99 protein-coding genes and 9 pseudogenes (2 of these 108 running past the window's edge) are annotated in these 115,343 nt (G+C 47.7%); 43 read left to right on the top strand and 65 right to left on the bottom strand.

Annotated features, from left to right (window positions below):
* The 3 genes from ELR70_RS08960 to pomA form a co-directional block, all read right to left on the bottom strand.
* Window positions 1-520, bottom strand: partial view of a hypothetical protein gene (locus ELR70_RS08960; RefSeq protein ID WP_082353340.1) — the 5' portion only. Its footprint begins 5 nt before the window's first position; 520 of the gene's 525 nt are visible here — the first part of the coding sequence; its start codon is at window positions 518-520; the stop codon falls past the left edge of the window.
* A gap of 174 nt (window positions 521-694) precedes the next feature.
* Window positions 695-1,627, bottom strand: a complete 933-nt coding sequence (locus tag ELR70_RS08955) for a flagellar motor protein MotB (protein ID WP_054017278.1) — start codon at window positions 1,625-1,627, stop codon at window positions 695-697.
* A 2-nt stretch (window positions 1,628-1,629) separates the two neighbouring features.
* On the bottom strand, window positions 1,630-2,397 hold the full coding sequence (gene pomA, locus ELR70_RS08950; protein ID WP_010382858.1) for a flagellar motor protein PomA: 768 nt from the start codon (window positions 2,395-2,397) through the stop codon (window positions 1,630-1,632).
* A 242-nt stretch (window positions 2,398-2,639) separates the two neighbouring features.
* Here pomA and xseB point away from each other — a divergent pair, with 242 nt between their 5' ends.
* The 10 genes from xseB to ELR70_RS08900 all read left to right on the top strand — a co-directional run bounded on the left by xseB (window position 2,640) and on the right by ELR70_RS08900 (window position 13,455).
* Complete coding sequence (gene xseB, locus ELR70_RS08945; protein ID WP_054017279.1) at window positions 2,640-2,882, top strand: exodeoxyribonuclease VII small subunit; 243 nt, start codon at window positions 2,640-2,642, stop codon at window positions 2,880-2,882.
* 6 nt (window positions 2,883-2,888) lie between these two features.
* Window positions 2,889-3,776, top strand: a complete 888-nt coding sequence (gene ispA / locus ELR70_RS08940; RefSeq protein ID WP_054017280.1) for a (2E,6E)-farnesyl diphosphate synthase — start codon at window positions 2,889-2,891, stop codon at window positions 3,774-3,776.
* A 211-nt stretch (window positions 3,777-3,987) separates the two neighbouring features.
* The gene (dxs, locus tag ELR70_RS08935) at window positions 3,988-5,847 is read left to right on the top strand and encodes a 1-deoxy-D-xylulose-5-phosphate synthase (protein ID WP_054017292.1); all 1,860 of its coding nucleotides are present in this window, start codon (window positions 3,988-3,990) and stop codon (window positions 5,845-5,847) included.
* 315 nt (window positions 5,848-6,162) lie between these two features.
* Complete coding sequence (deoC, locus tag ELR70_RS08930) at window positions 6,163-6,927, top strand: deoxyribose-phosphate aldolase (RefSeq protein WP_054017281.1); 765 nt, start codon at window positions 6,163-6,165, stop codon at window positions 6,925-6,927.
* A 2-nt stretch (window positions 6,928-6,929) separates the two neighbouring features.
* Window positions 6,930-7,655, top strand: coding sequence for a purine-nucleoside phosphorylase (gene deoD, locus ELR70_RS08925; RefSeq protein WP_054017282.1), 726 nt, complete (start codon window positions 6,930-6,932; stop codon window positions 7,653-7,655).
* 85 nt (window positions 7,656-7,740) lie between these two features.
* On the top strand, window positions 7,741-8,241 hold the full coding sequence (locus ELR70_RS08920; protein WP_128064551.1) for a hypothetical protein: 501 nt from the start codon (window positions 7,741-7,743) through the stop codon (window positions 8,239-8,241).
* Between the two features lie 120 nt (window positions 8,242-8,361).
* On the top strand, window positions 8,362-8,982 hold the full coding sequence (locus tag ELR70_RS08915; RefSeq protein ID WP_054017284.1) for a tail fiber protein: 621 nt from the start codon (window positions 8,362-8,364) through the stop codon (window positions 8,980-8,982).
* A 163-nt stretch (window positions 8,983-9,145) separates the two neighbouring features.
* Window positions 9,146-9,763 carry a tail fiber protein gene (locus tag ELR70_RS08910; RefSeq protein ID WP_054017285.1) on the top strand — a complete coding sequence of 206 codons (618 nt, stop codon included), beginning with the start codon at window positions 9,146-9,148 and terminating at the stop codon, window positions 9,761-9,763.
* Between the two features lie 239 nt (window positions 9,764-10,002).
* The gene (locus tag ELR70_RS08905; protein ID WP_054017286.1) at window positions 10,003-10,587 is read left to right on the top strand and encodes a tail fiber protein; all 585 of its coding nucleotides are present in this window, start codon (window positions 10,003-10,005) and stop codon (window positions 10,585-10,587) included.
* A 252-nt stretch (window positions 10,588-10,839) separates the two neighbouring features.
* Complete coding sequence (locus tag ELR70_RS08900; RefSeq protein ID WP_054017287.1) at window positions 10,840-13,455, top strand: fibrinogen-like YCDxxxxGGGW domain-containing protein; 2,616 nt, start codon at window positions 10,840-10,842, stop codon at window positions 13,453-13,455.
* 103 nt (window positions 13,456-13,558) lie between these two features.
* Here ELR70_RS08900 and ELR70_RS08895 read toward each other — a convergent pair whose 3' ends face one another.
* The 4 genes from ELR70_RS08895 to ELR70_RS08880 all read right to left on the bottom strand — a co-directional run bounded on the left by ELR70_RS08895 (window position 13,559) and on the right by ELR70_RS08880 (window position 17,524).
* On the bottom strand, window positions 13,559-14,065 hold the full coding sequence (locus ELR70_RS08895; protein WP_128064550.1) for a hypothetical protein: 507 nt from the start codon (window positions 14,063-14,065) through the stop codon (window positions 13,559-13,561).
* A gap of 566 nt (window positions 14,066-14,631) precedes the next feature.
* A complete protein-coding gene (locus tag ELR70_RS08890) occupies window positions 14,632-15,615 on the bottom strand; it encodes an IS30 family transposase (protein WP_128064549.1) in 984 nt (327 codons plus the stop codon).
* Window positions 15,616-15,749: 134 nt separating this feature from the next.
* Window positions 15,750-16,178, bottom strand: a complete 429-nt coding sequence (locus ELR70_RS08885) for a hypothetical protein (protein ID WP_054017289.1) — start codon at window positions 16,176-16,178, stop codon at window positions 15,750-15,752.
* Window positions 16,179-16,552: 374 nt separating this feature from the next.
* Window positions 16,553-17,524 carry a transposase gene (locus tag ELR70_RS08880; RefSeq protein ID WP_128064548.1) on the bottom strand — a complete coding sequence of 324 codons (972 nt, stop codon included), beginning with the start codon at window positions 17,522-17,524 and terminating at the stop codon, window positions 16,553-16,555.
* 211 nt (window positions 17,525-17,735) lie between these two features.
* Here ELR70_RS08880 and ELR70_RS08875 point away from each other — a divergent pair, with 211 nt between their 5' ends.
* Window positions 17,736-18,779, top strand: coding sequence for an IS110 family transposase (locus ELR70_RS08875; protein WP_054014629.1), 1,044 nt, complete (start codon window positions 17,736-17,738; stop codon window positions 18,777-18,779).
* A 686-nt stretch (window positions 18,780-19,465) separates the two neighbouring features.
* On the opposite strand, the pseudogene ELR70_RS08870 reads toward ELR70_RS08875, so the two are convergent.
* From ELR70_RS08870 to ELR70_RS08855, 4 genes and pseudogenes are all read right to left on the bottom strand, one after another.
* Window positions 19,466-19,674, bottom strand: a pseudogene (locus tag ELR70_RS08870) (transposase); the annotation flags it as partial.
* Window positions 19,675-20,183: 509 nt separating this feature from the next.
* Window positions 20,184-30,230 (bottom strand): SpvB/TcaC N-terminal domain-containing protein, encoded by a 10,047-nt coding sequence (locus ELR70_RS08865; protein ID WP_128064547.1) that lies wholly within the window; start codon window positions 30,228-30,230, stop codon window positions 20,184-20,186.
* 38 nt (window positions 30,231-30,268) lie between these two features.
* On the bottom strand, window positions 30,269-31,273 hold the full coding sequence (locus tag ELR70_RS08860) for a hypothetical protein (protein ID WP_128064546.1): 1,005 nt from the start codon (window positions 31,271-31,273) through the stop codon (window positions 30,269-30,271).
* Between the two features lies 1 nt (window position 31,274).
* The gene (locus ELR70_RS08855) at window positions 31,275-32,699 is read right to left on the bottom strand and encodes a hypothetical protein (RefSeq protein WP_128064545.1); all 1,425 of its coding nucleotides are present in this window, start codon (window positions 32,697-32,699) and stop codon (window positions 31,275-31,277) included.
* A 422-nt stretch (window positions 32,700-33,121) separates the two neighbouring features.
* On the opposite strand from ELR70_RS08855, the gene ELR70_RS08850 reads away from it, so the two are divergent.
* A complete protein-coding gene (locus tag ELR70_RS08850) occupies window positions 33,122-33,340 on the top strand; it encodes a hypothetical protein (protein ID WP_128064544.1) in 219 nt (72 codons plus the stop codon).
* Window positions 33,341-33,495: 155 nt separating this feature from the next.
* Here the strand turns inward: ELR70_RS08850 and ELR70_RS08845 are convergent, their stop codons facing one another.
* Window positions 33,496-34,029: a hypothetical protein gene (locus tag ELR70_RS08845; protein ID WP_054014623.1), complete on the bottom strand. Its 534-nt coding sequence runs from the start codon at window positions 34,027-34,029 to the stop codon at window positions 33,496-33,498.
* A gap of 134 nt (window positions 34,030-34,163) precedes the next feature.
* Complete coding sequence (locus ELR70_RS08840; protein ID WP_054014622.1) at window positions 34,164-34,862, bottom strand: methyltransferase; 699 nt, start codon at window positions 34,860-34,862, stop codon at window positions 34,164-34,166.
* Window positions 34,863-34,929: 67 nt separating this feature from the next.
* Here ELR70_RS08840 and srmB point away from each other — a divergent pair.
* The 4 genes and pseudogenes from srmB (at window position 34,930) to ELR70_RS08820 (ending at window position 40,220) form a co-directional block, all read left to right on the top strand.
* Window positions 34,930-36,163: pseudogene (gene srmB / locus ELR70_RS08835) on the top strand (ATP-dependent RNA helicase SrmB).
* Window positions 36,164-36,334: 171 nt separating this feature from the next.
* On the top strand, window positions 36,335-37,381 hold the full coding sequence (gene gshB, locus ELR70_RS08830) for a glutathione synthase (RefSeq protein ID WP_054014620.1): 1,047 nt from the start codon (window positions 36,335-36,337) through the stop codon (window positions 37,379-37,381).
* On the top strand, window positions 37,371-39,350 hold the full coding sequence (locus tag ELR70_RS08825; protein WP_054014663.1) for a flavohemoglobin expression-modulating QEGLA motif protein: 1,980 nt from the start codon (window positions 37,371-37,373) through the stop codon (window positions 39,348-39,350). The genes gshB and ELR70_RS08825 overlap by 11 nt, the downstream gene beginning before the upstream one ends.
* Window positions 39,351-39,419: 69 nt before the next feature.
* Window positions 39,420-40,220, top strand: a complete 801-nt coding sequence (locus ELR70_RS08820; protein ID WP_054014619.1) for a hypothetical protein — start codon at window positions 39,420-39,422, stop codon at window positions 40,218-40,220.
* Here the strand turns inward: ELR70_RS08820 and ELR70_RS08815 are convergent.
* Together ELR70_RS08815 and yaaA are read right to left on the bottom strand one after the other, a co-directional pair.
* Window positions 40,192-41,367, bottom strand: coding sequence for an MFS transporter (locus tag ELR70_RS08815; protein ID WP_054014618.1), 1,176 nt, complete (start codon window positions 41,365-41,367; stop codon window positions 40,192-40,194). The genes ELR70_RS08820 and ELR70_RS08815 overlap by 29 nt on opposite strands.
* 5 nt (window positions 41,368-41,372) lie before the next feature.
* Window positions 41,373-42,152 carry a peroxide stress protein YaaA gene (gene yaaA / locus ELR70_RS08810; RefSeq protein WP_054014617.1) on the bottom strand — a complete coding sequence of 260 codons (780 nt, stop codon included), beginning with the start codon at window positions 42,150-42,152 and terminating at the stop codon, window positions 41,373-41,375.
* Between the two features lie 299 nt (window positions 42,153-42,451).
* On the opposite strand from yaaA, the gene tal reads away from it, so the two are divergent.
* Both tal and ELR70_RS08800 read left to right on the top strand, forming a co-directional pair.
* Window positions 42,452-43,402: a transaldolase gene (gene tal, locus ELR70_RS08805; protein WP_054014662.1), complete on the top strand. Its 951-nt coding sequence runs from the start codon at window positions 42,452-42,454 to the stop codon at window positions 43,400-43,402.
* A 300-nt stretch (window positions 43,403-43,702) separates the two neighbouring features.
* On the top strand, window positions 43,703-43,894 hold the full coding sequence (locus ELR70_RS08800) for a DUF3545 family protein (protein WP_054014615.1): 192 nt from the start codon (window positions 43,703-43,705) through the stop codon (window positions 43,892-43,894).
* 45 nt (window positions 43,895-43,939) lie between these two features.
* Here ELR70_RS08800 and ung read toward each other — a convergent pair whose 3' ends face one another.
* From ung to ELR70_RS08695, 21 genes and pseudogenes are all read right to left on the bottom strand, one after another.
* A complete protein-coding gene (gene ung / locus ELR70_RS08795) occupies window positions 43,940-44,599 on the bottom strand; it encodes a uracil-DNA glycosylase (RefSeq protein WP_054014614.1) in 660 nt (219 codons plus the stop codon).
* Window positions 44,600-44,601: 2 nt separating this feature from the next.
* Window positions 44,602-45,480, bottom strand: a complete 879-nt coding sequence (locus ELR70_RS08790) for a cobalamin-binding protein (protein WP_082353143.1) — start codon at window positions 45,478-45,480, stop codon at window positions 44,602-44,604.
* Window positions 45,480-46,079, bottom strand: a complete 600-nt coding sequence (gene cobO / locus ELR70_RS08785; protein ID WP_054014613.1) for a cob(I)yrinic acid a,c-diamide adenosyltransferase — start codon at window positions 46,077-46,079, stop codon at window positions 45,480-45,482. The genes ELR70_RS08790 and cobO overlap by 1 nt, the downstream gene beginning before the upstream one ends.
* Window positions 46,076-47,556: pseudogene (locus ELR70_RS08780) on the bottom strand (cobyric acid synthase). Before ELR70_RS08780 ends, cobO begins: the two are co-directional and overlap by 4 nt.
* A complete protein-coding gene (gene cobU / locus ELR70_RS08775) occupies window positions 47,553-48,095 on the bottom strand; it encodes a bifunctional adenosylcobinamide kinase/adenosylcobinamide-phosphate guanylyltransferase (protein WP_054014611.1) in 543 nt (180 codons plus the stop codon). Before cobU ends, ELR70_RS08780 begins: the two are co-directional and overlap by 4 nt.
* Window positions 48,092-48,868 carry an adenosylcobinamide-GDP ribazoletransferase gene (locus ELR70_RS08770; RefSeq protein WP_054014610.1) on the bottom strand — a complete coding sequence of 259 codons (777 nt, stop codon included), beginning with the start codon at window positions 48,866-48,868 and terminating at the stop codon, window positions 48,092-48,094. Before ELR70_RS08770 ends, cobU begins: the two co-directional genes overlap by 4 nt.
* Window positions 48,865-49,929, bottom strand: coding sequence for a nicotinate-nucleotide--dimethylbenzimidazole phosphoribosyltransferase (gene cobT / locus ELR70_RS08765; protein ID WP_054014609.1), 1,065 nt, complete (start codon window positions 49,927-49,929; stop codon window positions 48,865-48,867). The genes ELR70_RS08770 and cobT overlap by 4 nt, the downstream gene beginning before the upstream one ends.
* Before the next feature lie 16 nt (window positions 49,930-49,945).
* Window positions 49,946-50,938: an iron ABC transporter permease gene (locus tag ELR70_RS08760; RefSeq protein WP_054014608.1), complete on the bottom strand. Its 993-nt coding sequence runs from the start codon at window positions 50,936-50,938 to the stop codon at window positions 49,946-49,948.
* A complete protein-coding gene (locus tag ELR70_RS08755; RefSeq protein WP_054014607.1) occupies window positions 50,935-51,732 on the bottom strand; it encodes an ABC transporter ATP-binding protein in 798 nt (265 codons plus the stop codon). Before ELR70_RS08755 ends, ELR70_RS08760 begins: the two co-directional genes overlap by 4 nt.
* Before the next feature lie 437 nt (window positions 51,733-52,169).
* Window positions 52,170-52,769 (bottom strand): histidine phosphatase family protein, encoded by a 600-nt coding sequence (locus ELR70_RS08750; RefSeq protein WP_054014606.1) that lies wholly within the window; start codon window positions 52,767-52,769, stop codon window positions 52,170-52,172.
* 79 nt (window positions 52,770-52,848) lie between these two features.
* Window positions 52,849-53,061: a (Na+)-NQR maturation NqrM gene (gene nqrM, locus ELR70_RS08745; protein WP_046003082.1), complete on the bottom strand. Its 213-nt coding sequence runs from the start codon at window positions 53,059-53,061 to the stop codon at window positions 52,849-52,851.
* Between the two features lie 109 nt (window positions 53,062-53,170).
* A pseudogene (locus tag ELR70_RS08740) lies at window positions 53,171-54,147 on the bottom strand (FAD:protein FMN transferase).
* Window positions 54,148-54,329: 182 nt separating this feature from the next.
* Window positions 54,330-55,555, bottom strand: a pseudogene (gene nqrF, locus ELR70_RS08735) (NADH:ubiquinone reductase (Na(+)-transporting) subunit F).
* A 20-nt stretch (window positions 55,556-55,575) separates the two neighbouring features.
* On the bottom strand, window positions 55,576-56,184 hold the full coding sequence (nqrE, locus tag ELR70_RS08730; protein WP_049864589.1) for an NADH:ubiquinone reductase (Na(+)-transporting) subunit E: 609 nt from the start codon (window positions 56,182-56,184) through the stop codon (window positions 55,576-55,578).
* Between the two features lie 10 nt (window positions 56,185-56,194).
* Window positions 56,195-56,827, bottom strand: a complete 633-nt coding sequence (locus ELR70_RS08725) for an NADH:ubiquinone reductase (Na(+)-transporting) subunit D (RefSeq protein ID WP_054014604.1) — start codon at window positions 56,825-56,827, stop codon at window positions 56,195-56,197.
* Window positions 56,827-57,573 carry a Na(+)-translocating NADH-quinone reductase subunit C gene (locus tag ELR70_RS08720; protein WP_054014603.1) on the bottom strand — a complete coding sequence of 249 codons (747 nt, stop codon included), beginning with the start codon at window positions 57,571-57,573 and terminating at the stop codon, window positions 56,827-56,829. Before ELR70_RS08720 ends, ELR70_RS08725 begins: the two co-directional genes overlap by 1 nt.
* A complete protein-coding gene (locus tag ELR70_RS08715) occupies window positions 57,566-58,765 on the bottom strand; it encodes an NADH:ubiquinone reductase (Na(+)-transporting) subunit B (protein ID WP_054014602.1) in 1,200 nt (399 codons plus the stop codon). Before ELR70_RS08715 ends, ELR70_RS08720 begins: the two co-directional genes overlap by 8 nt.
* A gap of 1 nt (window position 58,766) precedes the next feature.
* Window positions 58,767-60,110: a Na(+)-translocating NADH-quinone reductase subunit A gene (locus tag ELR70_RS08710; RefSeq protein WP_054014659.1), complete on the bottom strand. Its 1,344-nt coding sequence runs from the start codon at window positions 60,108-60,110 to the stop codon at window positions 58,767-58,769.
* Between the two features lie 381 nt (window positions 60,111-60,491).
* Window positions 60,492-61,682, bottom strand: coding sequence for an enoyl-ACP reductase FabV (gene fabV, locus ELR70_RS08705; protein WP_054014601.1), 1,191 nt, complete (start codon window positions 61,680-61,682; stop codon window positions 60,492-60,494).
* A 72-nt stretch (window positions 61,683-61,754) separates the two neighbouring features.
* On the bottom strand, window positions 61,755-62,072 hold the full coding sequence (locus ELR70_RS08700; protein ID WP_054014600.1) for a BolA/IbaG family iron-sulfur metabolism protein: 318 nt from the start codon (window positions 62,070-62,072) through the stop codon (window positions 61,755-61,757).
* Window positions 62,073-62,127: 55 nt separating this feature from the next.
* Window positions 62,128-62,730, bottom strand: coding sequence for an alpha-ketoglutarate-dependent dioxygenase AlkB (locus ELR70_RS08695; protein WP_054014599.1), 603 nt, complete (start codon window positions 62,728-62,730; stop codon window positions 62,128-62,130).
* Between the two features lie 78 nt (window positions 62,731-62,808).
* Between ELR70_RS08695 and ELR70_RS08690 the strand changes: the two genes are divergently transcribed.
* The 4 genes from ELR70_RS08690 to ELR70_RS08675 are packed head-to-tail and all read left to right on the top strand — an operon-like array spanning window position 62,809 to window position 66,615.
* Window positions 62,809-63,972 (top strand): methyltransferase, encoded by a 1,164-nt coding sequence (locus ELR70_RS08690; protein WP_054014658.1) that lies wholly within the window; start codon window positions 62,809-62,811, stop codon window positions 63,970-63,972.
* A gap of 2 nt (window positions 63,973-63,974) precedes the next feature.
* Complete coding sequence (locus ELR70_RS08685) at window positions 63,975-64,538, top strand: YajG family lipoprotein (protein ID WP_054014598.1); 564 nt, start codon at window positions 63,975-63,977, stop codon at window positions 64,536-64,538.
* A 36-nt stretch (window positions 64,539-64,574) separates the two neighbouring features.
* A complete protein-coding gene (locus ELR70_RS08680; protein WP_054014657.1) occupies window positions 64,575-65,177 on the top strand; it encodes a peptidylprolyl isomerase in 603 nt (200 codons plus the stop codon).
* Between the two features lie 55 nt (window positions 65,178-65,232).
* Window positions 65,233-66,615, top strand: a complete 1,383-nt coding sequence (locus tag ELR70_RS08675; RefSeq protein ID WP_054014656.1) for an MFS transporter — start codon at window positions 65,233-65,235, stop codon at window positions 66,613-66,615.
* A 92-nt stretch (window positions 66,616-66,707) separates the two neighbouring features.
* Here the strand turns inward: ELR70_RS08675 and ELR70_RS08670 are convergent, their stop codons facing one another.
* The gene (locus ELR70_RS08670) at window positions 66,708-66,953 is read right to left on the bottom strand and encodes a helix-turn-helix transcriptional regulator (RefSeq protein ID WP_010382949.1); all 246 of its coding nucleotides are present in this window, start codon (window positions 66,951-66,953) and stop codon (window positions 66,708-66,710) included.
* 339 nt (window positions 66,954-67,292) lie between these two features.
* Here ELR70_RS08670 and ELR70_RS24815 point away from each other — a divergent pair, with 339 nt between their 5' ends.
* Complete coding sequence (locus ELR70_RS24815) at window positions 67,293-67,469, top strand: hypothetical protein (protein ID WP_164881440.1); 177 nt, start codon at window positions 67,293-67,295, stop codon at window positions 67,467-67,469.
* A 156-nt stretch (window positions 67,470-67,625) separates the two neighbouring features.
* Here ELR70_RS24815 and erpA read toward each other — a convergent pair whose 3' ends face one another.
* Window positions 67,626-67,964: an iron-sulfur cluster insertion protein ErpA gene (gene erpA, locus ELR70_RS08665; RefSeq protein ID WP_054014597.1), complete on the bottom strand. Its 339-nt coding sequence runs from the start codon at window positions 67,962-67,964 to the stop codon at window positions 67,626-67,628.
* Window positions 67,965-68,213: 249 nt separating this feature from the next.
* Between erpA and ELR70_RS08660 the strand changes: the two genes are divergently transcribed.
* The 5 genes from ELR70_RS08660 (at window position 68,214) to ELR70_RS08640 (ending at window position 74,895) form a co-directional block, all read left to right on the top strand.
* Entirely contained in the window at window positions 68,214-69,896 is a 1,683-nt protein-coding gene (locus ELR70_RS08660) for a chloride channel protein (protein WP_054014596.1), read from the top strand.
* Between the two features lie 28 nt (window positions 69,897-69,924).
* The gene (locus ELR70_RS08655; RefSeq protein ID WP_054014595.1) at window positions 69,925-70,359 is read left to right on the top strand and encodes a CopD family protein; all 435 of its coding nucleotides are present in this window, start codon (window positions 69,925-69,927) and stop codon (window positions 70,357-70,359) included.
* Between the two features lie 173 nt (window positions 70,360-70,532).
* Window positions 70,533-71,549: an aspartate carbamoyltransferase gene (locus ELR70_RS08650; protein WP_054014594.1), complete on the top strand. Its 1,017-nt coding sequence runs from the start codon at window positions 70,533-70,535 to the stop codon at window positions 71,547-71,549.
* Between the two features lie 79 nt (window positions 71,550-71,628).
* Window positions 71,629-72,915, top strand: a complete 1,287-nt coding sequence (gene hemL / locus ELR70_RS08645; protein WP_054014593.1) for a glutamate-1-semialdehyde 2,1-aminomutase — start codon at window positions 71,629-71,631, stop codon at window positions 72,913-72,915.
* Between the two features lie 138 nt (window positions 72,916-73,053).
* Entirely contained in the window at window positions 73,054-74,895 is a 1,842-nt protein-coding gene (locus ELR70_RS08640; RefSeq protein ID WP_054014592.1) for a methyl-accepting chemotaxis protein, read from the top strand.
* A gap of 15 nt (window positions 74,896-74,910) precedes the next feature.
* Here ELR70_RS08640 and mrcB read toward each other — a convergent pair whose 3' ends face one another.
* The 4 genes from mrcB to ELR70_RS08620 form a co-directional block, all read right to left on the bottom strand.
* Complete coding sequence (gene mrcB / locus ELR70_RS08635; protein WP_054014591.1) at window positions 74,911-77,253, bottom strand: penicillin-binding protein 1B; 2,343 nt, start codon at window positions 77,251-77,253, stop codon at window positions 74,911-74,913.
* A 106-nt stretch (window positions 77,254-77,359) separates the two neighbouring features.
* Window positions 77,360-78,589 carry an ammonium transporter gene (locus ELR70_RS08630; protein ID WP_054014590.1) on the bottom strand — a complete coding sequence of 410 codons (1,230 nt, stop codon included), beginning with the start codon at window positions 78,587-78,589 and terminating at the stop codon, window positions 77,360-77,362.
* A gap of 11 nt (window positions 78,590-78,600) precedes the next feature.
* On the bottom strand, window positions 78,601-78,939 hold the full coding sequence (locus tag ELR70_RS08625) for a P-II family nitrogen regulator (RefSeq protein WP_010382970.1): 339 nt from the start codon (window positions 78,937-78,939) through the stop codon (window positions 78,601-78,603).
* Between the two features lie 191 nt (window positions 78,940-79,130).
* Window positions 79,131-80,366 (bottom strand): diguanylate cyclase, encoded by a 1,236-nt coding sequence (locus ELR70_RS08620; protein WP_054014589.1) that lies wholly within the window; start codon window positions 80,364-80,366, stop codon window positions 79,131-79,133.
* 336 nt (window positions 80,367-80,702) lie between these two features.
* Between ELR70_RS08620 and ELR70_RS08615 the strand changes: the two genes are divergently transcribed.
* The 5 genes from ELR70_RS08615 (at window position 80,703) to serA (ending at window position 85,650) form a co-directional block, all read left to right on the top strand.
* Entirely contained in the window at window positions 80,703-82,229 is a 1,527-nt protein-coding gene (locus ELR70_RS08615) for a carboxypeptidase (protein WP_128064543.1), read from the top strand.
* 225 nt (window positions 82,230-82,454) lie between these two features.
* Window positions 82,455-82,991, top strand: a complete 537-nt coding sequence (locus ELR70_RS08610) for a hypothetical protein (RefSeq protein WP_054014588.1) — start codon at window positions 82,455-82,457, stop codon at window positions 82,989-82,991.
* Complete coding sequence (locus tag ELR70_RS08605; RefSeq protein ID WP_054014587.1) at window positions 82,991-83,608, top strand: 5-formyltetrahydrofolate cyclo-ligase; 618 nt, start codon at window positions 82,991-82,993, stop codon at window positions 83,606-83,608. The genes ELR70_RS08610 and ELR70_RS08605 overlap by 1 nt, the downstream gene beginning before the upstream one ends.
* Before the next feature lie 146 nt (window positions 83,609-83,754).
* The gene (gene rpiA / locus ELR70_RS08600; protein ID WP_054014586.1) at window positions 83,755-84,408 is read left to right on the top strand and encodes a ribose-5-phosphate isomerase RpiA; all 654 of its coding nucleotides are present in this window, start codon (window positions 83,755-83,757) and stop codon (window positions 84,406-84,408) included.
* Between the two features lie 12 nt (window positions 84,409-84,420).
* Window positions 84,421-85,650, top strand: a complete 1,230-nt coding sequence (gene serA, locus ELR70_RS08595) for a phosphoglycerate dehydrogenase (RefSeq protein ID WP_054014585.1) — start codon at window positions 84,421-84,423, stop codon at window positions 85,648-85,650.
* 90 nt (window positions 85,651-85,740) lie between these two features.
* On the opposite strand, the gene mdh is transcribed toward serA, so the two are convergent.
* Window positions 85,741-86,673, bottom strand: a complete 933-nt coding sequence (mdh, locus tag ELR70_RS08590) for a malate dehydrogenase (protein ID WP_054014584.1) — start codon at window positions 86,671-86,673, stop codon at window positions 85,741-85,743.
* A 273-nt stretch (window positions 86,674-86,946) separates the two neighbouring features.
* Between mdh and argR the strand changes: the two genes are divergently transcribed.
* Entirely contained in the window at window positions 86,947-87,414 is a 468-nt protein-coding gene (argR, locus tag ELR70_RS08585) for a transcriptional regulator ArgR (RefSeq protein WP_054014583.1), read from the top strand.
* 6 nt (window positions 87,415-87,420) lie between these two features.
* Here the strand turns inward: argR and ELR70_RS08580 are convergent.
* From ELR70_RS08580 to ELR70_RS08560, 5 genes and pseudogenes are all read right to left on the bottom strand, one after another.
* A pseudogene (locus ELR70_RS08580) lies at window positions 87,421-88,334 on the bottom strand (Dyp-type peroxidase).
* A gap of 216 nt (window positions 88,335-88,550) precedes the next feature.
* Window positions 88,551-89,582, bottom strand: coding sequence for an ABC transporter ATP-binding protein (locus ELR70_RS08575; protein WP_054014581.1), 1,032 nt, complete (start codon window positions 89,580-89,582; stop codon window positions 88,551-88,553).
* Window positions 89,582-91,213 (bottom strand): iron ABC transporter permease, encoded by a 1,632-nt coding sequence (locus ELR70_RS08570; RefSeq protein WP_054014580.1) that lies wholly within the window; start codon window positions 91,211-91,213, stop codon window positions 89,582-89,584. Before ELR70_RS08570 ends, ELR70_RS08575 begins: the two co-directional genes overlap by 1 nt.
* The gene (locus ELR70_RS08565; protein ID WP_054014579.1) at window positions 91,214-92,218 is read right to left on the bottom strand and encodes a Fe(3+) ABC transporter substrate-binding protein; all 1,005 of its coding nucleotides are present in this window, start codon (window positions 92,216-92,218) and stop codon (window positions 91,214-91,216) included.
* Window positions 92,219-93,111: 893 nt separating this feature from the next.
* Window positions 93,112-93,780 (bottom strand): tRNA-uridine aminocarboxypropyltransferase, encoded by a 669-nt coding sequence (locus ELR70_RS08560; RefSeq protein ID WP_054014578.1) that lies wholly within the window; start codon window positions 93,778-93,780, stop codon window positions 93,112-93,114.
* A 63-nt stretch (window positions 93,781-93,843) separates the two neighbouring features.
* Here ELR70_RS08560 and ELR70_RS08555 point away from each other — a divergent pair, with 63 nt between their 5' ends.
* A complete protein-coding gene (locus ELR70_RS08555) occupies window positions 93,844-94,383 on the top strand; it encodes a GNAT family N-acetyltransferase (protein WP_082353142.1) in 540 nt (179 codons plus the stop codon).
* Between the two features lie 34 nt (window positions 94,384-94,417).
* On the opposite strand, the gene ELR70_RS08550 is transcribed toward ELR70_RS08555, so the two are convergent.
* Genes ELR70_RS08550 through folB form a run of 3 tightly spaced genes read right to left on the bottom strand, consistent with a single transcriptional unit; the run spans window position 94,418 to window position 96,058 of the window.
* Complete coding sequence (locus tag ELR70_RS08550) at window positions 94,418-95,221, bottom strand: undecaprenyl-diphosphate phosphatase (protein WP_054014577.1); 804 nt, start codon at window positions 95,219-95,221, stop codon at window positions 94,418-94,420.
* Window positions 95,218-95,706 (bottom strand): 2-amino-4-hydroxy-6-hydroxymethyldihydropteridine diphosphokinase, encoded by a 489-nt coding sequence (gene folK / locus ELR70_RS08545; protein ID WP_054014576.1) that lies wholly within the window; start codon window positions 95,704-95,706, stop codon window positions 95,218-95,220. Before folK ends, ELR70_RS08550 begins: the two co-directional genes overlap by 4 nt.
* 1 nt (window position 95,707) lies before the next feature.
* Window positions 95,708-96,058: a dihydroneopterin aldolase gene (gene folB, locus ELR70_RS08540; RefSeq protein ID WP_054014575.1), complete on the bottom strand. Its 351-nt coding sequence runs from the start codon at window positions 96,056-96,058 to the stop codon at window positions 95,708-95,710.
* 110 nt (window positions 96,059-96,168) lie between these two features.
* Between folB and plsY the strand changes: the two are divergent.
* A pseudogene (plsY, locus tag ELR70_RS08535) lies at window positions 96,169-96,758 on the top strand (glycerol-3-phosphate 1-O-acyltransferase PlsY).
* An 11-nt stretch (window positions 96,759-96,769) separates the two neighbouring features.
* Here plsY and tsaD read toward each other — a convergent pair.
* Genes tsaD through ELR70_RS08520 form a run of 3 tightly spaced genes read right to left on the bottom strand, consistent with a single transcriptional unit; the run spans window position 96,770 to window position 98,732 of the window.
* Complete coding sequence (gene tsaD, locus ELR70_RS08530; protein WP_054014574.1) at window positions 96,770-97,783, bottom strand: tRNA (adenosine(37)-N6)-threonylcarbamoyltransferase complex transferase subunit TsaD; 1,014 nt, start codon at window positions 97,781-97,783, stop codon at window positions 96,770-96,772.
* Between the two features lie 36 nt (window positions 97,784-97,819).
* Window positions 97,820-98,416: a YjaG family protein gene (locus ELR70_RS08525; protein ID WP_054014573.1), complete on the bottom strand. Its 597-nt coding sequence runs from the start codon at window positions 98,414-98,416 to the stop codon at window positions 97,820-97,822.
* A complete protein-coding gene (locus ELR70_RS08520; protein WP_054014572.1) occupies window positions 98,400-98,732 on the bottom strand; it encodes a DUF2007 domain-containing protein in 333 nt (110 codons plus the stop codon). The genes ELR70_RS08525 and ELR70_RS08520 overlap by 17 nt, the downstream gene beginning before the upstream one ends.
* 63 nt (window positions 98,733-98,795) lie before the next feature.
* Between ELR70_RS08520 and ELR70_RS08515 the strand changes: the two are divergent.
* The 3 genes and pseudogenes from ELR70_RS08515 (at window position 98,796) to ELR70_RS08505 (ending at window position 101,794) form a co-directional block, all read left to right on the top strand.
* A pseudogene (locus tag ELR70_RS08515) lies at window positions 98,796-99,193 on the top strand (DUF2721 domain-containing protein).
* 59 nt (window positions 99,194-99,252) lie between these two features.
* Window positions 99,253-100,779, top strand: coding sequence for a DUF3369 domain-containing protein (locus ELR70_RS08510; protein ID WP_054014570.1), 1,527 nt, complete (start codon window positions 99,253-99,255; stop codon window positions 100,777-100,779).
* 109 nt (window positions 100,780-100,888) lie between these two features.
* A complete protein-coding gene (locus ELR70_RS08505) occupies window positions 100,889-101,794 on the top strand; it encodes a LysR family transcriptional regulator (protein WP_054014569.1) in 906 nt (301 codons plus the stop codon).
* 182 nt (window positions 101,795-101,976) lie between these two features.
* On the opposite strand, the gene ubiA is transcribed toward ELR70_RS08505, so the two are convergent.
* Window positions 101,977-102,843, bottom strand: a complete 867-nt coding sequence (gene ubiA / locus ELR70_RS08500; RefSeq protein ID WP_054014568.1) for a 4-hydroxybenzoate octaprenyltransferase — start codon at window positions 102,841-102,843, stop codon at window positions 101,977-101,979.
* Window positions 102,844-102,934: 91 nt separating this feature from the next.
* Window positions 102,935-103,348, bottom strand: coding sequence for a chorismate lyase (locus ELR70_RS08495; protein ID WP_277749880.1), 414 nt, complete (start codon window positions 103,346-103,348; stop codon window positions 102,935-102,937).
* Between the two features lie 176 nt (window positions 103,349-103,524).
* On the opposite strand from ELR70_RS08495, the gene ELR70_RS08490 reads away from it, so the two are divergent.
* On the top strand, window positions 103,525-103,920 hold the full coding sequence (locus tag ELR70_RS08490) for a flagellar basal body-associated protein FliL (protein WP_054014566.1): 396 nt from the start codon (window positions 103,525-103,527) through the stop codon (window positions 103,918-103,920).
* A 34-nt stretch (window positions 103,921-103,954) separates the two neighbouring features.
* Here ELR70_RS08490 and glpG read toward each other — a convergent pair whose 3' ends face one another.
* The 6 genes from glpG to ELR70_RS08460 form a co-directional block, all read right to left on the bottom strand.
* On the bottom strand, window positions 103,955-104,764 hold the full coding sequence (glpG, locus tag ELR70_RS08485; protein ID WP_054014565.1) for a rhomboid family intramembrane serine protease GlpG: 810 nt from the start codon (window positions 104,762-104,764) through the stop codon (window positions 103,955-103,957).
* Window positions 104,761-105,078: a thiosulfate sulfurtransferase GlpE gene (gene glpE / locus ELR70_RS08480; RefSeq protein WP_054014564.1), complete on the bottom strand. Its 318-nt coding sequence runs from the start codon at window positions 105,076-105,078 to the stop codon at window positions 104,761-104,763. Before glpE ends, glpG begins: the two co-directional genes overlap by 4 nt.
* A gap of 87 nt (window positions 105,079-105,165) precedes the next feature.
* Window positions 105,166-106,191: an L-threonine 3-dehydrogenase gene (gene tdh / locus ELR70_RS08475; RefSeq protein ID WP_054014563.1), complete on the bottom strand. Its 1,026-nt coding sequence runs from the start codon at window positions 106,189-106,191 to the stop codon at window positions 105,166-105,168.
* Window positions 106,192-106,270: 79 nt separating this feature from the next.
* Entirely contained in the window at window positions 106,271-107,467 is a 1,197-nt protein-coding gene (locus ELR70_RS08470; protein ID WP_054014562.1) for a glycine C-acetyltransferase, read from the bottom strand.
* Between the two features lie 172 nt (window positions 107,468-107,639).
* The gene (gene gmhB, locus ELR70_RS08465; protein ID WP_054014561.1) at window positions 107,640-108,197 is read right to left on the bottom strand and encodes a D-glycero-beta-D-manno-heptose 1,7-bisphosphate 7-phosphatase; all 558 of its coding nucleotides are present in this window, start codon (window positions 108,195-108,197) and stop codon (window positions 107,640-107,642) included.
* Window positions 108,194-109,237, bottom strand: a complete 1,044-nt coding sequence (locus tag ELR70_RS08460) for a glycosyltransferase family 9 protein (RefSeq protein WP_054014560.1) — start codon at window positions 109,235-109,237, stop codon at window positions 108,194-108,196. Before ELR70_RS08460 ends, gmhB begins: the two co-directional genes overlap by 4 nt.
* A gap of 134 nt (window positions 109,238-109,371) precedes the next feature.
* Between ELR70_RS08460 and ELR70_RS08455 the strand changes: the two genes are divergently transcribed.
* Complete coding sequence (locus tag ELR70_RS08455) at window positions 109,372-110,106, top strand: 3-deoxy-D-manno-octulosonic acid kinase (protein WP_054014559.1); 735 nt, start codon at window positions 109,372-109,374, stop codon at window positions 110,104-110,106.
* A 31-nt stretch (window positions 110,107-110,137) separates the two neighbouring features.
* Here ELR70_RS08455 and hldE read toward each other — a convergent pair whose 3' ends face one another.
* The 3 genes from hldE to ELR70_RS08440 all read right to left on the bottom strand — a co-directional run bounded on the left by hldE (window position 110,138) and on the right by ELR70_RS08440 (window position 113,712).
* Window positions 110,138-111,583: a bifunctional D-glycero-beta-D-manno-heptose-7-phosphate kinase/D-glycero-beta-D-manno-heptose 1-phosphate adenylyltransferase HldE gene (hldE, locus tag ELR70_RS08450; RefSeq protein ID WP_054014558.1), complete on the bottom strand. Its 1,446-nt coding sequence runs from the start codon at window positions 111,581-111,583 to the stop codon at window positions 110,138-110,140.
* Entirely contained in the window at window positions 111,580-112,173 is a 594-nt protein-coding gene (locus tag ELR70_RS08445) for an SIS domain-containing protein (protein WP_054014557.1), read from the bottom strand. The genes hldE and ELR70_RS08445 overlap by 4 nt, the downstream gene beginning before the upstream one ends.
* Before the next feature lie 90 nt (window positions 112,174-112,263).
* A complete protein-coding gene (locus ELR70_RS08440) occupies window positions 112,264-113,712 on the bottom strand; it encodes a capsule assembly Wzi family protein (RefSeq protein ID WP_054014556.1) in 1,449 nt (482 codons plus the stop codon).
* Window positions 113,713-113,859: 147 nt separating this feature from the next.
* Between ELR70_RS08440 and waaA the strand changes: the two are divergent.
* A pseudogene (gene waaA, locus ELR70_RS08435) lies at window positions 113,860-115,130 on the top strand (lipid IV(A) 3-deoxy-D-manno-octulosonic acid transferase).
* On the top strand, window positions 115,131-115,343 hold the beginning of the coding sequence (locus ELR70_RS08430) for a DUF1415 domain-containing protein (RefSeq protein WP_054014555.1). It continues 336 nt past the right edge of the window; 213 of the gene's 549 nt are visible here — the first part of the coding sequence; it begins with the start codon at window positions 115,131-115,133; its stop codon lies beyond the right edge, outside the window. It abuts the pseudogene before it with no gap.

Genomic DNA, 115,343 nt, shown 5'->3' with positions numbered 1-115,343 from the left:
TGGTTTCTTCGGTTACTTTAGTGGTTTTTCTATTTTTACCCAACACATAGATAAGCGGCACAAAGCATAAGAACACGGTTGCATAATTAACCAAAGGTAATACCGTCATGTACAGGTAACCTGAGTAGCTGAGATCCATCAGATGGCGATCAACGAGCCTGAAAAGTTGTAATAAGGGGGCGGGGATAACCACAAGCTGACAGATGATACTCTGCCACATATACATTTTGTCTTTAAGTGCCCAGTAGGCAACTATGGCGATAAAGAGTACATCCATCGCTGCCCAGTAAATGTAACGGTAGACTTTGCCACCATCGACACTCAAAATTAGGTCGTAGGTTAAATAACCATTGATAAAGAAAACGAGGCAAAGTAACGAGTATCTTAACGCTTGTCTGTCCTTTAAAAAATAGAACAATACAACGGCTATCGACACCAAAATCATCTGGCTATCAATGATCGCTATCAGTGTATTGTGAATAACCGGGACGTGGGGCCCAAGAATATCGATACTCGTCATTATCAGATTATAACCTTACTGCCATTACTTTGGCTGTTCATCACCTTCGTCAGCACCACCACCATTGGAACCCGGCATATACGCGTATTTACTTAGCATTGTTTTCTCCATTAACATTATTAGATTAAAATCCGCTGAATAGCCTAGCCCAAGAATCGGTACCACGCAATACTTCTAGTTGTTTCCACGCACATTTATTGGGTCGGATTCTTTGGCTTTGCCTTGCATAATCGATATTTCCACCCGGCGATTACGTCGTCGATCTACATCCGTTTCGTTGGGGACCAGTGGCCGGGTATCTGCGTGACCAACCACCACCATGCGGTTTTTATCAAACCCAGGTACAGTTTGCATTTCAGTTGCAACCGCAACCGCGCGGGTCGCAGACAGATCCCAGTTATTGCTGTAAAGCTCATTTGAAAACTGAAAATCGTCAGTGTGCCCGGACACCGTTATTTCGCCGGGTACATCTTTGAGTAACTGCGCAATGTCCTGGATCACAGGCTTGAATTTAGGTTGTAAGAATGCACTGCCCGATGGAAAAGAACCGTTTTCCTGAATACGTATGATGATCTGCTGACCAAGTGATTCAAGTTCAATAGCACCATCCATGATTTGTTTTTCAAGCTGTTGGGCGATTTTTTTCACCAGCTCGTTTACTTGCTCTTGCTCCGCAGCTGCTATTGCCTGAGTCATCGACTGCTCTTGGGCCGTACTGGAAGATTCACCACCACGCTTGTTGCCCCTTTGTTCTTGTCGACCACCCGCCGAGCTTTCGTCCCCGGCCTGAAATTCAAGCATTTGCTGAGTCATCTCAACAGTTTGCTGTTGAATCGTTTCTATGGGTGTCGGCTCGGGTTTACCCGGTGTGAACTCCATCGCAATCACGCTGGTACCTTTGGGAATGTCTTTTACTTCAATTTTGTTCTGTACACCAAACGCAAACTTCATCGAGCCTGCTATTTGCTTAAACTTCAGTACATCCATTTCCGAAAACGCCAGCAGCAGAACGAAGAAGCACATCAGCAGCGACATCAGATCGGCAAAGGTCCCCATCCAGGCAGGTAAGCCTGGGGGGGGACATTTGCATTCGTTCTCGTCCGACATAACTACTCCTCGGCCTCACCACCCCGTTTAGACTCAGGCAGATAATTTTTCAGAATACCTTCAATCACTTTCGGGTTTTGCCCATCCTGTATGCCCAAAATAGCATCCAGGATCAATCGCTGATTACGTTCTTCTTCGTCTTTGCGCAGCTCCAGTTTTACCTGAATAGGAATGGCGACTACGTTCGCTAAAAACGCACCATATAAAGTGGTCAATAGTGCTACGGCCATAGCAGGTCCGATTGCCTTAGGATCATCCATGTTCGATAACATAGCTACCAGACCAATCAGGGTCCCTATCATACCCATTGCCGGAGCGATATCCGCCAGAGACTTAAACAACCCGGCGCCCATCTCATGTCGAGTAGAGGTCAGTGCAATGTCTTTTTGCAATGTTGCCCGGACGACATCTGCATCGTGGCCATCCACCAGCATATCAACACCCTTGCGCATAAAGGAATTAGGGATCTCCGCTTCTTCTAACGCCAAAAACCCACCTTTACGTGCTGAATCAGCCAGTTCAACTGCTTTTTCAATTAACTCTTCAGGTGTTTCCAGTTTAAACATAAAGGCCTTACCGGCCACCTTACCAATGCCAAAAAACTGGCTCATGGTAAAGTTAGAAAGCACGATAAATATCGAGCCACCAAATACAATAACCACTGATGGAGTGTTGTAAAACATGGCGACCTGGCCATCACTACTAAGTACCATGGACATCACAATCAAGCCAATGGCCCCTAAGATCCCAATCACGGTTGCTAAATCCACACACCCTCCAAAAGAAATTACCCGCTATCTATCACGCAGTTATTATTATCGACAGAGTTATCGGCCAGTTTTGCAATAACTTAACTCAATTATATTAAATTGCCTTGAAATTGCGAATTCATAAGCCATTGGCAATTCCCCCCGGACTATATAACGTAAAAAGTCCGAGAGATCTTTGACCTCAATCTGTAATACTCATAAAATTAGGCGTTTTTTAATTTAGCTCAAAGTGAATATTGCACATGGCGACAAAAAAACCGGAAAACATGAGCTTTGAAGAAGCTGTTGGCGAGCTTGAAGGCATAGTACAGGACATGGAACGCGGCGAACTGACCCTGGAACAATCACTCAAACAATTTGAACGGGGTATTAAATTGGCCAATGCTTCCTCACAAAAGCTACAACAGGCTGAACAGAAAGTCGCAATTTTGCTGGGCAACGATGAGCAAAGCCCACTGAACGAATTTACAGACGAGCTGGAATAATAAACGGTGGATTTACAAGCACAACTTGCCCAAGCCAGAGCCCAGGTAGACAAAACCGTAGCAGCATACTTTGCACAGGAACTGGACAGTGACAGCACAGCCATTGCTGCAACACGTTACAGTATTAGTAATGGTGGCAAGCGATTGCGCCCGTTTCTTGTTTACACGGCAGGTCAGATTTTTGGCGCTGCACCTGATGACTTGGATGTTGCAGCCGCTGCTGTTGAATGTATTCACAGCTACTCACTGGTCCACGACGATTTACCTGCAATGGACGATGATGACCTGCGTCGCGGTAAACCGACCTGCCATATCGCCTTTGATGAAGCACAGGCTATTTTGGCAGGTGATGCTTTGCAGACGCTGGCATTTGAGTTGTTATCAGGACACGCATTCTCCGTGCCGGCAAATAATCAGATTGTCATGATCAATACACTTGCAAAGGCTTCTGGTTTACAGGGCATGGTCGGGGGTCAGGCACTAGATTTAGCTGCAACAGACAAATCAGTCACGCTGGAGCAACTTGAGCGTATCCACCGCTTAAAAACAGGTGCTCTGCTCACCTGTGCCATTGAGCTGGGTGCTCTATGCGCACCCAATGTGTCACCACATACGCTTGCACGGTTACGTGAATATGGCCAAAATATTGGCCTGGCGTTTCAGGTTCAGGACGACATTCTGGATATCGAAGGCAACACCGAAGTACTAGGCAAACCGCAGGGTTCTGATCTGGAACACAATAAATCTACGTATCCTGCACTACTGGGTTTGTCAGGCGCAAAGCAAAAAGCGCAGGCACTGGTTGATGAAGCAAAGCGGGCATTGCAAGACATTGATGCAGACACAAAGGCTCTGGCTTTGCTAGCAGATTATATCATCGCCAGAGACCACTAAACCCAGCAAACAGACTAGCAATCGACTGATAAGTCGCTAAATTAATAACTAGTTCAGTTATACTGTGGTGCATTGCAGCATGTACCTCGAAAATAGCGGTCATAAGTGGCCTGCCAGTATGGCTGAACACCAGAAACAGATTTTATAAATTAAATGGCAGACAATGATGACAGCTAAGTCAGCAAACTCTGCCCAGGATAACATAATCAATATGAGTCTTGATAACAGCAAGTATCCCCTTATGGCTTTGATAGAGCAGCCCGATCAGCTGCGAACTTTGCCGCAACACAAACTGACCGAGTTCAGTAATGAACTGCGTGATTACCTGTTAAACTCAGTCTCGCAAAGTAGTGGTCACCTTGCCTCAGGTCTGGGAACGGTAGAGCTTACTGTGGCGCTGCACTATGTCTACAATACTCCCGAAGACCGTTTAGTATGGGATGTTGGCCATCAGGCTTACCCGCATAAAATACTCACAGGTCGCCGTGACAAAATGCATACGATTCGTCAAAAAGACGGTCTGCACCCTTTCCCGTTCCGTGAAGAGAGCGAGTACGACACATTCAGTGTTGGCCACTCAAGTACTTCAATTTCAGCAGCACTGGCCATGGCCATTGCCGCAGAAAAAGAGCAGCAAGGGCGCAAAGTGGTTGCCGTGATTGGCGATGGTGCTATGACCGCGGGCATGGCCTTTGAAGCGATGAACCACGCCGGTGATGTAAAATCAGATATGCTCGTGATCCTCAACGACAATGAGATGTCTATTTCCGAAAATGTAGGCGCATTAAATAATCACTTCGCGCGCATTCTGTCAGGCAGTTTTTACACCAATATCCGCGAAGGCGGTAAAAAGCTACTCTCGGGCGTACCACCCGTCAAAGAGCTGGCCAGCAAGGTTGAAGAACACCTTAAGGGTATGGTGATACCGGGTACCTTTTTCGAGGAATTGGGCTTTAACTACATCGGCCCAATCGATGGTCATGATGTCAATATGCTGGTTGATACGCTGAGAAACATGCGTAACCTTAAAGGTCCTCAGCTGTTGCACGTAAAAACCCAAAAAGGGAAAGGTTATCAGCCTGCGGAAGCCGACCCGATTGGCTATCACGGTGTACCCAAATTCGACCCATCCATACACAGCTTACCTAAATCTAAGCCAAGCGCGCCAACGTTCTCGAAAGTCTTTGGCGACTGGCTGTGTGATATGGCAGAACAAGACGGCAAGTTGATGGCCATTACCCCGGCTATGCGTGAGGGTTCTGGTATGGTGCGCTTCTCAAAAGAGCATCCAAGCCAGTACTTTGACGTTGCAATTGCTGAGCAGCATGCCGTGACTTTAGGTGCCGGTTTTGCCTGTGAAGGCCTGAACCCGGTCGTGGCCATTTACTCCAGCTTTTTGCAACGGGGTTACGATCAGCTGATCCACGATGTCGCATTGCAAAACCTGCCGGTGCTGTTTGCCATTGACCGTGCTGGCATTGTTGGTGCCGATGGTGAGACACACCAGGGCGCTTACGATCTGAGCTTTATGCGTTGTATTCCCAATATGGTGATTATGGCCCCAAGTGACCTGAATGAATGCCGTCAGATGCTTTACACTGGCCACCGCCTGCAGCAACCTGCCGCAGTGCGTTACCCAAGAGGGTCTGCCGGTGAAGCAGAGATTGAGGCGCAGATGACCGAGCTGGAAATAGGCAAGGCAAACCAACTGCGCTCAGGTAAGAAGGTCGCCATTCTTAACTTTGGTACCTTATTACATAACGCAAAACCAGTCGCAGATGCGCTGGATGCAACTTTGGTTGATATGCGTTTTGTGAAACCACTAGACGGCGACATGGTTGAAAAGCTGGCAGCCGAGCATGACCTGCTAGTGACATTGGAAGATAACGCCATCGCAGGCGGTGCCGGTAGTGCCGTCAGTGAGCACTTAGCCGCTGCGCAGATCCTCAAGCCAGTTTTGCACCTTGGCATTCCCGATGAGTTCATCAAGCATGGTACTCAGGATGAGATGCACGCCGAAATGGGCCTGGATGCCGACGGGATCCAGAAACGAATCGAAGCGGTATTATAGCGCAGTCAGCTTTGCTATTAAAAAGCCACAGACCTTGCTGTGGCTTTTTTGTAATTGGTATTTACTTGTTTGATTTGCGTCATATCAAAACAACACCCTTTTAAGCTGGTAATCCGATGCTGACTAACAGACAATACGCCGGTGATTAAACGGAATTAGCTTGCACACAGCGTACAAGTCTTCACGGAACCAAGTCCACTCGAGTCCCCAATTGTCGAGTGAGCTATGCCCACCTGCGCGCCCTCCTCGAACATTTGGGAAAGTGGTTCTTTGCTGCCTGACCACATTATATCGGCAGCACAATAGGAGTCCCCTATGTCATTAGCAACACTCAAAAATGCCGCACAACTGGCACTCAATTGTATGGATTTAACCAGCCTGACCGGCGCAGAAAGCGACAAAGACATTATCCGGCTTTGCCAGCAGGCCAGCTCAGAGGCCGGCAACGTCGCAGCGATTTGTATTTTCCCTCAACATATCCCTCTGGCCAGACAACATCTGGCAGCGGGGGTAAGGATTGCCACTGTCACTAACTTCCCTCATGGCTCAGAGGATATCGCCCGTGCAGTTGAACAAACCCGTGCGGCAGTTGCGCTCGGTGCCGATGAAGTAGATGTGGTCTTTCCCTACACAGCTCTGATGGCAGGCAATCCAGATGTCGGTCATACACTTATTCAGCAATGCAAACAAGTTTGCGGCCCAAAAGCACAACTCAAAGTGATTATTGAATCTGGTGTATTGGCAACACCAAAATTAATTGAGCAGGCATCGTGTATCGCAATCAATGCAGGTGCAGACTTCATCAAAACCAGTACCGGCAAGGTCAGCGTCAATGCTACTTTAGACGCCGCACAGGTGATGCTCAATGCCATCAAAAGCAGTGGCAAAAATGTCGGCTTTAAAGCCGCTGGTGGCGTACGTACGGTTACCGATGCTCAGGCTTATCTGACCCTGGCCGGTCAAATAATGGGCCCGGAGTGGGTAAACAAGCAACACTTTAGGTTTGGTGCATCTGGCTTGCTCAGTGATGTACTGTCGACACTGACAGGTTTTGTCTGTGAAGCTAAGGGAGGATACTGAGGATGGACACTAACTCTCAAGGTACAGTACATATTAATGCGCCTGATGATGCATTCGCCGATACAGTATTGCTACCGGGCGATCCGCTACGCGCAAAGTTCATTGCGGAGCACTTTCTGGATGATGTAAAAATCGTCAATACGGTGCGCAATATGCTAGGTTATACCGGCTTTTTTCAGGGTCACAGACTTTCTGTAATGGGCACTGGTATGGGGATCCCCAGCTGCTCCATTTATGTCAAAGAGTTAATCACAGAATACAAAGTGAAAAACCTGATCCGTGTGGGTAGCTGTGGCGCGGTGTCTAAACACGTGCAGCTGCGCGATATTATTATTGCCATGGGTGCCTGTACCGACTCAAAGGTAAACCGAATGCGCTTTAAAGATCATGATTTTGCGGCTATCGCCAACTTCAGCCTGCTCAACGCCTGTGTCGACGCCGCGTCGGACATGGCGCTAAAAGTGCAGGTTGGCAATGTATTTTCATCCGACCTGTTTTATACTCCACAGCCAGATATGTTTGACCTGATGGATAACATGGGAATCCTGGGTGTAGAAATGGAAGCTGCCGGCTTATATGGCGTTGCCGCACAATATGGTGCCAGGGCATTGACCATTTTAACGGTTGCCGACCACATCACTCTCGACACGCACTTGAGTAGTGACGCCAGGCAGTCTTCCTTCGAAGAAATGATCCAGCTGGCCTTAATGACGACTAAAGCACTGTAACTTTGACGGGCTTATGCGTCAGCCGTGGCGCATAACCTCATCAGGCAAATCTAAGACCATTGCTTTAACTATATACACAGAACTTATGACCAAAACCCGACAGATCATTTATGCGGTTGTACTCAACCGGGGATTTTTATTGTTTCCACTGATCCTGATCAGCCTGCTGGTTGGCAGTATTACCGCAGAAGACATTCGCTACTTACTAGGCCACCTGGATAAGCATGGCTATCAGAAAGTCATAGACAACGAGTCGACCATCACCATTTTGCTAATTGGCTTTGGGGCCATCATGGATGGCCGGAAAATTTTTTCAAAACGTATGCTCGAAAGTAAAAACGATCCAACGCTTGAGCAACACAGTGCGCTGAATGCAACCTCTGAATACTATGGCTTTATGTTGATTGTGATAGGTATAGCCATCGAGATTGTTGATCAAATCACAAGGTATTTGCGCACCTTCAATATTGATATCATGGCGTTTGAAGCCATATTCAGCCTGGTGTTTAATGTGATTGCGCTCATTGTGATGCTCAAAGCAGCCTACAGAATTGCGGCCATTGACATAGAAGCACATCAGCTTTAAGCCTGTTCCCAGCGTGCCTCATACACCCCTTGTAATACAAAGTAATATACTTGCGGCATTCGAGCATGTAGGATAAAGATTGGTGTAAGTATCTAATATCAAAGCGCTAGGGATTGTTTTATGTCAACAGAAGCATTTACGGGCGAGCTCATGCCCTTTGTCGGTAATTTTGTCGTAAGAGAGTATCTGGCATGTGACGGCCAGCTAGTCAGCATAGGGCAATTTACGGCCCTTTACTCATTAATGAGTACCTTTTATGGTGGTGACGGCCGGGTCTCCTTTGCCATGCCAGATCTGCGCGGCCGCAGCCTTGTTGGCCACGGAAAGGCACCCGACTTAATGTATGACTATCAAATCGGTATGATCGGTGGCATTGAAGAAAAAACACTCACTGAATATCACTTACCGACACACAATCACACCGCATCGGCTCAGGTATCGACCCTCAATAGCGGGGCGACGTCATCCATGTCTGTTGCGAACAATAACGCAAACACACCAGCCCCCAATATCAGCGCTTTCCTAGGCAAACCACAGGATCAAAGCTTCTTTGTGCCAAGTGCATTTGAGGCTGTCCAACCGGTTAAGATAAAAGGAATGAATGTCGACGTTCAGTCTTCGGCCTGGGCCAACGTTGAGTTGCATGATACAGGTCAGAACGAGTCTGTTGATATCCGCAATCCGGTTCAGGCTGTAAACTGGCTCATTTGTGCAGACAACATCTATCCGCCACGTCCTTGATCAGAGCCAGGCTCATTTGTTCGCTGCTCGCATTCGATATTGCCTGCTTATGGTGTTGTCGGTGTGTGCTGTAATACAAAGTAATATACTTCTGAAAAGGGATGAGGTATGTTTGATTTTGACTATAACGATTTTAACAACAATGATTTAGGGAGAGCATGTTATGGCTGCCGACGCATTTATCGGTGAAATGATGCCGTTTACAGGTAACTTTGCAGTACGCCAATTCGCAGAGTGTGGTGGGCAACTCATTTCTATCTCACAATACTCAGCAACCTATGCCATCATGGGCACATTCTATGGTGGCGATGGCAGAAGTACCTTTGCGGTGCCAGATTTACGTGGCAGAAGCCCCGTCAGCAAAGGGCAAGCACCGGGCTTATCCCTCTACCCGTTAGGTAGCAAAGGCGGCAGCGAATCAGTCCAACTGACAACCGCACAGCTCCCTGCGCACTCTCATACGGCAACAGCCACTGTCGGCGTATCTAGTACGGCCACGGCTACCCTATCTGTGGCCTCCAACAATGCCAACAACCCTGCACCGACAACAGCTGCTTACCTTGGCAGACCACAAGATTCGAGCTTCTTTGTACCCAGTGCATTTGAAGCAGAGCAACTGGTCGAAATCCAGGGGCCTGACGTGCAGGTGCAATCGGTAGTCGACAACGCAACGGTCACGGTAAACAACACGGGTTTAGGCCAGGAAGTTAGCTTACTGAGCCCGTTTGCCACGGTTAACTGGCAAGTGTGTTTGAATGGACTGTTTCCATCCCGCGCATAATAGCTAATTAGACCACCGCGCATCGGGAGGCGACTCTCCTGATGCGAAATGTTACGGTTACAAAGCGACATCGTATTGCCTTGGCAGATAGCAGGTAGTGAACTCCTGTCAGCAACAGGTTGCACACTGAATTTAGCCTACTTACGCTTGCCATACGCCTTCAGGCAATGCCATTCATTGCATCCATCTGATGCACTTTTTATCGCTATTTTAATAACATCTAACTGTGAGGTAGAACCATGCTAGTTGAAGCATACCAGGGTGATATGATGCCGTATGGCGGTGACTTTACTGTAGAAGGTTACGCACCATGCGATGGTAGCCTTATGTCAGTCAACCAGAATCAGGCACTGTTTACTATATTAGGCACCAAATACGGTGGAGATGGGCGCAGCACATTTGCAACTCCGGATCTGCGTGGCAGAAGCCCGATACGATTTGGACAGGGGCCCGGGCTATTGGAATACAAGCTGGGGCAAAGAGGAGGCAGAGAGCAAGTCCAACTCTCTTATATGAACATGCCTAGTCACACACATGTTGCCGAAGCAGATAGCAAGCTTCACTTAGCAGAGAACTATGGCAACACTTTTGAACCTATTAAAGAGGACCCAAGTTATTTTGCGCCCTCAAATATCGATAGTGACGAACAGTTTTTTGTTCCTTCTGATTTTGAGAGTCCAGAACTTTTGACGGCCAGTAAAAGTGTCGAAACACAGATACAAGTTAAAAATGCAGGTGGAAGTCAACCATTTAGTGTTCTCAGCCCCTATTTAGCTATTGGCTGGCAGATCTGTATTCTGGGTGCCTACCCTAGGCGCGCTTAATCAATACTAACCGGGTGCAATGCACCCGGATTGACCTGTCACTCTTCTTACTCGCCCGTTCCAGTCACCTTCAACAAACTCATCGATTCGCAGACCCTCTCTGTTGCTTCACGCTCACACGACAATGACTCCAACCGCGCAACAAAAACCACACTAAAGGATGGCAAAAATAATTATAGCAGCCATTAATTCGTAATCCTGTACAATATTCATCATACATTAATCAGACTCTACTCTTACACAGGAAAAAATATGAAAAAACGAGTGTTACCTGCCATGCTCGCCACATTATGCTGGCACGCATCGGCAACTGAACTGGTACAGGATGGCCAGTTCGAGCAACAAACACTGGCTGAAGCACAGTTAAGCCACACCTCTGATGTCTGGACATTTTCCGATAGTCAGGCGGGGATCATTAACCTCTCCGCAGCTCATTATGCCGATCATCAGGCTGTAAATAACGTCGCCTTCATTGGCCAGGGTGCATCTCTGAGTCAGGCCTTGTCTGTTCCATTGAGTTTAACCAGCAACTACCGGATCCAGGCTAAATTAGGTGTGCGCGCCAGTGTTAACCCGGCCAACTTTAGAGTTGGCTTTCGCATTGCGGAGCACTTTATCGATGTAACTCCTGATCTCGCGTTAGTCGAAGGGGCATTTGTCCAGCTTGATGTAACATTTGAGCCGACCGAGGCGCATCGTGCGCTTGCTGAGTTAACTGATACGATGGCACTGGAAATACACAATACCAGCATTGATGCCAACACCATTGATATAGATGCCGTCTCCGTTATCAGCCTGGCTAAACCACTGGATGATGACGGCGATGGCATGACCAATGAGTGGGAAATTCGCTATGGGCTAAATCCGGCAGATACAAGTGATGCCAGTGCAGATGTAGATCAGGATAGTGCCAGTAACTTAGCTGAGTTTCTGGCTAATACTGACCCCACTGATCCCAACAGTTACCCGGCATTATTTGAGCCACTGGCGCAGGCCAACCTGGAAATACCAGGTGCCCTGAGATTAACGCCTAATGCCAGTGCACCGGTCCCTTGCAACCCAGAGCACACAGGCTCGATATACTACAGCAGTGTAGATAAGCAGATTTTTAGCTGTGATGGCGCACTCTGGCAAGAATTACAAGGTGAACAGGGGTTACAGGGGGAGCAAGGGCCTCAGGGACCACAAGGTGAACAAGGTTTGCAAGGGCCGCAAGGTGAGCGCGGACAACAAGGAGAACCTGGCATACAAGGGCCACAAGGTGAACAAGGCCTGCAAGGTCCCAAAGGGGAGCAGGGTCTGCCTGGCACCACACACTGGCGTGATGGTGCGACAACCGTATCAACCGCCGTTTCCGTCGGTGTAGGCACCCAGTCACCCAGTGCAGCGCTGGAAGTCATTGGTAATGCCATCGCCAACGATCCTATCGCGCCAAACCATCTGGTCACCAAACGGTATGTCGATAATGCCAGCCAGTCTCTGGAAGCCAAGTACGCCCGTTTACTCGACATGGTCAATGTCCTCAATCAGGAAGTGTACCCCAGTGATGGGATCAGCTGTGAAAGCATTGCCCTCAGTGACCCAACTGCAACATCCAACTTATATCTGATTGATGCGGACGGCCCAGGTGGCGCACCTGCAATCCAGTACTTCTGTCACTTTGAAGACTTGACACTCTCCCGCCCGGTTGTCACCGATGGTGATACCACTGGCGCCAACAATAACATTGCCCTGGTCTACACAAATTCACTCTCACCGGGTAATTACACCGCCAGTGGCACCGTTAACCAGTTCAGTCCGGCTGGTGCATTTGACGGCCACCTGTATTACACGGATCCAAATCCGAAAATTAACCCTCAGGCAGGTGAACTGCTGACGCACGGGATCTGGCTTGGCCCAACCAACAGTAACGAGTGGTTGCAAGTCTCCTTTGCCAGAAAAGCCGTGATCACCGGGTTCAGCACTCAGGTGTCGATGAAGCATGCGGAGTTTTCACCCCGGACGCCAAAAGAAGTCATTTTTCAGGTGTCGGACGATGGCGTGACCTTTACCGATCATGAAACCATTACCATGGAAAAAGGGGCCAGCCACGTTAAACTCTCGAAGGCTGCTTTAGGAAGCAGCTTCCGATTGCTGGTGCTGAGCACCCATGGCTCTGGCGACTATACTCAAATCGATGAAATGGAATATTACGGCTTCTTTGTTGATGAGTTTGCCAATAACAGTCCACAGGCACAGGGCAAAACTTGTCATGACATTCAACAAACCAATCCGACCAGCCAGTCTGGCTATTACACCATAGACCCGGACGGGGATGGCAGCGTTGCGCCGTTTGTGGCGTATTGTGATATGGAGACCCTTGGCGGTGGCTGGACGCTGTTTGCCAACCATGCCGATGGCGTTGAAAGAAAGCTGATCCGTGAGCCGGTCAGAGTCGACCAATATGGTGTGCTGGAATCCTCTAGATGGCAGGCACTGCGCGCTGCAATGACCGAAGGACTGATGTTTATCGATGAGCACAGCAAAGTATCGATGATCTCGGCCTATAATGTCACCAATCCAACTGGCGTAGGATGTCAGGGACTACTGGACGACACCGCTGCTGATCTGACAGCAACATTTGACAACACCCGTCATCTTGAAGGGCTGAATATTTTCAGGTCTGAGCCCACGGGGGTTGCTTGTAACTACGTTAATAGCGGAACCTTCACCATGGCGCAGCTCGCCGATAATACTGGATACTATCAATGGGATATTGCAGGCGCGTCGATTTTTAATGGCAACCCGGAACGACAATTTACCATCTGGCCGTATTCAACGCTGTATTCTCACCCTGAACAGGATGCGCTGAAGTACTACATTAAATAACACAACAGGTGCTGTGTAATAAACATATTATGCAGCACCTTGTTTCATTCCAGAGACATCCAATTTTGGGAGGCTGTACATGCACTACTTTTTGCAGGCTGTACTATTTCTCCTCAAAACTATAGAGAAAGTGAAGTCCACCTGATTTAAAATAGCTGCACAAACCTCCTTGTTTAGAGCTTGGGCAAGTTCTCGCTAGCATTGTACTCGTTTCCTCCGAATCAAATGTAACACTATAAGTAAAATAGTATTTTCGACTTTCAAAAACCATCAATAACAAACCAGAAGTACCATAACTATTGGTCTTGCCATTAATTATTCCCAATCTTTTTGCACTTGTAGTTATCTCAAGTAACTCAGGATCATTCTTTTTCATATCTTCAAAAATTAACTCTAAGTATTGAGGTGTAATGTGCTTACTAGGGTTTTTCTCTAGATATCTTAGCATTCTAAAGATAGCTTTATGCTCCTTTAAAACCTTATTAGACCAATACTCTACCCTTTCGTTAGCTAGAAGCTTCTTTTTCTCCACTTCATACTCAGTGTCTGCTAAAACACTGAAGCTTAAAACTATAAAAGTAAAAAAGCATATTTTATTTATTAACATCACTTATACTATCCCAAGACAAGGTTTTTTGATTATGTAGAAACCTATAGATAGTTCCTTCACTCGATTGAACGTACACAGGTATAGCGTTGTAGTTTTCAGTAGACACCCACCCGTAAATTCACAAGGCGACTGTCTAGTGGTCAACTAACGCCGATTTAGGCGTGTCCATCCACCATCCAAAGCCCAGACTGAATGTCTAAGATTTTGGGTGGGTGTCCATTTAACTTTTTACTTATCTCTTTAATTTAACTTGAACTCTTAAAACCCCAATCGATTACAAGCCTCAGTGACAGCTTCTTTTGTAGACTCAATAAAAATTTCCTTACTGGCATCACGAGAAGCAATCAAATCTCTTTCATAGAAATACGTTCTACCTGGTTTAAGATGACTCAAAGTAAGAGAAGTCGTTGGGAAGTCATCACTCATACCTCTAAATTTGAGATACATCTCGGTATTTGTATTAGTTTTCAGTAGACACCCACCCGTAAATTCACAAGGCGACTGTCTAGTGGTCAACTAACGCCGATTTAGGCGTGTCCATCCACCATCCAAAGCCCAGGGCAGGTTCAACTTGGAAGTGCACCAACTTTTTCATTATAGATTTCAAATGGAGTTTTGTAATCAAGGCACCTCCTGGGCCTTGAGTTTAAATTATGCTCTATTTCTTGAATCTGTTTGTTGGTTACAGTTGAGAAATCAGTACCTTTTGGCAGATACCTTCGAATTAGGCTATTTATCTGCTCAACAGCTCCTTTTTCCCAACTATGGTAGGGCTGGCAAAAGTAAGAATCACACTGCAATGTCCCGTTTACCTTTATGTGCTGAGCATTTTCAGACCCATTATCATAAGTAATCGATTGAACAAATCCTGCGGGGTGTGAACTTAGGCGTTTTATTATTGCATTGCTTGTTACTAATGCACTCTTGGAGCTTAGCTTGGTTATATGCACTAGCCGTGTTGCTCTTTCTATGATGACATTCAGTGCCGATTTCTTGTGCTTAGATACTACGGAATCGCTCTCCCAGTGGCCTAATTGGGAGCGCTCATTTATAAATGTGGGCCGTTCCAGGATGCTTGTTTTCATTGAGCATTTTTTGTTATATCGACGTGATGGATACTTTTTTCTGCGCTTTTTGTGTTTTCTAGCCAAGCACGCTATGAGTTCAGGAGGCGAACTGTAAACGAACTGATAGATTGATTCATGGCACACATAGGGAGCTTCATTAGTAAGCTTGAGACGTCCTGATATAATCTGAGGGGACCAGCCTTTCCTGAGCTTATCTAACACATACAGCCGTGTCTCAGAAGTCTTCAGCTTTTCACGTTGAGCACGCTTACTCATCCTGGCCTTGTACATATCATGAGCTGGATTTGGATAGTATGTTGGCACGTAATAGTCATAGATATTCCTTTTGAGCTCTCTACTAATAGTGGAATGAGAGCGATTTAGTAAACGTGCAATTTCACGTATCGTTTTATCCTGATAGTGAGACCAATTAAAAATAAGCTTCCGCTCTTGATGACTCAAATGACAGTATTTTTGACCCATTTTGCACCTCCAAAATAGCTAACTTGAACTATAGTGGTGCACTTCAATTTAGAACATAGCCAGACTGAATGTCTAAGATTTTGGGTGGGTGTCCATTTAACTTTTTACTTATCTCTTTAATTTAACTTGAACTCTTAAAACCCCAATCGATTACAAGCCTCAGTGACAGCTTCTTTTGTAGACTCAATAAAAATTTCCTTACTGGCATCACGAGAAGCAATCAAATCTCTTTCATAGAAATACGTTCTACCTGGTTTAAGATGACTCAAAGTAAGAGAAGTCGTTGGGAAGTCATCACTCATACCTCTAAATTTGAGATACATCTCGGTATTTGTATCATTAATATAAAAATATATGCATCTACCAAAAAACAAACTCTTCGGCTCACCGTGCCTGATCCATATTTGATAATGCTCGGAAGGAGCAACATAGGCTCGCTCAGATGCGATGATAAGTAGTACAACCTCTTTTTCTGGTGAAATAGGCCATACAACATTAGAAACACTGGGAGCTCTAGCGCAACTTACTATGAACATAGCTATAAACAGCACAGCTTTTTTCATTCCTATCACCACAACTCATCAAGCCAAGGATAATTGTACTCTGAGTGATCAGCAGTATTCCTGTCAACCCAATGAGCATTCGGAGTAAATATGTACCCAAAAAAGCCTAAATTTACAACATCATACAAGCCATTTTGAGCAACAACATTTGAATGGAGTTTTCAAAGACATCCAATTTTTCATTCAACAGCTTTCAAAGGCAGGTTCAACTTGGAAATACAAGACTATTGAACATCGCGATTTTTATAAACTCTGAGCTGTGAAGTTCGTAAGTTTAAACTCAAATTTCGAAAAATAATCGGCCTCAGGCAATACGAAATCACACCTAAACCTGCATTTAGATAAATCGTAATGATACTGAAAAAGGATAGGTGTTAGCCCAGTAGGCGCTCGCATTGCATCAGATTGGCACGTCGCTTTTTCTCCAAATGCTCACAGTAATCCGTCATTGCTTGTTTTCGCCCTACTGCACCATGGAACACTTTGGTAAATCGGGTGGTAAGTTTAAGCCAGTTGTCAGGCTCTATTTGCAACCTGGTCAGCAGCGGCTGGCTATCACTGATATATCCTCGTTTGTTTGCCCGCATACACCGACCTGTTAATTCAACCAGCTGAATATAGTAGGTCAGTTCAAACGGGAGGCCACCTGGCATGTTGGCTCTGGGGTTGCCTGCAAAGCGTCGCAAGCTTTTAGGTTGTTTGCCCTGCCGAGCGCACTCAATGCGTTTTTTGATACTGGTATAATCCGAAGTTTCCGGAGTCTCTGCCATTTGGGCCCTGACTGGATTCAGGTCAACATAGGCCATACATGCTGCCAGTGCCGCTTCATCCAGCAAGGCTTGTGACTTAAATCGCCCTTCCCAGAACCGACCTGTACAACCATCTTCTTTATTGGCTCTGCGGGCTATGTCTTCATTCAATACCCGCATAAACCAACTGATACTCGCAAGGCGTATTCTGAATTCACTAATATCCGCATCCAGCATACTGCGCTCTGACTCGCTCAGCTCATCATCATTAACGAATTTTTGCGTCAGCCAGTTACCTTTAAACAACTTATGCCAGCGAATCACTATCGCTTTATCTGATAACCTTTGTGCTTTCTTATCATCCACATACAACACAAGATGTGTGTGATTGCTCATCACCGCATAGCCACACACCTCAATACAAAACACTTTTGCCAGCATCAGTAGTTTTTCCTCTACCCAGTCTCGTCGATGTTCATATGACTTACCCGTTAATCGGTCTTCACCACACAAAAATGCGCGCCGCACACACCGGGAAATACAGTGATAATATTTGGTATCCGATAAACTGACCTGTCTCTTCCTTGCCATTGGCATAATCTAGCATCCTCAATCCATGAGTAATACCTAAAGGTAGACGGCGCACATTCCGTACGCCAGTTTCGGGTGGGTGCCCATGTAACTACATGTAACTAGACGGCGCACATCCTGTGCGCCAGTTTAGGGTGGGTGATTGAGATGGACGCTCCTAAATCGGCGTCAATGCGCCAAACTGATAGTGATTACACAGTTAACAGGAGCATCCATCATGAATCAAGTTAGCACATTATCCATAGACCTGGCTAAAAACGTTTTTCAGTTACTTGCTGTGGATAAGCACGGCAAGCCCTGTTTCTCACGCAGGGTTAACCGTCAGAAACTGAAAGAAACCATTCAGAATATGCCGCCTTGTGAAGTCGTTATGGAGGCCTGTGGCTGTGCCCACTACTGGGGAAGAATGTGTATCAAAGCAGGTCATAAAACACATTTGGTACCTGCGCAGCATGTCACCCCTTTTGTAAGAGGAAATAAAAACGATAAAAATGATTGCCTGGCCATTTATGAAGCCAGTCAGCGACCTTACATTCGCTTTGTGCCTGTGAAATCACAATCGCAGCAAGCCGTATTATTACTGCACCGGATGCGGGAAAGGTTGGTTAAGGCGCGTACCGCATGTCTGAACCAGACCCGGAGTTTTTTGCTTGAATTTGGCATTGAAACACCTAAAAGTTATCGCGCTTTTTACAATCACATTCAGACCTTACTCGACCAACAACTGCAACCGGTCATTTTGTTGCTTATACACGAAACTTGCGCCGAACTGAGAGCCTTTGAACGCCAGTTAAGACAACTCGATTCTCTGTTTCGAGATGCAAACCAACGCAGTCCGGCTGCTGAAATCATGCAATCCCTGCCAGGTGTTGGCCCTATCATCGCGTCTGCTTTTAGTGCCAGCATAGATAAAGGCCAAGCATTTAATAGTGCCAAAGAGTTCGGTGTCTGGCTAGGACTCACACCCAGACAATATGCTTCCGCCGATAAAAGCGTTCTGAGCCATATCACCAAGCGAGGGGACAGGTACCTGCGCAAGCAATTAATCCACGGTGCTCGTACTGTGGTCACACACGCACATAAAAAAGACGATGATTTAAATCGCTGGGTCAGCGCTTTGCGAGAGCGTGTTGGAGTCAATAAAACCATTGTGGCCACTGCCCACCGGCTGGCCAGGTTGATGTGGATATTACTACAGAAAAATGAACCATATCAGCCGCAATATACACAATCGGGGGCGACACAATGCATCAAGGATTAGGTTGTCAGGAGAGTTCGGAAAAGACAAGGGTCATTGAACCCGTGTGGGTGTTGTGAGCCACTGACAACCGCTTATCTGTTTGCCAAAGTACGATGAAAAAAAGGTCCAACCCTGCCTGCGCAAAACCCGACAAAGGCACGGTCGTTACAGGCCGAGTGGGTGTATTAATTTTAGGGTGTGCAGGCTCGGAACTCATTAGGGGCGTTGGATAACCAGTCAAGCCCGGATATATGTCAGAGCAACACATTTATAGCGGACTGGACCAAACATCAGGCGTGGCAACACGGGTAACATAACGAACGGGATAACGAAAACTCGCTACCCCGCAGGCCTACTCGGCTTGACATCGCTGGAGCGTCCATATATGTCTTTGAAACTCCTCTTAAAAAAGTGGGTTATTCAGAATCGACTATGTAACTAGTCACACATCTTTGAAACTTTTTCAAAACTAATGTGACCAAAAAATCGGTGACATACGACCAAAAACAGAAAAGCCCCAGCGGGTGCAGGGGCTTTAGATTGGGTGTCTTTTATATTTTCCAGTGATAATATTTGGTATCCGATAAGCTGACCTGTCTCTTCCTTGCCATTGGCATAATCTAGCATCCTCAATCCATGAGTAATACCTAAAGGTAGACGGCGTACAGCCTGTACGCCAGCTTGGGGTGGGTGTCCATGTAACTCCTGTGATTGCTCATCACCACATAACCACACACCTCAATACAAAATACTTTAACCAAAGCCAGCAGTTTTTCCTCGACCCAGTCTCGCCGTCATATGAGCGGCCTGTGAAGCGATCTTCGCCGCATAAAAATGCCCGACGAACACACCGGGAAATACAGTGATAATAATTGGTATCCGATAAGCTGACCTGTCTCTTCCTTGCCATTGGCATAATCTATCATCCTCAATCCATTGGGTATTACCTAAAGGTAGACGGCGTACATTCCGTACGCCAATTTCGGGTTGGTGCCCATGTAACTACATGTAACTAGACGGTTCATGTAACTAGACAGCGCACATCCTGTGCGCCAGTTTAGGGTGGGTGTCTTTGAAACTTTGAAACTATATTTCTATTTTTCATATAAGGCTCTAATTCTTCTATCCACTCCGAAGTTATTAATGCTGAATATAAGTACCCACCCCCATAAAACCGGCATTTCAAATGATTTATCAACTATCATTAACAGTGGTGATAGGCAAATAACTACATTGACGATTTCAACTCTCTTGAAACCCTCAACGCTGTGCCTCCACTCCTTAAACAACGGCAAAAAATAGCAGCCTAATAGAAAACCAAAGTAAAAAACTACGCCTATCATTTCTCCGATCATGAAAAGAAAGAACGAGAAACTAGATAAAACCATGTATATGAGCCAAACTGAGTATAAGTGCATAAATTACCTAACATTCATATGGTATTGAACAAGTGCTATATTTAGCTAAATCTGTCGCTTGAATAAGTGTACTTGTATAGCCAAGTACAGTCATTGGTACATTCAAAGCGGGAATCGCAGACCCAACACCATAGATCACAGCATCTGTATAGGGACCTGAGAACTCTTCTAAGTTATCTGATTCTCGATAACCAAAATACGCTGAAGCAGTACCGAAAGCAATGGACAGCGGAGGAATAGGCGATGTTATTACAGATGCAGTACCGAGAAATATCTTCGCCTCTCTATTTGTAGTTTCATTATAATCGGACATATTATCCTCGCCAGTTTGATTAGCTAAGTAATCACTTCCAAAGTTTTTAAAATATGTCTCCTTATCTACCCAGTAGTAATTCCCATCCGGCATTCGTTTAGGTATTGCCCCCTCAGTTTTAAAACCCATTGGATTGTTTCTTCCGCCTTTAATGTGGCTATTAGCATTAAACGCCTGAGCAAATGCAGCAGTCGTAGCACCATTTGAGAACTTGCCACCCGTGACTTTTGAAACAGTCCCGCCAACTATTGCCGCAATCGCAATCCTAGCAATGTCATACTCTGTCCCAGGAGTCGATATTAAGCCATTTATATTTAATCCTTTAGTTAACCCCGCACTCCAAAAACCATGACCAAATTTGCCGCCTCGTAATACGGATATTATCCCGCCGGTGACTGCATGCGTAGCAACATGGCCCACACCACCAGTTTTCCAGAAAGCGCCACCTGTGCCATCAAATGCGTCTCCTATCTGGTTGAATGCTTCTGCGGAAACAGCTGCAATTGCCCCTGCTTTGAATGCCTGTGATGAAGAGCCGCCCATCGCGCGAGTAAAGTTATAACTCCAGTAGGCAGAGCCAGCAGGGCCTGCAAACTTGTAGAAAACAATATTACCTACAATGTTGGTCAGAGTAGCTCCAAAAATCTTTGTAGAAGCTCTGATTACATTTCGTAACACCTTTTTAAATGGCTTCGTGAATGCGATCAAATACCCACTAGGATCCGTATATGACAAAGGATTATTCAGCACATAAGAATAAGCATTGTAGTTCTGCAAATTATTCGGCGCCTGAACAAACGGATCCGCTTGCATAAACCGGCCTGTGCTTGAATCATAGATCCGACCATTCATATGAATGATGCGGTTATCATTGCCTATCTTAACGGGTTCATGACCGGTATAACCGCGGAAGTTATCAGATACCATATCGAAGATACGCTGCGCCGTTGAAAAGTTCTGCGCATCAACCTGGTTTTGAGGTCCCTCATACTTTTGGGCACCAAATACATCATAGGAATAACGGGCCAGTAACTCGTAGTTACGATTTGCGATTGCAATAACCGAGCCCTGATGGTCGGTAAACATCCACTGTATGGCGCCATTGCCATTCATAAAGTACTTTTGTTGCGCATCGTTGCCGATATAGCGCTTAATAAATGGCGTATTGTCGCCACTTTCCTTGGAGCTTACGGTCAGCTCCAGCGCACCAACGTAATAGACGGTCTGATTTTCATCTACGCGCTTATAACGGCGATTATTCGCATCGTAATTAAAGCGTACAACTTTACCATCTACGGTGATGTTAGCCGCTTTATTTCGCGCTGTGTACTCAATGCTACGATAATCCGTACCGTCTATATACAGCTTGGTTTGATTACCATTTTTGTCATAGGCAAACCGTTCTGTCACCGTTCGGTCTGTGTCAGCCGATGCGGATTGTACGCCAATATCCGCGCTAAACAGTTGATCTCCCGGAGGAAGGATGGGATCAATAGGAGGCGGCAAAATAACCGGTGCAGAGCTACAGCTGTTGTCAATATCTCCGGTATTGTAAGAGCGACTAGTTATGGCGTGTCTGGGCGCTTCACCCTGGCCATAATCCTGTGTCCATTGTTTATCTATTTGGGTGCACTTACCGGTAGGAAGTGAACTGGTAGTCAAGTTCGCTTTATACCTTAAGTTGCCACTGGCATCGTATCTGAATAACTCCTTATTCTCGACATGTGTCACTCTGTTCAGCAAATCATATTTATAATTTTGCTCAGGTAACGCAATCTGAGCACGACTCAGTAAATTACCCAGACCATCAAAGCTGTAAGAATCAGCCTGAATATGGCTATAGTTTGTACTTGCAATGGTCTTCACCATGCCCGCATCGTCATACGACACCGCCATGATTGCGTTACCTTTCTTATACTGGGTAACTTGCCCACGAGCATTGAGTGACTGCACCTCATAGTATTGCTGAGCGTACTGCCCTTCTCGCGCTTCATGTTTCTGTGCAATCAGACCGTGCTGGTAAGTATTTTTCACCCCTCGGGCATCGATATATTCGCCGTTTTCCATCCTGCGATAATCATCAAACTGATAGCTGACCCTGCCAAATTCATCATAGGCTATTTGTTGGATCACACATTTGGAAGAAAGCGGATTAGAAAGGTCCGGACTCGGCGTGTCCGGATCATTGTAGCCTTGCTTAATCCGCAAATCATTCAGGCGCGTGTTGAATACAACCCCTTCAGTACATTGCTGTGTTTCCAGCGCCGTCAATGTTGCGGCTGCACGCCCAAAGGTATCGTAGTAGTAGTATTGTGCCCAGTTATCACCCTGAGTTGCAGACTGTAACTGGTGCACATTCTCAGCCAGGGTACCAAAGTGCCATTGACTCTCGCCTTCATACACAATGTCGGTCTGTTCAATGTGGGTTGAGTTAGCACTCGTGCTGCCCGGCTGCGTATGCCACTGACGAACTTTGCGTCCTAACAGATCATACTCAATATGCGTTGCAACGCCACGCGCATCGGTTTGCTTGATTAGCTCTCCAAACGCATTGTACTCATAGCTCCAATCGCCACGGTCGACATCTTTTGTGGTTTCCTTACGGCCCAGCAAGTCGTAGCTGTTGTCTATCAGAATCATATTGTCTGCGGACGAATCGACCGTCAGTTGGTTACCGCGACTGTCGTAGGTGTATTGCAGAACATTGCCTTTGGCATCAGTGACTGATTCAATCTGCCCCAGTGCATTCTTGGTGGTCGAGGTTGTTTGCTTACCAGTAGAGACACCGGCACCAGTCAGCTCAACCGTGCTAACCAGATCATTCTGAATGTAGGTTGTTGTCACCTTACTATTGTTATCTGTAGTAGACGTTACACGGTCAAAGACATCATAGTTGTACGTCACTTCAGAACTCCCCGGCGCCTGTTGCATCAGAGCACGGCCGTACTGATCATGCTCTACTTTCGCATTAAGCCAGGTCCCCAGAACAGTGATAGAGCTGGTTTTATAAACCCTCCCCACTCTGTCCATGAATTGTTTCTCAACCAATTCACCATTGACAACTTTATTGACCTGAGCAACACACTTGTCACTGTCCTGACAGGCAGTCAGATACTGATAGCTTTGCGCACCTGACGCACTATACGTACCAATTTTTGAACCAAATACATCGTATAGAGTGGTGATCTTTGTGCCGTTAACAGACAACACTTCAGTTGCCTGTCCGAAGACATTGCGCGCCTTAACTTCAGTGCCCTTTGCCCAAACTATATCATCTTCATCAGCTTCCGTATCGGCCTCTGACAGTTCCTCTTTACTGGCTTTTTGTCTTGAGTACCGTGCGTATCTGCCCTCTGAATCATAAATGGTTTCAGTGACCCGGGTTTGTTTTTCTTCGTCGACACACCCACTGTTTGAGGTGCTCTTTTGCAACAGATTACCCAAGGCATCATATTGATAGCTGGTTGTCAGTTCATACTCACACCCTTTGCCTTTTGCAATCGTCTCGCTTTCAAGCATATACGCATTAGCGTGGCTGGCACCATAATAAGTAAAGTCTGACGTCAGCGTATGATCCGCCTTATCAATGGCTGAATGCGTAACCGTTGATGAAACCAGACGACCACGCTTCTTATAGTTATCAGTTGCACCATAATTGTTGCTGGTCGTCACACTTGATAACGGGCTGGTCACGCTTAAGCTGTCAATCTTGTCCCAGGCTGAATCATTGTAATAATCAACAATCGGCGTGACGCGATTATCCGCTAGCTGTTGAGAAACGGTTTTGGTGACATTACCAAACTCGTCCTGCTCGGTTTCGGTGCTTGAACACTGACTTGAACCAATTGTCGAGCCAGCATTCATATTGATCCGGCTGGTACACTCTTTCGACAGCTGATTATAAACCTGATACGTTCGCCCTGAATTATGCTGGTTGGGCTTTAGGTAATAGTCGTTCACCGCACTACTGATCACCGTGCCATTGAACGCTTTAATGGTTCTGGCTGGCATACCTGTTAGCGGAAATGCCTGATGATAACGTGTAGTTGTACTAAACTGCTGACCGTCTTTGACATTGATAGTGGTCAGGGCTTTAAAGCCAAGCATGCCTCGGCCACCAAACTGTACTTGTGCTCCTTCATAACTGTATTCAACAGCGCTTATCAAAGTATCATCAGTATAACTTGGGCTATCTGTCTCAACCCGCGATACCAGCACCATAGGCCCACCGTTGATAGGCGTTACTTTCAAGCCCTGGGCTTTAAATGTGCTGTTATCTTTCTTATCCTCTGCAAAACGAGGTACTCCATGTGCTGATGAGGAAGGTTTATAGACAGTCTCATCAGACATTAGTGCATAATCTATTTGAGTCTTATTACGGTAACCTTGAGTGATACCTGACAAATACCCTTCATAAGGTGATTGATCCAGGTTGAATTTCACCAACACTTTGTCACCGGTTCTAAACATCAGATCAGGTACACCATCGCGATTGTAGTCGCTGAAAAACGCGGTATCCCCTTTGTCCAATTGCATATAAGGCGTCAAAAATGGCGTGTAACTTGGTGTTTTAACGAACTGTTCTTGTGCAACTTGCCACACAAATTGCACCCAACTAAGGGAACTTGACTGGCCATGTTCAACCGGAAAGTACAGCTCCGTTTGACCGTCTTTATTGACATCCATCACCATTGGCGCAATTTTATCGCTTATTAGACCCTCACGATGTGGAACCATTTTAGACCAGTCAAGGTGCATATCTTCGAATAAAATGCGCTCACTTGACTGATTCAGCACAATACGCCAATCCTTTACAGCATCATTGTAATTCGCTGTTTTAAGATAGATAAAATCAATCAGGCCGTCCCCATTCACATCAGCAGGCGTGAGGAGTTCAATATTTTTTGCCGGATACTTGGTAATCGAGTTCGAATCAAAGTACTTCAGATACCCGCTACTGGTCAGGCCCTGGTTAATATTGACATAAACATAGCTCGCTTTGTCATCACCACAATTATTGTCGGGGCACCTAAGCGACACAATATCCGCCAATCCATCGAAGTTTACGTCCATTGCATACCAAGGCGTATTCTTCTGGGTCATCTGCGAGTAGTCACCCGGTCTATTTGAATTGGCAACGCGAGGCTCTAAGAATTCGTTTGTCACAGGGTCGTAAAACGCGACAAAAATTTCATTTTTATCATTGAACTTAGCATGCCACTTACTATCACCAGGCAAACGCGCTTCTTTTTGCTGGAATACCAGGTCAGCATAACCATCGCCATTAAAATCAGCAAACCTGCTGCTTTTGATAAATGGCCCATAGCTGTCAGACAGAGGTAAAGGCGACCAGGCAATCGACCCCATATCTAAATATGCACGCTTCCAGTAGTAACGATTAATTTTATGGTCACCATTGTGCTTATCTTGCAGGCTGATCCACAACGACTGCTTGCCATCACCGTTGGCATCAACCGCCTGCATATCCACCGTGTCTGAATTGTCGTAACGGGATAGCTCACTACAAGCAACTTGACTTGCAGGTTCAAAGGTGTTGCCTTCCCAGAGACATAGCTCGTAACGCTTATCTCCGATTTTTTCCAGAGTAGCTACTTCTGCAGTACCATCGCCCTGAGAGTCGATCAGCGTCATGGCTGCTAGTTTGTTATCCCCAGATGGCGCGAAGACCTCGGTGTACGACTTGTACTTTATGTCACTGGCAAACGGTTTGTAGTCAAATTCTACCGGGAGTTTACATATCTGGTTACGACACTGCTTGATACTCCTCAGTGTACGCAGGCCATTATTCTCAGTATTAAATGCAAGTGAATAGTCACTTAACTCAAAGCCGTTGTGATTAGTTACTCTGATCCCCTCCAGATGTGCGGCCTGGGTCAGCTTGGCACCGTCAATGTAGCTTGTGCGGTAACTATCTGTTGCAGAGTAAGTAAACTGCACAGTATTGCCGCTATACTCAATCGTACTCAGTACTTTCTCGTTGCTACCAAGCTTCTGTCCATCTGACGCTTCCTTTGCATAGGTGTAATTGATGGAAGTTTCATCGTTTTGCAGGTTATCTGTTACCTTTTGGATCATCCAGGTCAGTACATGCTCTTGTTCTTCGCTATCAACAATACGTACTTCACTGTTTTCAGTACCTCCGTAGTACTTGTAAGAACCGTCTTTGCCCATGACGACAAACATATCTAACCCGGTCTCTGGGTTGTTGGTCAAAATAATCGTCTGGTGACTCTCAATCTCAGTTTCATAGGTAGCGATCGTCGAAAGGCCGTCAATAGATTCATCCACATCCAGCTTGATCAGGCGCTGACCGTCTAAACAAAAGCGATCGTCATCACTCAGGGTTAACCCTTTGAACTGACCATCCTGAGCCAAAGTTTGGCGACAGCGTGCGACACTGGATGAGGCATTTAAACTCCAGCCCAGTGCTATGCTTGTACGGGGCGTTTGAGAGTTGTAATCAAGACTGACTGACGGTTTAACGCCCGTAATACCGGCTGGTAACTCTATCGGTACATTGTAGGCCGCCGACCCTGACTCAGTTACACGGAAGCTACCCATAGTTGGGGTGAAGCGGGCGTGCGTTGACAGCACATCCATTGACGGCGCATTATTCTGCGCCTGTACAAATGGCAATGAAATACTGGTTGGTGCAGTCTGAGTGCTGTCATTGATCAACACTCGCTCCTCATTGGAGAAGTTATTACTACAGTGCAATACTCTTGGATTTCCTTCCAGGGCAACACGGACACAGGCTTTAACCTTAAAGCGATATTCGCCATTGTCATAGGCATTTACCCAAGAGGTACTATCACCTGTTACTGGCCCTTCTGTCGCACTTTGTGCTGGAATAACCTCGGCCCGGTAGTAATCCTGATTGTGCTGTGACACATAGAGCTCATATTCCTCAACAAGCGAATCCGAGGACATGGTCAGTTCAACCGTACCACCTCCGTTGTTGTTCAGGGTAAGCGACGGTGCACTAATCCCATCAGCCGCATCAACCGGGTTAGTCCCTAGCTCGATTTCAACCTGATCGCTTAACCCATCTTTGTCTGAGTCATAGTCATAGTGGCAGTCATTCACCACCCGACAATAGTCATAGAAGTAGTCGAGTAAATTGAATGTGGCATTGTCATACTGGCTCCTGGCGGCGCCTGCTTCCAGCAATGCAATAAACACTTCAGCACGGGTAACACCTGATCTGAGCTGGGCAACCCAGTATGCCTGATCGCCTCCTCCCAAAATTTCGTCGCCAGTCAGTGTTCCCAGGAAATACTGGAACAGAGTGTTGATAAACACGACATCATCGGCATTCGCCAAGTCAGGATTGGCGTTTATTAAAGCACTGATAATTTCATTAAACGAATATCCGTTGTCATACAGATATGCCAGCAGGCTTAATTGATCTTTGCTCGGTGCGCGCTGCAGCAGCACCAGCATGGCTTTGGTCAGTGCGACTAGCTGGGTATGTTCCTGATTGGGCTGCCAGCGGCTACTTTCCCATTGTGCAATCTGCTCTTTGAAGGCGTCATGTAAAACACCTAAATCTCGCCATTTAATCGCATTGGCAGAAATCATGGTTCTGTCGATTACATGCAGTTCACCGTCTGCCGTTTTAACATAGATCTGTCCTGATGCAGCAACATCTACCTGATGATTAATGCCGGCTGGAAATTGGTACTGCCACTGTACCTGACCTGTTTGCTTATCCAGTGAGTACAGGTTGCTGTCCATGGAACCAACATAAAGATTGCCATCCTGGTCTAGCTGCGCAGGGGCAATAATTGGCCCTTTGGAGGTAAACAGCCAATCCTGAACTGTTCTCAAGGATTCACTACTTTGCTTTGGCCTGTGACGCAATTTGTAGAACTGATGATTTTCTGAACCAAAATAAATGTGATCATCATCTGCCACACTTTCAACTAAGGGCCGTGCGATCACCTTGGCAGGAATATCATCACGCCCACTGTTATTTGTTTCTGGTGCAAATACCCATAACTTTATAAACTCCTTGTTAAAAGCACTGTAGCCCGCCAGACCGGTGTCCACACCAACATAGAGGTATCCGTTATCACTCATAGCCATCTGACCATCAAGCAGATCAGGCTGGCCACTGCTACCTGTGGAATCCACCATCAGCGAGCTTTGCATCAACTTGCCGTCGTTCCATATCCCATTGGTCGCAGTGACGTGCAAGCCACCCTTTAAGAACGCTTCCTCGACTTTTTTATCGATCTTGACTGTGATGGTGTTGTCATCAATAACACGATAACTATAGGCTGAAAAGACTTCACCCGTTGCACGGTTACGAGCCTTTATTCGACTCTCGTCCCCCCCTAAAAACAACCCTGTTACAGTGAAATCACATTGCGTTTCGGAGCACGCAGATACGGTTGCAGATTGCAGTATCGGTGGCATATGAGCAATGGTGATCTGTTGACCCGCTGTACAGCCATCCATGTTGTTGCACGCGATCAGTTCGTGGGTAAACTGACCTTGATTTAAGTGTACCACCGTATACTGTTTTGACGTTATCTTAGCAGATAGCTGATTCGGCACACTGTGTTTGTCGCTCGGTAACCCGCGCCAGCTATTCAGCAGGTAGTAGTCGGTGACACCATCCGCATTATCAAGCCAGCTTAGTGTGTAGCGGCCATCAACTTGCCGCTTGTGATCATTAAATCGCGGTGGTACCGGATCTGGAATTCGGTGAACAATTGTACGTACCTCAGTCACCTCATCACCGTACACCCTATTTGGGTTGTTGGGATAAAAGTTGACCGGTGTTACGGTAAATGTCAGTTGTTTGCCATGTAATGCAGGGGTTGTTAAAAAGGTATAGCTTAAATCAATGTTACCACTGACATTCAGGGTTTCCTCGTCCTCAGGGGCTTCCTTATTATCAAGGTACACTTTAACAATCAGCTGTTTAGTTGCCTCAAAGCCCTTCATAATGAGCTGTTCGCCCCCTTCAACTCTCTCTGAGCTGAGTGTCAGCCCTGTGGGCTTTGTAGGTATCTCATGCTCAACAGCAATATTGCCCAGCTTTTTGGTAACTGACTCACCGGTGTTATCTGTCAGAGTCAGCTGAATTTCTTGTTCACCAACTGTATTTGCTTGCCAGGAAAGCGTGACTTCCTGTGCCTCGCTAGCAATAGTTGCCTGCGGCAGTGTAATTTGCAATGCAGGACTCACCGTAACAGATTGAGTTACGTTATTACTGGTCAGGCTAAGGCCGGTTAATTTATTTGAGTCAGGTGAAAAAGCGGCTACCTTCACTTTAGCCGTAACGGTTTCACCAACGCGGACCGGATTTGAACTGGCACTGGGCGCCTTAGCTACCGCAAAAGAAAAACGGTCTTTAAATACAAGTAAATGATTGGTAGGCGTGCTTAGCCCTACGTCGTGGGCGTCTTTAGCATGGACAGACACATACCATTCAGTTGAGTTGGTCAGAACATGCCCGCCGGCATTATAATAAGAGAAGTTCGTTTTACACTCAGCACTACCCGGTTTATTTGAAAAATCGCATTGCTTTAACAGTTTTGCACAGCTCGTGACCGATGGCTCACTCTGGCCTTTTGAATTTAAGCAGATTTTCACCTGCTTCACACCGCTGACATCCCTTGCGGTTGCCGTAACCTCAATGGTTTCATCTTTAGTCACTGAATCTGGCAAAGCATTCAAACTGACCTCGGGTGCATAATTAAAGCTCACAGCGGCTTGCTTAGATACCGAAACTCCCTGTTTATCGCTCACACTGACGGTAATAGGAAACTCATCGCTCCCTGCCCAGGTGTAGCAGCGATTGGTACGTCGGTACAGGTAATATTGCTCGTTGAAGAGGTACAGTGGCTACTCCCTTTATATTGAACTGCGTTGATTTTAAAGGTGTCCAAGTCCAGTTGGTTGTATGAGTGGCGGTTTTGATCTGTAATGGTAAACGACACCAATGCATCGTCACCTGGCATCAGCACATTATTGTTTTTTATGGTGATATTGGAAATAGCCGGGGCTAAATTGGGCTCATTAACGAAAAGGTGCACGGCTTTTCTTGTGCTGTTACCGAAACTGTCTGTCGCGGTGGCCTGCACGTAATTGTTACCAACAGGCAATGAATTAGCAGCAAAACCTACACTGCAGCTGAGACTAGATGTCCCATTACTATTACAAGTTTTAAGCTCGTTGCTGTCTTTTGTAATAACAACCTTCTTTAAATCTCTGCCATCATCTTTGGCTGTGTAATTCAAAGTAACTGGCTGGTTCTGTTGAATTCTCAGGTTATCTATATTTAAAAAGTATGGGGTCGTCTTCTCCGTATAAGTAACGACCATGGAGCATGTACTCTGACTAGTTGATTGGTTACAGGCCACCTGACTACAAGTTTCGCTGTTTGTTTGGACTGCAATGGTGAGTGTGTGCGTACCAAATTCAGGTAGCTTCTTTAGCACAATGAAAGGAATATACACTTCGTCAGATATAAAACTAGCATCGCCCGACCAGTTGTTACCTCTATCACTGGTATAAGTCGTTGTACCAACCTCGACTGATGCTATACCGCCGAACTCTCGCTCGTGATGAGTCGAATGCACCTCATAATCTTCCATATTAGTAAGATCTATTCTGTACGGCGCACTATCTGACTGAAACCGTAAATTGGTCTTATTAGTACATGCCTTCGCCAAAGCGGACGCAGACATGCCACTCATTAAAGCAAACGCCAATAGGGTAGCCGCTTTGGTTATTATTGTTTTTTTCATGTTAAAGCGCTCCCTTCCATAGTAAGGTCATCGGCTTAGGCTCACTTAGTGCGTTTACCGACAGCACGCCAAAACTACGTGACTGTTGTTGCACAGAACTCGCAGTCGGAACAGCTACGCCTAGTACCTGATCCTGGTCTTTGACGAGTATTAACTCGGTTAAACCTTGAATGTTCTTTTTATTCAGAAATAAAGTTGGGGTATTAATAACAGGCTGTTCAATATGCTCTGTCAGTGTAAAACTCTGTGGCTCCGGGGTTAAATCTTGCTGATCAAAAATCTTCACTTTACCACTTTGATAAAACGCATAGACACCCGTGGCTTTTTGATTTACACCCGCCAGTGAGTCCATAAATTTCGCAGAATAATCTCCATCGTTATTAATTATGACCGGGCTGGTAAGTAAGGCATCGTCTTCATAAGTTGTGCATATCAGAGAGTCAGTATCTGCTAAGCGAACTTTACAGGTTCGCCCCTGATTATCCGAGTTCGTTTCATTATAATAGAGGTGGTTTTCTGTTAAGCGTGGGACGCTGTTCACCACGCCTTCTAACTCGATAGACCACTCCTGCTGCCAGGAAACGGGTTGTTCCTGCTCTTTATGTGCTCTAAAAAAATATAATTTGCCATCATGCGTCGAGAAAATCAGGTGATGTTCGTTTTGAAAGACCGTACGCTCAATAATGTCCAAATTTAAACCAAATAAAGGTTGTTTGTAGTCACTTTGAGCGCCTTGAGCTAAGAACGGATTTTCCTCAATTACCGGCACCTGAATAGACGTTGAGGTGCTTTGTCCATTGAATCCATAAGCCGTTAGAGTAAATTTCGAATCGCCATATACAGCGAAAGACTGTGTGCCCATGCTTGTGGATGAGATAGAGGTAGTTTGACTGCCACCATTTTGAGTATGCGTAATCACTGCACTTGTCGCACCAGAAAGCTGCCAGCCAATCCTGGCAAAGCTACCGGCTGTCAATGCGTTATCGCCCTGGGTATAAAAAGCTTTGACCGCCAGGGCTTCATTCACATTCATGTTCTCTTGGCTGTTTGATGAGCAACCAAAACGATGACAGGCTACAACTTTGAAGCTGCCGCTACCGTTGTATCGATAAAAGCTGGTAGTTACACGAGATGCCACTAACTGCCAGGTTTGGCCATCAAACTTGAGTATCTGGTAGTACTCGGCCTGTGGTGACGGTGTCCAGGCAAGACTTGTATATCCATCAAGTTCCTGGCTTGAGAGTTTAACTATCGCGTCTGGGCGCAATTCTATCGGAATAAATGTCGTTATTTTTCCAACCTGAATAGGTACATACGCTTGCTCAAACCCTTCAGTGGCGCTTGAGTAAAGTGGGTAAAGCAAACACATACTGAAAAGTGCATACAAAAGAGAGAGTTTCCTCCCTCCCTGAGTGAAACCTTGCATGATAGATATCCCGTGACAGTAAAATCCAAGACCCTTTGCCAGCTATACTCATCACCGCATCAAACCTAAGTCACACAGCCTCCCATGTCAATTTAGGTAACGCATTAATAAATAAAACAAAATACTGGCCCCTCGCCCGATGTATAATCCAACAGAGGAAAATAGGTCAAAAAACGGATGGTATTGTATTGTTCATGCACTGTTCAGGTCAACCAAAAAAGGAACAGCGATTCACCACCACACTATGGCTTTAACCCCCTTCATTCTGATTATGCTAGGCCTTCTTTACCCGCGTATTTCACCGGCGCACTGTCTCTCTGATGAATCAATTCATAACATGCAAAATAGATGCAGATTATTATTTATTTCATCGCAACCTGAGTTACAAATTACCCATTGCAGGAAATAGCAATAGGCGCCCGGTGATCCGTCTTTTAAGTAATGCGATGAGTGCATTAACCGGAACCGGCTTTACCTTTAAAAAAATAAACAAAGGAATAAACAGCATGGATTTCTTTTCCCGTTATATTACCGGTGATGACCTGAGAAAGTTAAGAAAGAACAAAGGGGTGACCACGCAGGCGATGGCGACTCAGTTGGGGTTTGTCGTAAGACTTATGAAAACTGGGAGCGAGATGTAGGCCAGCCAAAGCTCAATCAATTTTTTGCCATGGTGACTTTTTGCTCTGTAGATGTATCTGACTTTTTGACCAAAATACGCCAGCACGGCCAGGCTTAATCTAAATCCCTCAGAGCATGTTTAAACCTTACTCTGAGGGCGAATTCTCAACGGCATCTAAGCTTCTGCAAGCTGCTGTGGCAATTCGGTAACCCAGCGTATTTCTCTCATCCAATTCGTCATTTTAGGGAATCCCTTCTCCGGGCAGGTCATATCCCATGCTGTGAGCAGCGGATCGCCAAACACACCACCACTTTGGAAGCTTTCCTTCAGAGCCTGATTCATGCCCTGATAACTATTCTCCGGGAACACCAGATCGATTGGTAAGCCAAGGTGCCAAATCGCTGCAACAGACCAGGCGGTTGCCGCCATTTCTTCACCATCCATAGCTTGTTTTTCACGCCCATTTTTGAGCCCGTTTTTGTAGACATCTTTGTGAAGCTGTGGCCTGAATATCGGCTCACATACCGCTATATGGCCTGCCTCATGTAAGATATCTCCAGGGCAAACCAGCTTATCAACATCTATATGCAGTACGCCATGTACGATTTGTAGTCCCGGCAAAAACATCTCCCCCTCAACAGGGCAAAGCGCATGGGGCAAATTAATGTCACTCAGAAAGTTACATATGATTCGAGTATCTTGATCCATTATCGGCTCCTTGCACTGGGTAAGCGTTAACCCAGTTTAGTCTTATGTCATCATGTGCGAGTGTAACGTTTGTAAAACACAATAGGTATTACACAAGATTACCTCAATAACGCCCATTGTGCTGCCGGGTGAGGTCACATTTTCAAATAGAAATCACGACACAGATCAACAAACGCATCGCTATATTCACCCATTTCATTTCTGACACATAGGCTTTGCAGATCCTGTGTGGTTTCGTTACGGTGAAATTCCAACATTAACCTGGTGACAGGCTTGTCGGGCGTCATGGACACATTACAACGGCGTGCCAGAAATAGACCTCGGTGTTTAGCCAGAGCAGTAAACTCATGCCCTTCCTGAGCTGGCAAAATCACCGCCAGCCGGCCTTGTTCGTGACTATAGCGCATAAATGCTTCTATTATCTGTACAAAACTCAAGCTGTCGGTGTGGCGCGCGGTGTTACGGGCGGCATCCGGCCCTTTTAAGCTGTGATTAAAGTACGGCGGATTGCTGATCACCAAATCATAAGGCTGATCTGAGATGAATGTCTGAATGGGTGTCTGGTGTACAGCAATATCCGACCAGGGGCTGGCGTTAATATTGTCAGTGGCGTCCAGACAAGCCTGCGCATCAATTTCAACCGCATCGATTACAAGCCGTGGGGCGCGCTGCTTGCACATCAAACTCAGTAACCCCGTGCCTGCGCCAATGTCGAGCATGCGCTGTGCACTCGTCACGCAAACCCAGGCACCAAATAACACCCCGTCGGTTGACACCTTCATTGCGCTGCGCGATTGCGCCACCGTAAATTGCTTAAATGCAAAGCCAGCCATTTTGCTCCTTTGAGAAACCCGGATTGCCAAGTATAATTCCGCTATTGTCCTTTATTTGTGATGCATTATGCAATTTACTGAATTCGATCTCGACGGCACGCTACTGACTGCCATAAAAAAAATGGGCTTTGAGCAGGCCACCAGCATTCAACAGCTGGCCATTCCGGAGGCCCTGATGGGCCGCGATATCCTTGCTTCCGCGCCAACAGGCACAGGTAAAACAGCCGCGTTTCTGATCCCGGCAATTCAGTATTTAATGGATTTCCCGCGTCGCGACCCTGGGTTTGCCCGTGTGCTGATCATGACGCCAACCCGCGAGCTGGCCTACCAAGTGTTTGAGCAATGCGAAGCGCTGGCTGCAGGCACGCACCTGAAGATCGGCGTGGTGACCGGGGGAATAAACTACGGCAGCCACAAAGAGATCTTCGAAAAGAACAACGATATTCTGATCGCCACACCGGGGCGTTTGATGGAATACCTCGAAACCGAGAACTTCCATGCCGATAACGTTGAGCTGTTGATCCTCGATGAAGCTGACCGCATGCTGGACCTGGGCTTTAAAAAAGAAATGCTCAAGATTTGCAACGAAGCGAAAAAACCGCCGTCAGTGTTTCCTGTTTTCGGCCACCCTGGAAGGCGACAGTGTTGAGCTGTTTGCAGAGCGTATCTTAAAAGATCCGGCACTGCTTGAAGCTGAATCTTCGCGCAAAGAAAAAGGTAAAATTCATCAGTGGATCCATCTGGCTGATGATTACGAGCATAAACTGGCGATGCTGGCCAACCTGCTGCAAAGTGAAGATGTCACTAAGGCCATTGTATTCGTGAAGACCCGTGAGCGCCTCGAAAAGCTGGTTGGCGAGTTATACACCCAGGACATCAAAACTACCTGGCTACGTGGTGAAATGCCGCAGGATAAGCGAATGGCTGCCATGGCCAGCTTCCACAGTGGTCGCACCCGTATCCTGATCGCCACCGATGTCGCGGCGCGTGGTATCGACGTCGCGGATATCAGCCATGTCATTAACTTTGATATGCCGCGCACTGCCGACATTTATGTACACCGTATTGGTCGTACCGGTCGTGCCGGTAAAAAAGGCACCGCCATTTCACTGGTTGAGGCCCATGATGCTGAGATCCTCGGTAAGGTTGAACGCTACACAGAGCAGAAACTAAAACGCCGGGTGATTGAAGGGCTGGAGCCAAAACACAAAGAAGCTAAGCTGCCGAAAAAGAAAAAAGATCCGGCAAAAATCAAGGCCAAGAAAAAGGCCGCCAAAGTCAAAGCGAAAAAGAAGAAGTAGCCTGACCTGAGCCATTTCAGGACGCTGCCCGGCGTCCTGCACTATCTTGCTCAACTTTCTAGTATCCTCCTTTATTTTTTATCCTGACGATAAAAATAACTCGCGAGCTAAGCACCGCTTTTGTCGTTATAGTCGCCAAAAATAAGCCTGATTAAGTGATCTATTCCGACAGTGAAAATTTGTTTTATTATGTACCCGTGGGAGCGGGTTGACGCCGAGAACGACAGTACCCTGCGCCTGATCCACGAAGCTGTGTCGCGCAATCATATTGTTGCCATTACCACAGTCAATGCCCTGACCATTCGCGACAGTGTTGCTAGCGCCTTTTGCGATGTGTTCGTCAAACAGGACAAAGTCTCTGACAACTTCGTCAGTTTTTACAACAAGGCCCAGTTTAAGCGCACTCAGCTACCGCTGGCCGGTTTTGATGTGATTTTTATGCGCGCCAATCCGCCGCTCGATACCCTGGCCATGAACTTTCTTGATTCTGTGCGCGACGATACCTTTATCGTGAACGATATCGACGGGCTGCGTATTGCTAACAATAAATTGTACACCGCGTCCTTTCAGGGCACCGCCAGTGAGTTTATTCCGGCCACCCATGTATCAAAAAACAAAGAATATCTGGAGCGGATCTTCGCCGAATCCAACTGCGACAAAATGATCCTCAAGCCGCTCGACGGTTACGGTGGTCGCGGCGTCATTGTGCTGGAGAAAAGCGCCAAGCAAAGTTTCAGCTCCCTGCTGGAGTTTTATATTGGTGGCGATGAGTCTGGCAAAGGCAGTAGTTATGTGATTTTGCAGGAATATGTACCCGGCGCTGCAGAGGGCGATGTGCGGATCCTGATGCTCAATGGCGAGCCCATCGGGGCGATGAAACGCATTCCGGCCAGTAATGAGGTGCGAGCCAATGTGCATGCCGGTGGCAAAGTGGTTAAGCATAAACTGACCGCTCAGGAGCAGGCGTTGTGCAAGCACATAGGCCCTAAGCTGGTACGTGATGGTCTGTACTTTGTGGGCATTGATGTGATTGGTGGCAAGCTGATTGAGGTGAATGTACTCAGTCCGGGCGGGATCTCTCGTATCAACCGTCTGAATCGAACCCGCTTGCAGGTGCAGGTGATCGACTTTGTTGAAAGTGTCGTGCATGCCAAAGAGCTGGTAAACCATCGTAAAAATGCATTTCGTCAGGTAATTGAAGATGCCCATGCAGTCTGAACAAGCGCTGGTCGCGGCCCTTGCCGCCCAGCAACCCTTTGAAGGGGAAGTGGCCGGCGGTGCCGTGTACTTACACATTCGCGAATATGTGCCTTATGTAGCCACAGCCGTCCATGCCGGGAGCCGCTTGCGACCATCCTTGCAAGGCAATATGGCGCTGAGCGAGCAGGCCCGTTTTGAAGAGGAAGATCCCCACACCGGCGAGCTGATTGATGCCATGCCGATTGTGTTGATAGCCCGTGATTCCCGTTACGAGTACGACCTTAACCGTGCCCCGCAGCAGGCCATTTATACTCAGGCGTGGGGCAAAGAAGTCTGGCAACAGCAGCCCGATGGCACCGAGCGCGATCTCAGTCTGTCTAAACATGCGGCCTACTATCAGGTGCTTAAGCTGGTACTGGATACACTGGAGAAAAAATTCGGTGCCTGTCTGGTGTTCGACATTCACAGCTACAACTGGCAGGTTCGCCAGTACGACTTTGCGCCCGACTTTAACCTCGGCACTGCCCAGCTCGATGCACTGCGCTGGCGTCCGGTATTTAATACCCTCAGGCAACAGCTGTGCCGCAAGAAGTTTCAGGGCGCGCCGCTGAGCTTTGCCGAAAACAGCGTGTTCCAGGGTGACGGCTATCAGGCTACGTTTGTGACTAAAACATATAAAAACACCCTGATCCTGCCACTAGAAGTGCGTAAGTTCTTTATGGATGAGCTAACCGGGGAGCTCTACCCGCTGGTGTTCGAAAAGCTCAAGCGTAACCTGCATATTGCCCTGACCCAGACCGCGCGGTTTTTTATTAAACGCTATTGCTCCAAAGCCATGGTGCAGTTTAACCATGTTCAGCAACATATAGATCCGGCCATCAAGGCGGTCGATCTGGCGCTGTATAAACTGGCCCGTAACCTGGACACTCTGCATTATGTCAACCCGACCAACATCGCTCAGGAAAAGCGCCGTTTCTTTAACAAAAGCCATTACCGGCCGCAGTTTAAGTATCGTCCGCTGCGTATGGATCCCTATGAATTTAAAGAGCAGCTCTATCGCTTGCCCGTAGCGGATATCGGCGATCCGCTGATCAAAGACATTTATCGCAAGCTGATTGATAACTTTGCCACCAAAATTGATGTGATCACTCAGGTCGGCAAAGAGCAGTTCTTGTATAACTCGCTGCGTTACTATGGTGAACCAAGCGTCGATGACATCGCCAACGCGCGCTTTATCATTCATGCCACTGAGCCACAGCCGGCGGCGCCAAAAACCATTAATGCCGAGCAGGCGTTGGGCCGCTTTGAGCAGGCCATTGCACAGATGCAGCTGCCCTGTAAGGTGAGTCTGTCGACTAAGCTGGTGGCCAAGGCCATGGTGGATAATGGCAAGAAAACCCTGCTGGTTAACAGCACGGCGATGTTCTCTGAACTGGATGTAAGAGCGCTGATTGAGCATGAAATTGGTGTGCACCTGCTCACCACGCTCAATGCCGAGCAACAGCCGCTGCACCTGCTGCGCCTGGGGCTGCCGGGCAATACTTATACCCAGGAAGGGCTGGCGATTTTCCGTGAGTTCCAGTCGGGGAATATCAACCTGATGCGCCTGAAAACACTGGCGCTGCGGGTGCTGGCCGTGGATAAGATGGTTAAAGGTGAGCAGTTTTATCAGGTGTACGAGTTTTTGCGTGATACCAGTTATCTGGGCAGTGCCGAGGCATTTGGCCTGACAACCCGGGTGTTTCGCGGTGGCGGGTTTACTAAAGACCATCTGTATCTGAAAGGCTTCAGAGACGTAGTGAAGCTGTCGCAGCAGCGCTCGCTGGATAACCTCTATCTGGGCAAAACCGGGCTGGCACAACTGGATGCCATTGACATGCTGGTTGAGCGTCAGTTACTGGATAAACCGGCCTACCTGCCGGATTATAGCCGCGACCCGGATCATCCAGATGCTATTCTCAGCTATCTGATCAGCTGCATAAAATAAGCCAACGGCTTTTATCTTGTCAGACACGGGGTTACACTGCTTACAGTACTCACTGATGCAGGAACCCCGATGCTCACAGCACAACAAGTCACCGACCTGGAAGTTTATCTGGCGCAATTACGCCTGAAGATTGACCCCGCACTGGCACAAAAGTATCCCTTCTTTGCGGGCAAACCTTATCCGCTCGGGCGCTGTAAAGAAGTTCGCAATGCTATCCAGGATCTGCTCAAAGCAGAGCTGGCAAAAGCACCCGTTGCGGCACCTCTGCAACCGCTTAAAGCGCTGTTGGACAGTGGCCTGACGCTCGAGCCGGTATGGGGGTCTCTGCGTGATGAGTATTTTCAGAATGCACTGGTGGCCGGCCCCTGGTACATAGATGCAGCCAACGACACCGTCAACCCCAATAAACCCCGGGTCGAGATACGCTTACTTACAGAATCGGGGTTTGGTGCCATCACAAGCTTTGAGCAGTTCGTTAAAATCGCTCGCAGCTACTGGGAAGTCGACGTCTATCGTAATGAGGTTTTTCCGGCGCTGGCGCCATTTATGCCTTTGGTGTGTGTGGGTCATACCGGTGTTAGCTGGTTTGCCGCCGCCAACGACGACATGCTGCTACTGGCACGCAACAGTGCCTTTGAGTTGGTTGAGCGGGTGCTGCCCACCTTGCCTGCACCGCCACCGGCACTCACCGACAAATGGCACAGCGCCGCGGCCAGTGTTGATATGCCCAGCCAGCTGTTAAAAGCGCAAACACACAGTGCCCAGGCCATGTGCCAGCACTACCGCAACGAGGGCAAACACCAGGATATCCTGTTTCGTGATGAAGTGGTGCTTGCCTACCTCAGCCTGCCGGTAAACGTGCAGGTGTGACACTGCCTCTGGACAGCACTACGGTGGCTAACAAAGCGATCACTACCACAGGCATACTCCACAAGTTGAGCGTCTGCCAGCCCACCGTGGCTTCCAAAAATCCAGCGCTCAGCGAAGATGCCACCACCATGCTGAAGACCAGAAACTCATTGCAGGCTTGTGCCTTGGCACGCTCCTGCGGCGCATACGTCTGACTGACCAATTGCGTGGCACTGATAAACATAAAATTCCAGCCTACGCCAAGGGCAAATAAGGCCAGTAAAAAATGCCAGTGGCTCACGCCCAGCAGGTTAATGCCGGCACTGGCCAGATACAGCACACAGCCCGACAGGATCATCACCCGCGCCCCGAAGCGCTCAATCAGCTTGCCGGTGAAAAACGATGGCAAGAACATACCCAGTACATGCCATTCAATGACCAGCGCGGAATCCGCCAGATCAAATCCATGACGATGCATGGCCAGCGGCGTTGCAGTCATCAGAAAATTCATCACGGAATAGCTGATCATGGCCACCAGCACCGCCAGCTGAAACTGCTTCTGTGCGACAATTTCTTTCAGGGTCCGGGCGGGCGCTTCAGTGGTCTGTGGATCTACTTCCGTAAAGCGTACGCCCTGTAACAGCAGTAAGGCGAGCACATACAAGCCGCTGAGTGCAACGAAAGAGTTGGCATAATTGAGCGCCGGATACACCTCATTGACCCAGACGGCCAGGTTCGGTCCCAAAATCGCTGCCACCACACCACTGGCCATAATGGTCGAAATGGCCCTAGCGGGCTTGTCACTGGCCTCTATGGCCGCAAATCGATACAAGGTGGCAAAACCAATACCGATACCGATCAAAGTCGTCGCCACACAAAACAGGGCAAAATGACTTTCTCTGAGCGCCCAGACCCCCAATAAGGTGCCGCTGATACCGATCAGGTTACCTAGCGAGAAACCCAGTCTGCGACCAGTTTTGGCCATGATCAGCGAGGCAGGAATGGTCGCCATTAACAGCCCGGCCATCTGCATTGCCACCGGCAAAGTGGTCAGCGCTGCCGACGGGCTGAGCAACTGCCCGACCAGCGCAGAGATAGTCACCAGCAGAATATTGCCTGTGGTGATCAGGCCCTGGCAGCAGGCCAGCAGTAAGACATTTTTATTCATCCTGCTTAACTTTGCTCAGCGCGTAAAAACACCGGCTCACAGGCTTTTTGGGTGGCTTCTTCGCTGTAGTAATAGCCTGCCACATCAAACGCTTTTAATGCCTCAGGTGACTCTACCTGATTATCCAGAATATAACGCGCCATCATGCCTCGGGCTTTTTTGGCATAAAAACTGATGACCTTAAACTGACCATTTTTGCAGTCTTTGAATACCGGTGAGATGATCTCAGCCTTCAGCGCTTTTTTGTCTACTGCTTTAAAGTATTCATTTGATGCCAGGTTGATTAATACCTGACTATCCGCCTCTGCCAGCGCTTCGTTAAGCTTATCGGCAATGATACGGCCCCAGAATTCATAGAGGTTTTTACCGCGCGGGTTGTCCAGCTTAGTGCCCATCTCGAGGCGATACGCCTGCATCAGATCCAGTGGCTTCAGCACGCCATAAAGGCCAGACAAAATGCGCAAATGCTGCTGTGCATAGTCCAGTGTTGCGTCGTCCATACTCGATGCATCCAGGCCTGTATAAACATCGCCATTAAACGCCAGCACAGCCTGCTTGGCATTATCGGGAGTAAAAGGTTGCGACCAGTCAGCAAAGCGCGCCGCATTCAGACCCGCCAGCTTGTCGCTGATCTTCATCAGCGTACCTATCTGTTGCGGTGATAAGTCACGACACACGTGGATCAATTCTTCACTGTGTGTGAGCAGTTCGGGCTGGGTAAAACGCGCGGTGTGCGCCGGAGTATCATAATCGAGATTTTTTGCCGGAGAAACGAGAGTGATCATGGCCTGCCTATTGACTTAACTATTGATAAATGTCAATTTCAACACTATCCCCAGATGAGCGCAAGCGCAATATTCTTCGGGGATTCGACACTGCTTGCCCAGTTGCTGGCAGACCAGCCTGTTTGCAGTTCGTCACACAGACCCCCGACTGACGAAGTGCACCCGCATCGAACATTCGGATTTTCTCGTGAAGCGACCTCGCAAATACGGACATATGACCTATTCACACAGGTCACGGTAATGCAACATAGGAAAAGTAGACTTTTTGACACGCTGCTATGAATTGGAATGAGGACAGCATGACTTCAGCATTAGATAGGCTAAAACAGCATTCATCTATCGTCGCCGACACCGGAGATATCGAGGCAATCCGTAAACACCAACCGGAAGATGCCACCACTAACCCGTCTCTGCTTTTAAAAGCAGCCGAGATGCCTGCTTATCAGGATTATCTGAAAGCAGCCTGGGACTACGCCAAAAGTCAGCATGACGACGCGGCACAACAACTGGAACTGGCTTGTGATTACTTTGCCGTACTGATTGGTAAAGAGATTGCCAATATTGTACCTGGCTATATCTCGACCGAAGTCGATGCTCGTTTGTCGTTCGATACCGAAGCGACCATTGCCAAAGCACAGCAGTTGCTGGCGCTGTATGAGCAGCTGGGTGTCAGTAAAGACAAGATTTTAATTAAAATTGCCTCTACCTGGGAAGGCATCAAAGCCGCAGAAGCACTGGAAAAGCAAGGCGTTAAATGTAACCTGACCCTGCTATTCAGTCAGGCGCAGGCCCGTGCATGTGCCGACGCTAACGTGTTCCTGATCTCGCCATTTGTTGGCCGTATTCTGGACTGGCACGTCGCCAATGGCCTGGAAAAGCCGACTGATCCACTACAAGATCCGGGCGTACAGTCTGTACGCAGTATCTTTGAATTCTACAAACGTCATGGCTACAACACAGTGGTGATGGGAGCAAGCTTCCGTAACACTGGTGAGATTATCGCACTGACAGGCTGTGACAAGCTAACCATCAGTCCAGCACTGTTAGAAGAGCTGGGTGAGCTGCCAGCTGCTGAAGATTACCTGCTGGATAGCGAGTATGAGGTTACAGCAAAGCCTGCACCATTAAGCGAAAGCGAATTCCGCTGGTTACATAACCAGGATGCCATGGCCACTGAAAAGCTGGCTGAAGGTATTCGTGCCTTTGCTGCGGCTCAGGAAACCCTGGAAGCACGCTTCAAAGCGCTATAAGCACAAAGCATATAATGCGAAAAACGCCACCTTGTGTGGCGTTTTTTTATTCCCCGCGATTTTATTACCCAACTCACCGCCTCTCTGCTCGCCAGCGCTTTGTTTTCCTAACTTCAGCAGAACTTGAAGCAAATTTGAGCTTCATCAAACTGTCACCTGCTTTTAACCTGACGGACACATTTTTATTTTACTTTTCTCTTGTCTGTGGTATACCAGCATTACTTGAAGTGTGTTTTTCATTCAAATTGAGTAATGCGTAAACACAAATCTTTGAGGTTAGTACATCAATAGGAGAAATTCATGGATAGCCTAGACGATTTTATTTCAACACTAGAAAGTCCTGCACCAAAGAGAAGAACCTCATCTAAAGGCAAAAAAAGAAAGTGGCGCGAAATTGAAGCGCTGAAAGACAAACAACGCCTGCGTAAGGAACTGGAAGAACTGGACATATTCGCAGACAGCGTCGATCTGGACGAGCTTGACTTTATTTAACGAAAAAGGCGCATTGAGCGCCTTTTTTGTTTTTTAAATCTAAACTCAGACTTGCCAGTTGATGGGCGCTTTGCCCATGCTTTGCAATAGCGCATTGGTTTGCGAGAAGTGCTGACAGCCAAAAAAACCGCGGTGCGCTGACAGCGGAGATGGGTGAGGTGCGTGCAACACATGATGACGTTGCTGGTCAATCGCTTTGCCTTTCTTTTGCGCATGCGCGCCCCACAGCAAGAAAATAACCCCTTCGCTGTGTTGGTTAAGCTGTGCGATGACGGCATCGGTAAAGCGCTCCCAACCAAGATGCTTGTGCGAGTGTGCCTGTCCCTGTTCAACCGTCAGTACAGTATTGAGCAGCAGTACGCCCTGCTCTGCCCACGGTAGCAAGTAGCCGTGGTCAGGAATTTGAAAGCCCGGGATATCTTGTGCCAGTTCTTTGTACATGTTGGCCAGTGACGGTGGTGCCTTAACGCCTGGCAACACAGAGAAACACAGCCCGTGAGCCTGATTAGGTCCATGGTAAGGGTCCTGCCCCAGGATCACGACTTTGACCTGATCAAATGGGGTCGCCTTGAACGCCTCAAATACGTGCTCCTGAGGTGGGTAAACAGTCACGCCCTGCGCCCGACGCTCAGCAACATAGGTTAGGGTGTCCTGAAAATACGCTTGTTGTTTTTCGTGCCCGAGCACGTCACTCCAGGTTGTCATGTTTAGTTCCCAGTGGTTGTGAGTTTCTGATAGTAAGTTCGCGAAGTATCAAGTCTATCACATAATCCGCTCAGCCCTTCAAGCACCCGGCTGGTATATCGGTGCAATAAATCAGCATTCACTTCTATGTATTGCTGATGCTTGGCAGCCGGGATTTCTGGCCACTTTTGCCAGTCAATTTTTGGCTGCACTTTTTTGGACTTTTCCTGCGGGATCACTATCACCTGTGGCTTTGAATGTAGCACGTTTTCGATACTGATCTGCGGATATGCTGTGGTGGCATCGGCAAATACGTTACTGGCCCCGCACACCTCCAGGGTTTGATGGATCCAGGTGGTACCATTGACTGTCATCATAGGCGCAGGCCACAGCTGGTAAAATACCGACACTGGCGAGGCCGAGCGATAACGCTGCTGCAATTTTACCAGGCCATGCTCAAAGCGCCGAGCCACCTGCTCAGCGTTTTCTTCCAGAGCGGTTAACTGACCCAACCAGCGCAGCGCATCAGGGATCTGTTGTAAATCTTTGGTTTCGCTGTACACCACTTTGATGCCAAGTTGCTCAAGCTTATCCAGGTCGGCTTGCTGATTGCCCCCCTGCCAGGCAATCACGAGGTCGGGCGATAAAGCCAGCAGCTTCTCCAGTGCAATACCATGATAACCGCCAATACGTGGGATCTGATTGGCCTCAGCAGGAAAGTCCGCGTACTCCACGGTCCCGACGATGCGCTCCCCTGCGCCAATGGCATATAGGTTCTCGACTATATGTGGCGCCAAAGCCACAATCCGCTTGGCAGGCGACGCGGAGCTATCATCTGCGCTCGCTGATATCGCAGTCAACAAGAACACCATGTTCAGCGAGATGATAAGGACCTTGTTCATCAGAAGTCGAACCCTTTTTGTGCTTTGATCCCCGCTTCAAAAGCATGTTTCACATTGCGCACCTCACTGACGGTATCGGCCAGCTCAGTCAGGCGACGATGTGCACCACGGCCGGTGATGATCACCGACTGCATCACAGGGCGATTTTCCAGCGCCTCAATCACTTCATCCAAATCAAGATAGTCGTAGCTGACCATATAAGTGAGCTCATCCAACAGTACCAGGTCGATACTGTCATCCTGGAGCCACAGCTTTGCCTGTTGCCAGGTAGCCTGCGCCGCCTGGGTATCTGTCTCACGGTTTTGTGTCTCCCAGGTAAAGCCTGTCTTCATAACGGCAAACGGCACACCCGCACGCTCCAGCAAGTTACGCTCACCGCACTCCCACATGCCTTTAATAAACTGCACCACGGCAGCGTTCATGCCATGGCCCACACACCGGGCTACAGTGCCAAAACCTGAAGTGGACTTACCTTTGCCATTGCCGGTGATCACCTGCAAGATGCCTTTTTCTTCCTGTGCCTGCTCGATTTTGGCATCGACCTGCTCTTTCACTTTTTGCTGTCTTGCCTTGTGTTTGTCCTGATTGTGTTCGCTCATGTTGTCCTCTGTTCACTGATTGCCAGAATTTTATCTATGTCTAAATGGGTTTCGCACACATCTGACAGCCGCTCAAGTTGCTGCTCCCGGTGCTCAGCCAGATTGAATCCGCCGCCACTGTAGCGACCTTCGCTTGCCCAGTGTAGTACACAGGTTAGCCCCTCGGGACTGTCGAACAGTCCGTGCAAGTAGGTGCCTGCCAGCTGGTTGTCCTCGCTGATAAAGCCATCGGTTTTCCATCCCGATGGATGTGCGACAAACTGCAGAAATGGCCGCGCTAAAGCAGGGCCCTGACTGATCCCGCAGTGGATCTCATAGCCACTCAGAGGTGTCTGTTGTGCATTTAAAAGGCAGCTTGCCTGCACCTGAGTCAGAGTTTTACTGCGCGTCAGTTTGGTATCAAAATCCCCCAGTCCCAGGCCTTGAACAGTGCCGAGCGTCGACTCAACCTGCTCAGGGTCGTATATGTTGTTGCCCAGCATTTGAAATCCGCCACAGATCCCTAGTACCTTGCCGCCGTAACGCACATGACGTTGCAGCTCAAGGTCCCAGCCTTGTGCGCGCAAAAAGGCCAGATCATTGAGGACATTCTTACTGCCGGGAATAATCACCAAGTCGGCTGCGCCTATGGTTTCGGTGTGGCGCACATAACGCAGGTCCACTTTGGGGTCTAACCGCAGGGTATCAAAATCGGTGTGATTGCTTATATGGGCAGTAGCAGTACAGCCACTTTGACCTCAGGGCTGTCGATGCGATTGGCAATAGTCACGGCATCTTCGGCATCCAGCGCCAGGTCATGCAGGTAAGGCAGCACGCCTAATACGGGTTTACCGGTATGCTGCTCCAGCCAGTCCAAACCACTTTGCAGTAAGGCTATATCGCCGCGAAAACGGTTGATCACAAACCCCTTTACCAGGGATTGCTCATATTCACTTAGCAGCGCCAGGGTGCCAACCAGATGAGCAAACACACCGCCCTTATCGATATCCGCAATGATGATCACCGGGCAATCCACCTCACAGGCGAACCCCATATTGGCGATGTCATTTTCCCGCAGGTTGATTTCTGCCGGGCTACCGGCCCCTTCTACCACACACAGTGCATACTGTTCGCTGAGCCTTTGATGTGAGGTCAGTACCGCCTGCATCGCAACTTTTTTGTAGTCGTGATAGCCCGCCGCTTCCATGTTACTCAGTGCACGACCGTGTACGATTACCTGCGCGCCGGTATCTGAATTCGGCTTAAGTAAGATGGGGTTAAGGTCGGTACTGAGCGGTACCTTGGCGGCCATGGCCTGTAACGCCTGAGCCCGGCCAATTTCGCCACCATCTGGCGTGACCGCACTGTTGAGTGCCATATTTTGCGGTTTAAACGGGACTACCTCAATGCCACGGCGCTGTAATGCCCGGCACAAGCCCGCTACCAGCGTGCTTTTACCCGCATCAGAGGTGGTGCCCTGCACCATTAACGTATTCATATATCGCCTCCTTTAAGCGCCAGTGGCAATCCCGCCATCACAAAATCGACTTTATCCGCCAGCGCGGCAATGTCTTGATGTAACCAGCCAGCTTCATCAACAAAACGGCGGCTTAACTCGCCAAGCGGCACTATGCCGTGGCCCACTTCATTGCTGATCAGAATAATCTGTGCATGGCTGGATTTCAGGGCACTCAGCAGCGCCGCCCGCTTGTGTTGAAATGCCGAGCTGCTGTAGTCGCACAGTGCGGTGGTCAGCCATAACGTCAGGCAGTCAACCAACACGCCATCATCGGGGCCAAGTGTGCTCAGGACCTGATCCAATGCCCAGGGCTCCTCGATTAGCCGCCAGTGCCTGGTGCGCGTTGCCTGATGGTGGGCGATCCGCGCGGCCATTTCCTCATCCCCAGGGCGTGCCGTGGCCACATAAATTAGCCGGGTAACTTTGCCATCCCTAAGCCAGCGCTCGGCTCTTTGTTCACCTAACCTGCTTTTTCCCGAACGGGCTCCGCCGAGGATCAATTCCACCCGCCCTGTCATAACCAGACGCCCAGACAAAATAGATACACGACCACCTCACCCAGTTGCTGCGCCGCGCCCAGACAGTCTCCGGTATACCCACCGAGCTGACGCTTAAACCAGTAAATACAAATCGTGCGGCATAGCCAGAGTACACCAAGCAGCACGATGCTTTGCCATAACGTGAACAGCCCGGCTATCCAGCTCACTATCAGCAAGCTCAGCCCACAAACGTAGAGTAACTGCTTACTTTCATGGGCAAGAAACTGGGCAACCGGCTTTACTTTACTTTGCGCATCCGCCTGCACATAGTCCAGTTTACCGATCAGGCTGGTCGCCATAGCCCGGCTCAGGCCATGGGCAAGAATGAGCGCACCGCAGACATACTGGGCGCGCTCACTCAGTGCCAGTAAAGCCTGATATTTGCTAAGCAGCAAGATAGTCAATGCGGCAGCACCATAAGTGCCAAGGCGGCTGTCTTTCATAATGGCCAGCTTGTCGGCCACGCTCCAGCCGCCCCCAAAGCCATCCCAGACATCGGCAAAGCCATCTTCATGGAATGCGCCGGTGATCAGCAGTCCGCCGCCAAGCGTGAGCAATACCGCCATGCCTTCGGGCAAGAAGCTGCTCAGCACTAAGTAGATAAGGGCCAGCAGAGCACCCAGTAACACGCCAACCCAGGCAAAGTAGCCACTGGCCTGGTTAATATCCTGACTGCAGACCTCGCCCGTCACTTTAACGGGAATACGGGTCAGAAAAATCACCGCCAGTTTAAATTGTCTCAGCGCATTCATGAGGTTTCGACCACCTGAGTGACGGCCGCAGCTTCGAAGCTGGCCATCTGATAATAAAACGCCAGCGCACTTTGACACAGGGGTAAAGCCAGTGCGGCACCGGTGCCCTCACCAAGTCGCATGTTCAGGTTCAACAGCGGCTCAACATTGAGCCAGTTCAGCATCGCCTGATGCCCCTGCTCACCCGAGCAATGGGCAAAAACCATATAATCTTTACACGCAGGGGCAATCCGATAAGCCAGCATGGCCGCGACTGTCGCAATAAAGCCGTCCACCAGAACGATCTTCTGAGCACGGGCAATCTCCAGCATGGCGCCGACCATCTGACATATTTCAAACCCACCTAAACGGCGCAATACTTCACGTGGCTCATGTAATGCTTCACGATGTAATCGCAAAGCCTGCTCGATAAGTTGTTGCTTTTTCGCTACCACCTCGTCGCTGACGCCGGTGCCTCGCCCGACTGTTTCAGCACTTGTCAGCCCGCTCAGGGCAGAAAAAATGGCCGCCGCCGCGGTGGTATTGCCGATCCCCATTTCGCCCAATGCAAATAAGTTAGTGCCTGATACCAGTGCAGGCTTTACCGCTTCTTGACCCAATGCCAGCCCTTGCTCGAGCTGCGCTTCATTCAGTGCGGGTTCAAGGTGCAAAGGCCGGGTGATATTACCAAGGCGCTGTGACACCACATTCAGCTCGGGCGCCGGTGGCGTTAAAATACCACAGTCAATCACACTCAGTTGCCAACCTAGCTGAGCGCACAAGACATTAATGGCCGCGCCACCAGTGGCAAAGTTAGCCACCATCTGCGCTGTCACCTCGCTGGGTGCAATGGAAACGCCCTCCCCAGCAATGCCATGATCGCCCGCGAAGATCAGCATCTGAGGCCGTACAATATCTGGTCTTTCGCTTTCAAGCTGACTGCGCTCCATGCCCTGACTTAAAATCGTGACCAGCTGATGTGCCAGCGTTTCGAGCTTGCCTAACGCGCCCTGAGGCTTAGTCTTCATATCTATGGTGTGCTGAATATGCGCATCATGCTGGCGGTTGAGTTGTGGGATCATAAAGTCTCCGGTTAGATCAGATGCTGGCGGCGCGCTTTTTGGCGATTAACAGCGATAAGAAAAACACGCTGCCAATCGCTGAGGTGATCACCCCAATCGGCAGCTCCTGATTGTCTATCAGGGTACGAGCGAGTACATCGACCCACAACATCATGAGTCCACCAGATAAGGCCGTCGCTAACATACCCGCTGTGCGAACTTGAGAGATAAAAAAGCGCACGATATGGGGGATCATCAGGCCCACAAAGCCGACACCACCACAGGCCGCGACAATCACGGCCGTTAACATCGACGCCAAGATCAGCATGCCCAGCCTGAGCCGGTGGACGTTGATCCCCAGCGTCACCGCGCTCTCATCTCCAACCAGCAAGGCATTCAGGCTGCGGCGCATTAACAGCATGAGGGTACACCCCAGCGAGACAACCAAAGCGGGTAACCACAACCATTGCCAGTCTGCGCGGCTGAAACTACCCAGGCTCCAGAATATAATCGCGCTGATGGCCTGCGGATCGCTCCAGTACAACAGCAAACTGGTAAAGGCAGAGAATAAAAAGGTCAAAGCGACGCCCGACAACAGCATGTTTTCAACCAGGGCGGTGCCTTTGTGAAAGGCAATCAGCAGCAACAAACTCATAGCCACAGCGCTGCCTGCAAACGCAGCGCCGGACAACGCCAGCGCACTTTGCACACCAAACAGCGCTACCAGCAACACCACACCAAATGAGGCACCAGAGGAAATGCCAAACAAGTAAGGATCGGCCAATGGGTTTCGGGTGACCGTTTGCAGAATGAGCCCGGCAATGGCCAGCCCGGCACCGGCGAAGAATGCCAGTAAAGTGCGGGGTAATCGCAGCTCAACCACAATTTTCTGGCTCAGTATGCTGCTATCATAGTTACTCAGAGCCTGCCAGACTTCACCCCAGCTCAGAGAAACTGCGCCGACAGACAGCGCACTGAGCAGGCTGAACATGCAGGCCAAAATGAGACCCAGTATCAGTAAAACCTTCATAGCTGATACCCATAATGATAACGAATATGGGGCACACCCGGTGCGCTGCTGTGGAGTCCGGGTACCGTTTCTACTTCGGCACACACCCCAAAAATATCGCTGAGTAAGTCGGGGGTTATGATATCCAGAGGTGTGCCCTGAGCCATCAGCTTACCTTGTGCCAGTACCAGCAACTCATCGCTGAGCGCAGCCGCCAGGTTTAGGTCGTGAAAAGAAGCAATCACTGTCACCCCCATGGCTTTAGCCAGCTCCATGATTTGGATCTGGTATTTCACATCGAGATGGCTGGTTGGCTCGTCCATGATTAACAACTCAGGTTGCTGGACCATGGCCCGCGCTATCATTGCTCGTTGTTTTTCGCCACCGGAAAGAGAATCAAACTGCTGCTGCGCCTTGTGGCTCAGGCCCACACGCTCAATGGCTTCTAAAATACGCTGCTTATCGTCGGCATTGACTGTGCTAAAGAGGGTTTTATGTGGTGTGACCCCCATCGCCACCACCTCAAACAGCGCCAGGTTAAACTGACTGGGGATCTCCTGTAAAACAACCGCAACCTGACGCGCATAAGCCCGGCGCGGATAGTCAGACACAGGTTTACCCGCATAGTGAATTTCGCCTTCAGTCTGATCCCAGTAGCGATACAAGCAGCGTAATAAGCTGGATTTTCCCGCCCCGTTTGGCCCAATCAGACCAATAAACTGACCGCGCGAAATAGCAAAATTTAATCCGCTCAGCACAGGCTTGTTGCCGAGGTTCAGGCTCAGGTTGTGCACGGAGATTTGTGGTGAACTCATACCGCCTCAAATACGGACGGCAGCAGAGCTGGCCACTCGTATTGCTACGACTGGCCTTCTGTACTGACTTAAGTGCGCCCGCTTAAGTGTAGGTATTGGCCTTGGTATCTGGCTTCAGACTAATACCAATTTAACTTAATACCTGTTCAATTTGACGGAGCAAATATGACGCTAACGGCGTTAAAAATTTTTTATTTAGAACAACTAAATAAAAAATTTTTGCCTCGCCTATATGGACATAGGTGCCTCAGCGATAGCAGGACGCGTGAGCGGTGTTATCGACCCTATTTTCTCGCCTCAAAATAGAACACTTAATTAAGCAAATTGGTATAAAAGTCCATTACAGTTGCGGGACAGCTGAGGGTTTACACCTCATTCCCAATGACTGCCAATACAATACGATTCTAGATTTAACGCCTATTATGAAGTCCAGACGTCTAAAACACAACTTTCGGCCAGGCACGACCGGTGTCATCATAGAAGACATTTACTTTAATCACTTTGGCATAGCCTATCTCCAGTCGAGATAAATGCGTATCAAAGCCCTCAGGCAAGCCTAACCAGGTTGCCAGCAATTGTTTAATCACGCCCGCATGGGTGACAATGGCGGTGTTCTGGGGTGAGGGCGTTGTTATCAACTGCTGCCACCAGTCACTTAAGCGCATGTGAAATACTGACATCGGTTCACCGTTAGGTGGCGTATGCTGCCACGGGCTCTGCCAGAAATCCCCAATACCGGGCGACTGCGTTGACTGCCAGAGCACCTCATAGCTTTGTCCGTCCCAGTCACCAAAGTCCATTTCACTGAGCCTGGGGTCAACCTGTAATGTCAAACCAGTTGATTCACAAAACGCGCGCGCCACTGTCTGACACCGCTGCAGCGGAGAACTAATTACCTGTGAAATGGCATCACAAGCCTGCAGTTGGGCATACACCTGCTCATTACCCGATACACTTGCCGGCATATCTGTGCGCCCGAGCAAGCGACCAGTTTCAAGCGGCTCACCATGGCGAATAAAATACAAGGTTTGTTGCATGGGCTTATAGCTCTGTTACTTGGGGGCCTGAAACGCAAAAACGCAAGCCTGAGCTTGCGTTTTCGATGGGTTCAATGGGTTAGAGAATCTGATTCTCTTTCCACATTTGCTCTTTCTTAAGACGCTTCTTACGTTTGTCGCACGGGTCGTCACAATCACAGATCTTGTCGATGCCCATGGAGCCCAGTCCACCACAACTACTGGCCATTGATTTCTTCTGTACTATAACGCCTACCGCCATTGCAACGGCGATCAACAACAGCAATCCGAAGGTAAGTAAAAATAGTGACATCTCAGGCCCCTTTTGCATATTCATCCACAGGTGTGGATGTGTGACGGTGAATTGTGCTCATTATATAACTAAACGCGCTTAAGTTGAAACGTTCGCGACACAGATCCGCTTATAAATAAGGCTTGAATGCACTGCTGGCATACACCTTCAGACCATCATCACTTTTGCTGATCAAGTAGACCGCTAAGTCGTGTAGCTCGGCGTAGGCTCTGGCGCGTTCAGTCCCCATCACGGTTAGCGCTGTCGCGAGTCCATCGGCTGTCATCGCAGAAGGGTGTAATACCGTCACAGACACCAGATCGTGTTTGACAGGTTTACCTGTACCCGGATCGATCAGGTGGGTAAAGGTCTCACCATCCATTTCATAAAAAATACGATAATCGCCTGACGTCGCCACACTGTTCTTACCCGGCTCAATCACTTTGTGAATTTGTCTTTGTCCAACCGGTGCATCCGGCTTCTCAATAGCGATGCGCCAGGGCTCATCACCCGGCTTAGTACCCGATAATCTCAGCTCACCCCAATTTCCACCATATAGTTAGTGATACCGTGAGACTCGATGAGTTCGGCCACTTTGTCTATGCCATAGCCCTTTGCGGTTGCTGAAAAAGACAGCTCCAGGTGATCCAGAGTTTTTGCCAGGCCCGCATCGGTTAAAATGAGCTTATCCAGTCCAATTTCCTCACGCATTTGCGCCAGTTGTTGATCAGAAGGTCGCTTGGTTGGGCGTTTGTCCGGGCCAAATCCCCATAAATCAATGAGCGGCCCCATGGTTACATCCAGAGTTTCAGTAGACTGGCCCAGACGAATGGACTCAGCCACCACCTTTCTGAAGTCCTCACTGACAGGCATGACCTGGTTAGCGGCCAGGCGGTTAAACTGGTTGATTTCAGAATCCGGTATATAGGTCGACATAGACTGGTTCACCGCTTTCAGTGCCGCTTCTACGTCTGTATGTAACTGCGCTTCTGTCAGTGTGGTGTTCTCTGCAAACGCTTTGATATTGTAGGTTGTGCCCATCGTACTACCCTGTAGCACAATGGGCTCTGCTGGTTTATTTGCCTGGCCACATGCCACAAGCAGCATGCTCAATAAAAAAACTAAACAAAACTGGCTCTGTCTTAGCATCAGTGTCATCCCTTGTATTTCAATTGCCAGTAACCCCCGCCTGGTGCGGAGCATTACCCATAAAAAAAGCCCCTCAGCATAACTGCTAAGGGGCTTCTATTTTATCTTAAAAACCACTTTAAGATCATATGTATTTCAGCTTAACCACCGAAGTCATCAAGCAGGATGTTTTCATCTTCAACACCCAGGTCTTTCAGCATGTTGATAACCGCCGCGTTCATCATCGGTGGTCCACACATGTAGAATTCACAGTCTTCTGGTGCTTCATGATCTTTCAGGTAGTTTTCATAAAGTACGTTGTGAATGAAGCCTGTGTAGCCTTCCAGTTATCCTCAGGCTGAGGATCAGAAAGTGCAACATGCCACTGGAAGTTATCGTTGTCAGCCTGCAGGCCGTCGAAGTCTTCCACGTAGAACATTTCACGCTTAGAACGTGCACCGTACCAGAAAGACATCTTACGATCAGAGTTAAGACGCTTAAGCTGGTCGAAAATGTGTGAACGCATTGGCGCCATACCCGCACCACCACCAACGAAGACCATTTCCGCATCAGTGTCTTTCGCGAAGAATTCACCGAATGGACCAGAAATCGTGACTTTGTCGCCTTCTTTCAGTGACCAGATGTACGATGACATCTTACCACAAGGCAGGCTCAGGTTATTAGGCGGCGGAGTTGCGATACGTACATTCAGCATGATGATGCCGTACTCTTCCGGGTAGTTCGCCATTGAGTATGCACGGATTGTCTCTTCGTCTACTTTAGACTCCAGCTTGAAGAAGCCAAAACGCTCCCAGTCCGGACGATATTCTTCAGGAATATCAAAGTCTGCGTACTTAACATGGTGTGCAGGCGCTTCAATCTGGATGTAACCACCCGCGCGGAAAGGTACAACCTCACCGTCAGGAATAGCCAGTTTAAGCTCTTTGATGAAGGTTGCTTTGTTATCGTTAGAGATAACAGTACATTCCCACTTCTTCACACCGAAGATTGAATCTTCAACTTCAATCTCCATGTCTGTTTTAACAGCAACCTGACACGCCAAACGACAGCCTTCACGGGCTTCACCTTTAGTGATGTGATCAAGTTCAGTTGGTAGAATATCACCACCACCAGAGTGAACGTGGACGCGACACTGACCGCATGAACCACCGCCACCACAGGCTGATGAAATGAAGATGCCAGCATCAGCCAGTGAGCCTAACAGCTTACCGCCTGGTGCAGATTTAATTGCTTTTTCAGGATCGCCATTAATGCCGATCATGATGTCACCGCTAGGTACCAGCTTAGATTTCGCTGCAATGATGATAAGTACCAACACCACAACGATAGCGATGAACATACTTACACCTAATACAATAGTTTCCATCGTATAGTTTCCTCGCTACCTTAAAGTGAAATACCAGAGAATGACAGGAAGCCAAAGCCCATCAGACCTACCGTGATAAAGGTAATACCCAGACCACGTAAACCATCAGGAATATCAGCATACTTCATTTTCTCGCGAAGACCTGCTAACAATACGATAGCAAGCGCCCAGCCCACACCAGAACCTAAGCCAAAGACCACTGACTCACCAAAGTTCAGGTTACGCTCAACCATGAAAGATACCGCACCAAAGATCGCACAGTTAACCGTGATCAAAGGCAGGAAGATACCCAGAGCGTTGTATAGTGCCGGGAAGAACTTGTCCAGTGTCATTTCAAGGATCTGTACAAGTGCCGCGATTACACCGATAAATGTCAGGAACTTCAGGAAGCTTAAGTCAGCTTCTGGGAAACCTAACCACTCAAGTGCGCCCGGTGCCAGGATAGCGTGATAAACCACGTTGTTGACTGGTACAGCAACGCCCAGTACGAAGATTACCGCAACACCCAGACCGAATGAGGTAGTTACTTTCTTAGATACCGCCAGGAAAGTACACATCCCCAGGAAGAAAGATAGCGCTAAGTTTTCAACGAAAACCGCTTTTACAAATAAACTAAGATAATGTTCCATCTCTCTCCCCTTATGCCTTAGCTTCTACTTGGTCTTTCTTCCAGGTACGTAGTGCCCAGATGAATGCACCTACCAGGAAGAACGAGCTAAATGGCATAACCAACAGACCCATAGGCTGGTACCAACCGCCGTTAGAGATCAGTGGCAGTATTTCAACACCGAACAGTGCACCAGCACCGAACAGCTCACGTACAAAGCCAATCGCGATCAGGACAACTGAGTAACCAAGACCGTTACCGATACCATCCAGGAATGACATCAGAGGTGGCGACTTCATTGCATAGGCTTCTGCACGACCCATTACGATACAGTTGGTAATGATCAGACCAACGAATACCGTCAGTTCTTTTGCCGTGGCATACACAAATGCCTGAAGTACCTGGTCAACAACGATAACCAGAGACGCGATGATGGTCATCTGAACGATGATTCGTACACTTGACGGAATGTGGTTACGGATCATAGAGATGAACAAGCTTGAGAACGCAGTTACCACAGTCAATGCAATTGACATGATCAGTGCGTTTTTCAGGCTTGATGTTACTGCCAGCGCAGAACAGATACCCAGTACTTGCAGTGCAATTGGGTTATTTGCGAAGACAGGTCCAAACAGGACTTGCTTCATTTCTTTTGAGTTTGCCATTAGTTCAATGCCCCTTCACGTACTTTCGCAAGGAATGGACCAAACGCATCGTCGCCTGTCCAGAACGTAAATGTATTTTCAACACCGTTAGACGTTAACGTTGCACCAGACAGACCATCTACTTTATGCACATCGTTACCTGCTGTGCCTTTCACTACGTCGATTGGTAGCTTCTTGCCTTCCCAGGTTGCAGTCCACTTAGGATTCTGGATTTCACCACCCAGACCCGCAGTTTCAGTGTGCTGGTAGAATTTGATTGCCTGAATAGTTTCGCCGTCCAGGTCCAATGCTACAAAGCCGTACATGATACCCCAAAGACCGTAACCCTGAATTGGCAGGATCACAGACTCAAATTTACCATTGCTATTCTTAGCAAGGTAAACCGGAGACTCAGTCGTCATACGCTGAACGCCCGCAACGTCTTTTGCTTTTGGTAGAGCAACACTGCGCGCCGCGTCGAACTTAGTCATAGTGAAATCGAATGAGTTAGGATCTGTGTCTACAAACTCACCGGTCTTCATATCTACAACGCGTGCGTCGATCACTTGGTTGTAGGTTTCTGACACGTTTTCAACGTTCTCAACGCCAGCAGCTGCCAAAATGTTGCGCTGCACGTCTTCGATTTTGTTTGCCTGTTGTAGTGGGCGAAGCTGTACTGCCGCAAACGATACGACAACCGCACACACTAAACATAGGCCAACAACAACGCCTAGCGTTTTGCCGATAGATTCATTGTTACTAGACACGTGCTAATCTCCTCTTCACATTTGACTGCACAACCATGTGGTCGAAAAGTGGTGCGAACAGGTTTGCGAATAGAATTGCCAACATCATACCTTCTGGGTATGCCGGGTTAACAACACGGATAAGCACAACCATTACACCAATCAATGCACCATATGCCCACTTACCTTTGTCTGTGAAAGACGCAGATACCGGGTCGGTTGCCATGAAGAACATACCGAATGCAAAACCACCCAGTACTAAGTGCCAGTGCCAAGGCATAGCAAATACTGTGTTAGTGTCTGAGCCGATCATGTTCAGCAGCATAGACATCACGACCATACCCAGGAAAGTACCCAAGACAATGCGCCACGATGCGATGCGAACATAAATAAGGAACAAACCACCAATCATGATAGCCAGTGTAGAAGTTTCACCTACTGAACCTTGAATAAAGCCGTAGAATGCGTTCCACCACAGTACCATGTTGTCATAATCAAGCGCGCCTGTTGCAGCCTGACCCAGGTAAGTTGCACCTGAGAAAGAGTCTACCGCTGTCCATACTGTGTCACCTGAGATGTCACCTGGGTATGCGAAGAACAGGAATGCACGACCAGCCAGTGCCGGGTTCAGGAAGTTACGGCCTGTACCACCGAATACTTCTTTTGCCACTACCACACCGAAGGTGATACCCAGCGCAACTTGCCATAGCGGAATCGTCGCAGGCAGGATCAGGGCAAACAGTACTGATGTTACGAAGAAACCTTCATTTACTTCGTGCTTACGCACTGAGGCAAATAGTACTTCCCAAAAACCACCAACAACAAATACAGTGGCGTAAATCGGCAGGAAGAAACAGGCCCCGTAGAACATTTTCGCGCCCCAGCCAGAATCAGCCGAAAGCTCACCGCCAAACAGCTGGAATAGCGCCGCCTGCCAAGTGTTTGCAATTTCAAAACCATTGCCCAGCGCGATAGCTGCTTGGTGACCAATGTTGAACATACCGAAGAACATAGCTGGGAATGTCGCCATCCATACCAAGATCATGATACGTTTCAGGTCGATATTATCACGTACGTGAGTGCCGCCTTTGTTGACATAACCAGGCGTGTAGAAAACAGTTGCAACTGCTTCGTACAGGGCATACCACTTCTCGTGTTTACCGCCAGGTTCAAAGTGAGGTTCAATGTCTTCTAAAAATTTCTTTAAGGCCATTTTAACCTTCCTTCTCGATTGTAGTCAGGCAATCACGCAAGATTGATCCATAGTCGTATTTGCCTGGACAAACGAAAGTACACAACGCCAGATCTTCTTCATCCAGCTCTAGCGCACCCAGTGAAATCGCGCTGTCCAGATCACCAGAGATCAGGTCACGCAACAACAGAGTTGGCAGGATATCAAGCGGCATTACACGCTCATAGTTACCAATTGGCACCATCGCACGCTTTGAGCCACCGGTAGAGGTAGTCATCTTGAACAGACGGCTTGGCGCAAAGTGAGAAATGAAGGTACGGGTTACAGAGAACTTAGTACTACCTGGTGCGATCCAGCCAAACAGCTCTTTTTCGCGACCTTCAGACAACGCAGAAACCTGTACATGGTAACGACCCAGGTAAGCATGAGGACCAGTGGCTGTTTTACCAGCTAACACAGAGCCAGAAATGACCCGGTTTTCACCATCTTCAAGTTCACCTGCAACTAAATCGGTTAACGACGCACCAACTTGAGTCTTAACAAGACGCGGGTTCTTCACACTCGGACCAGCCAAAGCAACAACACGATCTGAGTAGACTTCACCGCTTAGGAATAGCTTACCGAAAGCAATCACATCCTGGTAACCCAGGTGCCATACTTGCTTGTTAGCGCCAACAGCATCAAGATTGTGAATGTGTGTACCAACCAGACCAGCAGGGTGAACACCCGCAAACTCATGTACTTCTACCTGAGAAAGCGAAGAGCTCGGCACCTTGCTGCCAGCTTGCTTACAAACAAACACTTTGCCATCAGTCAGACGCGAAACCACAGCCAGACCAGCCTCAAACGCTTCCACGTTTTCAGCGATCACAACAGCAGGATCCGCAGCTAGAGGGTTAGTGTCAATTGCGGTAACAAAGATCGAGCTTGGCGACGCGCTAGGTACTGCTACACGACTGAAAGGACGTGCACGCAACGCTGGCCATTGACCCGATTCGATCAGCACTTCTTTCACCTTTTCGCGATCCAGGTTGCCGAGTTCAGCAGCCGGGAACTTTTCAAAAGTGATTTGCTCATCGCCCTGTACTTCAATCACAACGGACTGAAGAACACGCTTGGCTCCACGGTTAATTTCTTTAACTACACCAGAGGCTGGCGCAGTAAACTTGACGCCAGGATTCTTTTTGTCTTCAAAAAGAACTTGGCCTTTCTTGACTTGGTCATCCACACGGACTCGCATGGTTGGACGCATACCAATAAACTCTTCACCCAACACAGCTACTCGTTTGACAGCAGAACCATCATGAATAACTTGCTGTGGTGCGCCCTCTATGGGTAAGTCCAGACCTTTTTTTATGTTGATCATACGCACTTGCATTACATTAACGGAAAGAAATTGATAAATCTTTACTTACCACGGCACTATTCTCTGAGTTGTATTGGAGTCAAAGAGCTGGCACAACATACACAAAGTCGGGCCAACCTGTCCGCAACGGGAAACGAGCACCGTGGTATATAGTCCTTACATATTTCCGCAATTTTAACATTAATCGTACTGACTATGCGAGTGGAAATATGAAAATAATACGACTTAACAATGGATTTAGTTCATTGGGCATCACTGCAAGAATTTAAATATAGACCAAAGTGGTATTGATGAAAAACGAAAGGCAAACCGGGAAGGGATTTTCTCTACTGTGGGCACAAATGAAAACGGGCGAACTACACGAATTCGCCCGTCTGTCGGTTAGATTAGGTGATTAATCTTAACCACAGAATTGACGTCTGCGTCATAGTCAACTGACTCAATGCCGAAGCCAAACAGCTTCAGAAATTCATTGTGATAACCAACGTAATCTGTCAGCTCATCAATACTGTCGGTGTCTACTTTATCCCAGATCACTTTGATGCGTGCCTGTACACCGTCTTCCAGTTCTTTATAGTTCTGGAACAGGTGGCCGCCTTCGTCAAAACGTGGCGTCTCACCGTACAGATTTTCGCTAAACAAACCTTGGATCTGCTCGATAGTCCCCTCGTAAGTGCCATCTTCTTTGGTTACTCGGAACAGCGTAGAGATGTACAAAGGCATTATAGGAATAGCCGAGCTCGCCTGAGTTACCACAGCATTTAATGACGCCACGTAAGCTTCACCATTTAACGCTTTGGTTGAGGCTTTGATAGCGTCAGCCGCACGATCCAAGTCTTCTTTGGCTTTACCTATAGTCGCATGACCGTAAATAGGCCAGGTCAGTTCTTTACCAATATACGTGTATGCCGACGTTTTGAATCCCTCAGCCAGTACATTCGCTTCTTTCAGCGCTTCCAGCCACAATTCCCAGTCTTCGCCGCCCATCACTTTAACGGTGTTCGCGATTTCTTCCTCATTCGCTGCTTCCACAGTCACTTCGTCGATGATCCGCTTGGAGGTATTAAGGTTTTTGGTTGTGATTGTCTGACCAATTGGTTTAAGTACCGATGAAAAGGTCTCGCCCGACTTAGGGTCGGTACGGCGCGGAGATGCCAGACTGTAGATAATCAAGTCTACTTTGCCCATCTCGGCTTTGATGGTTTCAACTGCCTTGGCTTTTAATTCATCTGAGAAAGCATCGCCGTTGATGTTCTTTGACCACAGGCCAGCTTCATCAGCCGCCTGCTGAAATGCTGCTGTGTTATACCAGCCAGCAGAAGCCGTTTTTTTCTCTGTACCTTCTTTCTCGAAGAAGATGCCTAAAGTTTTTGCACCAGCACCGAATGCAGCAGTGATACGAGAGGCCAGACCATAGCCGGTCGATGCACCGATCACCAACACATTTTTAGGACCATTATTGATTGGGCCCTGAGCCTTAACATAAGCAATTTGTTCTTTTACGTGCTCAGCACAGCCCACTGGATGGGCATTAGTACAGATAAAACCACGGATCTTAGGTTTGATGACCATGTCTATTCCTACATATTCTGTATTATGAAAACCGCGTTAGTTTAAATGCAGATCCTGAAAATACAGGTCTGATCACTCGCTGTCGAATTTTGAACCGCCCAGGCAGCTCGGTGAATCTGGCACTTCGCCATGTTGCTCGGCATATTCTTCCGGAGTATAAGTGTGGATCGCCAGCGCATGAATATGATTTGCCAGCTCCTCCTTTAATACCTCGTTGATCAAACGGTGGCGCTGTAACAGGCGCTGTCCGGCAAACTTGTCGCTGACCACAATCACTTTAAAGTGTGACTCACTGCCTCGGCTGTGCATATGGCTTTCATTGAGAACATTAAGGTGTTTGCACGCAATGGCATCGGCGAGTTTGCTGTAGATTTGTTGTTGCATTGACATAACTCACTCCCAGTACGGAGAAAATTTAGCGCATACTATACGCATTTATACGCCATTAACCAACTGTTCTGAACGTCAGGTTGATCCTGCCCTGAGTTACCCGCGCTTGTTTGGGTAGTGCATGCTGATAGTCATGCTGGCTACGGCCCGTCATTAATAGCCCAGAACCGGTTGGCAGGGGCAGCGTCACTGTCTCACGTGTCTGTTTGTGGCGAATTTTAAAAGCGCGTGTTGCGCCCAGCGATAAGGAAAAAATCGTCGGGTTGAGGCCCAGCTCAGCTTCATCATCGCTATGCCAGCCCATGCTGTCTTGGCCGTCGCGGTACCAATTAACCAACAGAGCATTAAAGTCCTGCCCATACTCACGTTCCAGGCGAGAGCGCATTGCTCTGAGCACTTCTGGCCAGGGGGTGTTATTGAGTTGAGTGCCCGAATATCCGTATGATACCGACGGCTCAGCGATAAAGCACTGGAGCCTGGGAATTGGTGAGGTTCGACCAAAAAGTGTGATATTGGGCTGCTGCCAGTTAAGCGTTGTCGCCAAATGTTCATACAGCGACAAACTTTTCTCAAACCCGATACAAGCGGGCAAAAACTTAAAGCCTGGCGGCAATTGCGGCGTTTGCCCGGGCAAACATTCTTTGTTCAGTCTCGACATGCTATATTACGTGTTCTGTTAGTTTTGCCAACACTTTGCAAAGTGTTAGCACCAACCATGAGTGAGATTAACCCCGTCATGATCACCGACGCTGTACTGGCCGGCACGGCTCTGACCCTGCATCGTTTTCCCCTTGAGCAAAAAAACCGCAGCCTGCAAGCCTGGGATGCGGCCGACGAATACTTGCTGGACCATATTACCACAGCCTACCCGGATGCACGCGACATCCTGATCCTCAATGATGCCTTTGGGGCATTAAGCTGTACGCTGGCAGCACAACTGAAAGATCACCCGCAGTGGCAGATCACACAGGTGAGTGACTCATTCGTGGCCCAGCAAGCAACGTGCCATAACCTGGCTGAAAATCAGCTGGACTGGATACAGGGCGACGCTAAATTCACCCAGCTGGATAGTCTGGCTGACTTGCCAAAGCAGTGCGATCTGATTTTAATAAAGGTGCCAAAAAATGCAGGACTACTGCAACATCAGCTATCCCAGCTTAGTCACCTCGCTCCGGGGATACCCGTTGTAGCAGCAGGTAAAGCCAAAGAAATCCATACTTCTACACTGAAAAGCTTTAGCCACTTTTTGCAACAGCCGACCACCAGCCTGGCGGTTAAGAAATCTCGCCTGATCTTCTGTGCCACCACTGGTAAACCCGTAACTGACAAGTTCCCGGTCAGCTGGTCTCTGGAAAACTCGCCCTTCACAATTCACAACCATGCCAATGTATTTTCCCGGGATTCACTGGATATCGGCGCACGCTTTTTTATGAATTACCTGCCAGCGGGCAAGAAGCCATTGCGGGTGATAGATTTGGGCTGTGGTAACGGTGTGATCGGACTGCAAACTTTGGCACGTATGCCAAATGCGCAAGTGACCTTTGTGGACGAGTCTGCCATGGCGGTGGCCAGTGCCAAAGAGAACGTCAGGTTTAATTTGCCAGACAGGCTGGCAGATTGTCAGTTTACCCAAAATGACTGCCTCAGTGATTTTACATCAAATACTACAGATCTGGTGTTGTGTAACCCCCCCTTTCATCAGGCGCAGGCAATCACCGACCACATCGCCTGGCAGATGTTTTTGCAAGCCAAGCACACTCTAAAAAATGGCGGTGAGCTTAGGATCATTGGCAATCGCCACCTTGATTACCTTGATAAGTTGCAGCGTCTGTTCGGGAATTGTAAGGTGATAGGCAATAATAAAAAGTTTACGGTACTCAGTTCTATTAAAAGGAGCTAATCATGCGTTTAGCATTTTCTGCCACCCTCTTTGGTGCAGCAATCACACTACTGGCTGGATGTAGTAGTGCCCCCAAATCTGTGATCCTTAATCCCAGTTATCAGGGCGGCAATATAAGCCAGTTATCCACTACAATGGCAATTAAGGTTGTCGACAACCGTACCACTAAATTTACCATTAAAGTACTGGAACAAGAGCCCGCTGTTTATCTGCCAAATGCGGATTTGCCAGTCACTTTAACCAAGCTGCTTTCTCAGGCTCTGGAAGCCAACGGCGTTACGCTGGCACAACACAGTGACACTCAGCTGACACTGCGAATTCGTACCTTTGTCGCCAAGGTTGATGAATCTCTCAGTCGTCACGAAAGCACGGCAAATGCGGATTTTGTTGTCGAAGTAGTCAAAGGGCAGCGAACCTTTTCAAAACCTTTCAATGGCGAAGCGCAATTCAGTAAACCGCTGAAACATGACCAGTCTCAAGTTGAGGGACAATTAAACCGCCTCGCCGAGCAGGTGATCACGCGCTTGCTGTCGGATAAAGAATTGATCAACTTTTTGCAACAATAAAAAGGTCTCGCTATGCTTCGTACCCTTATTCTGTTCATGTTGGCATTGGTGAGCTGTTTCTCATTTGCAAACAATAAAGAAGGACGTTTCGTCCAAAAAGACAATCTTTTTCCTAAAGTTCAGATCAACACCTCTTTGGGTAAAGTGATCGTCGAACTGGACCGCTCCCGTGCTCCAATCACAGTTAATAACTTTCTGACCTATGTGATCAACGGAGATTACAAAGGCTCTGTTTTTCACCGCGTTGAACGGGATGACGCGAACGAGCGGGATTTTGTTATCCAAGGTGGTGGCTATGATAAAGACTATGATGGCATGTTTGAGCGTCCGGCTATTTTTAACGAAAGTGGCAATGGCCTGAAGAACAATATGTACACCATAGCAATGGCCTACCAGGACAATAAACCACACTCAGGTACGCGTCAGTTTTTCTTTAACATGGATGACAACGACCATCTTAACCCAGGACGCGGATGGGGCTTTGCGGTGTTCGGTAGCGTATCCGATGGCTTTGACACGCTGGACAAAATCATGCAAGTCGAAACCGACTACAATAAAAAGCTGGGTTACACCTTTATCCCCAAAGTACCCGTGATCATCCATAGCATTGAAATGCTGCCGGAAGAGACCTTCGAATAACCACTTACCTCGTATCGCCCAGCACAAGGCGGGCGATACCATGTTGGAAAACACTATGATTATATCTTCCAGCCTGCGTGACTATGCCAGCTACTATCGGGATAAGCGCTTGCTCACCGTATTTGCATTTGGGGTTAGCCAGGGCTTTCCCTGGGTGCTCATTGGTTCAGTGATGTCTGCCTGGCTCAAAGATGAGGGTCTGAGCCGCAGTATGATAGGCTTGTTTGGTATCGTGTTCAGTGCCTACACCATCAACTTTTTATGGTCTCCCCTGCTGGATCGGGTTCGTCTGCCATTGCTGACTCAGTGGCTGGGGCAAAGGCGTAGCTGGATAGCAGCCGGGCAACTGATTGTTGCACTGTCAGCACTGGCGTTAAGTCAGGTCGACCTGAAAGCGGATCTTTATCAGGCTGCATTATTGTGTTTCATTATTGCTCTGAGTGCGGCTACCCATGATATTGCAATAGACGCTTATCGGATTGACATCCTTCCCCCAGAAGAGAGTGAAAAATCTACCGCCGCGGCCGCCATGGCGACGTCCGGGTGGTGGAGTGGATACGCCCTGCTAGGTGCTATTCCGTTTTTTGCGGCGGATTTGCCCGGAGTAAGCTGGGCCGACATCTACGCATTACTGGCCATAATCATGGTGGCTTTGTTTTTCATCACACTGACAGCACAAGAACCTCAGTCTCATCGTGAGCACACCCAACAACAGCTACAGGCACAATATCAATCAAGGCTGGCCGGGCTGGATCACAGCAGGCTACAACGCATTCTCGCGTGGCTTGCCGTCACACTGGTAGAGCCGTTTCGCAGTTTCTTCAATCGCAATGGCGTAAAAGCCGCTTTGGCATTGCTGGCATTCATCTTTTTGTTCAAAATCGGCGAAGCCTTTTTGGCCCGTATGTCTATCGTTTTCTACAAAGAAGTTGGCTTTACTAACAGTCAGATAGCTCAATATTCAAAGCTCGGAACCGGTCTTATCACGATTGTTTTTGCGTTTTTGGGCAGTATCTTTAACCACAAATATGGCATCGTAAAAGGGCTGTTTATCAGTGGTGTTGCAATGGCTGCCTCCAACCTGATGCTCTCCTGGATTGCCATTGCGGGACCAAAGGAGCATTTATATGCCCTTGCAATCGTGATCGATGGCTTTACTCAGGCCTGGTCACTGGTAGCTATGGTGGCATTCATTTCAATGCTCTGCGACCGCGCTTTCAGCGCAACCCATTACGCCCTTCTGGCATCACTGGGGAGTCTGGGAAGAACGGTGCTATCCAGTTACAGTGGTGTCGTTATTGATGATTGGTTAGGTGGCAATTGGGCAGTGTTTTTCGCGCTGACGGCTTTGATGGTTGTACCGTCTCTGGTGTTCTTGTATGCCATTCGTCACAAGCTCTACGAGATAGAGCAAAACTATCATAGTCAGGGTAAGTAACGACGGAATAAATGACGGGTGTGTCAGGTCCATTTTAAGAGGATAGAGGTGCAGCTCCTTGCACCTGCACACGTACTGGCAATGCCAGTCGTTTACATCTGCTCTTCTTTGATAAGAGCTAGACCTTCATATGGGTCGACTTCCAGCGCTTCACAGTAACGCAGAAACTCAATCACGTCTAAACGACGTTCCTGATTTTCAATTTTGCCAATGAAAGAATGCGGTGTACCTAACACCTGAGCCAAACTGCGCATTGTATGACCTTTCTCGTGACGTTTTGATTTCAGCCACTTAGTCAACTTACTGTTTTCTTCAGAAGAAACCGTTTTCCCCATCATAATAAAACATCTCCTACTCGATGATTAATTAATACCGCCGTACGAAATTTGCCCGTCTCGACTGGCGGTTTGTTATTTCACAAGTCAGGTAAACAAATCATAAAATACAGATTTACGCTGCCTTGTTCCTATGTACCAAATTAGGTATAGACGATCTTTTCTCTAACACCTAATTAAATTTTCAACTTTCTTACCTAAAATAGAGAGGTAAGATTACTGTGACACTTTAACAAATATTTTATAACTTGTACCAGTATACGAAATAATTTATTTTTTCTTTAAAAAATAGTGGTTTAGAGCTAATCTGTAACAAAATAACAAATTTTAGGAGAATTTTTGATGATCCGGCTCATATTTTTGCTACCCATTTTGCTGTGTGTGGGTTGGTATTACTTTTTGCGCGTCAACGGCGTTCCGCTCAAACAAGGCAAACGCGGATTCATCTATATTCTCGCTTTTTCCACTCTGGTGTTGGGATTCTTTGTGCTTATGATGCATCTTACCAACCCTGGCTAGCAAGACAGCTCTGACTTCCCACAGACGATCAATACAGTACCTTATACTGTACCAGAACTCAGGGAAAAATAATGGTAGCGGTTTGTCTAATAGAGAAACTAAAAAGCCATGCGAGTGCATGGCCAGGGTGTTTAAAAACGTCAATTTAGAGTCGTTTTATACGCTAAAGCTCGCGCCGCAACCGCAAGTCGTCGTTGCATTAGGGTTACTGACAAAGAAGCGCGCGCCTTCAAGGCCCTCGGTATAATCTACTTCACCATCAACCAGGTATTGAATACTCATAGGGTCCACAACCATAGACACCCCATTTTTCTCGATTTCTAAATCACCTGGATTGGTTTTTTCATCAAAAGTAAAACCATACTGAAACCCAGAACATCCGCCGCCAGTCACATACACTCGCAGCTTGAGGTTAGGGTTTTCTTCCTCAGAGATAAGCTCTTTCACGCGATTTGCCGCCGCGTCGGAAAATTTAATCGGTATCTGATCAGACATGTGTATTCGACCCCTGTACATTTAGTGGCGGAATTATCTAATACCTGACTATTTTAATCAAGTATAGAGTCACCTTCGCTATGAGCCGATTTAAACGCTAAACTCCTACTCAAGTACTCTGTTGCCTGATTTACTTAATTACAAGGACTTAGAATATTTGATACACTTATCAGATGCATTAAAGGTACTCAATGCAGCACTAAGGCACTAGGCTGCTCACAACCAAGACTCTCTACAGGCCAATATTGTATGTCGCTCGATAATTTACGCCGTCGCTTAGCGAAACCAAAAACGTCCATTCAGCTTTGCTTGCTGGGAATTGGCGCAGGCTTGATTGCTGCAGTCTTGATCATCTTATTTCGTCTGACCATCTTATTGGTACAAAGCATATTTTTAGATAGTCCGGATGATTTCACCACTTTGCCGGAACACCAGCGCGTTTTACTGCCTGTTGGTGCCGCTTTACTGATCGCTTTGTTTGCCAGCTTGACGGGCTTTAAGCATTACCGCCTTGGTATCCCGTTTGTTATCTATCGCATCAAACAGCACTACGGAAAAATGCCAATCTGGAATTCGGTCAACCAATTTTTTGGTGGTGCCGTCGCGCTCATCAGTGGTTTTTCCGTTGGCAGGGAAGGCCCGTCCGTGCACATGGGTGCCACCGGTGCCAGCATTCTGGCTGAGCGTCTGCACCTCCCCATGAATGCAGCCCGTACACTCGCCGGATGTGGTGTTGCAGCCGGCATCGCTGCGTCATTTAATACACCTCTGGCTGCGGTGATTTTCGTTATGGAAGTGGTACTGAGGGAATATAAGATCCATATTTTTGTGCCTATTATGCTTGCCGCGGTCACTGGCGCACTGGCCACGCAATATGTGTTTGGCCATGATCTGGAACTGTCATTGATCAGCGTTTCAACACTCTCGTTCTGGCACTATCCATTTCTCATTTTATGCGGTTTTGTGCTTGGAGCCATCGCCTTTGCATTTAACCAAAACCTGATGCTTATTATAAAAACGTTTAAGCCCATCAGTATGTTTCCCCGCCTGATGCTTGCAGGGTTACTGGCCGGTCTGATCGGTTACCTGGTACCAGAAGCCATGGGCTCAGGCATGAGTGCCATTAAAATCGCAGTCGAAACCCCTGGAGAACTTCAATTACTCACCACGATTTTAATTGCGAAACTGCTTGCCACTATCTTTGCCATTGGGCTCGGGATCCCAGGTGGTATCATTGGTCCTGTGATTGGTTTAGGCGTGTTAATTGGCACCCTGATGGCGTATTTCGCTCAGTATATTTCACCGGATGTCAGTGTTGCTGGCACTTATGGCGTACTGGGTATGGCAGGCCTGCTGGCGGCCACTTTACATGCGCCTTTGGCTGCCCTTACTGCGGTCATGGAGCTGACTTCCAGTCCACAGATTGTGGTGCCAGCTATGATAGTGATTTCTTGTGCCTATGTCACCGCACTGCAAGTATTTGGTAACCGCTCAATCTTCTTGCAACAGCTTGATTTCCAAGGGTTGCCCTATCAGGTTTCTCCCGCCAAGGAGGCCCTGCAAAAGGTGGGGATCATGGAAGAGATGGATGAAGGCTTCAAGCTCCTCTATTCAGATGACAAAGATCAGATCCGAGAAACTCTGTCAGCCATCGACAGCCAGACGCCTCTGATAGTGCACGACGCGGAGCATGGTTACCGGCTTGCGGAATATGACCTCAGTTTAATTTCAGAGCAGAGCATGACTATCACCTATATTGAGTTACAAGGTCTGAGTACACAAGCAACGCTCGCCGACGCATTCGACATTCTTAAAGACAAGCGCTCCGGCGCAGTATACGTGTATAATCAAAAGAATAACGAACAAATTATGGGCTTGCTAAGGTGGGATCAGATCCGCCATATTCTCACTACAAGAAACAGCTTGCTGTAATTGAATGTAAAGACAACCAAGAGGTTCTATGACTACTCTGCTCGTGTATAAAGCGCTACACATTTTTTTTATGGTTGCCTGGTTTGCCGGGATTTTCTACCTGCCCAGGCTATTTGTTTACCATGCTATGACAGACGAAAAGCCCTGTTCGGCAATGCTTAAAATCATGGAGCGGCGGCTGCTCTATTTTGTCACCCCGTTTGCCATTCTCACAGCAGTCTTTGGCATTTTGCTGATCACCAGCTACGGGCGTGAATGGTTCCGCGCAAACCTGTGGCTGCACTATAAACTAGTGCCGGTGATCATGCTGTATCTCTATCATGCCTATTGTTTCAAACTTCTGGCGGACTTTAAGCACGATCGAAATCAGCGCAGCGATCGCTTCTACCGTATTTTTAACGAATTCCCGGTCATTTTACTGCTGATCATTATCATGCTCGCCATCGTGAAACCGGTTTTCTGATAACACAGTATGACGGCGAGCCAGCCGTCATTTTCCGCGCCCAAAAAACCACAATTGTGCTATTATGTCGCTCCAGTTACCCAACGCAGCGTGCGCTTTATGCCCCTGCTTTGCGAGCTCGGTTAGGAGTGCTCCCCGCCTCCTGTTGTCAATCTGTGATTAGGAATCGCCGCATGTTAAGTTTCCAAGGTGAAAACATCCTCTCCGTCAACGAACTCGACAGAGATGCCATTGAGCTGATTTTCAGTGTTGCTAAGAAAATGGAACCCTACGCTAAAAAGCACAAACGTACCAACGTGTTAGAAGGTGCTGTATTAGCTAACCTGTTTTTTGAACCCAGTACCCGAACGCGTGTCAGTTTCGGCACCGCCTTTAATTTGCTAGGCGGCACGGTCCGCGAGACCACAGGTATGCAAAGTTCCGCTTTAGCCAAAGGAGAATCCTTGTATGACACAGCCCGAGTCATTTCGGCCTACGCGGATGCAGTAGCGATGCGCCATCCAGATGCTGGCTCGGTTGCAGAGTTTGCTACCGGTTCAGATGTACCAGTGATCAATGGTGGTGATGGTCCGAACGAGCACCCCACTCAGGCCTTACTGGACCTGCTGACGATTGAGCGTGAACTGGGACGCTTTGAGCGTGGCATTGACGGCATGCATATCGCTTTGGTTGGCGACCTTAAATATGGCCGAACAGTGCACTCCCTTTCTAAATTACTGTGTCACTATAAAAACGTGCGCTTTTCTATGGTCGCCCCGGACGGGTTACAGATGCCAGACTATATTCTGGATGCGGTCAGTAATGCGGGTCACCAGATTGAGCTGGTATCTCAGATGGAAGGCAACCTGGCAGCAGATATCGTCTACCAGACACGTATTCAGGAAGAGCGTTTTCCGTCACAGGAAGAAGCCAATAAATACCGTGGCGGCTTTCGCATCAGTCAGGCGATTTATGACGCACATTGTAAACCGGAGTCGGTACTGATGCACCCACTACCACGCGACAGCCGTGGGGATGCCAACGAACTGGACAATGATTTAAATAATAACGACAACCTGGCTATCTTCCGTCAGGTTCAAAACGGCGTGTTGATCCGCATGGCGCTGTTTGCACTGACACTGGGCGTTGCCGATAAGGTTGAGCAATATGAAGTGGATGTGCCCTGGTTCAGTCGCAAGCGGGACAGCTAAGCTGTTACACTTATTCTCATGATTTGAGGTATTTGGTAAAAAACACCAGATACCTTATGCACATAACAAAGGACACACTATGACAATCAGTCAAGATCTCTTCTCTCGTGCCCAGGAATCTATCCCGGGTGGCGTTAATTCACCCGTCCGTGCGTTTAACGGCGTGGGTGGCACGCCGCTGTTTATCAATAAGGCTGAAGGCCCGCATACCTTTGATGCCGATGGCAAACGTTATATTGATTATGTTGGCTCCTGGGGACCGATGATCCTGGGCCATAACCACCCTCAAATTAAACAAGCAGTGCTGGATGCCGTTGAAAATGGCCTGAGCTATGGTGCACCGACGGAAAGCGAAATTCTGATGGCTGAAAAAGTCAAAGCACTTGTTCCGTCAATTGACAAAGTACGTATGGTCAGCTCCGGCACAGAAGCCACTATGAGTGCAATCCGTCTGGCCCGTGGTTATACAGGCAGAGATAAAATTTTGAAGTTCGAAGGCTGCTACCATGGCCATGCGGATTCTCTACTGGTTAAAGCAGGCTCAGGTGCGCTGACAATGGGCGTACCTAACTCTCCTGGGATCCCAGCTGATTTTGCTAAACACACACTTACCGTCTCTTTCAACAACCTCGACGAAGTGAAAGCCATCTTTGAACAATACCCGGATCAAATCGCTTGTATCATTGTTGAACCTGTGGCGGGCAATATGAATTGTATTCCTCCGGTCGAAGGCTTTCTGGAAGGTCTGCGCGAGATTTGTAATACCCATCAATCAGTCCTGATCTTTGATGAGGTCATGACAGGCTTTAGGGTGGCACTGGGAGGCGCTCAGGCCTATTACAATATCGAGCCAGATCTGACCTGTCTGGGTAAAGTGATTGGCGGTGGTATGCCTGTGGGTGCCTTTGGTGGTAAGCGTGAAATCATGGATTACATTGCCCCTGTAGGCCCAGTCTATCAGGCAGGCACGCTATCCGGTAATCCGATTGCCATGACCGCTGGCCTGAAAGCTCTTGAGCTGCTGTCTGAGCCAGGACTGCACGATACCCTTGAGACCAAAAGCAAGCAACTTTGTGACGGTTTCCAGCGTGCTGCAGATGCAGCGGGTATTGCACTAACCACCAACTATGCAGGTGGTATGTTTGGCTTCTTCTTCACCGAAGCTACACGTGTTGACACCTATCAGCAGGCGACTGAATGCGACCTTGAGCGCTTCAAGCGCTTTTTCCACCTGATGTTGGAAGAAGGTGTCTATCTGGCTCCGTCCGCGTTCGAAGCCGGCTTTGTCAGCACCATGCACAGCGACGAAGATATTGCTGAAACAATCAAGGCCGCAGAACGCGCTTTTGCTAAGCTTGCTGCCTGATAAATCCGTATAGCTCAAATACCTAAAAAGCCCCAATGGGGCTTTTTTTGTGGCTGACAGTAAAAACTTTCGATGCTTTGAACTATTCTTTGCTTATTCACGGTCTCCTAACAGTGACTTATAAGCAAAGATAACATTATGACAGGACTCAGATCAGCCGCCAGCCCAGCCATCGCTTTTATGGCACAGCTAAAATACAAAACAAAAATCAGCCTGGTATTTGGCATTCTCTTGGTGCCACTCAGTCTGAGCTTATTTTTTCTGAACTCTACCCTGACTCAGTCTATTCAGGTCAGTCAGCAACAGCGTGCCGGATTGCAATTTTACCCCCCTATTTTAGAAAACCTGCTCAACCAGCAAGCCCAACGCAATGCCCAGGTGCTGGCACGCAGTCCATTTTCCGCAGGTTTAAAGCCAGGTAATGAACTCGAACATCTGTCCATCGCTTCCAAACTCGCCATTGATAATGATCTCAGCCGCTCTTATCTCAATCGCTCTTTGGTCGAATCCCTGCCAAACCTGATAGCCCAGGTTAATAATATTGCCCAGCAAGCCACTGATATCATTGGCCAGGGCCGCTTTACGCCGGATTCTTTTATCGCGCTGTCTAATCTAAACAAAGTTCTGCCACTGGTTAAAGCGCAGATGAACGACAAACTGGGCGTGGCAACAGCACATAACAAACAAGTTAATAAACGTCTCAAAGACAAAATTTCAGCGCTGAATCGTTCACTCGATAACTATCATCGAGCCATCAAAGATAAGTTGCTTGAGCCCGATGACATTGAGCTGACCAACAGTGCATTTAACAGCGCGCATCGTGATGTACTGACCCAACTCAGTGGTCTGATCAATGAAGCAACGCCGACATTGAAAACACTACTCGATAACAAACTGACGAGCGAACGCAGGATCCGCAATCTGGTGGCGCTGGCCTCTGTGCTCAGCCTGCTATTAGCACTTTATCTTATGCTCGGTTTCTATTTTGCTGTGGTAGATACCATTGCGGAGTTTTCAGCATCAGCACAACAAGCTGCCGGGGGCAACCTGGCTGTCAGAGCACTCCCTCGGGGCAAAGATGAGCTTAGCGAAATCTTGCGCCAGTACAATGCCGTGCTGGATGCCTTTGTCCACTTGCTGGGAAATGTCAGAACTACATCAATCGACTTATACGGCGCAACAGACAAGCTCAGTCAGATAAGCCAGGATACCCGGGAAGACGTGGCACAACAGCAAGCTAAAATCCAGACAGTACACCAGGCCCTCAGTGAAATGGCCAATGCTGCGGATGCCGTTGAAAACTCAGCCCACCATGCCACTGAGCTGGCCGCCACAGCCGCGCAACAAGTCAAACAGGGCAGTGAAAATACCACTCGACTGGCCGAACATATGACGGTATTGCAACAAGAGTTCGAAGAAAGTCGTATCGCGCTGGATAAACTAGCTCAGGATAGTCAAAACATCAGCAAAGTGAGCCTGGGGATCAGTGAAATTGCGGAACAAACCAACCTGTTAGCACTTAACGCAGCCATAGAGGCTGCTCGAGCGGGAGAGCAAGGTCGTGGATTCGCAGTTGTTGCAGACGAAGTGCGTACTCTGGCGCAGAGAACTCAGCAACAGACTGAAGAGATCCATTCCATTATTCACTCATTGCAACAGGCATCGAATGATACGCAAAAGAAAATGCTCAGTAGTGTCGAAAAAATGGAACAAGGTGTCAGTGCAGCCAATGAGACAAACCAGGTACTCAGCGCCGCAGAACAAAGTATGGCCGATATCGACCAGCAAGGTCATGTGATCAGCGATCAGGTACAACGCCAGGCTGTTGCAACCCAACAGGCACTGGCAGAGTCGAGTGAAATAAGCCACCTTGCCGACCACACACTAAGTTCCGCAGAGGCCACAAAAAGCGATGCTCAAAAACTCAGTAATATGGCGGCCACTTTGAAGCAGTTGATTGCTAAGTTCAAAACCGAATAACGATCAGCCTTCGGGTTAACCACACCCGGGACGAGGGTTAAATTCCTCAATACGTATGGGTAACTGAATAGTTGGCCCACAATGCGGTGCGGCCTGCTCTCCGGTTCGCTCATTAATAAACGCCCAGCGTATCCCCTGAGGGCGTTGGTCCGCTATCGCTTGTGGGTTCAGAGGCTTTAAATAGCGGATATACAGCTCCAGCGCACCTCTGCCCCCAGTCAATTTTGCAGGCTTGTTGTCATCACGCCCGACCCAGGTCACCGTCACTGTATTGTGATCGAATCCCGCAAACCAGCTGTCTCTCAACTCATTACTTGTCCCTGTTTTACCTGCCAGCTGAACTGACGGAAAATGCTGATTCAGACGCTTTGCAGTACCGCTTTTTGTTACTCTTTTGAGTCCATAACGCGTCATATACATAGCTTCCTGAGAAAAACGAGATTGGCGAGCAACGCGATGCTGATACAAGCGCTTCCCTGTGGTGTTGGTAATGGCAGAGATACTCGTGAGTGACGCATACTGGCCGCTGGCAGCCAGTGTCGTATACATCTGTGCGACGTCAAAGCTAGACAATTCCACAGCACCCAGCAGCATAGAAGGATACAGAGGAATATCACTGTCGATCCCCAACTGTTGCATAGTCTGGGCAACCGTATCAACGCCCACATCCAGACCTAGATTCACGGCAGGAATGTTAATACTTTCACTAAAGGCACGATACAACGGCACCGCACCTCTGAATTTGTGATCAAAGTTTTCCGGTTGCCAGGTTTTGCCTGCCGCGTTGGTGACTTGCAGCGGAGCGTCTTCAAGCAAAGTGCCTAAATTATACTGTGGTTGTTCTAACGCTGAAAGATAAATAGCGGGCTTCACCAGAGATCCCACGTTGCGACGGGTATCCAGTACCCGGTTAAACCCTGAGTATCGTAGCTGACGCCCGGCGACCAGCGCAGAAACACCACTTTTTTCAATATTTACCGAGAGCATGCCCACTTCTAGTTGTGCCGTCGAAAAACGTCGCTCAAGATAGGGTAACCCCTCACTGATGGCATCTTCCATTGCAGTCTGTTTTTGCAGATCGAAGTAAGTAAATACCCGGATCCCAGCGTTAACCACATTTTCGTCAGGTAACAAGCGTTGTAATTCACGATTGACCAACTCCAGATATCCCGGGTAGGTTTGCATCAGGCTTTCTTTCAAAGGCTGTATGCTGATGGGGCGCTCCAACGCCTGACGGTATTCATTCGTGGTGATCAAGCCATTCTCAGCCATCAACCTGAGTACCAGATCGCGCCGCTCCATTGTGCGCTCCGGATAACGGCGTGGATTGTAATACGAAGGGCCTTTCACCATAGCAACCAGCATGGCAATCTGATCAAACTCAAGTTCATCGACCGGCTTTGCAAAATAGAATTCTGCTGCCAAACCCATTCCATGCACACCCTGATTGTAAGCCTGGCCCAGATATACCTCGTTAAGATAAGCTTCCAGGATCTCATCTTTGCTGTAACGGAAATCCAGAATAAGGGCGATAAAGGCTTCATTGACTTTACGTAGCAAAGAGCGCTCTCGGGTCAGATAAAAATTCTTTGCCAGTTGCTGGGTCAGGGTACTACCTCCCTGCACTGTGCGTCCGGCACGAATATTATGATAGAGGGCACGCATGATTGACCATACCGATACGCCATGATGCTCATAGAAAGCCCTGTCTTCAACAACCAGGAGGGTATTTTTGAGAATATCTGGCATTTTCGCCAGTGGTACAAACTCCCTGTCCTGCCGGCTTTCATTGCCTATCCGGGCAATTTGTACAGGCTCTAATCTTGCCGCCTGAATTCGCCTGCCCTGCTCATTAACGATGCTGGCAAGCTTTTTCCCGGCAAAATTCAGCGTGAATATACGGGCCTGTTCAACCCCGTCATGAAACTCAAAAGTACGTCGATAAACGGTGATGGTACGACCCTGAACCACGAACTGCCCCGTGTGTTTAATGCGATTAACACGGGAATAATTGAGCCGCTCCAGCTCCCAAATCACTTCCTGCTCAGCCAGGTACTGATCCGGATAAAACGACATCGCCCTGGCGTATACCTGTACTGGCAGTTGCCATTTATTACCTTCAAATTGGCGACTGACTTTAGCATCGAGATAGACCACGTAACCGGCAACGGCAAATACCATCGCCAAGCTCAACTTCCAGCACAATGACCACAGCGTACTCAGGACACGACGACGAAATGCACCCAAACGTTGCTTTACTGTCGTTGCAGATTTGGCAGTCTTTTTCTTGCCTGATTTGGCAGATGTTTTGCGTGGGGATTTACGGGGTTTGCTCGGTGCTTTTTTATTGTCTGCCATTGCCCATGGAATGTTTGCTGAGAGTTAATGGATGCTAGATTATCTCAGATTAACTTCCGCTTAAACCAAAAAGCGCGATGAGGCGCACTTTTTGGTTGTTTCTTCACTACTTATTGCGAATGGTCACAAATTCTGGGTAAGCATCGATACCACAGTCATGCTGATCCATCCCACTAAGCTCTTCTTCTTCCCCGACACGGATCCCCATCAGAGTTTTGATCATACCCCAGACAATATATGACGCAATAAATACGAAGCCCAAAATAGTCACCAGACCAATGGCTTGTGTCGCAAAACTGGCGTCGCTGTTGGAAAATGGCACCATCATAATACCCAGCGCACCACACACACCATGAACAGAGATGGCGCCCACAGGGTCGTCAATGCGCAGTTTATCTAATGCAACAATGCTGAATACCACTAAAGAGCCCCCCAACATACCAAGGATACAGGCCAGAATAGGTGTCGGTGACGCAGGCTCTGCCGTGATGGTGACTAAACCGGCCAGCGCACCATTTAGGATCATTGTCAGGTCTGCTTTTTTCCACATCAGTTTACACACCACCAGCGCAGCAATCGCACCAGCCGCAGCCGCTGCATTCGTATTAACCATGATTTGACTCACTGCGATGGCGTTACTTTTATCAGCCAGAAATAACTGAGAGCCACCATTAAAGCCAAACCAACCCATCCATAAAATGAAAGTACCCAGTGTCGCCAATGGCAAGTTTGAACCTGGAATTGGATAAATCTCTCCATTCTTGCCATATTTACCTTTTCGAGCACCCAGCAGCAGCACGCCAGCCAGAGCAGCCGCGGCACCGGCACCATGCACAATGGCGGAGCCCGCAAAGTCTACAAAGCCCATCTCAGACAAAAACCCAGCGCCCCAGGTCCAGTAACCCTCAATCGGATAGATGAGGCCTGTCAGAACGACTGTAAACAATAAAAATGCCCAAAGCTTCATGCGCTCAGCAACCGCGCCAGAGACAATCGACATCGCAGTGGCTACAAATACTACTTGAAAGAAAAAGTCAGATTCCAGCGCATGGTCCGCATCCGCCGCAGCACTACCAATCAGTGCGCCAAAGTTAGGTACTACTCCGCCTTCAACATTATCAACATACATGATGTTATAGCCGACCAGCAAAAACATGGTGCAGGCAATGGCATACAGGGCGATATTCTTAGTCAAAATTTCTGTGGTATTTTTAGAGCGAACCAACCCAGCTTCGAGCATGGCAAATCCCGCGGCCATCCACATCACCAGAATACCACTGACCAGAAAGTAAAATGTGTTCAGAGAGAATTGTAATTCTATTACCGTGTTTTCCATCGTCTTGCCCCTTAAATCGCTTCTTCGTCGAGTTCACCGGTACGGATCCGGACTATCTGTTCGAGGTCATAAACAAAGATTTTGCCGTCACCAATTTTGCCTGTGCTGGCGATCTCTGTAATAGCTTCAACAACACGTTGGGTATTTTCACTGCGCGTGGCAATTTCCAGCTTAATTTTAGGAATAAAATCGACCTGATATTCGGCTCCACGATACAACTCGGTGTGACCCCGCTGACGGCCAAAGCCTTTTACATCAACCACGGTCATGCCTTCAATGCCGAGCTCGGCCAGGGCTTCGCGAACCTCATCCAGCTTAAATGGTTTAATTATTGCGCTTATCATTTTCATTATTTGCCCCCCCAGGGCAGCTGATCCTGTCACAGGGGGTAATCCAACCTTTATGCCAAAAATAAAAATCTTTATCTTTTATTTGGTTAGGATATTTTTATCGCATTTTAGAAAGGACAAACGCACCGAACTGGTGCGCTTGTTTGTTGTCTGACTTGAAATGGTGCAAAGTTGAGAGAACGTGGCCCGGTTTAGCTTTCACTGACCATAACGCAGTTGCGCTGGGCTTCTTTAGCTCGGTACAGCGCATTATCTGCCGCACGCATTACATCACTGAGTGTCGCTTTATCGCATCGGGCAATCCCAACACTGAGTGTACAGTGCAGTGACTCATCCTGGATCATAAACTCAGTATTGGCAAAGCGTTCTCTAAAGTCCTGACAACTGTCTTTGGCCACTTTCAGATCATTACCCGGCATCAGCACCGCAAACTCCTCTCCACCCACACGAGCAACTAAGCAATGATTGAATGAACTATTCAACAATTCCGCCGCCTGAGACAAGACCTTGTCACCACCAAGGTGGCCATACCGATCATTGATCGCCTTAAAATGATCCAGATCGAGCAAGGCCAGCGTGAACTGATCCGGTTTATTTTTGAGTACCTTATCCATGTGCTGGCAAAAATAGCGGCGATTATAGAGGCCCGTCAAAAAGTCCCGGTGGGCATATTCTTTAATGTCTGCGATCAGATTTAGCTGGTCCATCGTTTGCATTACACGACAGTGAAACTCTTCATTCATAAACGGCTTTGTCAAAAAGTCGTTGGCGCCATATTTTATAAACTTAGCTGACAGACCGTGACTGCCCGCTCCAGACAAACCTATGATGGCCAGATCATCACGCCCACGGCTATTTCGCACAGCTTTCACCAACTCAAAACCGTCCATAGTTGGCATCGCGTAGTCAGTCAAAAGAAGCTTTATCTCTGGTTTGGCATTGAGCATATTGAGCGCTTGCTCACCATCTTGAGCCTCAAATACAGTGAACAGCTGCTTCTCCAACATTTGCCGCATCACTGCACGGCTGATCATGGAGTCGTCTGCAATGAGCGCCTGACACCCCTCGTTGCGCAACAAACGCGATACCAATTTGATAGCGTACAAATAAGAATCCCGATTGTCTTTAATCACATAGTCCACGACCCCCATTTCAAGCATTTGCTGACGACTGTACTCATCTATTTTGGAGGTCAGTACCACCGTAGGAACATTGCGGCTCAGAGTTAACTGAACTACTTCACCGTCCGACGCATCAGGTAAGGTCAGATCTACCAATGCCAGGGTGTAATGTTGGCTCTCGAGCAATGCCTGGGTTTCTTTGAGTGACCAGGCATAATCAATTTCCACATCCAGGTGTTGTGACGCAAGGTGGCGTAGGATCTGCTGCACAACCTTACTGTCTTCGACGATTAATACTCTTTGCATTACTATGCTCTACTAAAACTACGAGAAAAGGGAAGAGATACAAGAATTTAACAGCGCTAAATACTTTCATACTACGGACATAAGGATTAAATATACGCGATTTCTGTGACAAAAAAAACTCACGACTCAATTAAATTGTAAACAGACAGCAACCAACATACGCCGAACCTCTGTTCTCGCGAGCCATTTAAGGCACAAAAAAGAAACTTATTAATACATAAAATCAACATACAGAACGCGTAGCCTGTTTTTTGGCTATTAGTCTCAAGTTCTTTGAATTCTCCTTAATATCCGTCTTAAATAAGTCGATTCATTTCATCAAAAAATTACAAGAACATGTTGTTGAAGCCATTACTTTTCGCACTTTCTGCCACTCTACTCACCACGTTGCCGCAAACAGTACAGGCACAAACCGATACCCAAGGCCAGTTAACCCAGCAAATCGATGCGCAGGTTATTACTGAGCACAAAGGAACCTTTAACGGAGCACGCTTTGCCTACACGGCTGCCACGGGCACTCAACCGGTATGGGATAAAGAAGGCCACCCCATTGCGACGCTACATTACACTTACTATAAAAAGAACAAAGTCAAAGATCCCGCCACTCGTCCGTTGCTGATCTCCTTTAATGGCGGACCGGGCTCTGCCTCTGTATGGATGCACATAGCTTATACTGGCCCCCGGGTACTGAAAATTGACGATGAAGGTTATCCAATGCAACCGTATGGTTTGAAAGATAACCCAGATTCTGTGCTGGATGTGGCCGATATCCTGTTTGTGAATCCAGTTAATACAGGCTATTCGCGTGTACTCCCCGAGCAAGATGGTTCAATGGCCGACAAACAAACTCTGCAAAAACGCTTTTTTGGTATCAATGCCGATGTGGAATATCTTGCAAGCTGGCTAAATACTTTTGTTAACCGCCATGGCCGCGCACTCTCTCCTAAATTTTTGATCGGCGAAAGCTATGGCACAACCCGTGTTTCTGGTTTAGCCCATGAGCTACAAAACAAGCAATGGCTATTTCTCAATGGGGTCGTACTGGTTTCTCCCACTGACATAGGCATTAAACGTCAGGGGCCTGTAAAAAGTGCTAACCGTCTGCCATATTTCGCCGCAACTGCCTGGTATCACAATGCGCTCTCTGAAGAGCTACAGAATCAGGATCTGCTTAGCGTACTTGAGCAGGTCGAAGCCTATACACTCGACCACTATCTGCCCGCTTTAGCCAAAGGCGCCATGTTGAATGAACAGGCACGCCAGAAAGTTGCTAAAAAAGTTGCCCATTACAGTGGGCTATCAGAGCAGTTCGTATTGCAAAATAACCTCGATATTCCCAACCAGGCTTTCTGGAAAGAGTTGTTACGCGAACGCGGTTACACTGTCGGTCGCCTGGACTCTCGTTACCTTGGAATTGATAAACGAGAGGCGGGCGAAAAGCCAGATTATTGGCCGGAATTGGATGCCTGGTTGCACGCATTTACACCTGCAATCAACCATTATTTCCGCTCCGAGCTGAATTATAAAACCGACATAAAATACAATATGTTTGGTGACGTGCGCCCCTGGGATCGCAGTAATAACGATGTCGGTGAGCAGTTGCGTCTGTCAATGGCGAAAAACCCTTACCTGAACGTAATGGTGCAGTCAGGTTACTATGATGGCGCCACCAACTACTTTGATGGTAAGTACAACCTCTGGCATCTCGATCCCAGCGGTAAAATGCAGGACAGATTGCGCTTTAAGGGCTATCGCTCAGGTCACATGATGTATCTGCGTCGCCCTGACCTGACTCAAGCCAATCAGGACCTGCGAGAATTCATCACCGACTCGCTAAAATTCAACCAGTCAGCGAAATATTGAATCCAGTTGAATGACGAGAATACGGCGCCCAACTGAGGCGCCGTTTTTATTTCCCTTGCGGCGAGCACAGATAACTTCACACACAGATTGCAAAAGTTAGGTATACTCAAAACAACAATTGAAGATGCCCATGTTTTTATTCTGCTTACTCAGCAATAAGTTAACAACAATCCGCTGGGTTAAGAGTGAGCCGTGGGCCCGAAGTACAGATAGTGAGGAAACCTCATGAGCGAGCATTTTCGCGTTGTGTTTTCTGGCTTTAAGCCCGGTACCGACGACCAGGCAGCCATAGAGCAACTCGCAGCCAAGTTAAAAGTACCAGAGCAAAAGGTCACCGAATTCACCTCAGGTAAGCCCTTGTTTGGTCCCGCTGACAAACAAAAGTGTCTGAAGCAGGCTAAGTTGCTTGCGATGTATGGGATCCAAAGCAAGCTACAAGCACACACCTCATCAGTAGCTGGAGGCGCTCAAAACGCTGCGAATGAACGCGTATTTGATGCTCTGGACTACATCACCAGCAGTCTGATCCGCATCGAAGAAAAGCTGGATGAACTTGAACAACGCATCGACGGTAAGCAAGTACAAAGCGAGCAAAGTGAAGACGATGAATGGGAAGACGAAACCCTGTTCAGTGAACTTGAGTTGGACAGTGAGCCACCTAAACGTTCTAAAAAGCTCTTATATATTCTGCTATCACTATTAGTGTTACTGCTAGTTGTTCTAGGGATCAGCCTCGCTTTCCCAGAGTTGGTGCCAATGTAATGAAAATAAATTCACGCTTAGATGAAAATACTGCAACTATCAGGAAGAAAATTCGGAATGATATTAGAAAATCTCGCAACAGCCTCTCTGAAGAACAACAAAAAGATGCAGAAGAAAAATTAAATATTAATTTTATTCAACATGTAGACTTACCTAAAAAGGCCCGAATCGGGATCTACCTTGAGAACGATGGCGAACTCAGAACAAACCTTTTAATTCAATCACTTTGGTCAAAAGGGATGTCACTTTTCCTGCCTGTGATCCACCCTTTTAGTAAGGTCACTTTGCTGTTTCAGAAGTATGAAAAAAACTCACCCATGAAGCGGAATCGCTATGCTATCTTAGAACCAGAATTAAATTGTAGCGAAATTTGCCCACTGGCGCAGTTAGACTATTTACTGCTTCCGTTGGTGGCGTTTGACGACGCAGGCAATCGCCTCGGTATGGGAGGTGGCTACTATGATCGTACACTGGCGCGTTATTATCGTGAAAACTGGCAACAACCAAAGTTAATTGGACTGGCACATGACTGTCAGAAAGTCCCGGCATTGCCAACAGAAGCCTGGGACGTGCCCTTATCAACCATAATCACGCCGCAAAAATGCTATCAGTGGTAAACGCATTGATAATGTATCTCCCCCACCACTGATTCATCACAATAGTGCCAGATCATAAATTCTTCTATTAAAGGCATCTGGCATACTTTTCTGCGCTTTGGGCGTATAATTGCGAACCAATAATTAACTAAAACAGTGATCGCGTTATGACTCAAGATGAAATGAAAAAAGCAGCTGCCTGGGCGGCATTACAATATGTCGAAGCTGGTACAGTTGTTGGTGTGGGTACAGGTTCTACCGTAAACCACTTTATTGATGCATTAGGCAGTGTCAAAGATACCATTAAAGGGGCGGTTTCAAGTTCTGAGGCTTCCACAGAAAAGCTCAAAGCGCTGGGGATCGACGTATTTGAGCTTAATGATGTCTCTGAGCTGGACATCTACGTGGATGGTGCGGATGAAATTAATGCACATAACCAGATGATTAAAGGTGGTGGTGCAGCACTGACACGCGAGAAGATTGTTGCCGCAGTTGCCAGACAATTTGTCTGCATCGTCGACAACACTAAACATGTTGACGTACTGGGCCAGTTCCCTTTACCGGTTGAAGTGATCCCAATGGCACGAAGCTATGTTGCCCGCGAATTACTTAAGCTCGGTGGTGATCCTGTCTATCGTCAGGGCGTCGTGACAGACAATGGCAACGTGATTTTAGACGTACATGGACTGTCCATCACTCAGGCAGCCGAGCTGGAAGAAAAAATTAATCAAATCGTCGGTGTTGTCACCAATGGCCTGTTCGCTCAGCGCGGCGCCAACATCGTCATTACAGGTACCCCAGAGGGGCCACAAATTAAGTAACAGGAATAAGTCATGAGTAAGGTATCGTTGTCAAAGGACAAAATTCGCATTTTATTGTTGGAAGGCGTGCACCAGAGCGCAGTTGAAACACTCAAACGCAATGGTTATAGCAATATCGAGTACGTCAAGACATCGCTACCTGAAAGTGAACTGATTGAGCGGATCAAGAATGTCCACTTTGTCGGGATCCGCTCACGTACTCACCTGAGTGAAGCCGTGCTGGAAGCTGCAGAAAAACTAGTTGCTGTTGGCTGCTTCTGTATTGGTACCAACCAGGTCGACCTGGACGCGGCTAAAAAACGCGGTATAGCCGTATTTAATGCGCCATTTTCTAATACGCGCTCAGTGGCTGAGCTGGTCCTGGGTGAGATCCTGCTACTATTACGGGGCATTCCAAAACGCAACGCCATGGCACACCGCGGTGAATGGTTCAAATCAGCTATTGGCTCCTTTGAAGCGCGCGGTAAAACACTGGGGATCATTGGTTATGGTCATATAGGAACTCAGCTGGGGATCATGGCTGAAAACATCGGTATGAAAGTCGAGTTTTACGACATTGAAGATAAACTCACCTTAGGTAATGCGCAGCAGGTACAGAGTTTAACTCAGCTATTGCAACGTGCTGATGTGGTGAGTTTGCACGTACCTGAAACGTCGCAAACCAAGAATTTGATCGGTATGGCTGAGTTGGAAGTAATGAAGCAAGGTGCCATTCTGATCAATGCATCGCGCGGTACAGTCGTGGATATCGATGCACTGGCAGAAGCACTCAGCGCAGGTAAACTCTCAGGTGCCGCCATTGACGTATTCCCTGTCGAACCTAAGTCTAATGACGAAGAGTTTGTCTCACCACTGCGCCAATTCGACAATGTGATCTTAACCCCACACGTAGGAGGCTCCACTCAGGAGGCTCAGGAAAACATTGGTATTGAAGTTGCTGGTAAACTAACCAAGTACTCAGACAATGGCTCAACGGTTACAGCGGTGAATTTCCCGGAAGTATCTCTTCCTGAACTATCTAATCGCAGTCGACTGCTGCACGTGCATGAGAACCGCCCTGGCGTGCTGACGCAAATTAACCAGGCTTTCGCACAGCATGGTATTAATATCGCAGCTCAATACCTGCAAACCGACGAAAGCATAGGTTACGTGGTGATTGATGTCGACAGCGATCATTCTGAAGTTGCTTTAAAAGAGTTAAGCGCAGTTGAAGGCACCATCCGTGCCCGTATCCTGCACTAACGGCTTTGGTAACAGAGACAAAAAAGCCTGTCTGATGACAGGCTTTTTTATTTCATATACTGAGCAATATGTTACTCAATAAGATGGCTATTATGCCATGAAATCAACACCTTCTTTGATGTCTTTTTCAAGAGTAGCCAGCATGTCGTCTTTTGCTTGTTGCTCAAACGCGCTCAGCTCGCCATATGGTAGTAGCTCTTCTACGCCGTTCTTGCCAAGACGTACAGGTTGTGCGAAGAAAGTCGCATCGCCAGTGTTGCCTTCAACGTACGCATACTCAACAACGTTTTCGCCTTGCAGGCCTTTAACTAGTGAGAAGCAGAAACGTGCTGCGGCTGCGCCCATAGACAGAGTTGCAGAACCGCCACCTGCCTTAGCTTCAACCACTTCAGTACCTGCATTCTGAATACGCTTGGTCAGTGCTGCTACTTCTTCATCAGAGAACTCAGCACCTTCAACCTGTGAAAGCAGAGGCAGAATTGTAGTACCTGAGTGACCACCAATCACTGGCACTTTCACGTCGCTTACGTTCAGGCCTTTCAGCTCAGCGATGAAAGTTTCTGCACGGATAACATCCAGTGTAGTCACACCGAATACACGAGCAGGATCGTAAGTACCCGCTTTTTTGAACACTTCAGCAACGATTGGCACAGTGCCATTAACTGGGTTTGTGATAACACCTACCAGGGCTTTAGGACAGTTCTTAACAATGCCTTCAGACAAAGTTTTGATGATGCCTGCATTCACATTGAACAGATCAGCACGGTCCATGCCCGGCTTACGTGGCATACCCGCAGGGATCAGAACGATGTCTGCATCAACTAGCGCTGCATCCAGGTCATCTTTACCAAAACCAGCAACTTTTACCGCTGTAGGGATGTGAGACAGATCAACCGCTACGCCAGGTACTACTGGCGCTACGTCGTATAGCGCAAGCTCAGAACCAGCAGGCAAACCGTTTTTAAGCAAAAGAGACAATGCTTGACCGATACCGCCAGCGGCACCTAATACAGCAACTTTCATTGGAATTCTCCATAATTTGAAGGTGGAATTAAATGTGCTGTAAAGATAATGAAAAGCGCCGCCAAAAACAAATTTATCCGCGCAATTTTCGTCTTTTTTTCGACTATAGTTGTAAAGTTCGCGACAAATACTGCTACTAATGGTTTACGCCTCAATGTAGGTTTCACATTCAGGAAATCCTCCTCGCTTGAAGAAACTTCTTGTGCATAAATTTGGGTAACAGGGTGGTTTTGTGTAAAATCCTAGCAATTGAGTCACAAAGAAGTACAGAGTATGCAGCCGCAGGAAAAACAAGAAGCCCTCGTCAAAGCCTTTAAGGCCCTGTTAAAAGAAGAAAATTTTGGTTCTCAAGGTGAAATAGTCGATGCCCTAAAGGAGCAGGGATTCGATAACATTAGCCAGAGCAAAGTCTCTCGGATGCTAAGCAAGTTCGGTGCTGTCCGGACCCGCAATGCTAAACAGGAAATGGTGTATTGTTTACCGGCAGAAATGGGCGTGCCTACAGCCAAAAGCCCGTTGCGCCAGCTGGTGATTGACATAGTACATAATGAAATGATGATCATTATTCGTACCAGCCCGGGAGCCGCGCAGTTAATTGCCCGACTACTGGACTCTTTAGGCTCTGCAGATGGCGTCCTCGGCACTATCGCGGGTGATGATACCATTTTTATTGCACCCGCTAAGGTCTCTGAAATTGATGAGACACTGGAGCGTGTGAAAACCTTATTTGATAATGTCTGATAACACTTACTTCTGCGCCATTTGCTTTAAAAATTTTAGCGATGGCGCAAAAAACGCCGCCCCCATATCCCCCTGAGAGTAGTCCAGTAAAGGGTCGTAGTCTCCGTCACCACATAACCCAAAGCGGCTATGCAGCAGTTGTTCAAACGCGTTGCCTTTCGCTGCACAACTGAGCCACAGGCTGCCTTGTTCATATACATCACCATACGGCATGCTCTGATTGAGTAACAAAGGCTTCCCCTCGCTGTCTTTTATCTCGTTGAGCCGAGCGTGATTGTAGGGGGGGCATCTTCAATCAGCTCATTATCCAGCCGGGTGCGTCCCATTAACTGCTCCTGATCAGCTAAGGGCAATGCCTGCCAGCGCGCCAAATCAAACTGAGTACGCTGTACATGAATATAACTCCCCTGATCATCCAGGCCGTCTGGGTTGCTCACTAGTGCAACCTGGCGCTTAAAGCGCCCATGAGGGATATCAGCGCCATAGACAAAGCCATTGAAGTCGCGGCCATCGAGAAATCGAAATGCGCGTACCTGAGCAACCAGCTCAATACTACCCGCCAGCATATGCAGTACGCTTTGAGCAAACAGATGATTAACGTCTTCTCTGTCAGAACGGATCACATAAAGCAGATCGAAGGGCTGACTGTGGCACAAGTGCTCACTGCTTTTAATCAGGGGAAAACTTTTAAGCTGGGGAGGAATAAACTCAGGGTAAATATGAGGCCAGTATTGTGCACCAATGGCCACAAAACTGCTCAGCATAGCTTCTGAAAAACGGTCGCTAAGCTCATCCTGTAACCTGCCAGCCTGACTGAGCGCCGAGCGTACGACTTCATCCTGGCCATCCAGTACGTTAAAAAATAAGTGCAAACCATGCAGATTTGCCTCGGCACATATCCCGGATTGTGCTTGCGCCATTACCCCACCCTATGATTATTTCAACGTACGAATACCAACTTCACTTAATACTTGTTCAATTCGAAGGAGCAAATTGGTATTACATCTGACATAAAAACTCGCCATAATGAGCCCTGTAGGGTGCGGTTGTGCCCCTTCTTTGTGGGTGTCTCTGTTCACGCCCGGTCACCGCTCTACCCTAACTTACTACTAGGTAATGTAACGAATTGTTATGCCTTAAGAAAAGAAGTTTATCGCATGGGGCTTAATTTTCAAACTCACTGGTCTACTGAGATCCAGAGGTTTATCTGACGGCATCGCGACTTCCAGCACCTGACCTTCCAGTTCAATGGCATACAAATACTCAGTCCCGACAAAGCGGTGTTGCATCACCTCAACCTGGCCCTGTTCAGCATTAAACAGTTCAATATGGCTGGGTCTGAGATATATCTGCCCTTCCTGTACCGGGCTATGAATATCAATCAGAGACTCCACTGAACCAAACGCCGTTTCAACCTGGGCACCGTTATGGCGCTGCGCTGCTACATAGGCACCTTGCCCCAAAAATTCCGCCACCTGGCGACTACTCGGATGCTGGAAGAGCTCTTTGGGCGTGCCTAGCTGGGCAATTTGCCCCTGATGCATAATGGCGAGCCGATCTGCAAAAGCAAAAGCCTCATCTTTGGAGTGACTGACGAAAATAGCCGATACTTGCTGATCTTTAATAATATCGCGAATATCTTTGATCAGCTGAAAACGCACCTGCGCATCGATGTTTGAAAACGGCTCGTCCAGCAACAACAGGTTGGGATGGTATGCAAGGGCTCTGGCAATGGCGACCCGCTGCTGCTGACCACCAGATAGCTCGTGGGGGAAGCGTTTCGCGTACCCTTCCAGATGCACCAGCTCCAACATTTGTGCCACACGGCTGTACCTTTCTGGCTTGCTCAGTTTATTGAGACCAAAGGCGATGTTCTGCTCAACAGTTAGGTGCGGAAACAGTGCATAATCCTGAAACATCATACCGATATTGCGATGCTGAGGCGCGACGAAATGTAGCTCGCTGCTGACACTTTTGCCATTAATGCGGATCTCACCCTGCTGAGGATGCAATAGCCCGGCAATGGCCTTTAAGGTTGTCGTTTTACCACAGCCACTGGCACCGAGCAGGCAAACTATTTCATTCTCAGCCACTGTCAAATCAAGCTGCTGTATCACAGGGTGACCATCATAATGGTAGTGTAACGATTGGATTTCTAAGCTTGGCATTAGTTGTGTTGTTCCATTGAGCGATTAACCCAGTATAAGGGGATCAGTCCAACCAGGACGATAAACAAGGCAGAGATAGAGGCCAGTTCAAGTTGCTCATCACTGACATATTGATAAACATGGGTGGCCAGGGTTTCAAAATTAAATGGTCTTAACAGCAGTGCAGCTGGCAGTTCTTTCATACATTCAATGAACACCAATAAACCAGCGGTCAGCAATCCACGCTTCAGCAAGGGCATATGAACCCGGGTCAGGGTCTGAAAGCGCCCTTTCCCGAGTGATAAGCTGGCCATATCGATACTCGGGCTAATACGCACAAAACTCGATTCCACGGCACCATGGGCAATCGCATAAAACCGCACGACATAGGCAAAAACCATAGCGAACAAGGTACCACTCAGCAACAGGCCGGGCTCAAAGCCTGAACCATCAAGCCATTCATTTAGTTTGGTGTCCATTAAAGTGAGTGGTAACAGCACCGCAATTGCCAGAACTGTTCCTGGTAATGCATATCCGGTACTGGCAAACCGGCCCGGCAATGGGGAGAGTTTGCCCGGTTCAATGCGCTGATAATACACCACCAATAAACTGATCATCATAGCGATAGCACTCACGTATAAACTGATCTTCAAACTCTGCAGCGCGTAATTAAAAAACTCCTCATTCCAGGCCTGATCAAAATAATGCCACGCGTAATTGAGGAGTATTCCAACCGGCACAAAAAACGCCACACCGAGGATCAGCATACAGAAGCCCCAGGCCAGCCACCCCTGATAACCGGTCAAATCGTAAAGATAGGTGTCATTAACCCCAGACTGTCGCTCATGTACCACTTGTGTTTTACGACTCATACGCTCAAGTAACAGCGCGACAAACAAAAACAACAGCATGATACCCGAGATCTTGGCTGCGGCAGTCAGCGAATAATATCCCAGCCAGGTGTCGTACACAGCTGTTGTCAGGGTGCTTACCGCAAAGTAATGCACGGTGGCAAAATCCGCCATAGTTTCCATGCTGATCAGCGCTAATGCGGCAACAATTGCGCCACGGGATAAAGGTAAGCTCACTTTGAAGAAACTCTGCGCCGGACTCATGCCCATCAGCTGACTGGCCTGTACCAGCTTGAAAGACTGCTCTCGCAAAGCAGTTTTGAAAATCAAATAGAGATAGGGATAAAGTACCAGAGCTATCATGACTATGGCGCCAGGCAAAGTGCGCAGGTCAAAAAACCAGTAATCATCTGGCCCCTGCCAACCAAATTGCTGTCGTAACCAAATCTGAACCGGCCCGGCATAATCGAGTAAATCAGTATAAACGTAAGCGATGATATAAGCAGGAAGTGCTAGGGGTAACATCAATGCCCATTCAAATATCCGCTTGCCGGGAAAATGACAGTAGGCTGTTAACCACCCCAGCGGCAGGGCAATGAGTGAGCTGAGCGTCACCACACCGGCGATCAGCACTATGGTGTTACGGGTATAATCCCATAACACACTCTGCCATAAATGGCTGAATACTTCCGATTCACCTTGCAGTGCTTCGAAAATCAGAAATGCCAGCGGGATTGACAGGGCTATGCCTATCAACCACGCCATGCACTGCCACGAGGACAGACTTTGTTTTAATTGCATTTACAGGTCAAATTTTACCTCATCGATGAGCTTAAGCGCCATCGGACGGTATTTACTGATCTCGGACAAAGGTAAGCTGTCTTCCTTAAAGGTGCCCCAGGATGCCACTAGTTTCGACAATTCGACGCCCGGTTTAACCGGATATTCCATATTCATCGAGGCGTACATGTTCTGGGCTTTATTGTCGGTCATAAACTCGATCAGTTTCAAGGCATTTTCTTTGTTTTTCGAGTACTTGGTCATTACTACACCCGAAACATTCAGGTGCGAGCCACGGTCGGTCTGATTTGGGAAATTAATATAAACCGCATCAGCCCAGACTTTTTGCTTACTGTCTTCAAGCATTTTACCAAAGTAGTAGCTGTTGCCCAGTGCCAGGTCACACAGACCTTCTTTTACAGCTTTAACCTGCGCACGGTCGTTGCCCTGTGGCTTACGTGCCAGATTGGCCTTCACCCCTTGCAGCCAGGTCTTGGTTTCAGCTTCACCATGGTGTGCAATCATAGACGCTACCAGCCCCAGGTTGTAGGGGTGTTTACCTGAACGCGTACAAATTTTGCCTTTGTATTTAGGATCAGCCAGTTCCTCATAACTCAGATTGGTTAGCTTTCCTGATCTGTCTTTTGAGGAATAAACATTACGTACACGCTTGGTCAAGGCGACCCAGTGGCCATCCGGATCCCGAAAGCTAGCTGGAATATTTTTGTCAACCGCTTCACTTTCTATCGGGTTAGTCAACCCAAGCTCCTCAAGCTGGATCATCGCACTGAAATTCGAGGTTAGCACAAGATCGGCACGGCCATGTTTGCCTTCCCTTTTTACTCGCTCAATCAGGCCTTTTTTCGCAAACACCACATTGGTTTTAATACCAGTCTGCTTAGTAAAGTCGTCCAGAATTGGCTGGATCAGAAAAGGTTGACGATAGGAATAGATGTTTACCTCATCCGCAGCGACAGCAGATAAACTATTAACGGCAGCAAGCAGAGTTAAGATTGCACTTTTCATAGGAGCTCCAAATAAAAACAATTACTATTCTCAGGATATGGTAACCCGAAACCAGGCAAAATACAGCCGATAGTTCGGCATATTGCAATTTTATTAAATAGCGACATAAGGACATTTGTTTGTAAGACATCTCTCACTAAGCTTGTCGCTATCTATGAAGATAACGCTGACTTTATCAACAAAATACAAAAAGGTCTTTGTTAGATAACAAGTTTTTTTGTAGCCAAATTAATTAATCGAATTTCTAAGCGTTTTTTTGTGGTGTTATCTCACCCAGAGTCTCATATACTTTAGTCATCTCAAGGGGAGAGCACAAAGCAACAGGGAAATGGATTGAGTTGCTGGTCATGGAGTTTGTGCGGTAGGAATGTCAGGAACTAGGATTAGGCTTCGGACAACAGGATATGCCGTTTAAGTAAGGACGTTGATGCACAGGTGGATGGTGCACAGGAATACAGGGAAACAGGAACAAGTCAGGATGACGACACAAAGGATGGTAAGCACGGACTAAGTCAGCATATGGGAGCGCTGATTGCTTTAAGGACAGTACAGGATGTACATCTCGCAGAATGACAACGCAAGGCGAGACATGGAAGAGCATGTAAGGAGTTGATCTCATCAACATAGCAGGACGCTATTTAGAAGATTCCGTCAAGCGCGGCCCGCAAGGGTCGCGCTCTTCTTATTTATGGCCCTTTTAAATTTATACCAATTTCACTTAATACCTGATCAATTTGACGGAGCAAATATGACGCTAACTGTGTTAAAAATTTCTCATTTAGAACCTTTACCTAAGGTATGAGTTCGCAAATTTTTGCCTAGTTATCGAACATATTTTCTCGCCTCAAAATAGAACACTTAATTAAGCAAATTGGTATTAGGCGTTCAACTGCTCACGCCAATTTGCTTTTCTTCCCTTTCAGATACGCATCACGAAAATCGACAAAATGATGGGTCAGGTATTCCGCAGCCTGATTTTCGCCGTTTTCAGCCAACACCACACAAGCAACTTCCGCTGTTCCCAGCTGGTGAGCATGTGGGGCTACCCTCAGCTTATAATCAGATAAGCTTTCTGGTGTCACGGACAAAACAGGAAACTTATCCAGATATGGACTTTTTCGGAACATTTTTTTCGCTTCTCGCCAGGTCCCGTCGAGAAAAATGTAGAGTGGTGTTTTACCACTTTGTCGCGTCACCTGATGTATCACTCGCTCAGTTTCGACATTCTCCGCCGGAAAAACCACCACAGGTTGATACGCGGGATCATTCAGCAGAGCCAGTAAATCAGCATCAGGATCGGTGCGGTCCCAGCGGAACGCATGATTGTCTGGCACAATGTCCGCTATCAGGCGGCCCGTATTAGAAGGTTTGAAACTCTCATTGTGATACATCAGTAAGCATACTGCACTGTTGCATTCAGCTACCTGAATACCGGCACAGATACATAAAGGTTCAGCCAGTAAACACCGCTCGCAACGGGGCAATTTTGATCCCCGAGCCTTGAATTCCCGCCTCGCGGATGCTATTTGTTGAGCTCGTAATGCCAGTACCGAGTTTTCCACGCTTTTCTCCTCAAACTTGGGCCGGCTATCTTAGACAATTCTGATGATAAAAGCAGTATAACAATGATGATAATTGCGCCTTCAACACGCTTAAAATACCGCCTTATAACGCAGCAGGATGCTGAGTTGCTCATTGAGCTCGACAGCGATCCTGCTGTTATGCGCTATATAACTAATGGCCAACCTACTTCTCGCGAGCAAATTGAGCAGTTTTATCTGCCACGCCTGGCCAAGTTTACCAACCCACAACAAGGCTGGGGCCTGTGGCATTGTAGTTTGATTGACGACGAAACTTTTCTGGGCTGGGTTTTGATCCGCCCAATGAACTTCTTCGAGGGTAACATGGATGAACGAGACCTGGAGATCGGCTGGCGCTTCAAGCAAGCCGCCTGGGGGAAAGGCTATGCCACAGAAGCCGCTAAGCATATTGCAGAGCATCTGGCTAAGCAGAATAAGATGGATTATTTGAGCTCGATTGCCCTGAAAGACAATCTGGGGTCAATTAACATCATGAAGAAACTCTCGATGCGCTTTTTAAAAGAGGGAGTTCATGAGGGGCCAGATGGGCCCGTGGGCGCGGTTTATTATCGTAAGGCGATATAAGGACAGCGGGCACTCACGCCCGCTGTCAACAGCATTAGATCGTTAGGAATACGACCAGGAACAGGCCCAGTAATAATCGGTAGATAACAAACGGCAACATACCCATGCGCTCAATCACCTTAAGGAAAAAGTGAATACACGCATAAGCGGAAACAAAAGATAAGATAGTGCCAGTCACAATGGCTCCCCAATCAATCACTTCATCTCCGGTAGCCAGCTTAAGCGTGTAATAGCCACCTGCGGCTGCAATAATCGGGATCGACATCAAAAACGAAAAGCGAGCCGCACTTTGCTTATTTAGTCCGAGCATCATACCGGCCGTCATGGTGATACCAGAGCGTGATGTACCCGGCAGTAAAGCTGCAACCACCTGTGCAAAACCAATGATCAGGGCACTACGCCAGTTGAGCTGGTAAATGGTCTTAGTTTGTTTTGCTGTGGCATCGGCATACCAGAGTAAAAGACCAAAAATAATGGTAGTCGCCGCAATGACCCAGGCGCTGCGGGCAAAGTCCTCAACCAAATCCTTGGCCAAGAAGCCTATAACTAGACCTGGGATCGTCGCGACAATGATCCACCAGCCCAGGCGACTGTCTTCCGTTACACCTTGTTTGCCAAACGATTTAAACCAGGCGCTCAATATATCTGTCACTTCTTTGCGGAAGTAAATCAATACAGCGGCCAAAGAGCCAACGTGAACGGCTACATCAAACGCTAATCCCTGGTCCTGCCAGCCTAATATCTGTGAAGGCAAAATCAAATGCGCCGAGCTGGAGATAGGCAAAAATTCGGTCAACCCCTGGATCAGAGCCAGTACAATAATTTCAATGATACTCATGATAAGGAAAACTCCACTTTCCATAGTTTTTGTTTTTGGTTGTCATATGCTTGCCAGATTTCAGCCATGCTGCAGCCCCGCACAGGGTGAATAAATTCGGGCGCTATTTCTGCCAGCGGCCTTAACACAAATGCGTTCTTGGTGATCTCATCTCGTGGCAACTGCGCTGGGCTGTCACAGATCATATCGTCGTAAAACAGGATATCCAAATCCAGTGTTCTCGGGCTAAATTTCTTATCCTGGGGCGTCCTGCCGTTATCACGCTCTATCTGCTTGAGCAAAGCACATAGTTCCTGCAATGACATATCGGTATGTGCCGCAAACACGGAGTTGTAGAAATTCTTACCGCTGAAGCCCACAGGTTCACTTTCATAGACATCTGAATGAATATAATCAGGAAAATATTCAATGAGGGCCTTAAGCCCCTGTCTAAAATGACGGTCACGCTCCACATTGGAGCCAATACTGATAAAAACGTGCGCCATGTTATCTTGTCCGCGTGATTGCCAGGCCAACTGTTTGTGCCTGAGGAACGGCTGCCGGCTTGCTGACCCGAATGGTGATTGCCTGAATTGCAAATTCTTGCAAAATAATGGCAGCAAGTTGCTCGACCAAGGTCTCCAGCAGTTCAACCCGGCTTGCTTCGGTATGCGCTATTACTCGCTCACTCACCTTGGCGTAATCCACGGCCAGAGTTATGTCATCTTGTTGCGCGGCAGCCGAGATATCGGTCTTCATCTCTATATCAAAGAAAAGGCTTTGTTTACTTTCTTTTTCAAAGTCGTAAACTCCTATTATGGTCTCGACGTGTAATTGCGAGATATAGACCGTGTCCATGTAAACTCCTGACATGACTGATTCGGATCGGCTTTTTCACGTACTCTAGCCGCCTTGAAATAAAGCGACGATGATAGCCCAAATAACGGCAAGAAAAAATAAGGAAGCTTGTGATAGTCAGTTTAATATGTGTTTGTGCTTATTTATTTGGTTCAATCTCTTCCGCGATTTTGATTTCGAGACTCTTTTCTTTGCCCGATCCCCGCTTTGCAGGTTCAAATAACCCAGGCGCAACCAATGTACTGCGCCTCGGAGGTAAACTCCCCGCTGCACTGGTATTGGTATTTGATATTCTTAAAGGCACCATTCCCGTTTGGGGCGCTTATTTTCTTGGTATTGAACCCATCTGGCTTGGTATAGTCGCAGTATGTGCCTGCCTGGGCCACATATACCCTGTGTTTTTTCATTTCAATGGTGGAAAAGCGGTTGCAACGGCCTTTGGTGCCCTGCTGCCGATTGGACTATCACTGGGGGGATGTTAATTAGTACATGGCTGCTGGTTGTCGCACTCACTCGCTACTCGTCACTTGCGGCCATAATCACTGTGCTAGCAGCACCTGCTTATACCTGGATGATAAAGCCTCTGTACACGCTGCCCGTGTGTTTTCTTACCGTCTTGATAATATTTCGCCATAGAGCCAACATACGTCGGCTCCTGAACGGCACCGAGCCAAAGCTCGGCAAAAAGAACGTCGACTAATCTTTCCTAATTTACAATGGCGGCAGGCTGTCCAGCGGCCAACGTGGCTGAGTTTTCATACTCAATTCAGCGGTTTGGCCAGCTTTCAGACGCTGCATACCAGCGTATGCGATCATTGCACCATTGTCTGTACAGAACTCAGTTCTCGGGTAGTATACCTTCCCTTTCATGCCCTGCATCATGCGCTCAAGCTTGGTACGCAATTCAGTATTAGCACTGACTCCACCTGCGATGATCAGACGCTTGATTCCCGTCTCTTTCAGCGCCCGTTTGCATTTAATGGCAAGCGTATCGACTACAGCCGTCTGAAAAGCATGCGCGATATCCGCTTTAGTTTGCTCATCATCGCCGGCCGACTTAATGGTATTTGCAGCGGCTGTTTTGAGACCACTAAAGCTGAAATCCAGACCGGGCCTGTCAGTCATCGGACGCGGAAACACAAACCGACCCGCCACACCTTTTGTCGCAAGCTTAGCAAGCATTGGACCACCGGGGTAATCTAGCCCCAGCAACTTGGCCGTTTTATCGAAGGCTTCACCAGCAGCATCGTCCACAGACTCGCCCAGCACCTCGTATTCGCCGATTCCAGCCACCTTAACCATCATAGTGTGACCACCTGAGACCAGTAGCGCAACAAACGGGAATTCAGGCATCTCTTCTTCCAGCATCGGGGCCAGCAAATGACCTTCCATGTGGTGCACTGCCACAGCTGGGATATTCCAGCCAAATGCCAGTGAACGGCCAATAGATGTTCCCACCAGTAAAGCGCCTACTAACCCTGGGCCTGCTGTATAAGCGATGCCATCCAGAGACTCTGGACCACAGCCCGCCTGTTTAAAAGCGGCCTCAATTAACGGAATGGTTTTGCGAACATGATCTCTTGAAGCCAGCTCAGGAACAACGCCACCATAATCAGCATGAACTTTTACCTGGCTATATAATTGATGTGCCAAAAGTCCCTGCTCATCATCATAGATAGCAATCCCCGTCTCGTCACAAGAAGACTCGATACCTAAAATTCGCAATTTTGATTCTCCACTACTAAAAATTTGGATAAAAAATCAGACTTCAATTGCCAGACCTATATTGGTCTGCCCATCGCTCAGCGCCAATGCCTTAAGAGTTTTAACCGACTGATTATCAATACGAGGCATGTCCGCAACACAGTCAATCAGCTCGCCAAGTACTTCTATTTCGTACTGCATTAAAGGGTGCTCTCTGACCTGTTGATTGTCTGGCTGAATGTCTTCTGCCATTAGCAAAAACTCAATGTACCTTGCAACGGTTGCCTGAGAAATCTTCGCCACGTTGACAAACTCACTCTCATCTTTACTCATCACACCCTGAATAAAACCAAGAAGTGCTGTTGCAACATCGATAGCCGCATACGTGCCAAACATATCAAAATCTTTCAGCTCCGGGACATTAGGCTCAATCTTCTCGATTTGCTTTTCCAGACTAATTTTGCTTTTTGGCAAAAGCACTTTTTCCCAGCATACATTTAGCGCACTGCGCAATATCGCCTCATCGCCGAATCCAGTTGCCTCACTGAACAGGCCGTAGTTGGGCAGCATACGTTCTAATATGGCCGCAGCAAGGACTGCCTTCTGTAAATAATTTAGCTCTCTGATACGCTGAAAATTATTTGCTTTCGTCATAGCTTTTTCCACAGTGCCAGCAATATTGAAACCCTGAACCATTGTGTTCAGAGCAGCCGCGACACTGCCAATCTTCCGATAAGTTGTTTTGCTGGTAGTTTACCAAGATTTCTTCCGCCTCGGGTACTTTTATCGCGCAGACAAATATTTTTATTGTCTCCTGACAAAATGGTATCTCCCCCAATGCGGTAGCCAGCGCTGCACCCTCAACATGTGTTTTGAGCCTCGCTTGTGTCAACAAGCCCAAAATAATATGGGCTTCTAATGGGTTATCCGTGCGATACACACACGTCCAGTCAAACATAGTATTACTCATCGCTGGACTCCAAATTTTTGCTATGATAATCACTATTGTAGCGTGCTTATACGGAGTACAAAAATGACGCTCACCACACCCGGATTGTTGTTCCCCGCAATCTCTTTGCTGCTGCTGGCATATACCAACCGGTTTTTAGTGCTGGCACAGCTGATCAGAGAGTTAAACGCCAGAGAGGGGGAACACCTCAGACCGCTGGTCATTGCCCAAATTGATAACCTAAAAAAACGCATCAAACTGATTCGCCTGATGCAAGTATGGGGGTAATCGCCTTCTTACTATGCACCTTGTCGATGTTTGCACTGTTTATCGACGTGGCTGTCTTCGGCGTGATCTTGTTTGGCGCCAGCCTGTGTTGTCTGACACTCTCATTACTTCTTTCTTTATATGAGATCCACATTTCCTGTGATGCCATTGCGATAGAACTTAACAATATTGAAAAAAAGCCAATACAAGATTAAGCAACTCAGTTTTTTGCTGGCTATACTAACAGAGAACGCATACTGAGCAGAGGTTCTATGTGAGCAGCTTTCTCTTTTCAAATGAGCCACTTAAGGATGACGAGCAAATTACCATAGATAATGCATATTGGGATATTCTGGTGGTCGATGATGAAGAAGACATTCATCAGGTCACCAAATTGGTGCTATCGGATTTCCGGTTTGAGCAAAAGCCACTACGCTTTCATCATGCGTATTCAGCCAAACAGGCAATGGACATACTGAATTCGGAAGAGTCCATTTCAGTTGGCTTGATTGACGTTGTGATGGAAAGTAACCATGCGGGTCTAGACCTTATCAAGTTCATCCGTAACGACATGGCCAACCATGATATTCGTCTTATTCTGCGCACCGGACAGCCTGGTGAAGCACCGGAAGAGTCGGTTATCCGCGACTATGACATTAATGATTATAAAAACAAAACCGAGCTGACTGCGGTTAAATTAAAAACTTTACTCTATTCAGCGTTACGCTCACACCGCGATATTCAGACGATTGAACGACACAAACAGGGGCTTGAACGGATTATTGATGCATCCTCCAGCTTTTTGAAATGCAATAATGTCCAGGACTTCGCATCAACCATTTTGTCTCACGTTGCCGATGTAATGGGCCTGAGCGATTCGGATATCTATTGCGCAGCCGCAGTAAACAAGCAAAATGGCTCCGGGGCAGAATTTCAGCTACTTGCCGCTTCAGGTGCTGGTATCGAGCCAGAGCAAACGGCATTGCCTGATAAGGTAAAAAGCCGTTTTATAGAAACACATAATCGCAAAACATCCAGTAAATCAGATCATGAGTATGTGGGTTACTTTACCAGCCAGGCTGGGCTAGAGACTATGTTGTATGTCAGTAAAAAAGGCCTGTTGCAGCCTACTGATTGTCAGTTACTCGCATTTTTTGCCAACAATATTGCCCTTGCATATGACAACCTGAATCTAAGGGAAACAGTAAAAGAATCGCAAAAAGAGCTCTCTTATATTCTCGGTGAAGCAGTCGAGAAGCGATCCAAAGAAACAGGCTCACACGTAAAACGGGTAGCTCATTACAGTTTATTACTGGCTAAATTGGTTGGATTGAACGATTATAAGGCCGAAATTATAAAGCTTGCTTCACCCTTGCACGATATTGGAAAAATAAGTATCCCGGACGTCATTCTTAATAAACCTGGAAAGCTGAATGACGAAGAATGGGCAATAATGAAGACACATGCCCAACAAGGTTATGAAATACTAAAAAACTCAACAAATGATATTTTGCAATGTGGCGCGATCATCGCTCATCAACATCATGAAAAGTGGGACGGCAGTGGCTACCCTCAAGGCCTGAAAGGTGAGCAAATAGACATCGCCGGGAGAATTACAGCGCTTGCAGATGTGTTCGATGCACTAGGTAGTGTTCGATGTTACAAGCCTGTTTGGACACTTGAAGAAATTCTAACAGAGATAAAAAGCCAAAGAGGTCAACAATTTGATCCCAAACTGGTTGATCTGTTTGTAGAAAATCTGGAACAATTCGTCGCAATACGTGATCAGTACCCAGACTAGTTTTTGTAAGCGAAATGTAAAAAATTCACTTGGATGTTTCTCTAAACTGTATTAGTATTAGGGAATCAACGTTGTCATTGCATTTTTGTTGAAATAAAAGGAATTTCACATGAGATTTGAACAACTCGAGCAATTCGTTGCTTTAGGCAATTTACGCCACTTTAGGCAAGCCGCAGAACAAACCAATATCAGTACTTCCGCACTCACCAGAAGCATTCAGACACTGGAAGATGAGATTGGCTGTGAACTTGTCAAACGTTCTACCCGCTCCGTCAAACTGACCGAGCAAGGCGAGCTTTTTTTAAATTATTGTAAGTCGACCTTGTCGGAATTAGACATAACCAGAAACACTATCAAACAAAGCTTGTTTGGTCGTGATCAGCAGCGCGTTGTTGTTGGTTACACTGCACAAGCAAGTAGCATAGTGCCAACGTCATGTGGACAGTTTTTGGCGGATTTCCCTAACGTCAAAGTTGAAATGCAACTTTTAAGTGAACATGATCTACTTCGCAAGCTTCAGCTTGGTGAAATCGATATCAGTGTTTACCTGGAGTCTGCAACCAGCTTAGTGAGTGATATCCACCTGCCCGACCAACTTGTTTTGTTTGTAGCTAAACAACACCCACTGGCAACACAAGACAGTATTCGTCGCAGCGAGCTTGCTCAATACCCTATGTATGGCTGCTTTTCTCAGTCAAAACAGGTGCAGAACATGCTCAATGAGGCGGTTGAAGGGCTTAACAAGTCAACCAACGTCAAAATCGGTAACATCAGCCAGGTGATTGATGGACTGAAGAATAGCCAGAGCTTTGCAATTGCAAGCATTGAACATTCTAAGGTCATCGCCCAGGATCCTGAGCTAATCTTACTCAAGACTAACAAGGATGCGAGTCATGAACAGATTGTCGTGCAAACCAGTCACCAACTTGGTAGTGGTTCACACGTCAGTAACTTGTTGTCATTAATTGAACAAACAGCACAGAAAAATGCGGTTGCAACAGCCGTAAACAGTTAACCAATCTGGCTAACCGTTTTTCTTGTCCTGTTTAGTTAAATGGGAGTTTTGAGCGAGTTTTAAGCAATACACTCAGTTCGAATGGCGATGTTTTTAGGTCTAACGAACGAGTCACAAAGTAAAAAATTCGCTCACCCTCATCTTTCTTGGCACCTTTTCAAACCACCTGGCTTGCCCGCGAGTTAAACGCCAGCAACCACACCTGCAAACATCGCCAGACCCACGTAATTATTGCTCAAAAAAGCCTTAAAACACTTATCTCTGCTTCTGTCATTGATCTGCCATTGTAGTTTTGCAAGCCAGACCCCGGCAACTGCAAATCCAACCCAGAACCACACGGACATACCTACCTGAATCGCCACCCAGGCCATGCACACCAAAAAGGTCAAATTCAACCCAGCAATCACATGCCTGTCCCAACGCCCAAACAAAATGGCAGTCGATTTAATCCCGATGACCACATCGTCATCTTTATCAACCATGGCATACTTTGTATCATAGGCAACAGTCCAGAGCAGATTAGCAATAAACAGCACCCAGGCAAGCACAGGCACTGTTTCCTGAGCCGCCATAAAGGCCATTGGGATGCCCCAGCTAAACGCAGCACCAAGCACTACCTGAGGTAAATGTGTATAACGCTTCATAAAAGGGTAAACACTCGCCAGCGCCAAAGCACCAAAGGACAGTAAAATGGTCTGCCAATTGAGCATCAGAACCAGAATGAAAGAGGCACCAATGAGTGAAGCAAACAGGGTCAGTGCCTCACCTTCACTTACAGCGCCCCTGGCCAGAGGCCTTTGCGCTGTTCTTTTTACGGCACCATCTACTTTACGGTCAGCAAAATCATTGATTACGCAACCTGCACTTCGCATCATGAAAGTGCCCAGAACGAATATAAGCAACAAATGCCACGGTGGTACGCCGCCAGATGCTATCCATAGGCTCCAAAGTGTTGGCCACATCAGCAACAAAGTGCCAATCGGCTTCTCAACACGCATTAACTGTTTGTATTCTTCGATGTGATCAGCCCGAAGCCGAGATAGCTTCATACCTTAACTCCATTCAGGAATATCTCGCACACCAGCACTTTGCTATCCTGGCGCGTAAACACACTACGCCTTGCAAAACAGATATCGCTGTCTAATGTGCCTTTACTTGGTAAAAATGAGGGTAATGCCTTTTTTGTAGCTTTGTTACCTCAATCTCGCCCCGTTTCCATGCCTGTTGGTCAAACAAGCGCTCACCCAGCGGTGTGCTGCCTATATTGCTCAGACCAAGTGAGTTTGCACTCTCAGGGATCCAGCTTTGCCCATACACCACAGGGATATCATCACAATATAGCACGACCTCACGACACAGCGCGCTGTCACACTTGAGGATAGCCTTCACCTCATGCTCCAGCCTGCACTTTTGTTCGCTGAGCACTTCTACATGCAAAGCGCCACACCGGGCGCGCAGCAAAGCTGTCAAAGAGCCAGTCTCACACAGCAAAGGGTGCAACCTGTCTGGGATGATGTCCTTATACTGGGAAAGCGGTTCCCAGCTTGATCGCAATAAATTTGGCAGATTAAACAAGTCGATAATTCAATTCAGGTAATAACCGCGTCATAATAGCAAAGCTTACTCCGGCAAAAAAGTTTACCTTTCCCTTACTCACTGCTGTTCATAACTCGGTTTTACGTATAAACTAATTCTATTGTTGGTATTTAGTTAAGTATTTTCAGGCTATTATGAATCGTATCTATGTCGCGTTGATGGCAATTGTGCTGATTTGTGTGAGTACAAACTTACGCGCTGAATCAACCGTTGGTTACTTTGGATTTGAGCCTGACATTATTACCAACTATATCGGACAATCTAATAAAAAGCTGGGTTATGTGCGCGTCACGGTCGATTTAATGCTTGATGACGTGAGCAATATCGCGGTTGTCGAACACCACACCCCATTACTGCGTGATGCCATTGTCCAGATATTAAGTAAAGAGCCAGAAGAAACAGTAAAATCACTTACCGGACGTGAGGAAATTCGTCAGCGTTGTGCTGAAAAGCTCAAAACTTTATTAAAAGAAGAGACCGGACAAGAAATCATCCGGGAAGTGCTGTTTACCAAATATTTATATCATTAGGCTAATCAGGCTGCTCTGTTGATTAGCCTGATACTTAATCTCTGGTTCGAACCAGCACAGCCACACCAATACCGCCAATTAAACCAAATAAATGCGCCCAGTTTGCCATATTGATAAACAAAACATCTGTAAAACCTAACACCATCCAAACCAGCATAAACCCAACAACAGGCGTGCTTATCAACGGCGATGATTTTGGATGTAATACAGAATGGATCCAGCAAAAACCCAACAGAGCATAAACCACGCCACTGAGCCCACCAAAGTTAGCATCAGCCAGCAGGTACTGCATCCAGTTACTCAGCAAAGCGCCTGTAATAAAAATTGCACTTAACACCCAGTTACCTAAACGACGCTCAATCAGGTTACCGAGATACACCCACCAGGAAAGGTTGAACACCAAATGCAATAAGCCAAAGTGCAAAAAAGCTGGTGTGACCCAGCGCCAGGGGGTGTGAGGATCAAACTGGAAAGTACTAAAGACAGACTCGACACCATAAACAAAGAAGCTCAGATAAATACCCAGCGAAGTAATAAAGACAGATTTGAGCACCCAACTCAGTTGGCTAAAACGGCGCCACAAATTCAGCTTGGTACCCTGGTATACCAAAGGTGAATCTTTGGGGGAAAGCTGCCAGGAGGCAGCAAGATACTTGTCGTTATAGGGATTGGTAACAAACTCTTGCCAAATTTCATTTGCCTGAGGCCATTGTTCAGCACTCACCCATACTGACGTAACGTGCCCATCTTCACTGGCGACATGGCATTCAATATGCTGAGTCCTCAGGTAGTCTGCGACTCCCTGAACCGCGCGAGGATTATCGTGGGAGCCTAATAGTTTCATTTTGCCACGCTATCAGGCAACTCCTGTGCCCACTGTGTGAAGCCACCATCCATGCTGTAAACATCTTCAAACCCTTGCTCAGCCAGGTAGTTTGCGGCCCCCTGTGAGCTGATACCGTGGTAGCACACAACGATGATTGGCTGTTCAAACTCTTTTTCCTGCAAGAAGTGTCCCAAATTATCATTGGAAAGGTGCTCGGCGCCGGGAATATGCCCCTGTGCAAACGAGTTAGCATCGCGAATATCCGCAATAACCAGATCTGATTGCGCCAGCATATCTTTTGTTTGGGCCACTGAAATATGTTTAAAACTCATAATACTCTCAATTCATTAAGCAGACACAAAAAACACCTCGTTAATGACCACAGGCCCGAGGTGTTTTCAAGAAGGTTAGTTTGGACCTTAATCCCAGTTTAAGATCACTTTACCCGATTGACCAGAGATCATCGTATCAAAGCCCTGCTGGAACTCATCGACATGGAACTGGTGGGTAATAATCGGCTCCAGATTCAAGCCCGACTGGATCAAGCTGGCCATTTTGTACCAGGTTTCGAACATTTCGCGACCATAGATGCCTTTGATCACTAAGCCTTTAAAGATAACCTGATTCCAATCCACAGCCATATCGCTTGGTGGAATACCTAACATGGCAATTTTACCGCCATGGTTCATGTTATTAAGCATACTGTTAAATGCCACAGGTACACCCGACATTTCCAGACCTATATCAAAGCCTTCAGTCATGCCCAGCTCCGCCATGACATCTTCAAGCTTTTCTTCGGCAACATTCACGGCACGGGTTGCACCCATTTTGCGAGCCAGCTCAAGACGATATTCATTCACATCAGTGATCACAACATGACGAGCACCAACATGTTTTGCAACTGCGGCGGCCATTATACCAATAGGGCCTGCTCCCGTGATAAGCACATCCTCACCCACCAAATCAAACGACAATGCCGTGTGCACAGCATTACCAAATGGGTCAAAAATAGAGGCAAGTTCGTCTGAGATGTTATCAGGGATCTTGAATGCGTTGTAAGCCGGGATCACCAGATACTCTGCGAAAGAACCCTCACGGTTTACGCCTACGCCGATTGTGTTACGACACAAATGGACGCGACCACCGCGACAGTTACGACAGTGACCACAGGTAATATGGCCTTCGCCTGATACACGGTCGCCAATCTCAAAGCCACGCACTTCCTGGCCCATATCGACCACTTCACCTACGTATTCGTGCCCAACCACCATAGGAGTTGGAATGGTGTTTTGCGCCCATTCATCCCACTTATAAATATGGACATCGGTACCACAAATGGCGGTTTTACGGATTTTGATCAGCAGATCGTTATGCCCTACTTCCGGTTTGGGCGCATCCGTCATCCAAATCCCTTCTTCTGCTTTTAACTTGGATAATGCTTTCATGTGTTTTCACTCGTTAGAAACACGCAAGCCCGTGGCCTGCGTTAAAATTCGCTTATTGCTGAACGCCACCAGGGAGTAATTAGATGACACCTAGCTCTTTACCAATGCGGATAAAGGCATCAATTGCTTTGTCCAGCTGCTCTGTGGTGTGCGCCGCAGAGATTTGAGTACGGATCCGTGCCTGGCCTTTTGGTACAACCGGATAAGAGAAACCAATCACATAAATCCCTTCAGCAAGCAACCGGTCTGCCATGTCCGATGCCACTTTTGCATCGCCCAACATCACCGGAATAATGGCATGATCTTTACCTGCACAGGTAAAGCCTGCTGCTTCCATTTTAGTACGGAAATGCGCGGCATTTTCCCACAACTTGTTACGCAGTGCCTGGCCTTCTTTCATCATATCCAATACTTTGATTGAAGCTGTAACAATAGACGGAGCCAGCGAGTTTGAGAACAGGTATGGACGAGAACGTTGACGCAACCACTCTACAATCTCTTTTTTACCAGATGTATAACCGCCTGACGCGCCACCCAGTGCTTTACCTAAAGTACCTGTAATGATGTCAACACGATCCATAACACCACAATACTCAGGCGTACCACGGCCGTTTTCACCCACAAAGCCTACGGCATGAGAGTCGTCGACCATCACCAGTGCATCATATTTATCCGCCAGATCACATAGCTCAGACAGGTTACAAATTACCCCATCCATTGAGAATACGCCGTCGGTTGCAATCAGCTTAGTTTTTACACCCGCCTCATCTGCTGCGATCAACTGCTTTTCAAGGTCAGCCATGTCGTTGTTGGCATAGCGGAAACGTTTTGCTTTACACAGACGCACACCATCAATGATAGATGCATGATTCAGAGAATCCGAAATAATCGCATCATCCGGACCTAAAATAGTTTCGAACAGACCTGCGTTGGCATCAAAACACGAAGAATACAGGATGGTGTCTTCGGTTTGCAGAAAATCGCTGATTTTGGCTTCCAGTGTTTTATGGATATCCTGAGTACCACAGATAAAGCGTACAGACGCCACACCAAAGCCATGATCGTCCAGACCACGCTGAGCAGAAGCTATCAAGTCTGGGTGATTAGCCAGACCAAGGTAATTGTTTGCACAGAAGTTGATAACACTTTCGCCGGTTGATACTGCGATTTCTGCTTGCTGCTGAGAAGTGATCACACGTTCTTTTTTGTATAAACCCTCAGCTTTTACTTCTTCAATCTGTTGCTGAAGCTGGCTGAAAAATGCCGCTGCTCTCATCGGGAGTCTCCATTAGTTGCACGGAGTGTGTACACCTGGCACACACTAAAACGCCGATATCGTTTATGGTCAATACCGGCTGTGTCATTTAGATCATTGTTGATATTTTAAAAGGTTCGCACCTCAATTGCACGGTTTGTGATTATCTTGTTCACCAGCGTATTGTAAACGTTTATGAGATAAACGGAGGTACATCAATAACCTGACGAAGTGAGCCACACACATAATCAGCCGTTGCCCGTACTTCGTCAGTGAAAGTCTGACCAGATTCCACCAGTATCTTGGTTGCCACGCCTGCTGCGCGTGCCGCCTGCATGTCAGATCCTTTATCTCCAACCATCACACTACGCTTAGGATCGATATCAAACTCTTCAATAGCCTGAAGTAACATCCCAGGATTAGGTTTACGACAATCACACTCTCGCTGGTAGGGGGGCTGGGCTTTATGCGGATGATGAGGACAAAAATACACACGTTCAATTTCTATGCCATGGGCCAGAAACTGCCTGCACATCCAGTCTGTCAGCTGAACAAACTGAGCTTCGTTATAATAGCCTCGACCGATACCCGACTGGTTAGTGACTACGATAAGCTTGTAGCCCTGAGCCTGAAAGTGCTGACATGCTTCAAATACACCATCTATAAACTGAAAGTCTTCAATCTTGTGGACATAGGCATGGTCTTGATTGATCACCCCATCTCTGTCTAAAAACACGGCTTTGTGTGTCATAACTGTTCCTGCTGTACTACATGATCGAACATCTGGGTCACCCGTTCAACAGAGATCTGACTCATCAAATCGCTGCCCTTCACACGAGTGCCCCACTTAAGCTGCTGTGCCGTTTTGCCCTTTTGTGCCAAGACGCTGTCATGGTAAACCTCAACCACATAATCCTGATAGAGGTATGGACCGGTGCGTTTAGGGTTAGAGTGTGCGTATAAACCAATCACGGGCGTGCTAACCGTCACCGCCATATGGGCAGGTCCGGTGTCTGGCGCCAACACCAGTTGTGCCTGCTCTAACACGCATAACAAGGTTTTTAGTTTTGTTTTACCAACCAGATTTAAAATATCGCACTGAGTATGGCGAATTATTTCATCACTGAGAGTACGCTCGAGCTCAGTCGGTCCACCAGTGAGCACCACGCTAAAACCCTGCGCCGTAGCATATTCTGCCAGTGCAGCATACCGTTCGGGCAACCAGTTTCGTTCGGCTTTGCTGGCCGCGGGAGAAATCACAAAGATGCGTGTCAGCCCGTTTAAAAGTGCATGTGCCTCCTGCTTGTCAGTATCACTCACCGGCATTTCCCAGCGTGGGGCGTCACACTCAGCACCTATCGCACGGGCAAAATTTTGAAACCCTTCCAGCACATGAGGCTCACTTTGTGGCGCAATGCGCTGGTTGATCACCAGCGAATGTAGCTCTTTAGAACGACCCTTATCAAAGCCAATTTTAACTTTCGCAGGAATACACCGAGCGGCCAGGTTGGCGCGAAACGCCACCTGCATATGCAGAAGCACATCGAACTTGTGTCCTTTAAACCGGGCTTTTAGCTGCTTAAACGCCGCTTTCCCCTGCTTTTTGTCAAAAATAACAAATTCCACCCCTGGCAGATCTGCCAATAGCATGGCTTCAACCTTGCCAATCACCCAAGTGATCTTTGCCTGAGGGTGCGCCCGCTGAATCGCCTGAACCGCTGCAACGGCATGGCATACATCACCAATGGCCGAAAGCCGAAGAATACATATAGAAGAAATTGCCTGAGACACACATTTCGCCTGTAACTGAAAATAAGCATCCGATCTTAAATAAAACCCATCATTTTGCAACCAGTGAGATTTTCCCCGAAGGGAAAAGTCGTTACACTGACGCCTGTCGTCGCAGCACGCACTACAGAGAAGTCATGCTAAAAATAGAAAAACACCACACTCATTATTTGCTTCGTACCAGCCATACACCTGAGGCATTGTCTCTGGACTGGTTTAACCTGATCTACTGGCAACAACACGATGCTGTTGTGACGTCTAAACAGGGTCGAGCAGCTGCATGGTTCGTGCGTTATGCACCACATAATATCGCCGTACTCAAACATTATTGGCGCGGAGGCTTAATTGGCAAATTACTCAAAGATCAATACTTGTATACCGGCCTAAAACATACCCGAGTGTACCAGGAGCTGGATTTGCTCAACCAGCTTGCCAGTCTGGGGTTACCAGTTCCAACGCCTTTAGGAGCTCGCGTGAGCGTATCAGCAGGAATTTATCGTGCCGATATATTAACGGATGCAATCGCTGGTGCACAAAGCTTATGTGAACGGCTGCAATCGGCACCTTTATCTGTGCGAGATTGGCAGCGGGTCGCATCTACACTCGCTCGCTTTCATCAGGCCGGAGCGTATCATGACGATTTAAACTGCAACAATATTCTCTTTGATGAGAGCGGCGAGGTTTACCTGATAGATTTTGACAAGGGCGCACTCAGAGCGCCAGAGACCGCCTGGCAGCAGGCGAACATAGACAGGCTGGCACGTTCACTTAAAAAAGAAGCATCGCGTTCAGCACAGTTTTTCTGTTCTGAGAACGACTGGCAAACATGTCTCGATGCTTATCAGGATGCAATGACAAAAAAGCCGATATAAACCGGCTTTTTTGCTCTATAACATCGCGGGGTTACTCTGTTTCTCTGGCCTTAGCAATGATATTCGACGTCGAGCATCCATCCAAAAATGGCAGGACATCAACCTGCCCGCCCATTGCTAAGACATGATCAGCACCAGCTATTTCAGACACCTGATAATCACCACCTTTCACCAAAATATGTGGGCTGATCTGTTCAATCAGTTTAGCAGGCGTGTCGTTTTCACTCTCTTTACCGAAAGGGATCACCCAGTCAACAGAAGCCAGTGCCGACAGTACCATAGCCCGTTCATTGAGTGGGTTGATTGGCCGCTCCGGACCTTTCAGTCTGGAAATTGACTCATCATTGTTAAGTCCCACGACCAGTCTGTCACCTCTGGCCTTTGCTTGCGCCAGATAACGCACATGTCCGGCATGCAGAATATCGAAGCAGCCATTGGTAAACACTATGGTTTCGCCGTTTTGTTTGGCAAACTCGATGTGTTTGAGTACTTCCTCATATGGCGTCTGATAATGCTCACCGGTTTGGCGCAGATACTGGCCCAATTTACGGCTCAGTTCCTCTGGAGTCACAGTTGCAGCGCCCAGTTTAGCAACAGCGATACCTGCCGCCAGGTTAGCCAGCTCGACAGCTTCACTGGCCGAAAACCCGGCACCCAACATAGTCGTTAATGTCGCGATCACCGTATCACCAGCACCTGTCACATCGCTCACTTCCTGGACCTGTGCAGCAAAATCGTGTTTTTCATCTTGGGTGATCAGCGACATGCCCTGCTCCGAGCGAGTCAGTAGCATAGCACCAATACCGGCTTGTTCTATCAGCGCTCTAGCGCTGCTTGTCAGCGCTGCTTCATCACGGTCATCACCACCTGCAAGTCGGAATTCATTGAGGTTAGGTGTAATATAATCTGCACCTCGATAGCGGCTCAGATCAGAAGATTTGGGGTCAATCAGAACCGTTTTACCTGCTGCTTTGGCGACGGCAATCATCTGTTCAATACAAGTCAAAGCACCTTTGTTGTAATCCGAAAACAGGATGAAATCATAGTCGTTTACAACCTGCTCCAGGCGGGTCAATAGCAACTGACTATGAGACTGTATAAATGGCTCTTCAAGATCCAACCTGACAACCTGCTGATGACGGCTGATCACGCGCATTTTAGCTATGGTTGGCAACTCAGCAACCGTCACCAATTGCGAGGCAATCTGCTCTTTTGCCAGAATAGATTCCAGCTGACGACCATTGTCGTCTTCACCAATAAGGCCCAACAAGCCAACCTGTCCATCCAGGTGAGCAATGTTTTTCGCGACGTTTGCAGCACCACCAGCTTTGTCTTCTAGGCTGCTAACCTTGACAACCGGGACAGGCGCTTCCGGAGATATGCGCCCTGTGTCACCATGCCAATATCGGTCCAGCATCACATCGCCGACTACCAGGACTTTGGCCTGATTTAAGTTTCTCAGTGCACTCAGGTTCATGCTGATTGCTCCGCAATAACCATGTCCACAGCTTCACATAACCAGTGGCCAATGAACATATGTGCTTCTTGGATCCGTGCTGTTTCGTCAAAGTCTATGATAATCGGTAACTTAGCAATATCTTTTACTGTCCCACCACTGCGGCCAGTCAGAGCAACGGTAAAAGCGCCGATTTCGTTCGCAGCCTTAAGTGCAAGGTTAATGTTTTCACTGGTACCCGAGGTCGTCAGGCCAATCACCAAGTCTTCAGGTTTACACAGAGCCTGAACCTGGCGTTCAAAAACCGTATTAAAGTGGTAGTCGTTGCTGTGCGCGGTCAAAATGGAGGTGTCAGTCGTCAACGCAATGGACGCCAGTGGCCCACGCTCCAACTTATAACGAACCACAAACTCAGCAGCTAAATGTTGCGCATCAGCCGCACTGCCACCATTACCAAACCAGATCACCTTGCCACCAGCTTCCAGCGTTGCTTTACAAGCAGCCAGTAATTCCAGTGACTGGGTATGATAATCAGCCATTTTTGCGAACAACGCCATGTGTCGCTCTAAGCTGGCCTGATAGCTTTGTTTGATGTGATCATTGATTGACATAGTGATCCTTAAAAAATAATGCGACTTTGCATTCGTTGCAAAATCAAATATAACCCGTGTTTTAATAATTAGGAGGCACTTCGCACCCAATTACCAGTATACATCGACCGACAGCCAAGTGTAGCTTTCTCCGAACACGTCTTTACCGTAGGTCAGTGATGTTTCCACTTGCTTCTCATACATCTGCCGTGTGTTGGAGACAGACAGCTCAACAGCTTGCTCATATGCATCGCCAGTTTGACCAAGTTCATTAAGGTAATTGCTGGTATTGTCTATGGTTGAGAGTTTAACTCGCCAAAGAGACTCCAGACTCTCTCGATAGCTCACTTCCAACATCTGTACATCTGTAGGCGTCGCATCTCCAAATGTGCGCTGGTTCGCCGCTGCATGACCCACCACAAATCCATCTATTGTGTTACCCGATTTTTCATAAATTCCGTTTACATACCAGAGACTGTGCATATTGGTATATTCGTAGCGCAGTGTGATATCTTTGGTCAGTGATGGCAGGTACACACCAAAACTGGCTACCGTATTACCAAACTGGTAGTTTTTATGATTTTTGGTATCTTCACCACCATATTCCAGATACCACTGAACAGGTTGGATCCAATTAGTTGTAAATGTACTGGTGATAGTAGCCCATTGGTCTCCCAGCTCATTATCCCTACCACCTGTTAGCCCGCTGTTATCGTTACCGGCAGGGTCAAAATAGGCTTTTACAACATCTTTCAGGTCGACCTTTCTTGGTCCTCCCCCAAACTGCATCATTCGGTTTATGCCGATTTTCCAGTTGTCCAGCGGCTCAAAGCTGATGTGCGTACCAGCTAGTTTTGGTGTGCCGTCATGCAACTCACCTTGATAACTAATACCTTTTTCAACATGTTCTAGTTCAGAATAAAACAGCTCGAAGTCAAAATTCCACCAGTTGTCCAGCGGTAGGTTTAAGCCTAGCGAAGCGGACAATGGAGCTTTGGCATTATTTGAGTATACCTGAGCACTGTGCTTGAACGGCGAGAACCAATGCTCTTTATAGCCTAAAGTCAGCTGCAGATTATCTCCACCTAAAGCATAGAAAGTGTTATAGGGCACAACCTTGCCAGCATCCACACGATACTCCGCACCGATTTGAACCAGGCTGGTATCGCTGCCACGCCATATCCCATCAATCGATAACTCCGCATATTCACTACTGTGGTTTCCCCTGTCGTTTGCAAGCTGCTGTGTTTCGCCCGAGTCTATTCTCAATTTGACGCCACGACGTGTAATCGCATCCCTTTGCAGATAAGGGGCTAATCGTGTTTTGATACTCTGAAACAAGGCAGGATCGAGCGTTTTGAGCTGAGACAGAGTTTTATTGATTTCAGTAATTCGATAAGGCTTAGCCATTGGGGCTGTGCCCGTTAAAACAAACATCTGATCAATTTGGTATTCAAGAATGTTGTCTTTACCTAACGGTAAAAAAGCCGTTGGCATGGCAAAAGACTGCGCTGCACCTAGCAGACACAATGAAGACAGCGTGATTTTACGAAAGGACAACTTAAAACCTTTGAAATTAGGGATTTTGCCCGATCCTAGCAAATTCCCGTCCGCGGAGCACCTCAACAACTGTGATAATTTGTACGCCTGTTATCGCTTTTTCAGGCCGACAAGTTAAAATAAGCGTTTTATACATTAATGGCTGCCATGATTCGACATTTATATTCCCTTCTACTGTTAGTATTGTGCCCAATCATTGTGGTGTATCTGTACGTTATCAGAGGAAAAAAAAACGCCTTGTATAAAGCCAATTTCTCTGAACGGTTCGGCGCAGCCCCCTCTGGTACATCACAGCAATCAATTATTGTGCACTGTGCCTCTGTCGGTGAAGTACTGGCTGCCGCGCCACTGATAAGAGCATTACTGGCCGAACACCCTGATACTCCTTTTGTACTAACATGCAACACACCAACAGGACGGGAGCAACTCACTCAGTTATTCAATAAAGAGAATCGGGACATCACGATTTGCTACTTGCCGATCGACTTTGCTTTCGCGACACGACGATTTATCACAAAGCTGCGTCCCAAACTTCTGTTGGTGCTTGAAACCGAGCTTTGGCCAAACTTGTTCTATTACGCTAAAAAAGCAGTCTGCCCGGTTGCCGTGGTCAACGCACGCCTGTCAGAGAAATCTCAGGCCGGCTATAAAAAAGTAGCCCCCTGAGCCAATTCCTGATGAACCAGATAGATATGCTTGCAAGCCACAACAAAGAAGACGCAGAGCGGTTTGTCGAACTGGGACTGGCAAGAGAAAAAGTGGTGGTAACGGGATCCATCAAGTTTGATATCAGCCTGGATGACAATCAACAGGAAAAAATTGATACGATTAAAGCGCAACTGGGTACACGCCCAGTCTGGGTTGCTGGCTCCACCCATCCCATGGAGCATGAACAGGTGCTGGCCGCACATCAACAAATATTGACTCAGCTTCCTGATGCACTATTGATCATTGCTCCCAGACACCCAGAACAATTCGACAAAGTCGCGGCTTTAATTGAAGCACAGACACTCAGCTATAGTCGTCGCTCTCAACAGTTCAGCGTGTCATCACAGGTGCTGCTGGCAGACACTCTGGGTGAATTAAAGCTCCTCTACGGATGCGCTCAGGTTGCCTATATTGGCGGCAGCCTGATTGAACGTGGCGGCCATAACCCGCTTGAGGCCGCAGCCTGTTCGGTGGGTGTGCTAACTGGGCCACATACCTATAACTTTGCCCATATTTACCCCGAGCTGATCGCAATGAAAGGCGCCATAGAGGTGGCAGATACTCAGATGCTTGCCGATACTTTGCTAGTCTACTTACACTCTCGGCAAGATGCCATAGAACTTGGGACACACGCAAAAGCCTGTCTGGCACGCAATCAAGGCGCCATTGCGCGCAGTATTACTATGATAAACGCTCTTTTGGAAAAATAAATGCACCATATTGCCGTCAAAGCGATGCAAAACTGGGTCAGCTCAGTGATCGTAAAATATAACTTCTGCCCGTTTGCCCGTAGGGAAGTTGAGCAAAACACCATTCATTATCGTGTCTGTGAGTCACAAAAACACGAAGATGCCGTCATGGATATGCTGGACGAGTGTCAGGCATTGTCAGACACACCAGAGCGGGAAACGAGCTTGCTTATT

This window comes from Pseudoalteromonas sp. R3, assembly GCF_004014715.1.
GTDB lineage: Bacteria > Pseudomonadota > Gammaproteobacteria > Enterobacterales > Alteromonadaceae > Pseudoalteromonas.
Note: the sequence above shows the minus strand (reverse complement) of the source record. Positions and strands in the feature narration are given on the sequence as shown.

Excerpts from the sequence above, each read along its gene's own strand:
- ELR70_RS08955 (WP_054017278.1), bottom strand. The coding sequence starts at position 1,627 with ATGTCGGACGAGAACGAATGCAAATGTCCCCCCCCAGGCTTACCTGCC.
- xseB (WP_054017279.1), top strand. The coding sequence starts at position 2,640 with ATGGCGACAAAAAAACCGGAAAACATGAGCTTTGAAGAAGCTGTTGGC.
- dxs (WP_054017292.1), top strand. The coding sequence starts at position 3,988 with ATGAGTCTTGATAACAGCAAGTATCCCCTTATGGCTTTGATAGAGCAG.
- deoC (WP_054017281.1), top strand. The coding sequence starts at position 6,163 with ATGTCATTAGCAACACTCAAAAATGCCGCACAACTGGCACTCAATTGT.
- deoD (WP_054017282.1), top strand. The coding sequence starts at position 6,930 with ATGGACACTAACTCTCAAGGTACAGTACATATTAATGCGCCTGATGAT.
- ELR70_RS08920 (WP_128064551.1), top strand. The coding sequence starts at position 7,741 with ATGACCAAAACCCGACAGATCATTTATGCGGTTGTACTCAACCGGGGA.
- ELR70_RS08915 (WP_054017284.1), top strand. The coding sequence starts at position 8,362 with ATGTCAACAGAAGCATTTACGGGCGAGCTCATGCCCTTTGTCGGTAAT.
- ELR70_RS08910 (WP_054017285.1), top strand. The coding sequence starts at position 9,146 with ATGGCTGCCGACGCATTTATCGGTGAAATGATGCCGTTTACAGGTAAC.
- ELR70_RS08905 (WP_054017286.1), top strand. The coding sequence starts at position 10,003 with ATGCTAGTTGAAGCATACCAGGGTGATATGATGCCGTATGGCGGTGAC.
- ELR70_RS08900 (WP_054017287.1), top strand. The coding sequence starts at position 10,840 with ATGAAAAAACGAGTGTTACCTGCCATGCTCGCCACATTATGCTGGCAC.
- ELR70_RS08890 (WP_128064549.1), bottom strand. The coding sequence starts at position 15,615 with ATGGGTCAAAAATACTGTCATTTGAGTCATCAAGAGCGGAAGCTTATT.
- ELR70_RS08885 (WP_054017289.1), bottom strand. The coding sequence starts at position 16,178 with ATGAAAAAAGCTGTGCTGTTTATAGCTATGTTCATAGTAAGTTGCGCT.
- ELR70_RS08880 (WP_128064548.1), bottom strand. The coding sequence starts at position 17,524 with ATGCCAATGGCAAGGAAGAGACAGGTCAGTTTATCGGATACCAAATAT.
- ELR70_RS08875 (WP_054014629.1), top strand. The coding sequence starts at position 17,736 with ATGAATCAAGTTAGCACATTATCCATAGACCTGGCTAAAAACGTTTTT.
- ELR70_RS08860 (WP_128064546.1), bottom strand. The coding sequence starts at position 31,273 with ATGAAAAAAACAATAATAACCAAAGCGGCTACCCTATTGGCGTTTGCT.
- ELR70_RS08855 (WP_128064545.1), bottom strand. The coding sequence starts at position 32,699 with ATGCAAGGTTTCACTCAGGGAGGGAGGAAACTCTCTCTTTTGTATGCA.
- ELR70_RS08845 (WP_054014623.1), bottom strand. The coding sequence starts at position 34,029 with ATGGATCAAGATACTCGAATCATATGTAACTTTCTGAGTGACATTAAT.
- ELR70_RS08840 (WP_054014622.1), bottom strand. The coding sequence starts at position 34,862 with ATGGCTGGCTTTGCATTTAAGCAATTTACGGTGGCGCAATCGCGCAGC.
- ELR70_RS08825 (WP_054014663.1), top strand. The coding sequence starts at position 37,371 with ATGCAGTCTGAACAAGCGCTGGTCGCGGCCCTTGCCGCCCAGCAACCC.
- ELR70_RS08820 (WP_054014619.1), top strand. The coding sequence starts at position 39,420 with ATGCTCACAGCACAACAAGTCACCGACCTGGAAGTTTATCTGGCGCAA.
- ELR70_RS08815 (WP_054014618.1), bottom strand. The coding sequence starts at position 41,367 with ATGAATAAAAATGTCTTACTGCTGGCCTGCTGCCAGGGCCTGATCACC.
- yaaA (WP_054014617.1), bottom strand. The coding sequence starts at position 42,152 with ATGATCACTCTCGTTTCTCCGGCAAAAAATCTCGATTATGATACTCCG.
- tal (WP_054014662.1), top strand. The coding sequence starts at position 42,452 with ATGACTTCAGCATTAGATAGGCTAAAACAGCATTCATCTATCGTCGCC.
- ELR70_RS08800 (WP_054014615.1), top strand. The coding sequence starts at position 43,703 with ATGGATAGCCTAGACGATTTTATTTCAACACTAGAAAGTCCTGCACCA.
- ung (WP_054014614.1), bottom strand. The coding sequence starts at position 44,599 with ATGACAACCTGGAGTGACGTGCTCGGGCACGAAAAACAACAAGCGTAT.
- ELR70_RS08790 (WP_082353143.1), bottom strand. The coding sequence starts at position 45,480 with ATGAACAAGGTCCTTATCATCTCGCTGAACATGGTGTTCTTGTTGACT.
- cobO (WP_054014613.1), bottom strand. The coding sequence starts at position 46,079 with ATGAGCGAACACAATCAGGACAAACACAAGGCAAGACAGCAAAAAGTG.
- cobU (WP_054014611.1), bottom strand. The coding sequence starts at position 48,095 with ATGACAGGGCGGGTGGAATTGATCCTCGGCGGAGCCCGTTCGGGAAAA.
- ELR70_RS08770 (WP_054014610.1), bottom strand. The coding sequence starts at position 48,868 with ATGAATGCGCTGAGACAATTTAAACTGGCGGTGATTTTTCTGACCCGT.
- cobT (WP_054014609.1), bottom strand. The coding sequence starts at position 49,929 with ATGATCCCACAACTCAACCGCCAGCATGATGCGCATATTCAGCACACC.
- ELR70_RS08760 (WP_054014608.1), bottom strand. The coding sequence starts at position 50,938 with ATGAAGGTTTTACTGATACTGGGTCTCATTTTGGCCTGCATGTTCAGC.
- ELR70_RS08755 (WP_054014607.1), bottom strand. The coding sequence starts at position 51,732 with ATGAGTTCACCACAAATCTCCGTGCACAACCTGAGCCTGAACCTCGGC.
- ELR70_RS08750 (WP_054014606.1), bottom strand. The coding sequence starts at position 52,769 with ATGCAACAAACCTTGTATTTTATTCGCCATGGTGAGCCGCTTGAAACT.
- nqrM (WP_046003082.1), bottom strand. The coding sequence starts at position 53,061 with ATGTCACTATTTTTACTTACCTTCGGATTGCTGTTGTTGATCGCCGTT.
- nqrE (WP_049864589.1), bottom strand. The coding sequence starts at position 56,184 with ATGGAACATTATCTTAGTTTATTTGTAAAAGCGGTTTTCGTTGAAAAC.
- ELR70_RS08725 (WP_054014604.1), bottom strand. The coding sequence starts at position 56,827 with ATGGCAAACTCAAAAGAAATGAAGCAAGTCCTGTTTGGACCTGTCTTC.
- ELR70_RS08715 (WP_054014602.1), bottom strand. The coding sequence starts at position 58,765 with ATGGCCTTAAAGAAATTTTTAGAAGACATTGAACCTCACTTTGAACCT.
- ELR70_RS08710 (WP_054014659.1), bottom strand. The coding sequence starts at position 60,110 with ATGATCAACATAAAAAAAGGTCTGGACTTACCCATAGAGGGCGCACCA.
- fabV (WP_054014601.1), bottom strand. The coding sequence starts at position 61,682 with ATGGTCATCAAACCTAAGATCCGTGGTTTTATCTGTACTAATGCCCAT.
- ELR70_RS08700 (WP_054014600.1), bottom strand. The coding sequence starts at position 62,072 with ATGTCAATGCAACAACAAATCTACAGCAAACTCGCCGATGCCATTGCG.
- ELR70_RS08695 (WP_054014599.1), bottom strand. The coding sequence starts at position 62,730 with ATGTCGAGACTGAACAAAGAATGTTTGCCCGGGCAAACGCCGCAATTG.
- ELR70_RS08690 (WP_054014658.1), top strand. The coding sequence starts at position 62,809 with ATGATCACCGACGCTGTACTGGCCGGCACGGCTCTGACCCTGCATCGT.
- ELR70_RS08685 (WP_054014598.1), top strand. The coding sequence starts at position 63,975 with ATGCGTTTAGCATTTTCTGCCACCCTCTTTGGTGCAGCAATCACACTA.
- ELR70_RS08680 (WP_054014657.1), top strand. The coding sequence starts at position 64,575 with ATGTTGGCATTGGTGAGCTGTTTCTCATTTGCAAACAATAAAGAAGGA.
- ELR70_RS08675 (WP_054014656.1), top strand. The coding sequence starts at position 65,233 with ATGATTATATCTTCCAGCCTGCGTGACTATGCCAGCTACTATCGGGAT.
- ELR70_RS08670 (WP_010382949.1), bottom strand. The coding sequence starts at position 66,953 with ATGATGGGGAAAACGGTTTCTTCTGAAGAAAACAGTAAGTTGACTAAG.
- ELR70_RS24815 (WP_164881440.1), top strand. The coding sequence starts at position 67,293 with ATGATCCGGCTCATATTTTTGCTACCCATTTTGCTGTGTGTGGGTTGG.
- erpA (WP_054014597.1), bottom strand. The coding sequence starts at position 67,964 with ATGTCTGATCAGATACCGATTAAATTTTCCGACGCGGCGGCAAATCGC.
- ELR70_RS08660 (WP_054014596.1), top strand. The coding sequence starts at position 68,214 with ATGTCGCTCGATAATTTACGCCGTCGCTTAGCGAAACCAAAAACGTCC.
- ELR70_RS08655 (WP_054014595.1), top strand. The coding sequence starts at position 69,925 with ATGACTACTCTGCTCGTGTATAAAGCGCTACACATTTTTTTTATGGTT.
- ELR70_RS08650 (WP_054014594.1), top strand. The coding sequence starts at position 70,533 with ATGTTAAGTTTCCAAGGTGAAAACATCCTCTCCGTCAACGAACTCGAC.
- hemL (WP_054014593.1), top strand. The coding sequence starts at position 71,629 with ATGACAATCAGTCAAGATCTCTTCTCTCGTGCCCAGGAATCTATCCCG.
- ELR70_RS08640 (WP_054014592.1), top strand. The coding sequence starts at position 73,054 with ATGACAGGACTCAGATCAGCCGCCAGCCCAGCCATCGCTTTTATGGCA.
- mrcB (WP_054014591.1), bottom strand. The coding sequence starts at position 77,253 with ATGGCAGACAATAAAAAAGCACCGAGCAAACCCCGTAAATCCCCACGC.
- ELR70_RS08630 (WP_054014590.1), bottom strand. The coding sequence starts at position 78,589 with ATGGAAAACACGGTAATAGAATTACAATTCTCTCTGAACACATTTTAC.
- ELR70_RS08625 (WP_010382970.1), bottom strand. The coding sequence starts at position 78,939 with ATGAAAATGATAAGCGCAATAATTAAACCATTTAAGCTGGATGAGGTT.
- ELR70_RS08620 (WP_054014589.1), bottom strand. The coding sequence starts at position 80,366 with ATGCAAAGAGTATTAATCGTCGAAGACAGTAAGGTTGTGCAGCAGATC.
- ELR70_RS08615 (WP_128064543.1), top strand. The coding sequence starts at position 80,703 with ATGTTGTTGAAGCCATTACTTTTCGCACTTTCTGCCACTCTACTCACC.
- ELR70_RS08610 (WP_054014588.1), top strand. The coding sequence starts at position 82,455 with ATGAGCGAGCATTTTCGCGTTGTGTTTTCTGGCTTTAAGCCCGGTACC.
- ELR70_RS08605 (WP_054014587.1), top strand. The coding sequence starts at position 82,991 with ATGAAAATAAATTCACGCTTAGATGAAAATACTGCAACTATCAGGAAG.
- rpiA (WP_054014586.1), top strand. The coding sequence starts at position 83,755 with ATGACTCAAGATGAAATGAAAAAAGCAGCTGCCTGGGCGGCATTACAA.
- serA (WP_054014585.1), top strand. The coding sequence starts at position 84,421 with ATGAGTAAGGTATCGTTGTCAAAGGACAAAATTCGCATTTTATTGTTG.
- mdh (WP_054014584.1), bottom strand. The coding sequence starts at position 86,673 with ATGAAAGTTGCTGTATTAGGTGCCGCTGGCGGTATCGGTCAAGCATTG.
- argR (WP_054014583.1), top strand. The coding sequence starts at position 86,947 with ATGCAGCCGCAGGAAAAACAAGAAGCCCTCGTCAAAGCCTTTAAGGCC.
- ELR70_RS08575 (WP_054014581.1), bottom strand. The coding sequence starts at position 89,582 with ATGCCAAGCTTAGAAATCCAATCGTTACACTACCATTATGATGGTCAC.
- ELR70_RS08570 (WP_054014580.1), bottom strand. The coding sequence starts at position 91,213 with ATGCAATTAAAACAAAGTCTGTCCTCGTGGCAGTGCATGGCGTGGTTG.
- ELR70_RS08565 (WP_054014579.1), bottom strand. The coding sequence starts at position 92,218 with ATGAAAAGTGCAATCTTAACTCTGCTTGCTGCCGTTAATAGTTTATCT.
- ELR70_RS08555 (WP_082353142.1), top strand. The coding sequence starts at position 93,844 with ATGATGATAATTGCGCCTTCAACACGCTTAAAATACCGCCTTATAACG.
- ELR70_RS08550 (WP_054014577.1), bottom strand. The coding sequence starts at position 95,221 with ATGAGTATCATTGAAATTATTGTACTGGCTCTGATCCAGGGGTTGACC.
- folK (WP_054014576.1), bottom strand. The coding sequence starts at position 95,706 with ATGGCGCACGTTTTTATCAGTATTGGCTCCAATGTGGAGCGTGACCGT.
- folB (WP_054014575.1), bottom strand. The coding sequence starts at position 96,058 with ATGGACACGGTCTATATCTCGCAATTACACGTCGAGACCATAATAGGA.
- ELR70_RS08525 (WP_054014573.1), bottom strand. The coding sequence starts at position 98,416 with ATGACGAAAGCAAATAATTTTCAGCGTATCAGAGAGCTAAATTATTTA.
- ELR70_RS08520 (WP_054014572.1), bottom strand. The coding sequence starts at position 98,732 with ATGAGTAATACTATGTTTGACTGGACGTGTGTGTATCGCACGGATAAC.
- ELR70_RS08505 (WP_054014569.1), top strand. The coding sequence starts at position 100,889 with ATGAGATTTGAACAACTCGAGCAATTCGTTGCTTTAGGCAATTTACGC.
- ubiA (WP_054014568.1), bottom strand. The coding sequence starts at position 102,843 with ATGAAGCTATCTCGGCTTCGGGCTGATCACATCGAAGAATACAAACAG.
- ELR70_RS08490 (WP_054014566.1), top strand. The coding sequence starts at position 103,525 with ATGAATCGTATCTATGTCGCGTTGATGGCAATTGTGCTGATTTGTGTG.
- glpG (WP_054014565.1), bottom strand. The coding sequence starts at position 104,764 with ATGAAACTATTAGGCTCCCACGATAATCCTCGCGCGGTTCAGGGAGTC.
- glpE (WP_054014564.1), bottom strand. The coding sequence starts at position 105,078 with ATGAGTTTTAAACATATTTCAGTGGCCCAAACAAAAGATATGCTGGCG.
- tdh (WP_054014563.1), bottom strand. The coding sequence starts at position 106,191 with ATGAAAGCATTATCCAAGTTAAAAGCAGAAGAAGGGATTTGGATGACG.
- ELR70_RS08470 (WP_054014562.1), bottom strand. The coding sequence starts at position 107,467 with ATGAGAGCAGCGGCATTTTTCAGCCAGCTTCAGCAACAGATTGAAGAA.
- gmhB (WP_054014561.1), bottom strand. The coding sequence starts at position 108,197 with ATGACACACAAAGCCGTGTTTTTAGACAGAGATGGGGTGATCAATCAA.
- ELR70_RS08455 (WP_054014559.1), top strand. The coding sequence starts at position 109,372 with ATGCTAAAAATAGAAAAACACCACACTCATTATTTGCTTCGTACCAGC.
- hldE (WP_054014558.1), bottom strand. The coding sequence starts at position 111,583 with ATGAACCTGAGTGCACTGAGAAACTTAAATCAGGCCAAAGTCCTGGTA.
- ELR70_RS08445 (WP_054014557.1), bottom strand. The coding sequence starts at position 112,173 with ATGTCAATCAATGATCACATCAAACAAAGCTATCAGGCCAGCTTAGAG.